The following is a 93,282-nucleotide window of genomic DNA, read 5'->3' as shown; positions in this document are numbered from 1 at the left end:
CTGCCGAATCGACGACCTCTGGCAACGGATCTGCCAGGGGGAGAGCGGGGTTCACCCGATAACTTCGTTCGATACGACTCAGTTCAAAGTTAAGTTTGGCGGCGAAGTCCAGAACTGGACCACGGACGGTTACATCTCAGCAAAGGATGCGAAGCGGCTCGACCGCTTTACGCAATTCGCCATGGTCGCCGGCATTGACGCCGTGCGCGACTCCGGTCTCGATTTCTCCAAAGAAGACCCGTTTCGCTGCGGCGTCATCCTGGGGACCGGTATCGGCGGGTTGAACGAGATCGAAACGCAGCACGCGCGGCTCTTGGAGAAGGGGCCGGACAAGGTTTCGGCGTTTACCATTCCCAAACTGATGGTCAACGCGGCTTGCGGGCAGATCTCGATCGAGTTCCAGCTGCGCGGTCCCAGCGCGGCGGTCGCCACCGCGTGTGCCAGTGCCACCAACGCTATCGGCGATTCGTACAAAGCGATCCAGTACGGCGACGCCGACATCATGGTCACCGGCGGAACCGAAGCGGCGCTCACGCCCATGGGCATCAGCGGCTTTGCCAATATGCGTGCCCTGTCGGAAATGAACGACAATCCGACGGCTGCCAGCCGACCCTTTGATCGCGAGCGCGACGGCTTCGTGCTGAGCGAGGGGGCGGGTCTCGTGATCCTCGAAGAGTTGGAACACGCCAAGGCCCGCGGCGCGCGCATCTACGCCGAGATGATCGGCTACGGGCTGAGTGCCGACGCCGGGCATATCACGCATCCCGACGAGCATGGCACCGGCGCCGCCAAGGCAATGAGCGATGCCTTGGCCGATGGTCACGTGCCGCTGACGGACATCACGTACATCAACGCCCACGGCACCAGCACGCCGCTGGGCGACCAGGCCGAGACGGCGGCCGTGAAATCGGTTTTCAAAGAGCACGCCCGCGATATCAGCATTTCCAGCACCAAGAGCCAGCTAGGGCATTTGCTGGGCGCCAGCGGCGGCGTGGAAATGGTGCTGTCGGTGCTGGCGCTGACGCGCAGCGTCATTCCGCCCACGATCAATTATCACACGCCCGATCCGCTCTGCGATCTGGACTACACGCCGAACCAAGCGCGGGAGCGCAAAGTCGTGGCCGCCATGAGCAACAGCTTTGGCTTTGGCGGGCATAACGCATCGGTGATCGTTGGCCACCTGCGCAACGGCCAGCACTAACCGGTGCTATCGCGATTCTTCGTTGGTTGATCCCCGCTTGTCGATCTTGTTCGCCCTGCGGTGCCCTCCTATACTCCGCGGCCTCATGTCAGGGGAATTCCGCGCGCAGGGCCGCCGGTAGCAACGCTCGGCAAGGAGGCCGTCACGATGTTGCCCAGAGTTTTCATACTCGCGATTATCATTGCGGTCACGATGCCGAGCCTGGCATTGGCGCAGGCGGCGGATTCACCACGCACGCCCGATCGTTCGACGGGCAAGTGGCGCACGCCGCGTAAAGGGGTCTTACCGCCAACAACGGGGCGCCCCGCCGCCTCGAAAGAGATCAAACAGACGAGCGGTCAATCGGATGACGGTGTGGCGCCGCTGAATTCCTACGCGCCCCCCGCGGCCGCTCCGGCGCCGTCAGCGTCGCGGCAACCGATCGCCCGCGTCACCGAAGGCTCCGGCGGTTTACCGAATGACGCCGGGCAAGTATGGCGCGAATACGACATCACGCCTTACACGGTGCGCGTGACCACGACCAATAGCCCCGAACAGGCGATCGTCGATTGGATCTTGCGCGACACGGGCTATGAAACCTGGCACTCCGAGCCGTTCGCCTTCTTGAGCGCCAACCGCCGCTCGCTGCGCGTCTATCACACTCCGGAAATGCAGGGCCGCGTGCAGGACGTTGTCGATCGCTTCGTCAATACCGAGGCGGAAACCAGCGCTTTCAGCGTCCGCGTGATCACGATTGCCCACCCCGATTGGCGCATCAAGGCCAAGCAGATGCTGCGCCCGGTGGCCGTGCAAACGCAGGGCATTCAGGCCTGGCTGGTGGAAAAAGAGGACGCCGCGCTGCTTCTGGCCGAGTTACGCAAGCGCAACGATTTCCGCGAGCACAGTTCTCCGCAACTGTTGGTCAACAACGGCCAGTCGACCACGGTCGCCGCCACGCGCCCCAAGACGTACACCCGCGACATCACGCTCCACCCCAATGCCTGGCCCGCTTACGAAGCGGAACTCGGGCAATTCGACGAGGGGTTCTCGCTGGAACTGAGCCCGCTCTTGTCGCTGGATGGGCAGACGATCGATGCCGTGATCAAGTGTCACATCGATCAATTGGAAAAACTCGTGCCGGTGATGATGGACGTACCCAGCCCGGTTTCGTCACACCAGCGCGTGAAGGTCGAAGTGCCGCAGATCACGCACTGCCGCCTGCACGAGCGATTCCGTTGGCCGACGGGACAGATTCTGCTCGTCGGGCTGGGTGTCGTGCCGACGCCGGTGCCGAACGATCCCGCGCTCAAGGTGCCACTGCCGTGGCCTTCGGCTGCGGCTCGTGCCGATTTGCTCGTCCTGGTCGAAAGCAAGGGGAAGGCCGGCGACAACGCCCCTGTGCCGGTGATCACCACGCAGCGTGACACGCGCACGTACCACGGCCGCTACTAGGTGGGTGGCCAGTGTCCCGCCTCGACGGTTCGGGGGGGTGGCGATAGAATTTTTTGACCAAAGTGAACAGTCTATCAGCGGGAGTATGCCGTGCGGCGTGTCGTCATAACTGGGCTGGGGGTGATCAGCCCTCTGGGGAATACGGCGGAGTCTCTGTGGGCCGGTCTCGAGGGGCGCCGCAGCGGCGTGGCGGCCGTGGCCAACGGGCACGCAGGGCTGGCACGCGAGTTTGCCGGCGTCGCCCACGATTTCACCGGGCATATCGATAACTTCGGTCCGCTCGATGGCGAGCTGAAGAAATCGATCCGCAAGGGTCTGAAGGTTATGTGCCGCGAATCGCAGATGGGGGTTGCCGCGGCGCAGCGGGCCCTGTCGGACGCGGCGATCGCCGCCGGCGCCTACGATCCGGAGCGCGTGGGGGTGGTCTTCGGCTCGGACTACATGGTGACCGACCCGACAGAGTTCATTTCCGCCATGCGTGCTTTTGCGCCAGACGAGAAGCACTTCGAGTTTTCGCGGTGGGCCGGCAACGGTATGCCACAACTCTCTCCGCTGTGGCTGCTCAAGTACCTGCCCAACATGCCGGCCAGCCATATCGCGATCTACAACGACTTCCGCGGGCCGAACAACTCTCTCACGCTGCGCGAAGCGGCCGCCAACCTGGCCGTGGGCGAGGCCCTGCGTGTGATTCAACGCGGCCACGCCGATTGCATGTTGGCCGGCGCCACCGGCACGCGTGTGCATCCAATGAAGGCCCTGCACGCCGTAATCCAAGAAGAGATCGCCCCCAACGGCCAATTGCCCGAGCGCGCCAGCCGCCCGTTCGATCTGAATCGCTCCGGGATGGTTCTGGGCGAAGGAGCCGGGGCGATCATGCTCGAAGAATATAACGCGGCCCGTGCCCGCGGTGCCCGGATCTATGCCGAATTGGTGGGGGCGGGTTCGTCGTCGGTCGTCGATCGCAATCGTGTCGCGCGGCGCGATCAGGCTTTGCGGAACGCCATGAAGTCGGCCCTGCGCGATGCGCAAATGGAGCCGGCCGCAATCGGTCATGTCAACAGCCACGGCCTGGGCACGCGTAGTGGTGATGCGGAAGAGGCTGCCGCGATTCACGATATTTTCGGCGCGCGGAAGGTGCCCGTAGCTGCTGTGAAAAGTTACTTCGGCAACCTGGGTGCCGGTAGCGCTATGGTCGAGCTAGCGGCTTCGGCCTTGGCGCTGGCTAACAACCGGCTGTTCCCGGTTCTCAATTACGAAACGCCCGATCCCGAGTGCCCTGTCGCGGCGGTGACGAATCCGGACGCATCGCCCGGCGACTCGTTCATGAAATTGAGCGTCACGCCACAGGGGCAGGCGGCCTGTCTGATCGTTCGGCGCTGCGCTTAGCAAGTTGCTCATCGCCGATCAATCGGCGGGCAGTGTCGTGGCATGTGCCGCTTAGGCGGTGCCTCTGTGCCGATCGCGATCTCGGCACCTGCTTGCGCCCCTTCGTATGCTCGATTCCTCGACCGGCGGGGTTCGGTCCTTGACACCTGGCCGTCGAAGGGCTAGGTTTACCGGATTACGCCCTGGCTTAAGTGGTTTGCTGAGAATGATTTCCAGCCAGGACGTGCTTGCCTTCGGGGGGGCACCGGTCGGGCCGGAGGTCGAATTGGCCAACGGTCGGCACGCGAGCGGAATACGATTTTGTGCAGGTCACGCGCGGCCGCGCCCCGGTCCAGGTGACGGGCAGGTGGTGGCTCGCCGGTCCCACGAACCGCAAGTCGTAGAATAGTTAGTTCCTTGTATCGAACGTAGTGCTGGAAAAGCGGACGGAGGTGCGGCGACAAACAGTGTGTGAGGCCGTGAACGAGCCGCGGGCAGAAATCGCGGCATGCCGTTCACGGCCGGGCAAGGCCTCGACAATCCGGACAATTCGACAACTCGAAACAGAAGCACCTCGGGTGCGGGAAAGTGGATCATGAACGCCAACGAACTACTGCGACTGATCGATTCGATCCATCGCGATAAGAACATCGACAAGGAGATCGTCTTCCAGGCCATCGAGGCGGCCTTTGCGTCTGCGCTGAAGCGCAAGCATGGCGAAGAGGAAGAGGTCATTGTCATCAACATCGACCGGCAAGATGGTTCGATTACCGGCTCGCGAGATGGCGTTCCCCTCGACAAAGAAGAAACGGAAACCGTCGGCCGTATCGGCGCGCAGAACGCCAAGCAAGTCATCATCCAGAAGGTGCGCGAGGCCGAGCGCGACGCCCTGTACGACGAGTACGACGAGCAGATCGGGCAGCTGGTCACGGGCGTCGTGCAGCGCTACGAAGGCGGGGCGGCCACGGTATCGCTGCCGAATTGCGAAGCCATTTTGCCGCGCAGCGAGCAGATCCCTGGCGAAACGCACCATGCCAACGAGCGTGTCCGCGCCACGGTGTGCGAAGTGCGCAAGCACGGCAGCCGGGTGAAGGTCATTCTCAGCCGCACGCGGCCGGCGCTGGTCGAGCGACTGTTCGAGCAAGAGATTCCCGAGATCGCCGATGGCGTGATCGAAGTGCGTGCCATGGCCCGTGAGCCGGGCTATCGCAGCAAGGTGGCCGTTAGCAGCACGGATTCGCGCGTGGATTGCGTGGGCGCCTGCGTCGGCGTGCGCGGCAACCGCATCAAGAACATCGTCGACGAGCTGGCCGGCGAACGCATCGATATCGTGCGCTGGAGCGACGACATGCAGGTGCTGATTCCCAATGCACTCCAGCCTGCCGAATCGGACGAAGTCATCCTCTGCCCGATGCTGGGCCGGGCGATCGTGCTGGTGCGCGAGGACCAATTGTCGTTGGCCATCGGCCGGCGGGGGCAGAACGTGCGACTGGCCAGCAAGTTATGCGGCTGGGACATCGAAATCATGACCCGCGAGGAACTCGACGAGCAAATCGAGCGGGCCGTGGGCGGGTTTAGCGCTCTGGACGGCGTGGATGACGCCCTGAGTGAAAAGCTGGTCGGCGAAGGATTTTTGTCTTACGATGATCTTTCGGTCATCGAGCCGGACGCTTTGATGGAAATGGGGGGGCTGACTGCCGAGCAGGTCGACCACATCATCCAGCAGGCCGAGGCCAAGGCCGAAGAGGCCGAGCAAGCCGCCGCGGATGAACGTCGCCGGCAGCGGGCTCAAGAACGGCTGGACGCGGCCAATGAGGCGGCAGCCGCCGAGGCTGGCGAACAACCCGCGTCCGAACCCGCCGCGGAGGTTTCCGAAGTGGCCGGTTCCGAGGATGCCGCCCCGACCGCCGATACTGCGAGTACGGCGGTCGAAACGCCTGGCGAGGTTCCTCCGGAGAGTTGAGCTTCGACTCTTCGGCAAGGGTACGCGGCGCTGTCGCTCGGCGAATGGCACGAATCGCGTAACGGTAGACGCGCCGGAAAGTGGAGCGTCGACTTGCCACGGAGGAGTTTGCGTACGAAAGGAAAAAGTCCATGAATTCGTAAAAGATAAAGAGCTGACCGCCCGGGCATAAAGAATCAAAGGTGCCAGGCCGGCAGCAAAAGGGAGAGTCAGACTTGGCGCAACGGATCTACGCACTCGCGAAAGAACTGAACATTGACAGCAAGATACTGGTGGAGCTCTGTCAAAAGGCGGGGGTCACGGGGAAGGGCTCTGCGCTAGCCAGTCTGACCGACGAAGAGACCGCCATCGTGCGGGCCTTCGTCACCAACTCTTCGGGAAAGTCGGCTGCCGCCGCGGCGCCCTCTCGTCCCAGTCCGACGGCCACGGCCACTGCCGAACCCCCGCAGGCTTTCCGGCGCGAAGACTATGTACCCCCCACGGGCGCGGGCAAGCCGCCGGTGCTGGGTATGAAACCCGAGACGCCGAGCGAACCGAAGCGGCGTTCGCCCGACGGGGACCGTCCGCGCGTGGCTCCTGCGATTCGCGTGGCGCCGCTGCCCACCGCCGTGCAGCCGCCGCTCCCCACGGCCAACGAACCCGCGCCGCAGAAGCCGGATTTGAAGTTGCCGGCGGATGCGATTCGCGCCAGCCGCGCGGGACCGAAGCCGTTGCAGGAACATTTGCGCAAGCACGAGGCGAAGCGCAAGGCCGACGTGGTGAGTCGCAAGCCGGACACGGGCCGTGGCCCCGCGCCGCCCGCGCTACCTCCTGGCGAGCTGCCCATAGGTCGCGACCGCGGCCGCAAGGGTGGTAAGGGGGGGCCGGTCGAGAAGGATGCCGATTTTGCCGCGGCACTCGGCGGTCGTGAGCAGCGACAGCTAAATCGCAAGCGCACCACCACCCCCGCGCGATTCACTCCGTCCGCCACGGGTGAAGACGAACAGGGCGGTCGTGTTCGCCGCGCGCGGCCGAAGCAAAAGCGTACAGGCCTGAGCACTGCCGCGCCGCGCAAGGGCAACGTCGTCGTGCAATTGCCCGCCACCGTGCGTAGTTTTTCCGAGGCCATCGGCGTTCCCGTAACCAAGGTGATTAGCAAGCTGATGTCGCTCGGGACGCCGCTGACGACCAACGCCATTAACGCCGATTTGGATGCCGAGCGCGTCCAACTCCTGGCGATGGAATTCGGCGTCGAGGTCGAGTTGAAGCAGGCCGTCAGCCTGGAAGATCAATTGCTGAGCGAGATCGAAAATCGCGAGGACGATCCCGCGCAGCTCGAGCCGCGCGCCCCGATCGTGACCTTTCTGGGGCACGTCGACCATGGCAAGACTTCACTCTTGGATCGCATCATCGGCATCGACGTTGTCAGCGGCGAAAGCGGCGGCATCACGCAACATATTCGCGCCTATCGCGTCGAAAAGGATGGTCGTACGATCTCGTTTGTCGATACGCCCGGCCACGAAGCATTCACCGAGATGCGGGCACGCGGCGCCAATGTCACGGATATCGCCGTGTTGGTCGTGGCGGCCGATGACGGCGTCATGCCGCAGACCGAAGAAGCGATCAGTCACGCCCGCGCCGCCGAGGTGCCGATCGTCGTGGCTTTGAACAAGACCGACTTGCCGGGCATCAACTACGACCGCATTTACAGTCAACTCGTGACGTCGGGTTTACAGCCGACGGAATGGGGCGGCGACACCGAGTTGGTGAAATGCAGTGCCCTGACCGGTCAGGGAATCGATGAACTGCTGGAGACGCTGCTCACGATCGCCGAATTGCACGATTACAAGGCGAATCCGCATCGACCTGCCGTGGGAACGTGCCTGGAAGCAGAATTACACGAAGGGCGCGGCGTCGTCGCCAAGCTGCTCGTGCAAAACGGCTCGCTCAAGGTCGGGGATGTGCTGGTCTGTGGGCCTGCGTTCGGCCGCGTGAAGGCTATGTACGACACGCTGCGGCCAGGTCAATCACACACCGTCGCCGGTCCTTCCATGCCGGTCAACGTCACGGGCCTGAACGTGGCTCCGGGGGCAGGCGATCATTTCTTCGTCTTGAACGAAATCGCGCAAGCCCGCGAAATTGCCGAGAAGCGCGCCATGCAGTCGCGTCAGCGGGCGCTGGGTGGAATCAGCACGCACGTCACGCTGGAGAATCTGTTTGAACGGCTTGACGGCGAAACCACGCAGACGCTCAACCTGATCTTGCGAGCGGACGTGCGCGGCTCGATCGAGGCGATTCGCAAGGAGCTCACCAAGCTCGAGCATCCGGAAGTGCAGATCAAGATTCTGCAGGCCACGGTGGGCGGCATTACCGAGGCCGACGTCCACCTGGCCGATGCTTCGGACGCGATTATCATTGGGTTCAACGTCGTGCCGGACGAGGGCGCCCGCTCACTGGCGGAACAAAAGGGCGTGCAGATCCGCCGCTATGACATCATTTACCAGGTGACCGATGACCTGAAGAAGGCCCTCGAAGGCTTGCTCGAGCCCGAGAAGCGCGAGGTCGACCTGGGGCGCGCGCTGGTGCAGCGAACGTTCACGATCAGCCGCATGGGCACGATTGCCGGTTGCCGCGTGCTGGCCGGCACGGTCGAGCGCAATTGCCGGGTGCGCGTGATTCGCGACAGCCGCGTGATCGGCGACTACGCCCTGGAATCGTTGCGGCGCGAAAAGGATGACGCTCGCGAAGTGCGCGAAGGGTACGAATGCGGCATGAAGCTGGCAGGGTTCAACGACGTGAAGGAGGGGGACATTCTCGAGGCGTACCGCATTGAGGAGTTTGCCCGCACCCTGTGACGAGGGCCTTCTTCGTTCGGCTGTCCCTCCGGCGGCGGCCACGGTGGAAGATTTCCCGGGCGTGTCGGCGGCGTAAGGAGGCCTTCGAATGAGCTCGCGACGGACGCAAAAGGCTGCGCAGGCCATTCGTGAAGTCGTCAGCATGGCGATTCTCACGGATCTGAATGATCCGCGCGTGCAGGATGTAACGGTTACGTACGTCGAAGTGGCCCCCGACATGCGCCAGGCCAAGGTACACGTCTCGGTGCGAGGCAGCGAGACGAAGCAGCGGCTCAGCCTGCAGGGGTTGAAGAGTGCCGCCGGCTACCTGCAAGCCAAGCTGGCCAGTCGGATCGAGACGCGGTACACTCCCCGGCTTGAGTTTGTCCTAGACTTAGGGGTCAAGAAGTCGATCGAAATGGCCCAGATTCTGGAACGCGTCCTGCCGGCCAAAAGCCCGGCGGAGGACGACGCGCCTGTGGACGACGTTTCGACGGCGGATGACGACCCTGATGAGCGGGATGATCATGCGGATTGACGGGCGCTAAGGGTGCGAGCGCTCCCACCTGACCCGCGTGACGCTCCCTTGGCGAAGCGGAGCGTGGGGTGACGTTCGCGAGCGCTTGACCGACGAACCGCTGCCAGCGAGCGCGGGTTTTATTCACCGAACACGAATTCAGAGCTATGGCGACTACAAATCGAGCTACCTTGCTGGGCAAGCTCCACAAGGTTTTGCGCAAGCATTTTAAGCCCATCTATCCCGCCGAGCGCGGGACGCTGGAGCAGTTGCTGTTCGCATGCTGCTTGGAAAACGCGCGCTACGACGCCGCCGAAAAGGCGTTCGTCATGGTTTCCTCGGCGTTCTTCGACTGGAATGAGGTGCGTGTCAGCACGGTCAAAGAGCTAGCCGAGGTGATGAGCAACTTGCCGGATCCCGCGGCCGCCGCCACGCGTTTGAAGCAATCGCTGCAGAGCGCCTTTGAAGCGACCTACTCGTTCGACCTCGAGGCGATGAAGAAACAGAACCTCGGACAAGCGGTGCAGAAGCTCAAGAAGTTCGGCGGTACCACGCCCTTTATCATCGGGCACGTTACGCAAACCTCGCTGGGCGGGCATGCCATCCCGCTCGACCGAGGGGCGCTCGACGTGCTGTTCATCGTCGGCGCCGCCACGGAAGCCGAAGTGAAATCCGCCGAAGTGACCGGCCTGGAACGGGCCATTCCCAAGAACAAGGGAGCGGAGTTCGGTTCGCTGTTGCATCAACTCGGCGCGGAGCTGGTGCTTAGTCCTTACGGGCCGAACGTTCATAAGATTCTGCTCGAGGTCGCGCCCGACGCTAAGGATCGTCTGCCGAAGCGAGGGCAGAAGAAACCGGAACCTCCGCCGGCGCCCGCTAAGAGCGCTCAAGCCACGTCGAAGAAAGCTCCCACTGTCGCTAAGCCCGAAAAGAGGAAAGACGAGGCGAAGAAGAAGCCGCTCAAGGCTGTCGCCGCTTCGCCCAAATCGAAACCGGGCTCGAAGAAGAAGCCAGAGCCCGTGAAGCTGAAGCGCAAACCGCGCTAGCATTCACGGTGCCCACGCCGCCACGGCGGCGGGCCCGGCTTCATGGCACGAATTCGCCCCTGCTGGTAAAATTGCGCGTCGAGGCTGCCCGTACCTGGTTGGGTGGTCTGCCGGGCACCGTTCGTCTTCCTCGCCGTCTTCCTAGCGCAATCGAAGGCCTTTCCGGTCGCGTCGCTCCTGGCGCGGAGTTGCAACCGTGTTGCTGTCGAGAAACCACTGGCGCCACTCACTCGTTGTCTTGCTGGCGATTGTTGGCGCTCCTTGCCTGACGCGCGGGCTGCGGGCCGACGAATTGGACGACGCTGCGACGCCGATCGAAGAAGCCAGTCCACGGACCCCGCAGGCGCAAACGCATCTCGACGCGCTGAGTCTGTTTGCCGCCGGGCGGATCGAGGAACAAAAGGAGCATCTCGCCGAAGCGCTGCGCTTGTATCAGCGAGCATTGCGCTGCGACCCCGAGGCGCTGCCGATCATTCGCGAGATCGTGCCGCTGGCTTTCAATCTCGAGCGTCCGAACGAGGCCGTGCGGTACGCCTTGAAGGCCGCCGAGATCGATCCCTCGGATCCGCTCCTGTTACGCCAATTGGGCCTGCACCTGGCCGAAGCGGGTCGCTTTCAGCAAGCGCTCAAGCTTTACAAGCAAGCTCGGGCCGGTCTCCCCAGCAATCCTCCAAGTCCGGCTTACATCCTGCTGTCGATGGAGCTGGGTCGATTGTGTTTCGTCACGGACCATCCGCAAGAGGCGGCCGAAGCCTTCGCGATCGTGCTACCCGCGGTCGAGGATCCCGATAAGTTCGAATTGAACGACACGCAAAAGAAGCTTTTCGTAGGCAGCGAAGGTGTACGTTCACTGGAACTCATGGCCGAGGCGTTTCTCGCCGCCGACCATCCGGAAGATGCTCAAAAGGCCTACGAACGACTGGAGGCGATGCGGCCTAACAAGGCCCTGCACGCATTTCACCTGGCGCGTGTCGCCGCAGCGAAAAAACAACCTCAGGCGGCGCTCGACAACCTGCAAGTCTATTTCGACGAGCATGGCACTTCGGCCGGCACCGCGCCGTACCAGATGCTGACGCGTTTGCTCACCGAGCTGGGTCAGCAGGACCAAATCATTGAGCGGCTCGAGGCGCTCGCGGCCGCCGAGCCCAAGAATCGCGAAATGCGACAAACGCTGGCTGCCGCGCTCATGGCGGCGGGGCAGAACGACAAGGCCGAAGTCCTCTTTAAAGAGCTTCTCAAGGCTCAATCGAACGAAGACGCCTACCTGGGCCTCATCAAGCTCTACAGCCAGGCTCGGCGCTGGCAAGAACTGGTGAAGCTCTTGGGAGATGCCGCGGCGGATCGCGACGCGCTCGACCTGCTGGACGAACAGGTGAAGGAGATCGCGAAAAATCAAGAGACGGTCGACCAGTTGATTAAAGTCGCGCAGCAGGCCTATCAGACCGATCCAGACAGCCTGGATTATGGCGATCGCATGGCCCTGGCGCTGGTGGCGCTCGAAGCGCGGAAATTCGACGCGGCGCGCGAGTTCTTCAACCTCGCGCTGAAAGTCAAACGAGAGGATGCGGCCGGTTTGTTCGAGGCCTGGGGTGTCGGGCTGATCCTGGCCGAGCAGTACGTCGACGCCGCCGCGATTTTTCAGCGAGCGATCGACGAGCAAGTATTGCCGGAAGGCAACTCCGTATTCCACCACTATCTGGCCGGCGCGCTGGAAATGGCGGGCAAGACCGACGACGCGCTGGCCGTGGCCCGGGCCGCGATCGCCATGCCCGACGCTCCGCCGCGCATGTACTCGCGGCTGGCCTGGGTGTTGTATCACGCCAAGCGCAACACAGAGGCTGAGCAGGCATACCGCGACTTTCTCAATCGCTTCGATTCGCAGTACGAATCCGAAGAACTGCGCACGCTCTTGCGCGACGCACGGTTGATCCTCTCGAACTTGTGCGCCACGCGCGAAGACATGCGGCAGGCCGAGGAATTGCTCGAGCAGGTGCTGGACGAGTACCCGGAAAACACCGGCGCGCTCAACGACCTGGGCTACCTGTGGGTCGAGCAGCACAAGAACCTCGACCGCGCGCTGCGGATGATCGAGCAGGCCATCGAGGCGGACCCGGATAACGAAGCGTATCTCGACAGCCTGGGCTGGGCCTATTTTCAGACGGGCCGCTTTGCCGAGGCCGTCGAGGAATTGAAGAAGGCGGTAGCAGCCGGCGGCGATGATCCCGACGGCACGATCCTCGACCATCTCGGCGACGCTTGCGAGAAGGCCGGTCAACCGGATGCGGCACGCGCCGCCTGGCAGCGGGCGATCGAGCAGCTCGAAAACAATAAGGATGCCGAGAAAGCTGCCGCCGTACGACAAAAGCTCGACAAGGCATCGGCCGACACCAACAAGAAGCAAGCAGACGCCGCCGCCGCGCCCGGCACTTGAAGTTCCGAGTAGGTCGGGCCAGGTAGGGCATATTGCCGGCGATCCGAAACCGTAGCAAGGACAGTCATGGCTGGTCATTCCCATTGGGCGAATATCGCCCACAAGAAATCGCTGATCGATGCGAAGCGCGGCAAGGTCTGGAGCAAGATGTCGAAGGCCATCATCGTGGCCGCGAAAACCGGCGGCGGCGATCCGGCGATGAACTTGAAGCTGCGTTATGCGATCGATGCCGCCAAAGCCATCAGCATGCCCAAGGACAATATCCAACGGGCCATCAAACGCGGCACCGGCGAGCTGGACGGCGGTAATCTCGAAGAGATGCTGTACGAAGGATACGGCCCCGGGGGCGTGGCCGTGCTGTGCGAGATATTGACCGACAATCGCAATCGCACCGCCCCAGAAATTCGCAAGGTCTTCGAAATGGCCGAGGGCAAACTCGGCGAGTCGGGGTGCGTGGCCTGGATGTTCGAACGCAAGGGGCTGTTCGTGATCCCAGCGGCCAAGGTCCAGGAAGACGCCCTCATGGAGCTGGCTCTCGAAGTGGGAGCGGACGACGTGCGCCGCGTCGAGAACAACTTCGAAGTGACCTGCGACCCGTCGGTGTTCCAGGCGGTGAGCGACGCCCTGGCCGCGCATAAGATCGAGCCCGAAATGAGCCAGATCTCACGCTTGCCGAAATCAACCGTTGACCTCGACGCCGACGCCGCGCGCAAAGTCCTGAAGCTGATGGAACGGCTCGACGATCACGACGACGTGCAGAATGTCTCGGCCAACTTCAACATTCCCGAAGAGGCGATGGCCGAGATCGGCGAAGCGTGATCGGCACGAAAGGGTCGCACAGCAGACCGCAAACAGGCGCGCGGCGCGGGAGCGATTATTTCATCCCTTTGTGCTCGATCTTCGGCCAGTATCGCTCGAATTCATCGACGAAGTGCGGGTCGTTGTCGCCGTCGTGGCACTTCATGCACAGGTTTTCCTTGACCGTGGCCTTGGTCAGACGCATGGCTTGTCGCATTTGATCACGGCGCACCAGGTCACGGCCCGCCTCGGCCGCTACGTGACCACCACCCGGCCCGTGGCAATTCTCGCAGCCGTTGCCGGCCAGTTGCGGCGTCTCGGTGAGGCTTGCAAAGCCCGTGGCAAACGGCAAGTACTCCTGCGGGCTCCAGCCGGTGGCGTGGCAGCTAATGCACTCCGGGTCGTGCAGCCGCGGCGGCACGGAAGTGGCCAGTGACTCGGTGGCATGAGCGTGCTTCGTTTTGCTCCAGATGCCGAAGGCCGTCTTGTGGCACTCGCCACATTTCGCGGCGCCCACGAATTCGCCCGAGGGATCACCTGGTTGCGTCGCGCGAGGATGCGTCTTGGGTCGCAGGCCCAGGCCGGCGAAACCGTCTTGCTCGAGCTGGTCCTGGTAGGCGACCATCAGCTTCTGCATTTCGGGCGCGTCGGGAAAACGTGCATCGAGCGGCACGCGCTGATAGCGCCACGGTTCCTTGGCATTGTCGTACAGGCCGAGCACGATGGCGTACTTTCCCTTGTGCCCTACTTCGACGAATACGGTCTTTTGCCCGTCGAGCTTTTTGATCAGGTGCGGCGGCTCTTCGGCGCCGCCAGCGGTGGCCACGACGTCGAAATCAGGAAAGCGCTTGGCCAGCTCTTCGCTCTCGGCGGGCGCGGCGTGAGCCAGCAAAATCAACAGGTCGCAATTCTGGGCCTTGAGCTTCGGCAGGACATTCTCAAGCGCCGTTTGCGCCGAGCTGAGCGTCAGTTGGTCGTTATTGATCTCGGCCTGATACTTGTCACCCAGGACGGACGTAATGCCGATCTTCTTGCCGCCGACTTCCAGGACGCGTAGCGGCTGCGTCAGATCGAAGAGGTTGACGTTGGCCGAGACGAACGGATTGGCTTCGCCGCTGGTGACCGCCACCAGGGCCTCGGCCGGCAGGCGCAAGTCCTTGGGGCCGAAGCCGACGGCCTTGTACCCCATCGCGTTCATGGCGTCGGCCGTGATCTGATACTTGATCTCGGCCTGGCGTCCGAAGCGATTGACCAGGCCGCCCAAGTCGACGGCCAAGGTGGGCCACTCTTTTTTCTGCAGGTCGTGCAGGAACGAAAACCGCCGCGCGATGCCGCCAAGCTGGTTCTCGCGCCCCTGACAGCCGCACGGTTCGATGTAGCCATCCTGCTCGCCCGTGAGCACGACGGCCAGTTTGGGCACGGGCCAACCCTCGAAGATCTTGCCGTTAGCCGTGACGGGATCGACGGGCTTGGGCTTTTCGTGTCCCGTCTTCGCGTCAGGCTGCGACGCGGCTTCTTGTTTCGCCGAGCCCGGCGAATGGGGCGCGTCAGCGGTAGCGTTTCGATCTTTGTCTTCCGTGGCCGCGCTTGGCGCCTTGGGATCGATTGCCGAATCGCCCGTTGGGCAACCGGCTAAGACCACGGAGGAGATCGCAAAGACGAGCGGCGCCAAACGTGTCAGTTTGATCATGCTGTTCATCGTGGTGAAATTCGGCGCGACCCCGGCCCAATGCGCATCGGTAGACTGCCTGCGCCTGCCGGTATCACCTCCCGCCGGGGCGACAGCCGAGCTATTTGTCGGAAACCGCGAAGATCACCTTCAGGCGCACTTCCCCTAGCTCCGGGTGGTTCGTCGGGATGACGATCTCGCCCGTGCTCTCGGGAGTGTAACCGAGATAGTTAGCTGCCGGCGAGCCCGGTGGAATCTCGATCGTCAGAGGCACGGCCACCACGTTCCCCAATTCCTCCTTTTCGCCCAGCGTAACCACCAACAGGTCCGGTTTTACCTGCGGTGCCTGCATCTCGATCTGCTGGCGGTGGGCGCCCCGGACCATCAGCTTTAGCTGGCGGCGGGTCCCCTTCGCGCCGTCGACCGTGCCCAGGCGAATGGTTCCCTTTTCCTGGTCCCACTCGCGCCCCACGATCATGATCGGGCTGCCGATTCGTCCGCCGATTTTGACTTCCGGGTCAGGGACATCCGCCAGATTTGTTTTCAGTGCGATTTTCTGCTCGATCGGCCCCGGGGCAAGACCCGGTTTGATCGTCACGCGGACTTCAACTCCCGCGGTCATCTCGGGCGGCAGTCCTTCCTTTGGAAGCGGCTCGGAATGAACGTCGAAATGATCGGCGGTCTCTTGATTCTCGCAAGTGAAGCCGGTGATTTGCAGATCGTCGCTGAGGCTTGTGAATACTTTTGTCTTGGCCGTCGACTCTTCATCCGCCGTCAGGTTCGTAAAGACGATTTCCATGGGATTGACGATCAACGAGTCGACGATCAAACCCTCGATCGTCAACGTCAGCGTGCGACGTCGTGGATCGTTCGTAAAGATCGTCGCTTCCTGGCGGAACAGAGTCTGCGGCGTCTTGGCGTTCCATTCCAAGGTCACCTCTTGCGAGGCGCCGGGCGCGAGCTCGGTATCGACCATATCGCTCAGCGTGCATTTGCAGGTGGTTTTGCCCTTGCGCAGCACGAGCGGATAGTCGCCCTTGTTCGTCAACACGAAGGTGTGACGCCCCGTTGCCTTGCGCTCCATGCGGCCAAAATGATAATGCGCCGCATCAACCACGACCTTGGGTTGCGGGCCGTTGATCGGTGGCAGGCCCGGTAATTCCGGATCGTCCGTATTGGTGAGTTCGATGGGCGCATCGCTGCGCAGGAACAGATCGGAATCCCACAAGGCCGAAACAGCCCCGCCCAAAACACCGACCAGCAAAGAGGCACAGGCGAGCAACCAGATTCTCATCGTTGAACCATCGTGGAAAAGGGCGCCCCAAGAGTTGGCGACAGGATGAAGTGAATTTGCAGAGCGCCGAATTACCTGATTCTACTCGCGCCATCGCGCTCCATCAATTCGGCGCCTCGGCCAGCGTCTGCAGGCGTTCCCGCATTTCGCCGGGGAGTTTCTGATCGGCATGCGGCGTCAATGCATCGAGTTGCAAGGCCACGCGGGCCTCGTCGGCTGCGGTCGCCTGCTCCCCCTCTTCGGCCAGGGCCACGGCGAGCTTGGCGTGGAGGGCGCCACTGTTGGGGTACAGATTCACCGCGCGCCGGTACGCTGCCACGGCCATCATCAAGGGCTCGGCCTGATGCGTGCTTTGGTAGGCCTCCAGGCAGATATCTCCCTTCAATTCCGCGAGCGGCGCCGCGTGCGGATCGAGTCGCACGGCGTCGTCGAGCGCAGCGGTCCAGCGTTCAAAGGCCGCCGGCGACGGAAACGAGCGCCAATGCTCCCACTCGAGCATTGCCAAGCGCTTGCGCGGTTCGGCACTTTGCGGATCGGCGGCCGCTGCTGCCTGCAAGTGCGACTCGGCGTGGGACGAGTCGACGTCCGCCAAATCGAGTTCGGCGTTACACGCCAGCACCGGCCCGTAAGTTTGGAGATAAAAGCCGATAGCAAGCCCGACCGCGACCGCAAAGAGCGCCGCCGACCCGGCAATGTGTAGTGGCCGCACGCGCTCGGTCGACGCGAGACATAGCGCGGCCAACAACCACAGCGAACCGGCCACGCCAGCGAAATTAATTCCACCGCCTGCCAGCAAGTTGATCAGCAACGCCGCTGCCGCAACGGCCAGAACTCCCGCTGTCAACGTGCCACGACGCACCCACGGCGCGAGACCGCCGACGGCCAGTGCAGCGCTCGCTAATCCACCGGCAAGCGCGGGCACGCCCAAGGGCACGGTCGCCAACGGGCCGAGAGCCCAGGCCAGCAAGAAGCCACTCGCGGCGCCGATGTAGATGTAATTCGCCTTTGTGCTGTCCTCGGCCAGTGACGCTGGGCCGGGCCAGAGTAAACGGCGACCGACCAGTACAATCACCGCGAGCAGCGCTAACCCGGAGGGCAGCCCGGCGGTGGCACAAACCTCGAGCAGGAAGTTGTGTGGATCGGCCACCGTCTCGCTGGCTTCGGGCAGCATGTACTGCGTGTAATAACTTTGGAACTGCCCCGGCCCGCAGCCGAACCAGGGATGATCGGCGATCATGGCACAGGTGGCTTGCCAATACTGCAGTCGATAGCCGAGCGACTTACCGGCCTCGCTCAAGACTTCCCGATCGATCGCGCCGACACCGATGGCACCGGCGATCAATAGCCCGATCGCAATCCCGCCCGCGAGCATCGCCTTGCGCGATAGCTGGGCCCCTTGTACGACCGTCCAGAGCGCAAGCGCCGCGGCACCGGCGGCGCTTGCCACATAGCCGGCACGACTCTTCGTCAACACGAGACAACCCGCAGTCACGATTGCGCAGAGCACCGCGGGAATCCACAGAAGCGGATCGCGCGCCCGCGTCACGCCGGCCATGGCGCAGATGCCAAGCGACACCAGGAGCCACGGCACGAGGAAGCCCGCGAGCGAATTCGTCAGCGCGAACGTGGCCATCGGCTCGCTGCTGTTGATGCGCTGCTCGAACAAGACGCGCTGTCGCGAGCCGGGCGGCGCGGCGACGCGGGCCTCTTTCAAGGCCCCCTCCGGATCGGCGCGATAGCGGGCCTGGTCGCGCGGGATGCTGTAGAAATACTGGTGATAGCCCAGGGCGCTCATGGCGACGGCCAGGCCGATCATAACCGCCGCTATCGCGCGCACCTCGCGGGCGGTCACGACCAACTGTCGGACAATGAAGAAGAGCGCGGCCAGCGATACCAATTGCCAGGCGGCATTAATCGCCGCTCGCGGAGCGCCGTTTGGTAGCGCTCGCCAGGCCGCCGCGCCGTGCCATACGACCAGGAACAAGACGACCAGATCCACCATGCCCAACCGCGCCGTTCCGCCGCATCGCATCACGGCCCGCAAAGCCCAGGCGACCAAGAGCAAGAGCGGCCCGAGCATCAGCACGACCGCATCGCCGCCGGCGAGAGTTCCTTCGCTGGGCAAAAGAGGCCGCGCCACGAATAGCGCCACCGCCCCGGCCAGGAGCCACGGTCGGAGGGAATCGTCCTCGCGATCCTTGGTCGACGACGGCGGCGGGCGCTTGTGACTCATCGCTTAGCGCTTTGTCCGTTGATTCTGGCCGACGCGGACCGTGGTTTCGAGCACGGCCACAAGCATCAGCACGCAGCCGACCAACAGCGCGACGAACACGGCGCCGATCGTGTCGACCTGGTGCAGCAGCAGTGCCCCCAGCCCGCAGGTGGCGGTCGTCAAGTAGATGGTGAGCACGGCTTGTACCTTGGTCATGCCGAGTTCGACAAGTCGGTGCGAGAAGTGATTCTTGTCGGCTTCGAAGGGGCTGCGTCCTTGCCGCAGGCGAATCATGATCACGCTGGCCATGTCATAGAACGGCACGGCCATGACGCACAAGGGTGCAAGCACCGAATGCCGCGGCAAGTCGCCACCGCTGAAGGTGGCCATGATCGTGGCCACGGCCACGTAGAAGCCGATGAAGTAACTGCCGGCGTCCCCCATGAAGATCCTGGCCGGCGGCCGGTTATGGCACAGGAATCCCAACAGCGACCCGACAAGCACGAGCAAGAATCCCGCGACGAATAGTTGCGGCGCCCTGGTCAGCGGATCGTGAGTGGTCAGAAGCACGGCTGCCAGGATGGCCGACGCGATGGCCGCCACGCCGGCGCTGAGCCCGTCCATGTTGTCGAGCATGTTGAAGGAATTCACGAGCGCCACGATCCACAGCACGCTCACGATCGAGGTCAGCCAGGGAACATCGACGAAGATCGTCATTTTCCAGCCGCGCCAGACCACCAGCGCCGCCACGCCGAATTGCACGGCCAGCCGCGGCTTCCACGACAGGCCCCATAGATCATCGGCCAGGCCCAGCAGCATCAGTACGGTTCCGGCGCCGAGCAAAAACCACAACTGTGGCGCTTGTTGCACGAGGCCCGGCAGGTGCGGCCGCACGAATTCCGGAATGGGGATTCGCTGCGCCCATTCCAGGCCCGGCGTGCCGCTTTCGCGCGTAAGAAGCCAGAGCAGCAGTTGACCCGCGGCCATCGGTACGACGACGCCCAGCCAGATGGCGATGCCGCCGCCCAAGGGCGTGGTGCGGACGTGTACCTTGCGTTCGCCCGGCTCGTCGACGAGTCCCCAGGCCGGCGCATTGCGTCGCACGACGCCAGCGGCGACGGCCGCCACCACGGCCGCGGGAACGATCGCACCCAGTACGAGCCAGGGAATCATCGGCGGTCCTGCTTGATCCGGCGGCGCAAATAGTCGCGCGCCGCGATGAAGAATTCTTGATAGTCGGCCCGGCGATAATCCGGAAAGGTCCACGGATGATGTTGCCAGGCGCGATCGCGGTAATACAAGGTTACCTCGGCGTAGATGCCGCGCGAAAGATAGATGCGGTGCGCATGATCCTTGGTCGAAGCGAGGACCAGCTTGGCGCTCGTCACGTAGCCGGGATCGAGATTCAGCGGGCGCGGTTCTTCATGCCGGCCCAGCGCTGCATACTCGTGCTCCCAGGCGCCGCTCTCCAATTTTGCATCCACGATGCTGGCCGGATCGCAGAGATCGGCAAATACGAAGAAGATCTTGCGGAGCTCCGGTCCCATCGTTGCTTCGTAGTAGTCGGTCTGAGAGAAGGCAAAAGCCGGGCTGGCCAGCGCGACGGGGCCCCAAGACTGCTCGGCGCGCGTTCGTGCCCAATCCAGCGCTGCTTGATGGCGGCTGAAGGCGGCCAGCAACCGCAAAGCCGGTTCCGGTGGCGAAGGTTCCCCCATGTTGTTCGCCGTGAAAATGCTCGTATGCCGAAAAGAAACCAGGGAGCGTGGCCGTAAGGCTATCGTACACTGCCAAGCGACGTGCGGAATGCACGGCCGTTCCGGGGCAAAATCTTTATCGACAATTAGCCCGAAGCGCAAGCGAGGGTTTCTTCGCAGCGTCGCACATCCCTCGCTGGCGCTTCGGGCTAATGTGCGATGAGCGGTCTAGTGACCGCCCCCCGACATGTTCAGGCCGACCACGCCCAAAATGATCAACCCGAGGCAAACCGCCTTGGTCAGGGTGAGCGACTCGCCGAACGCCACGAGCGCAATCACGGCGATGAGCGCGGTTCCCAAGCCCGACCATACGGCATAGGCAACGCCGACGGGGATGCCGCGCAGGGCAAGCGTAAGCAGGGTCAAGCTCAGCCCGTACAGGCCAAACATCAAGAGCGAGATGAGCGGCCTGGTAAGCCCGTTGGACAGCTTCATGCAGGTGGTGCCGGCCACTTCGCAGCCGATGGCCAACACCAGATAGGTCCAACTCATCGGTTAAGCTCCGGCTTGCACGGATTCGGCGCGGTGTAGTTGCCGTCGGACCTTCGGCGCAGGTACGTGTTTGTCGTGCATTGTCGTCAGGCGGCCGCCGACGGCGATCATCGTCAACCCCGTGGCAAACCAGGTGGCCGTGCCGATTCCCAACAGGCCGAGGCGGCCGGTGATCGGCAGGGCCAGATAATGAGCCATGACCAGCGCGACGGGCACGCATGCCATCCAATATGCGGCGCGTCGCATGTTTTGCGATAACAGCCATAGCGGCAGAAGCAAGACGCCGGGCAACAACTCGGTGTGGTAATACCCACGGCTGATCGGCGAAACCACAAGAGATCCGGCGCACGCCAGGCCGATCGCCGCTGCCTGGCCGAGCGGATCGCCGCGCTTCACCGCCAGGAATCCGGCCAAGAGCAACAGCGCCACGGCCGCCGCGCGGGCCACGAGCAACACCTGCCCCACGCCAGGGTCGTCCATCACCATCGGCGGGGCATCGCGCCACTCGCGATCGATCAATCGATCGTCGGCGCCGCCCAGGAATTCATAGCCAATAAAATCGCCCAAGCGGATGACGGCATTCGAGAAGCTCTGATTGCGATACGACCGGGTGTTGCCCGTCTTGTCCGATTCGAAGTGGTCGTTGGCCTTGGTCAGTTTGTCGTGATAGAAGCGATCGAGATAGCCGAGGTTGGCCTGCCAGCCGACAAGCATCGCCGGCACAAGCAAAGCGAATGTCACGCCACCTGCTGCCACGCCGACGAACGTCGTACTGGCGCGGCGGCGGTCGCCCACTGTGGATCGTGCGAAGAGGAGCCTGGAAGCCAATACAAATAACACGAAGGCGACTGGCAGCGCCGGCGTCACCTTCAACACGATCGCCGCCGCCATCGCCACGCCACCGGCAAGCCACGCGCGCCAAGTCGCGCCCGTGATGCTCAAGCGAATGCCGAGCAGCAACAGATAGAGTTTCAAAACGTCGACCTGGCCGCGCTGCAGGCAATTCATCACGGGTAGCGCGGTCAAAGCCAGTGCCGCCCAGGCGATCCACCGTGGGAAGTCAATGTCGCCCGGTTGATATCCGGCCAGCGCTGCGAATGTCTTGAAAAGGCGCGCGCCTTCGTGATAAAGGCCCGCCACGACGGCGACACTGATAAAGAACCAGATCGAAACTTGCCAGCGCGGGTCGAGGGCATCGAGCGGCGAAACCAGCATGGCAAACAGTGGTGGGTAACAGTATCCCCAACCACGGATGTTCGTCACTTCGTAAGGATCGCGTCCGTCGAAGAAAGCGGCGCCGGCAATCGTGTAAGCCGTGAAGTCGGTTTTATGGACGCTGGGCTTGTCGGGATCGACGCGACCGCGCCGCTGCACGTCGAGCGCGCACCAGGCGATCAAAGCCACGGCCAACGCCAGGTAGAGCGGCCAAGGGCGACGTTTGTTTCCCGCCGTAGTAGCGGTGATAGTGGCCTTGCTCATGGGTCGAATCCTTTCTTCCCAGAAAATTGCCGCTGGACGCTTTGCGACCACGGGCGGGCGGCGGATTCTACGGCAAAAGCAATGTTTGTCGCCAGACGGGATGGCCGGTTGCTATCACCGTTTTGCGGCCCGTAAATCGCGACCCTTGAAGCCCTCTGCCACGGTACCTAGAATCCAGGCTCGGCCGACGATGCCGGCACTGATGTCGGGCACGATAGCGGTCGTCAATTCTCATTTGAGCCCTTCGGACGAAGCGATTTCAGGCGCCGGCGGCCCTGACGGGGGCCCAGGCCTCACAGGTGCGGCGGGCAGCCAACCTCGGCTACCGTTTCTTCCGGTGCTCTTAGAAAGTGCGTGCATGCCCAGGCGTTATGTGAATCAATTGGGGCACCAAGAAGCGGTCGACCAGATTTTTCTTGCCTCGCAAAAGCAGTTGCGACCAAATCGCAACGGCAATCTTTATTTGCAGGTCGAGTTGTCGGACCGCACCGGTTCGATCAGCGCCCGCATGTGGAACGCCTCGGAGTCGGACTATCGCAATTTCGACGATGGCGATTTCGTGCGCGTCGAAGGGTCGACGCAGCTCTATCAGGGCGCATTGCAGTTGATCGCGGCCAATGTGTGCAAGGCCCGTTTCGAGGAGGTCGACCCGGCCGATTTCATGCCGCTGACGCCGGCCGAGATCGATCGCCTGGCCGTGCGGCTGGGCGAGCTGTTGCGCTCGATGTCGAACCCGCAACTGGTGACCTTGGCCGAATGCTTTCTGATGGACGACGATTTCATGAAGCGCTTCATGAAATCGCCCGCCGGCGTGAAGAACCACCACGCCTACATCGGCGGCCTCTTGGAGCACGTCGTCAACCTGATGGAAGTCGTGATGCGCATCATCGAGTTCTATCCGGCGATCGACGGCGACCTGTTACTCATGGGCGCTTTTTTGCACGACATGGGCAAGATCAACGAACTGAACTACGATCGCGGGTTCAGCTATTCTGATGAAGGGCAATTGATCGGCCATGTTGTCATGGCGGTCAGCATGCTCGAAGCCAAGGTCGCCGAAGCCGAGCGTTTGTCGGGCGAATCGTTGTCCGAAGAGACGGTTTTGCGGCTAAAGCACATCATCGTCAGCCATCACGGCCAATACGAATATGGCAGCCCGAAGTTGCCCATGACCTTGGAGGCCGTCGCCTTGCACCATCTCGACAACCTGGATGCCAAGATGCACAGCTTCCACCAGTTGATGCGCGACGATCCGAACGTGGAAAGTTCGTGGACCGCGTACAATCAGAACCTGGGCAGGAAGCTGTTCAAAGGGCAAAATTTCTCATCCAACCCGCTGCCAGTAGCCAACGCCGAGTAGCACGTTTCGGCCACCCCGAGCGATCGGCGGAGCGGTGGGTGGTGCGCGCCCGCGGGGTTGTGTTCGGGCCGATTTTTCCAAAGCCGACCCGGGAAATCCAGGCGTCTGGCCTGCGATGTGGTGCGAATTTGCGACCCGCCGCGCCAATCGCGATGTATGATAGAGCAGTCCGGGACCGCAGGGATTCCTTCGCCGGCCCGGCTTCACTCAAAACACTCTTATGCCCGCGCTTTGTACGAGCGTGGCCATCGAGCAAGGGTCCGCAGCGCCACGAGCGCTCCCCTTACTTGTTTCCGTTCCCCGAAAGCGGGAATGGTGTTCGCACACACTTTTTAAGAAAGCAAGACACAGAACATGGCACATGATGAGCCTGGCGATTTGGAACAGGCACTCCTGGAACTCGTCAACCGATCGGACTATCGGCCGGTGAAGCCCAAGCTGCTCGTGAAGCGGCTGCACGTCGCGCAGGATGACGTCCACGAACTAAAGCGAACGATCAAGAAGCTGGTCAAGCGCGGGCTGTTGACCTATGGCCCCAACCACCTGGTGCAGGCCGGCGCCGGCGTGCCGGCGCAAAACCGGATCACGGGCGTCTTCCGCCGGGCCGCGGCCGGTTTCGGCTTCGTACGCCCCAGCGGCGTCGGCGCCGAGCACACGCGCGAGCAGGATATTTACATCGCCGCCGACGATTCCGGCGACGCGGCCAGCGGCGACACGGTGCTGGTGCGAATGACCAAAGATCGCGGCGGACGCTTTCGCAATCCGCGCGGCGCGATCGTCGAAGTTCTGGAGCGCGACACCCATTCCTTCGTCGGCACGTACTTCGAAGCCGGTGGGCTGGGCATGGTGCAGGTCGATGGCACCGTCTTCGCCAAGCCCGTCACGGTCGGCGACCCTGGCGCGAAGAACGCGCAAGTCGGCGAGAAAGTCGTCTTCGAGATGGTCCGCTTTCCCAGCCATCTGCACGATGGCGAAGGCGTGATCACCGAAGTGCTGGGCGCACGCGGCGATCCGGGCGTCGACACCATGTCGATCATCCGCGAATTCAATCTGCCCGAGCATTTCGGCGAAGACGTTCTGGACGCCGCCCGGGAAGAGGCCGACAAGTTCGACGAATCGATCGGTCCCGGCCGCACTGATTTCACGCACGAGGTCGTGGTGACGATCGATCCCGTCGATGCCCGCGACTTCGACGATGCCATTTCGCTGTTGCGACTCTCCAACGGGCACTGGATGTTGGGCGTTCACATTGCCGATGTGTCGCACTTTGTGAAGCCCGGCACGGCTCTCGATCGCGAGGCGCACAAGCGCGCTACGAGCGTCTACTTGCCCGACCGCGTGTTGCCGATGCTGCCCGAGGTGATCTCGAATGGTCTGGCCAGTTTGCAGCCGGGGCGTGTGCGCTACACCAAGACGGCGATGATCGAGTTTACCGGCGACGGGGCTCGCGTGGCGGTCGATCTGCACGCCGGAGCGATCCGCAGTCGCCACCGCTTTACGTACGAAGAGATCGACGACTATCTGGCCAATCCGAAGAAGTGGAAGGAGCAACTGCCGCCCGAGGTCTTCGAGCTGGTCGCGCGTATGCACGAGCTGGCGATGATGCTGCGGGCACGCCGCTTCAAACGCGGCTCGCTCGAACTATCGCTCGACTCGGTCAAGGTCGACCTCGACAAGAATGGCCGCGTCGTGGGTGCCCATCGCGAGCAGAACAGCGAAAGTCATCAGATCATCGAAGAATTCATGCTGGCGGCCAACGAGGCCGTGGCCGACTCGCTGGCCGAGGCCGATCTGCACTTCCTCCGCCGCGTGCATCACGCCCCCGACCCGCGCCGGCTGAAGGCGCTGACCGATTTCGTAAAAGAGTTGGGATACCAGACCGACAGCCTGGAGAGCCGCTTCGAAATTCAGCGACTGCTCAACGAAGTGGCCGACAAGCCGGAGCGGCAGGCGGTGAATTACGCCATCCTGCGCAGCCTGGCCCAGGCAGTTTACAGTCCCGAGGTCGAAGGGCATTACGCCCTGGCCAGCGATTGCTATTGCCATTTCACCTCGCCCATTCGTCGTTATCCCGACCTGACGATCCATCGATTGATCGACGGCATTCTCAAGAACAAGAAGCCGCGCAACGACCTGACCGAGCTGGTCGTGCTGGGCCAGCATTGCTCGGACCGCGAGCGACGTGCCGAGGCGGCCGAGCGCGAGCTGACCAAGGTCAAGCTGCTCGACTATCTCGGTCAGCGGATCGGCGAAGAAATGGATGCCGTGGTCACCGGCGTCGAAGAGTACGGGCTGTTCGCCCAAGGGATCGCACTGCCGGCCGAGGGGATGATCCACGTCTCGAGCCTGGCCGACGATTTTTACAGCTTCGACCGGCGCACCCACAGCCTGTCAGGCCGGCGCTCGGGCAATAGCTTTCGTCTCGGCGATGTGATCCGCGTGGCGGTGGCACGGGTCGACGTCGATCGCCGCGAGTTGGATCTGCGCGTGGTCACGCGCGACGACCGCGGACCGGTGATCGCCCGGCCGAAGCGCGACAGTGTGCGCCTCTCAGCCCGCGCCGGCAAACCAGGCCGCGGCGGATACGCAGGCAAGAAATCCGGCGGCGGCAAGGCGAAGGATAAGAAGCGGAAGAAGCGACGGTAAACAATCGCCCGCAAAACACGTGCTCTCGACCGCGCACCCTGGAAAGGATTCCCCGCACCGCTACAATACCGCCAGAGCTGTGCCGCCGGGCGTTCTGCTCCGCGGGCGACAGCACTTTGGCATCTCGGCAGCCTTCCGTACGCCCATCGGGCTTAGGTCGCACCGGCGGAGGTTGCATTGTTTCACCGCCCGCACCGAAGCGAGCTCGATGGCTACTGCGCTAGCACAAACACCGCTCTTCCATTGGCACGCCTCGCACGGAGGGCGGATGGTTGACTTCGCCGGCTGGTCGATGCCGGTGCAATACACGTCGATCGTGGCCGAGCACACCGCCACACGCACGACGGCCACCTTGTTCGATATCTCGCACATGGGCCGGCTGCGCTTCGACGGACCGGGTGCGACCGGTTTTCTCGATTCCCTGGTCACTCGTCGGGTTACCGACCAGAAGCCAGCTCAGGTGCGCTACTCGCTCGTTACGAACGAAGAGGGCGGCATTCTTGACGACGTGCTGGTCTACCACCTGGCCGACGCCGGTGGCGGCTCGTACTGGCTGATGGTCGTCAACGCCAGCAACCGCGCGAAAATCGTGCAGTTTGTCGAGACGCACTTGCCGCTCGCTTCGGATGTGCTGTTTACCGACGTCACGTTCGATTGGGCGATGATCGCCGTGCAAGGGCCGCGCGCCAGCGCGCTCGTGCAGCCGCTGGTGGAGTTGCCGGTCAATACGCTGAAATACTATCAAGCCGCGGAAACTCGCATCGCCGGCCACGGCGGCATCGTCAGCCGTACCGGCTACACAGGCGAAGACGGCTACGAATTGATTCTCGGCGCCCGCGCCGTCGAAGGCGTCTGGCAATCGCTCGTCGATCGCGGCACCACGCCCGCGGGTCTGGGCGCGCGCGACACATTGCGGCTCGAGGCGGGCATGCCCCTCTATGGCCACGAGCTGAGCGAATCGATCGACCCGTTTCAGGCCGGGCTGGATTTCGCCGTGAACCTCGACCGCCGGGCGTTTTCAGGGAGCGAGGCACTTGCGCGTTTGCAGCAGCAGACGGGCCGCTTGCATCGCGTGGGCCTGACGATGACCGGCAAGCGCGTGCCGCGCGAAGGATATTCGATCCTCGCCGCCGGCCAGGTCGTGGGGCAAGTCACCAGCGGCACGTTCTCACCCACGCTCGAAGTCCCGATCGCGATGGGCTACGTGCAGCCGCAGTACGCGCACCCCAACACGGAACTTGCCATCGATATCCGCGGCCGCGCCGAGCCGGCGCGCGTCGTGCCGCTCCCCTTCTATCGTCGAACCACGAAAGGAAGCCCGACGTGAAGCCCGAGAACCTGCTGTTTTCCAAATCGCACGAATGGGTCCACATCGAGCCGGATGCGTCCGGCGGAAAAGTGGCGACGGTCGGCATTTCGGCCTTTGCCCTGGAGGCTCTCACGGATCTCGTACACATCGAACTGCCGAAAGTGGGACGTACGCTTAAGACGGGCGAGTCGTTCGGCGAGATCGAGTCGGTGAAAGCCGTAAGCGACCTGTACAGCCCCGTCGATGGCACGGTGGTGGCCGTGCACGATTCGCTGCCGGGCGAGCTCGATTCGCTGCCGAGCGACCCGTACGGCCAGGGTTGGATCGCGAAGATCAAAATCACCGACGAAACGTCGCTCGGCGAGTTGATGGACTACAACGCTTATCAGAAGCAATGCGCCGAAGAGGGGCACTGATTGGGAAAGGACGAATGTCGAAAGACAAATGTCGAAGGGCCCGCGGCGCGGTGAAATTGCCGCGGGCGCTATGGCAATTCTCCTAGGCATTTGAATTTCGACATTCGCGTGGCGGGTGCCACTGGTGGCTTGCCCACCAGTGCCGAACGAAATCACCACCCGACCACGGACGAACGGCAACAAACGATAGCCAACACCAACACGAATCATGCCTTTCTTGCTCAACACACCCGACGATCATCAGGCCATGTTGGCCGCAATCGGCGTCAGCTCGATGGACGAGCTGTTTGCCATGGTGCCGGCCGATTTGCGGCTGCGTCGGGACCTGGCCATTCCGCCGGCGCTTACCGAGATCGAGCTGACCGCGCACATGGGAGCGCTTGCCCGGGCGAACGTGGCGGCGGGCGAGAAGGTCTGCTTTCTTGGCGCCGGCTGCTACGACCATTTCGTCCCCGCGGTCGTCGACGCCATTGCCGGCCGGGCCGAATTCTATACCTCGTACACTCCCTACCAGGCCGAGGCGAGCCAGGGCAACTTGCAGGCGTTTTTCGAGTACCAGACGCTGATCAGCCGCCTGACCGGAATGGAAGTGGCCAACGCCAGTCTGTACGACGGCGCCACGGCCGCGACCGAAGCTGTGCTGATGAGCATGAGTGCCACCGGCCGGCAGGGGCACGTTGTCACCGCCGCCAGCGTACACCCCGAATATCGGCAAACGCTTTCGGCGTACCTGCAAAACCTGGGCGTCGAGCAAACCGTCGTCGGCACGACCACGGGCGCGATCGCGCCGCAGGATTTGTTCGACGCCGTGCGCGACGACACGGCCTGCGTGCTGGTGCAGCACCCGAATTTCTTCGGCTGTTTGGAAGAAGTCGAAAAGCTGGCGCAGATCGCCCACGACAAGGGGGCCATGTTTATCGTCGTGGCCGATCCGATCAGCTTGGGCCTGTTAAAGCGGCCGGGTGACTATGATGCCGACATCGTTGTGGCCGAGGGGCAATCGCTGGGCATTCCCATGCAGTTCGGCGGACCCTACCTGGGCATCATGGCTTGTCGCGAACGGCTGGTGCGGCGCATGCCGGGACGCATTGCCGGGCAGACGGTCGATCGCCGGGGCCGGCGCTGCTGGGTTTTGACGCTACAAACGCGTGAACAGCACATTCGACGCGAAAAGGCCACGAGCAACATCTGCACCAATCAAGGCCTGTTGGCGCTACGGGCCACGGTTTACCTGGCCCTGGTTGGGCCCGAAGGTCTGCGGGAAGCGGCTGAGCTCTCGCTACGCAAGGCGCATTACGCCCGCGAGCGACTGGCGACGGTGGAGCGGCTGGAGCTGCCTTTTGGTGGGCCGACGTTCAAGGAATTCGCGGTTCGCGATCGTGACGGGCAAGTGGAGTCGCTCCTATCGGAATTAGCGGCGAACGACATCTTTGCCGGCGTACCGCTCGCGCCGTGGTATCCAGAGCTGGCTGACTGTTTCCTCGTGGCCGTCACCGAAAAGCGTACGCGGCACGAAATCGACGCGCTGGTCGCATCCATAAAGAGCAGCAATCGAAAGGCGGCACCCGCCCATGCGTAATACTCGTGCGACCGTGCCCTTGTTTGATTTGGCCAAGCCGGGCCGGCGCGCCACGCGTTTTCCGGCCAGCGACGTTCCGGACGTGCCCCTGGCCAGGATCGTGCCGCCGTCGGCATTGGCCCAAGGTCCGCCACCGTTGGCCGAATTGGCAGAGCCCGACGTGGTGCGGCATTTCACGAACCTGTCGACCATGAACATGTCGGTCGACACGCATTTCTATCCGCTTGGTTCGTGCACGATGAAGCACAACCCGAAGAGGAACGAGCGCCTGGCCTCGCTGCCTGGCATGCTCGACCTGCACCCCTATCAGCCTGAAGAGACGCTGCAGGGGATGTTGGCGCTGCTTTACGAATTGCAGCAGATGCTGGGCGAAATCGGTGGTCTGCCGGCCGTTTCGTTGCAGCCCGCCGCAGGAGCACAGGGGGAATTGACGTCGTTGTTGATGGCGGCCGCCTATTTCCGCGATCGGGGCGAAGAGCGAACCAAGGTCCTGGCGCCCGACAGCGCCCATGGCACCAACCCGGCCAGTGCCGCGGTAGCCGGCTTCGAGGCCGTCACGGTCAAAAGCACGCCGCAGGGATTTGTCGACCTGGAAGACCTCGAGCGCAAGCTCGACCGAGAGACGGCCGTGTTCATGATCACGAATCCCAATACGCTCGGCATGTTCGAGCCGAACATCAAGCGCATCGCCGACATGGTACATGGCGCCGGCGGCCTTTTGTACCTCGACGGCGCGAATATGAACGCCATCTTGGGCATTACCCGACCCGGCGATTTTGGCGCCGACATGATGCACTTCAATTGTCACAAGACCTTCAGCGGTCCGCACGGCAGCGGCGGTCCTGGCGCGGGTCCCATCGCGGTTACCAGCACGCTGGCGCCGTATCTGCCGGTTCCTTTGGTCGCGCGCGACGGGGCCGGTTACCGGTTGGACTGCGACCGGCCAAAGTCGATCGGCCGCGTGCGTAGCTTTTTCGGCAATGTGGGCATCCTGGTGCGGGCTTATTGCTACATCCGCTCGCACGGTCCCGACGGGCTGCGGCGCGTCAGCGAGAACGCCGTATTGAACGCGAATTACCTGTTGGCTCGGGTGAAGCACATTTTCCCGGTGCCGCAGGGCAATCGCTGCATGCACGAGTTCGTGGCCTCGGCCGCGAAGCTCAAGGCCGACAAGGACATCTCGGCGATGGATATCGCCAAGCGGCTCTTGGATTACGGTTTTCACGCGCCGACGGTCTATTTCCCGCCGATCGTGCGCGAAGCTTTGATGGTCGAGCCGACGGAGACGGAAAGCAAAGAGACGCTGGACGCGTTCGCCGAGACCTTGTTCCGCATCACCGAAGAGCCGGCGGATCTCCTGCACGAAGCTCCGCACACCACGCCGATCAGCCGCCCCGATGAAGTGCGCGCCGCCCGGCAGCCGATCATGGTGGCCCCGGACGCGGCGCACGAGTTGCCGCCCGGCAAAAAGGGCGCGTCTTAGAGCGAACAGAAACTTCGGTCGAGGGCTATATGATTCTAACAATGGAATATGATCCAACCGATGAGGAACTGGCCATAGTAGCCGACAAGGAAGGCATCGAGCGCCTGCAGGCCGAACTCACGAAGCTTGCGATTCATGGCGGGCATACACACCTGATGACGCCATCGTGGTCCGGTGACGAGCTTACTGAGCAACCGCGGACAGAAGGCCGAACGCTTATCAACCACGTCCGGCTAGTGCTTCTTAGTTCGCAGGGCAGATAAGCGACACCGAAGTACGGGAACGGGCCGACTATGACGGTTCCTCACGTGGCATTCTGCGAGTGGTGTCCGGATGAACGCGTGGCGACTGATCGAGAGTCCTGCGGCCGCGGGCGACTGGAACATGGCGGTCGATGCGGCGCTGATGGATTCGGTCGCCGCCGGAGGACCGTGTACTCTCCGTTTCTATCGCTGGGAAGCGCCAACTCTGTCGCTCGGTTACTTTCAGGCGGCGGCCCAGCGCGACGAGCACGCCCCCAGCAGGGATTGCCCTCTAGTGCGCCGCGCGACCGGCGGCGGAGCGATCGTCCATGATATCGAGATCACCTATAGCCTGGTCTTACCCGCCGAGCATCCGCGTGCCGCGCTGGCGCAGGAACTGTACCAGCTGCTGCACGAGACGCTCGTCGAGGTTCTCGGCGAATGGCACATCGCAGCGACGATTTGTCCGCGCGGCGACAAGTTGTCAGCCCACGAAGAGCCGTTCCTGTGCTTCCAACGCCGCGCCGCGGGCGACGTGCTGCTGGGTGAATCGAAGATCGCCGGCAGTGCGCAGCGCCGCCGACGGGGCGCCATTTTGCAGCATGGTAGTGTCCTCCTGTCGAAATCGCGTGCAGCGCCGGAGCTTTTCGGCATAAGCGATTTGGGGGGAACGGTGGTGCCGGCGCACGACCTCCAAGGCGCGTGGCGCGATAGGCTCGGTAGGAGGTGCGAAGTCTGCTGGCGGGCCGAGGGGCTCAGCGTCGAGGAAACAGGACGGGCGGCGCGGCTGGTCGAAGAAATTTACGGCCAGTTGGACTGGACCCGCCGTCGCTAATTTGATTGTTTGTGCGGCGGTGATGGCACCCGGCCGGGACCTTCATTAGAGAGGCCCAATTTGGTGGCAGATTCGCCGAAATAGCCCCGCTGATGAATTTTTTGGCCGTTTTTTGACCTTTGGCCGCGCGCCTGATAGTATCTAGCGTGCCAACAGCGGGGGGCAATCGTGCTTGCGGACAAAGGTGCGCTTCGTACCCTTGAAATTTTCGAAGTATCAGGCAAAGTATTTACGACGGTATTACGGAGGGCGTGATTTTTCTGTGGGGTCTGGCAAGTCGGCCTGCTTCCAATCATCCATATCCATATTGCGAAGTAGTCCCGCCTGGCCTTTCTCTCGGACGCACGCTCTTCCGGCGTGATTGTGCAGAGGTCCTTCTGGTTCGTGCTCTCATTCGTTAGTGCTTGCGCGCAACCTCTGCGGAGTTTCGTCGGGAAATGGAAGTTAGACTGAAGGTGTTGGTGGGCCCCAACGCCGGCAAGGAATTGCCGGTGGCCGGCCCGAAGTTTCTCATCGGACGTGCGGAAGACTGCCAACTTCGCCCTCGCAGCGATTTGATCAGTCGCCACCACTGCGCCATTCTCATCGAAGATGGCCTGACCACGGTGCGCGATTTCGGCAGCAAGAACGGCACCCTGGTTAACGGTGCGCGCGTCCGCGGCGAATGCGAGCTCAAAAGCGGCGACAAGCTCGTGGTCGGTCCGCTGGAGTTCGAATTCTGCGTCCATGTGGGCGTGGCCTCGAAGAAGCGCCCCAAGGTCGAAAGCATCAAGGAAGCCGCCGCCCGCACGGCCGAGAGCAGCGGCGGCCAGCCATCGATCGACAACGTCGAAGACTGGATCAAGCCCACCGAGGAAGAGGCCAAAAACGACACGCGCCGGTTCACGCTCAACGAGACCGAGGAAATCGATCTGAAGTCGAGCGAGACGCAGGTCGGGCCGTTTGTTCCGCCCCAGACCGTCCCTCAGCCGCCCGTCCCCGCGCCGCATGCGAAGACCGGCAAAGCCCCGCCGGGTAAGCTTCCCCCCATTCCGGCCAAAACGACGGGTGACAGCGGCCAGGCGGCCAGCGACGTCTTGAACAAGTTCTTCAAGCGCCGCTAAGCCGTCGGTTCGAGGCGGATTCTCTCAGTCGTCCCGAGCATGAAGGGCCAGGGGTGTGCGCGCAGATGGCGGCGATCGGCCGACCGCAATTGCGTCCCCCTGTCTTGCCCGCCCGCCCACGCCGAACTAGCTTCAATCTTTGGCGTGCGTGCGGCCTGGCAGTATTTGCCTTCCTGACCGGCTAGCGGTTCCTGGCGAGTGACGGCGACATCACCGCAGGTCGAATTACGGAATCCGGCTACGGCCAGCACCCGTCACGGCAAGCCGCCTTTCCGAAACAAGGTACGATTTGAAGGAGTCCGTCCGTGTCGACCGACGAAGAAGCCCTGAAGCGACGCTACCGCGAATTCCTCGATCTGCTACCGCTGACGGTGGCGATTGCCGGTCTGCCGCTGAGCGACACCCGCAGCTTTACGGGCGAACAAATGGAGGCCCGGGCCCGGGTCCTGACCAATGCGTTCAAGCTGGCGCGGCAGGCGGTGCGCGAGTCGATTCGCGGCTAGCGATTGGCCGAGAATAGCAGGGGGGGCGGCCCAGCTTGACCCGCCGCGTTCAGCCTGCCTATAGTTTTTTGGTACCCGACGCCGACAGACGCCAGAAACACGAGGCTTCTCTTGAAAGCTGCCCGCAAAAAAGAGCGGAAGGCCGCCCTGCTGGGGCTGGGCCTGGACAACGACGATGGCCACACCCGGCTGACGCGGGGGGAGAATTTCGTGCTGTTCGGCGGTTCGCAGGACACACACGCGCAGATGCAGGAAACGGCCATCAAGCTCAACGAAAAGCTGGAGCGGCGTGGGCAGCGTCTGGAGGACGTTTCGCCGCGCGATTTGCGAGAGATCTTTCGCGAAATCTACGAATAGACGCAGGATTTTCGGCCCAGCGGTTACATTAAGGGCGAGCGGCCGCTGAGATTCCGTTCTTTCCGCCCCGCGCAGCCGACGGCGGGCGGGCTCTTGGCCCATCCGGTGAAACCAGCCCGGACCGAGCCGGGTATCCCCAAGCGAAGGCCAGTTGCTATGCCCGCTGACCGCGATCCGCTGGCTGCCGAAGTCACGGATCTGGTCCGCCGCTGCCTTGCCGGAGATGCCCAGGCGGCCGGAGCCCTGGTCGCGCGGTTCGAGCGTCCTGTTTTCGCCCTGTGCTACCGCATGCTCGGTCAGCGCGAGGACGCCGAGGACGTGACGCAGGAATCGTTCGTCAGGGCGCTCCGCAGCCTGAAAGGCTGGGACAGCGAACGTGATTTCGCTCCCTGGCTTTTGGCCATTGCCGGCAATCGCTGCCGCACGCTTTTGGCCGCCCGCGCGCGCCGGCCGCGCCTGGCAAGCGAGGTCGAGCGGGTCGAGGACAGCGCTCCGCCGCCGGAGGCGGCGCGGCACCTGGCGGAGGAAGTGGAACGGGCGTTAGGCGGAATTCGGCCGGAGTACCGGCAGGCCTTTGTGTTGTTCCACGAACACGAACTGAGCTACGGAGAAATTGCCGAGGCGATGGGCTGCCCGCTGGGCACGATCAAGACGTGGGTGCATCGAGCACGCCGGGAGTTGGTCGAGCAGCTGCGCTCTCGCGAGGTTTTGTCGGAGAATCATCGTGCGGTGCGAAGAGTTTGAAACTCGGCTGAACGATTTGATCGACGAGCGTGCGCAGCCGGCGGCTGACGCGATCCTGTGCGAACACGCGTCGCGGTGCCCGGCTTGCGCGAAGCTCTTACGCGAATACGCCATGTTGCTGGCTGGCGTGACGGCCCTGCCGTGCCCCGAGGTTCCGCCTGGCCTCGGTTTGCGCGTGGTGGCCGATTGGCGGGCCGCCCCACGGCGAGCGCCCCTGCGCCGGCGCACGATGGCCATGGCCATGGCCGCGGCGTTGCTCGTGGCGGCGATTCCCACGGTTGCCTGGTTGCTGCGCGCGCCGTCCGATCAGGCCGAGGTCGGCGCACAACTGGCGGCCATCGAGCATCGTGACGCAGCGACCGCGGGCGAAGCGCATTTGCCGCTCGTAGATCAGGCCCGCCAGACGTATCAACCGTTGATCAATGCCACGAACGAAAGTCTGGCGGGCGTGTGGAGTTCCTTGCCTGGCGCCGGCGCGGTGGGCGAAGCCGCGCCGGATGCGACGGCGCTGGACGATACGATCCTGGATGAAGATTTGACCGGCAGCCTGGCCCCCGTCGCCGTGAGCGCGACCCGATCCGTGGCCGCGCTGCTGCGGGTCCTGCCTGGCAGTGCGCGGGCGCTCGACGAGCGGGGAATCTCGCAATGAGGATGCCTTGCTCAACGCTCGTGGGGCTGCGTGGGTTCGGTTTGCTAATTGCCTTCGGAGCAACTGCCGCGTTTGTGGCTCATGCCTGCCCGGCGGCCGAAACCGGCGTCACTTTGGCGCGATTTGTTCCGGCTGACGCGGGGCTTTGCGTCGAAGTCACTGACCTGGCCAGGCATTGGGACACATTTCGCCACAGCCCGCTCGGTACGCGGCTACAAGACTTTCCGCCGCTCCGGCAGTTCTTGACGGACAATCAAGCGGCGGTCGACGCACTGGCCAACGAATTGCGCGATCAGACGGGCCTGTCGCCGCACGATCTTTTGCACGACCTGCTGGGCCATCGGTTGGCCGTAGCGGTGTGGCCTGGAACCGCCGCAGATCCGGATGCAACAGGTCCGGCGCTGGCGCTCGTCGAATGTCAAAAAAGCCAGGTCCTCGATCAGGTCGTTGCCCGGCTGCTTGCGGCAGAGCGAGCCGCCGGACGCCGCGTCGTAACCACGCGTTGGAAGGGTGCTGACCGTTCTTGCGCGATTTACCGAATCGAGACAAGCCGAGAACAGCCATCGCTGTACCTGACCACGATCGATCAACTGGGGATCGTCGCCACGAGCGACAAGCTCGTCGCCCAGGTGCTTGAACTGCATGCCGGCAACAAGGAGGTCGCCAGCCTCGCCGAGCGCGAGAGTTTCCAGGCGGCCACCGAGCGCCTGAACCCACAAGCAGCGGTCAGAGCCTTTGTCGATCCGCCGGCATGGAAATCCACGATCGCGGCGCAGCGTGGATTGTCGGGTGATCTGGCAGCAACCGCCGGTAGTTGGTTGTCGAGCTGCTTCGAAGACAGCGATTACTTGGCCCTGAGTTGTCAGATCGGCGAGCAAATCGTGGTGGAAGGATTCCTGCATCGGCGCGAAGCACCGTCCGTTGCGCGAATCGACCAGGAACGAGACAACCAGCCCACTCTGGCCGAGCGCCTGCCCGCCGGGGCTGTGGCGGCCTTTGCCGGGCGAATCGATCTGCCGCGACTGCTGGCGACTTTGTTCCGCGAGGGAGCGGATGCGAAACCGTCTGCGGACGAACAGAATGTGGCCATGCACAAGCATGTGGCGCTGCGAGCGCTGTCGGCGCTTGTGGCCGAGCGCGGGCGTGACGCAGTCGCGGCCCTGGTGCCGTGCAAGGAAGACGTGAATGCGCAAGCGCCCTCTTCCGCTAAGGTCGACTGGATCGTGGGCTTCGATACGCATTCCTTATTGGCCGACGATCGGCTGGCCTTGGGCCAGCGGCTCGAGCCGATTCTGCGCGGCGGGCTGACGGCGGCCATCATGATGTACAACCGGCAAGGCGCCACGATGACCATCGAATCCGCCGAGGAAGACGGCGTGCCGCTTACCTCGGTCGGCGGGCTGGCCCTGATGGGGCAGGGGAGCACGGCTACCTTTTCCCTGGTCAACGACTATTTTTGGGCCGGCACATCACGCGACGCAGTTCGTGAGACGGCCCGCTTGGATCGCGCCCAATCTTTGGCCGAAAACGCCCGTTACCAGGCTCTGGAGAACCCGCGCCTCGCGAGACCCAGTCACCTGGCGTACCTCGACCTGGCCGCGGTGCGCCGTTTGTTCACGGCCGGTTCGGACGCGGATAAGCCGGCGGAGCATTCCGGCCGCGCGAGCGACCTCGCGGAAATTACCGCTTTGGCCGACAGGCTGCTCATCGAGTTGCAAATCGACGAGGCGGGGATTGCCGTTTCGGCAACCGTGGTCGCCGACGACGCGCCGTAAACTACACGCCTCTCGCTACGCCTTGCGAGCCGCGAGTGTCCAGTGGCGATCACTGGTGTGTGAGACAGCCTCGGGCGGCAAGCCAACGCTCGCGGCCAAGACCCGTGCTTCGTCGAGGTCGAGCGCTGCCCGCAACGACTGATTGAAGAGTTGTCGCTGATGGTCGTTCGCTCCGGCGGCATAGGTGGCGACCAGATGCTCGACTTCGGCGTCGTCGACAGGCCGCAGCAGATCGCGAACGAAAATCAATCCTCCGTCGCGAAGCACGCGGACGGCCTCGACCAGGACCTCGCGTGGGTCGGGAATGTGGTGGACGATGCTATTGGACATCACCACCGCGAATTCGCCGTCGGCGTAGGGCAATTGCCTGGCATCGACGCGATCGAGCCGGATATGTTCTCTCAAGCCGGCCACTTCGACATTGTTCCGGCCGAGATTGAGCATTGCCACGGCCAGATCGATGGCCGTAACGCGGAACGACGGAACGTGGCGGCAGAGCTCGACGGGAATTTGCGCCGTACCGGTGCCGATATCCAGTACGGCCAGATGTTCTTCTTCGGCGTCGACAGCCTCGGGAAACACGGCCAGCATGTCACTGACGAACGCCGCGTTGACGGCGGTATGATCCATCGAGTCGTAGTCGAGCGCTTCCTGCGGCGTATCCATCACCTCGGGCTCGAGCACGCGAGAGAGCATTGTTCGATCCTGTTGTCGGCGGCGCGTTCGCCGGTGCGACCAGCGCGCCGACTGGCCGCCCGCGGCGTTGTGTGGGCCCTAAATCAGATCACGGCGCGGCAAGGAACTTCTTCAAGTCGGCCAACTCGACGTTCAGCGTCGCTTTGACGAGGCGTTCCAGGCGGTCGCCGTCGGCCTTGATGTGGAAGGTGCGATGGGTGTGCGCGATCGTCTCCTTGGGCGCAAGCGGACGCGTGGGGGACAGCGTTTCCAATTCATAGAAGCCGCCGAGCGCCTTGGCGCCCGGCTCCGCCGGCCCGTCGTTGTAGGTGTTGAAGACGTCGCCGGCGTAAGCGTTTTTCTGGCGGATCGCCCAGGTGTTGTTGACGTAGAAGTGTTCGGCCGGTTTCGCCGGCATCGTGAAGTGAACCAGCGTGAGTATGCCGGAGTCGAGGTCGAGTGAGCCGGCTATCGGCAGGGCGCGCTTCTGCGAGACGCCCAGCTTGGCACGGAATTTTCCATCGGCGCGGAACAGTATCGCCGTCGGAATCACCTTCAATCGCTCGGACGGTACCGGCCCGAAGTAACCGGACTCTACGGCAGGTCCCAGCTCCTGCTCATTGCCCTGTTTGTAGGGCACGATGATCACGGTTCGTTCGCCGGCGGCGAATTGTCCCAGGGTCCAGATCGACACCATGCCTTGCGTCATATCCCAGGCAATCGGGCCCACGTTGGTGGCGGTATTGACCGTTTCGAAGCCGACGAGGGGAAGTGCTGGATTCGCTCCGTGGGCACCTAGCGCGTCGGCGGCTGGCTTGCCGAAGAGCTCCTCGAATTGTCTAGCATCCAGCAGCCGGGCATCACGCTGTACCTCGAGATCAAACGTGAGTTCAGAGGCATTCGTCACGCGCACGCGTCGGGTCATGCGGCAGCTTGACTTGTCGTGAGCAACCACACGGAACGCGCCCGTGTTCAGCTCGGGAGGTGTGAACCAGTTCTTAACGAGTTGCTTTTCCTCGAGCTTAAACCACAGAGCGTACTGGCCACCTTCGGGGCCCAGCCAGAAACGGTCTTCGCCCCCGTAGTTGTTAAACGCGGCATCCTGCTTGCCGGACTTGATGAAGTCGTAATTGATCCAGCCCAGGCTCGCTCCTTCGCTGCCAGCCAAGCTGGAGGTCATGACCCGGCCCTGGTATTCCGGGCAGAGCAGTACACGTTGCTGGTCCTTTCCTTCGAGTTCCACGATCGCTGTGTGCTCTTTGAGGAAGTCGCGTGCCTGTGAGTAGCTTTTGGACATATCCGTATCCGACCCTGTTTGTGCGCAGGCCATCGCCGGCCCAATGACGGCAATCACGAGGAGCATAAGAACAGGCAGTTTGCGCACGGAAGTGTACATGGGCGTAAGCAGGCTCCTTGCCAGGGGATTCGCGGACCGCATGAACGGAAGATACGGCATTTCATGAACCGTAGCTTGCGTGACTGACCAATTTCCTTACCGACCGTATAGGGCGCAAAAAAAGTGTCCAAGCTCTGTCGTCAGATTGACTCTTGGATTCACCACCCAGACAAGATTCGCTGCGCGCGCTTCGCATTTTCAGCGCGGTCACTGGTCTTTTGATTCGCCATAACTTCTTTGATAGAGGGCATTAAGATCACTGATTCTCTTCCGGTCGCCAGAATGGCAGGCACTCGAAATCGCACTCCGCTGGGTGTTGCAGAATCATACAGTCGCCGGGCTTGAGCGTTGTAACTCTTGAAAAGCGGTTTCGTCGGTAGAGTCGCTAGCGACACGCCCGCTGTGCTCAAAGCGATAAACCATAACGCCTTTATTTGGAATGATTTGCGGTAAATTCGCTTGGCAGCAGGATCTTGGCGAGCGGATTCGCGCGGCTTGGGGCACATCGTTTGCGGTTATACGGGCGTCAGGAGCGGCAAGGTCACGGTCATGCCGATTTGGCATTCGAGCGAAAAAAACGACAAGAATCCGTAAATCTCGCGCAACCAACAGTTTTGGTAGAATAACCCTTTGGGACGCTCAGGTTAGGGCGTTCCGCATATCACGGCAGAGTCATGAGTAAAACAATCACTTCCGAAAAGCAGATCAGCAAGCGAGCGACGACGGCTCCTTCGGTCCTGTCGCAATGGAGCGACGAGGACCTGTTGGACCGCTATTGCTCGGACGGGGATCCTCGGGTATTTGGGATCCTTGTTCACCGCTACGAGCGGGAGCTTTACAGCTATTTGCGTCGTTACCTGGGTGACGCCGCCATGGCCGAGGATGCATTTCAAGGTACATTTTTGCAGGTCCACTTGAAATGCGGGCAATTCGAGGCGGGGCGGAAATTTCGCCCCTGGCTCTACACGATTGCCACGAACCAAGCCATTGATGCGCAACGTAGAAACAAAAGACACCGGATGGTGAGCCTGGACCGCCGCCAAAAGGGCGAATCGGAAGAAGACCTGGGCTCGCTTTCCGAATTGCTGGTCAGCCGCGAGGCCGGGCCAGCCAAGGAGGCCGACGCGGAGGAGCGTCGGCGCTGGATTCGAGATTCGGTCGGAGCTTTGCCCGACGCCTTGAAGGGCGCGATTACTTTGGTCTATTACCAGGGACTGAAGTACCGGGAGGCCGCCGAGGTCTTGAAAGTGCCGGTGGGCACGGTGAAAAGCCGCTTGCACACCGCGATCACGAAGCTGAATGAGGCGTGGAAGAGCGCCCAACCAAGCGGAGATCGCTGACGGCGATGCGCGAGCAACTGCTGGGTTACTTGCTGGGAGCGCTGGAACCGTCGGAACAAGCCTCGGTCGAGGCATCCCTGGCCATTGATCCCGAGTTGCGAATCGAGCTGGAAAAGCTCCGAGCCTCTCTGCGTGCTCTCGACGACGCCGCCTCGGAAGAGGACGAGGAAGACGAACTGGCTCCGCCGCCCGGGTTGGGAGCCCGTACGTTTCAGTTCGTCAAGGCCCACGCCGGCTGGAATTCCGCCGGGCAAGCCGCGGCTAGCACCGGTGCCTGGAAGGCGCCGGATTACATGATCGCGGCGGGCATTTTCTTTGTCGCCTCGATGCTGGTTTTCCCAGCGATTCAAAACAGTCGTCATGGCGCCCGCCTGGCGACCTGCCAGAACAAGCTGCGGTTGCTGGGCGTCGCGATGACGCAATACAGCAACATTCACGGCCATCTGCCCTTTATTCCCGCTACCGGCAATATGGCCGCCGCGGGGAGTTACGCGCCGATGTTGTTGCAGGCGGGGCTGCTCACGAGCCCGTCGATGCTTGTCTGCCCCGAATCTCCTTTGGCCAAGCAGCGTGATTTTCGTGTCCCCACTCCGCAGGAATTGCAAGCAGCGAACCCCGCGGCTTTGCAATACTGGCATCGTGTCATGGGCGGAAGCTTTGGCTATCACCCCGGCCACATCGAGAACGATCGGTATGTGCCAACGCGGGGCCACTGTCGCGAGTATTTTGCCATCATGGCCGACGCAGCCGACGAGGCTTCGGACCGCAGCTCCAATCACGGACCGAGAGGTCAGAACGTGCTGTGCCAAAGTGGCCGCGTGGTCTTCATCGTGATCCCGCGACTGGTCGAAAACGGGGATCACATCTACGTCGATGCTTTCGGCTTCAAAGGGGCGGGGCGTGGCGAGGACGATTCCTCGATCTGCAATAGCTCGGTTCCCCCACTGGTGCCACAGGTCAAGGTCCTTGTGCCGCTGAAGGTCGAACGCTGACCTTTTTTTGACTCGCGCCGCCGAACTCGTCGAGCGGCCTGCAGGCCTGACTTTATCGAGGCCCTTTCGGTTGCGACTCCGATCGCTCGGTCTGCGCATCGTACTGGCTGTGGGCATTTAGCCACGCTTGATGTGGCTAAACTGCAACAAGAGCGGCCTGACTGGGGCGAGGCCGCCAATACCGTGTTGGCTGTAAGTCTCTGCTCGAATGAGACTTGTACGACGGTTCTCGCCGTGACGATGGTTCGGCCTCCCGCGCGGCACCAGCTTTGCCTAAGGACGTTTTGACGAGAAGATCCCGCTTCGAGCGTGGCGAGAGAGCCTTGGTCCCCTCAGGCTCTCTCGCCCGTTCGGACGCCGGCGCTTCCTCGGTAACGATCCGGGCCCCTCCATTTTCGCCCGCCGCCCTGCCATCCATCGGCCTGTCGCATGCAAGCACGCGATCTTGTGGAACTAGCCTCACTGGCCGCTCAGCATGGCCACCTGGTGATGAACGACGCGGCGCCTCTTCCGGCGCCTTGCCTGGAGCGCTATTGGTCGGGCTCGAAGTGCCGCCTTGACCGCTGGGGGCGAATGCTCAAACGTTTGACCGAAATCCCCGTCGAGGGGCACACGATCGAAGAATTGCGGGCTAGCATCGGGATGCTGGAAGAAATCGTCACGGGCGATGTGCTGGCGCGGGTCTGGGGCGGCGTCATCACGGCCCATGATCGACAGACCGGGGAGGATGCCGGATCCGTCGCTCGTACGGTCCTGCTGGGGCAGCACGAAGCGCAGAATCGGGCGATGTCGATGCTCGTCAATAGCCCGCTGATCGATGCGGCAACAGCTCAGCGTCTTGATCGATTGCGGCGCCGCGCGGAATGTTGGTCGGATCTGCTGGTCGGCTTCATCAGCATGACGCACGACGTATGCGAGTTCGGGTCCAATGCCGAGCGCGCCCGCGATTTTGCCGATGATTTCCGTGACGAAGGCCCGCAGGCCTGGTCGCTGATGTTTGCCTCGCTGCGGGCGAGCTTTGCCACGGCCTTCGATCGGCCCAGCCCTAATGCCGATTTGAATGGCGAAATCGCGGCCGGGATCGTCCTGTGCTTTCAGCCCGAGATCTTCGATTCGACCGGGCTATTGCGGCCGCTTTGGATCTCGCGATTGCAACACGCCACGAACGAAACGCAGTGCATGATCGACGCGCTCTTCAGCGACGATTACGAGCAGCACGAGACGGCAGTGGCCGAGGGCACGATCGATCGCGAGTTCGTGCGGCGGCGCTTCTTGCCGTAGAACGAAGCGCGGTGCCGCGCTGGCTTACGACCAGCAAACTTCCAGCTGGTTCTCGATCTCGCGGACTCCGTCCACGGCCTTGAGCATCTCTTGGGCCATCTGCTTCTGGTAGTAGGAGTGGACCGTGCCTCGCAACACCACGCGGCCTTCGGCGGCTTCGTAACGCAGATTGCGACGTGGCAAGTAAGGACTTCGTTCCAGTACCGAGCTCACACGATCCGCCAAGGGCCCGTCCGCCATTTCTCGTTCCTCAGATTGAAAGCCGTGTTCGATATCAGGCGCCGGCAAAACATACGTCGCAGAAGCGGTCGCTGCTGGCACCCGAGCGATATATCGTCAAGCTGCGCTGCGTAGGTAAAAGAAAGTGGCGCCGCGGTAGCTTAAAATTCACGTGCTTTGGCGATCCGTGCCGGTTGTGCGGGAAATGCCGGCGCTTGGGCGAACGCCCCGGTTCAGATCGCGCCGGCGGTGCCGTTGGCGGCAGGCGGCACCGTCACGAGCACCCGATCGATCCGCTGGCCGTCCATGTCGACGACCTCCAACTCGACGCCGTCAAAGGCGGTGCGGGCGCCAATCTCGGGAATGCGCCCTAACTGACGCAGCACCAGGCCCGCCACGGTACTGAAACGTCGGGTGGCCGGCGATTCGACCTGCTTCAGCCCGATGGCTTCGGCCAGGTCGTCGATGCTGACGCTGCCGTCGACGAGCCAGCTATGCTCGTCGCGCTTTACGATTTCCTGTTCCTTGTCGCGGCGATGCTCGTCGTGAATCTCGCCGACAAGCTCTTCGAAGACGTCCTCGAGCGTCACCATCCCCTGTGTGCCGCCGAATTCGTCCAGCACGATCGCCAATTGGGTCCGCTTTTTCTGAAACAAGTCGAGCAACCGGTCCAGGGGCAGAGTCTCGGGCACGAACAGCGGGGGATGGAGCATCTTCCGCAGGTTGATTTCGGTGTGCAGGTACAGTTCGCGCAGCAGGTCCTTGATATGGACGTAGCCGATGATGTGATCCAGATCGCGCTCGTACACCGGCAAGCGCGAAAAGCCCGCCATCGCCACCGCGCCGATGATCTCATTGGCCGGCGTTTCGACGTCCAGCGCGTCGAGATCGGTGCGCGGCCGCATGATGTCGCGCACCGAGCGATCGCCGAGCCGCAGAGCCTCCATCGCCACCTTTTGCTCGGCCGGGTCGAGCACGCCGTGCTCACGCCCCATCTTCAGTAGATGCTGGATATCCTCGACGCTGACGGCCGAGTCTTCCTGCTTGGGCATGCCGAGCAAAAAGAGCGCGGCATCGGTCGTGATTCCCAAAAACCAGACGGCCGGGCGCGCCACCTGCGACAAAAACAACATGGGGCGAGCGACCACCCGCGCCAGACCTTCGGCGCGGCGCAGGGCGAGCCGCTTAGGTACGAGTTCGCCCAGGATGAGCGAGGCAAAGCTGATCGCCAGAACGACGACCGTCAGGGCCACGGCCGGGGCGTTTCGGGCAATCCACGCCACCGGCGACTCGGCCAGCCGCTCGCCGAGAAAACTCGCCAGCCGCGCTCCGCCGAATGCGGCCGCAAACGTACCGATGAGCGTGATACCGACCTGCACGGTCGAGAGGAATCGATTCGGATTGTTCGAAAGCTCGAGAGCCGCGCGGGCTGCGCGATCCCCTTCCTCGGCCTGCTTTTGCAGGCGGCCGCGGCGGGCCGCAACGATGGCGATCTCGGCGGCCGCGAAGAATCCGTTCGCCAGAATCAGCGTCAGGATGATGATGATTTCAGCGGTGATCGAGGGAATCGCTTAACCTCGCGTGGCCTGGCAATCGGACCAGGCCTTTAACGAAACTTGTCTCGGGGTCACGGATTTCGTGCCCGGCGAACCTGAGCGATCTTAACGGCGTGCTGCCAAGAATGCCAATGAAGGGGGTGGCCGGGCCGGCGTTTGGCCTTGCCAGACTCAGCCACTCAGCCAGGCCGGCATCTCACCGGCTTCCGGCAGGCGAATGACGGTAGCGCTGAGGACGTCGGGCCAGGCGAGCACGTCATTGACTGCCTCGACGGGCGGCATGTTATCCAGATTCAAGACGCCGATCGCCTCGCCGCCCGGCGCGTGTCCTCCCCGCCCGACCGACATTTGGGCGATGTTGACTTTGTGCTTGCCGAAAATCGTGCCCACATGCCCGATGATTCCCGGGACGTCGCGATGGGTGAAGATCATCAAGCAGCCGTCGAGATAGGCTTCCAGCCGGTAATCGCCCAATTGCACCAGGCGCGCCATATCGTGCCCTAATAGGGCGCCGGCCGCCTTGTAAGTGCGGGCTTCGGTGACCAGTTCGGCGAGGATCATGGAGCTGAACGCCCCCATGTCGGCGCGCGATTGCTCGACCAGTTCAATGCCGCGCTCGCGCAGCAGGACCTCGGCATTGACCATGTTAACTTCAGATTCCATGGCTTGTTGCAGGAGTCCGGCAGCGAATGTGGCGGTGAGCAATTTGGTCTCTTTGTTGGCGACTTCCCCGCGATACAGCAACCGGCAGGCCTTGGCGGGCGCCCGATCGAGTTGCGCCAGCAAACGGCCCAGGCGGTATGCGACCCCCAATTCGCCCTTGAGCGCGGCGAACTTCTTGGGATCGAGCGAGATCATGTTGACCGCGTGCTTTACGGCGCCGGTGGTCAGGAAATCGATGAGCAGGGTCGCGCCTTCGGCGGCGACGTTGGTTTGTGCTTCTTCCGTGCTTGCGCCCAGGTGGGGCGTGGCCAGTACCCCCTTCATGCCGAAGAGCGGACTTTTCGTACACGGCTCTTCGGCGAACACGTCCAGGGCGACGCCGGCAATCTGTCCCGACTGTAGCCCTTCGACAAGCGCCGCCTCGTCATAGATGCCGCCCCGCGCGCAGTTGATCAAACGCACGCCCCGCTTCAACTTCGGCAGGTCTTTCGCGCTGATCAGGCCGCGCGTCTCTTCCGTCAGCGGCGTGTGGACGGTCAGGTAGTCGACGTGGGGCAACATGTCGGGCACGGTCGAGCAGATCTCGATACCCAGCTCCTGCGCACGATCTTTCGACAAGAAGGGGTCGTAGCCGAAGAGCCGCATTTCGAGCGCCTTCGCGCGGGCGGCCACGGCCTGGCCGATGCGCCCCAGCCCAACAATGCCCAGGGCTTTGCCGGCCAGTTGCGTTCCCATGTACAGGTTGCGCTCCCAGCGTCCCTCGATGAGGCTCTGATACGCGGGGGCAATGTTCCGCGACAGGGCCAGCATCATGGCGACCGTGTGCTCGGCCGTGCTGAGGGTATTGCCGGCCGGCGTGTTCATGACGACGATGCCCAGCCGCGTCGCGGCAGCCTTGTCGATGTTGTCGGTGCCGACACCGGCACGGACGATGGCCTTCAGGCGTTTGTTGCCGGCCAGAGACTCGGCCGTGATCTTCACGCCGCTTCGGACGATGGCACCGTCGAAGGCGGCCAGCGTCTCGCGCAAGGCATCGCCCGACAGCTTGGTGCGCACTTCATACTCGAGGCCCGGGGCCGCCGACAGCAGATCGAGCCCCTCTTGGGCCAAGGGATCAAGAACAACAACGCGATACATAGGGCTTTGCCGTCCGGATAGGGAAGGAGAGTGGGGCGCCTGGAGCGCGCTTCCACGTTGCACGTCGTCCCGCCGCGCGGCGGAACCTGGTCCCGCGCCACGAGATCGGTGGCCGCCAATAACGCGGCCGGCCGGTGCCAATGCCGGCAGGTACCAGGGCAGGATAGGGGATTACCCGGGAGAGGGTCAAGGAGCGGCAAGCGCGAGGGCCGTGATCGGCCGCAATTGGAATGCGATGTGTCGCTCGCCTAGCGCATCACCGAGGGTGCGCTCGGTCCGGCGGCGAAGCGGTTCGTGCCGGCCTGAGGCGGCGGAGCGGCAGGACCCAGCGCCGTGCGTAACGCCGCGGCGCGGGCGGCAACTTCGGGCTGGAAGCGGTCGTGCCACAGCGAGCGCTCGTAGTCGCTCAGCGCTTGGGCCGTATTGCCCGCCTCTTCGTGAATGCGCCCCAGCGCGGCCAAGGCCCGCGAGTCGTACGGATCGATGGCCAGTGCCTCGACCAGGTTGTTCTTGGCGGTTTGCTTGTCCCCCAGTTCTTCGGCCAGGCGCGCCAGTTCCACCTTGGGCGCGGCTTGTGTCGGGTAGCGGGTTGCCCAACCCTGCAGGAGGCGCTGCGCTTCGTCGGTGCGCTGTTGTTCGGCCAGCAAAACGGCCAGACCACGGTAGCAATCGCGATGGTTCGGATCGTGATCCAGGCACTGGTTATACAGGCTCTCGGCCTGCAGCAGATCTTCCTTGCGATTGTTGACCTTGCCCAACCGGTGATACGTCGCGGCCAGGTTGTAATACGAGTCGGGGTCCTTCGGATCGGTGGTCGTGGCCTGCTGGAATTTCGCGATTGCCTGCGGATAGTACCCCTGTTGATACAGGCGGACACCCTGGGCGTTCTGGTTATTGGCGACCATGCCACAACCGGCACAGGCGCACAGCGCGGTGAGAGCGGCCAGCGTCGGCAAGGACCGCGCAATGTGGAACTGGCGACGGAGATGCAAGCGTGTGTTCACGGCCGATCGCGCCTCCTCGCTGGGCCCGGCGTGACGCCCCAAGCTGTTGTGCTGTTGGGTGGCGCCCGAGGGCAACCGCGGCAACTGTCCCGGAATCGGGAGTCGGCCGCATGTGCGCTGTGTCAAGAGAAGCGGGGCGGAGGATAGCGGGACCCCGGGCGGCGCACAAGGTCACCTGGCATCCGTGCCAAGATATGGCAGGCGCAAAACGCGGGCGGCCTCGAATTGCTAGCAGCAAGTCGAGGCCGCCCAGGCGGAGAGTTTCAAGTTGTTGCCGCTCTCGCCGAATCAATCAGCGTGGCACGCCACCGCGGCTTCTTGCTTGACGTAGCCGAGGTTGCGCAGAACTTCCAACACCTCGCTGCACGTGGGGAACATGCGGCCGCTGGTGCGCTTGTAGGCGTTCATGGCGTTCATGAACTCGACTTCCTCGTCCGTGTAGTCGCGTTCGCACGTAGTGGGATCGATCTGCCGCCGGCGGGCTACCTTGACGCGGCGTTCCAGCTTGCGTCGCTCGACCACGACGGGGCCGGCCTTCTTGCGGCGGTCCGTTCCTCGTTCACGGCGGTCAATCGTGATCTCGTTGTCCCGTTTCGACTTGCTCACGTCCCTCTCCCCGTTTCTGCGGCCTTTTAGCGGTAACACGTCGCCCCCATGCCGGAAGTGAATCGTCGCAGGGGAACAGTAAAATATACCGCATACCTAAAATGCGCAATTTTGTCGGATTGAGAGGTTCAGCGAGTCGTTTGCGGTCAGCGGAAGTTTTCGGTCGCGCAACGGTCCTTCGAAGGGTCGCGCGGGTGTTCTCGCCTGGCGCGTGACGCGCTTGCCGGTCGTAGCGATCGTATCGACTCGATCCGACCGCCGGTGCACACCGGTGGCGCGACCACCGTTCCCCTACGCCTCGGCCGTGAGCTGGAATGTGAGTTCGACGGCCTCGCTGAAGGTCGAGGCCAGCTCTTCCTGAGTGCGGTAAACGCCCACCGGGACGCGTCGGGCATTTACGGTCCAGCTCATACGGCCCACCGTGAGGGGCCAGGGCTGGGCCGTGAAGTGCAGGGGGCCCGTGGGATTGAACGTAACCTCATATCCCTCGGGCGTGGCAAACGACTGCGGTCCGCGGCGGACGGCGCCGCAGAACCAAAGACTGAGCGCGTCGAAAAACTGCAAGTATTCCAAGGCCAGGGCCGCCATTTTGCGCGTGCGAACAGCCGGATTTGGCGTTTGCCATTTGGCGAGCCAGATTTCGCGATGTTCCGACTGCTCGTCCAGGAATTGGCGGCTGGTCTGGAACCGCTCGGGGTCGTGGCTCCAGCGTGGCGAAGCCCGTTGCAGGAGTTCCGTGAAATGGTTGCTGACCATGTGGGCGGCCAGGTAGCCGCGCGAGCACGCCAGAAAGATCGAACGGCGCCAAATGTCGATCGACACGTCCAGCGGCATTTCCACAAAGCTCAGCGGTCTTCCGACCGCCGGATCAACGCCCGGCGAGGCATCCCAATCGGCCCAGCCGTCGTCATGGTGGCGGACCGCCTGCTGTACTTCCTCGCGCGGTTGCAACTCCGCGAGCGAAGAATCGCCCCACGACTCGGCCAGGGCGCCGGCCAGATGCGCATGCTCGATCTGGGGAATCAGGATCCAGGACTCGGTCGGCCCAACGCGCTCAGTTCGACGCAGCATGCGATCGCTCTCCTGCGCTGATTATAGCGCTTGTAAGAACGATGCCGTAAGCTGGTCATCGTCGCGGCGGAGCCGGTGTCGGCTGTGCGGCGGTATCGACCGGCGGCGACACGAGCCGTAGGGTCGACAAGATGGCCTTGTCACTTTCGCCGAAGCGGTCGACCAATTCCGACTCCAGCGTAAAGGCCAGCACGGCCTGATGCCCCTGGTCGTCGGCCACCAGGTAGTAATTCCACTGGATCGGCAGCGATTCCACCTCGCCATTGGCGATCACGCGGCACGTAGCCTGGCCGAGCGAGTTCTTCGATTCGCCGGCCGAGACGAATTGCTTGAAGTGATCTCCCAGCGACTTTTGCACATCCTCTTGAAAACGGGCCAAGGTGAAGCGCTTGCCCGCTTCGACGACAGGCAAGCCCGAGGCGTTGCACTGGGCGATCAGCTCGCCCCGTTCCATGAGACGCAGCGTGACGGCGTCGGGCTTTTCGCTGACGACATGCCAGCCACGGTCGTGCAGAAACTGGAAGTTGCCGCCCGCCGAGGTGTATTCGAGCAACGCCTGCTCGGCCGATGGCTCGAGCGGGATCGTGGCCAAGGCCGTGTCGCTCAGTGCCTCGCTCGTCGCGCCCGGGGCGATTTTCATTTGCAGGCGCGCCGTGACGTCGACGCCCGGGGCGATGCTGCCGATCGAACGTTTTTCCTTGACCAGCAGAGCCAACCACGTGACGCGTTTGCTCTGCAAATCGAACTTGTAGCGGCCCTTGAGCTCGATCTCCGTCGAGGCGCCTTCGATAGCTCCCTTCACCGTGCCGGCCAGTTCCAGTTGGGCGGCCGAGTCGGTCACTTGCTTGAAGGTGGTGGTAACCTCGCTGTGGCTGATTGCGTCGAGATTCAAAAGTGCGACTAACAGGTCCTCGCTGTGCTGCCACTGGTCGCCGGGCGAAACCGGTCGATCTGGCAGCAGTCGTTCCACGATCAGGCTACAGGCCGGGACGCGGATCAGATCCAGCTCATCCTGCGAAATCGGCGCCAGGGGGCAGAAAAGCGTCGCCGTGCGCTCATCGGCGGCGACAACCATCAGCCGGCGATCGTCGCGCAATCGGGCTTTGGTGCTTCCTTTGTCGATTTTGATCACCGCGTCGCAACGGCGGTAATTTCGCACGCCACGTGTGGCGGCCGGCGTGGCCGCGTTGGCCAATCGTTCGTCGTAGACCATCGTGCCGACGACGCTTGTTTTCAGCGGATGGGCTTTCTGCTCCTTCTCGTCCTTGACGAGCAGCTCGCCACCAACCTCGAGCAACACCTCGACGTGCGACGTCTCGCCCGGCGTCCGACCGCTGGTTAAAGAGATTTCCTCGGCGCGGACCCCTGACAGACCGCCAGGTGCGACGAGCAACGCAGCAAGTAGCGGCAGCAGCCGCGTCGGGCGGATGTATCCCAACATTTGCAAATCCTTTTGCATGATGATTCAGGAAGTCGTAGCCACAGAGATCTCCGAGAGCACAGAGCGGGCAAAGGCGAGTGCGTTCCCTTCTCTGAGCCCTCTGTGAACTCGGTGGCTTATCACTCGTCTGTTCCCGGATTGGTGTCGGCCCCGAAGCGCAGCCGTACGAATCGCTAGATCGACGCGCGAGACGGCCTTAGTTCAGGTGAAATCTCGTGAACGCGCGTGGTCGGGTGCTAGCATCGAAGCCAGGCAGTGCGCGTAAATTTGGCGAAATCTTCTCTTTCTTTGGACCTACCCCTTGCGAGCGGTTAGCCGCTTGCGTAGTGCCCACGAACGCTTTCAGCCCGGATTTCGCGGGCCATTCGGTCCGATTGGTTAGCGCTACGATCGATCGTCTTCGGAATGCCGCTCACCGGCACGACTTATGCTCAGGCGAGGTCAGTCGAAAAATTCCATATCTTTGGGGGAGAGACGAAAGATTCCGCGCGGAATCGCGAACTTTTCCTGGTCCACTGGACACTTTGTTACGTAGGACTATTAAATGATTGGGTTCAAACGGCCGACAAGGGGTCATTTGGCCTGAGTCGGTAGCGGCCCATGCGGCCGGCGATGAACGCTTTCGGAGGACCCAATCGCGAAGGAGTGTTGGCGGTTGATCGGTGCGAGCCTACGACTGGCTCCCGCCGAACGACCGTGTGAAGAAGAAGGAGCTGCTTTGTCGGGCGGAGGAACCGCAGGGAAAGCCGGCACGGCAACAAGGAAGAAGGGTCCCATGCATAGCGATTATCTCAGCCCTGCCATTCGTGAACTTCGCGATCAACAAGTTCGTTTTGCCCCACGCGACCGCAAACTGGCGCAGGTCGACCGTGCCGAGAAACTGCTCGACGAGCTCGATCCCAAGCGGACCTACACCTACGAGTACCTCTTTTACCGGCTGACCGATTTTCGGCCGGAGTCGTCGCCTGATGTCCGTTTGTCAGGGCGTCACGCCAAGCACGATCTGCAGCTCTTTATCGAGGACGTGTCGGACGCTGCCGATGTCCCGGCCGAGACTTCGAACGAGCCGGTGCTGACGGTCAGCGAGCTTAGCAAACGCTTCAAGGTTTCGACGAAGACGATCTCGCGCTGGCGCCGTCAGGGGCTGGTCAGCCGCCGTTTCCTGTTCCAGGGACGCAAGCGAGTCGGCTTTTTGAAAAGCTCGGTCGATCGCTTTGTCGCTAGCAACGAAGAGCGGGTGCGGCGCGGCGGCAACTTCAGCCAGCTAAGCGCGGAAGAGCGCGAGGCGATCATCGCCAAGGCGCGCCGCCTGGCTCAGGCCGGCGGATGCCCTGCCGAGGTCACGCGTCGCCTGGCCGAGGGGATGGGGCGCAGCGTCGAGACGATCCGTTACACGCTCAAGCAGTTCGATCAGGACCACCCCGAGTCGGCGGTGTTCCCGGAATCGACCGGGCCGTTGGACGAGGCTACCAAGAAAAAGATTTACCAGCAGTACCGCCGCGGCATTTCGGTCGAGGCTTTGGCCAAGACCCACTGCCGTACGAAGACCAGCATTTACCGTGTCATCCACGAGATGCGGGCTTTGCGGATCATGGAGTTGCCGCTGGACTATATCGACAATCCGCTGTTTCCGCGGGCGAACGCGGAAAAGGTCGTGCTGGGTGCTCCGCCCGAAAGTACGCCGCCGCCGAAGAAGCCGCGGCTGCCCAGCGGTCTGCCCACGTATCTGGCCAGCCTGTACGAGGTACCGCTTTTGACCCGCGAGCAGGAAGTGTACTTGTTCCGCAAGTTGAACTTCTTGAAATACCGGGCCAGCAAGTTGCGGTCGACTCTCGATCCGCAGCGGGCGCGGAGCGTCGTGATGGATCAGATCGAGCGCTACTACGAAGACGCCGTGACGACCAAGAACCAGATCGTTCGTGCAAACCTGCGATTGGTGGTGTCGATCGCCAAGCGGCACGTGGGACCGTCGGACAACTTCTTCGAGCTGGTCAGTGACGGCAATATGTCGTTGATCCGCGCGGTAGAGAAGTTTGATTTCGCGCGGGGTAACAAGTTCAGCACGTACGCCAGTTGGGCGATCATGAAGAACTTTGCCCGCACGATTCCCGACGAGCTGAAGCACCGTGACCGGTACCGCACGAGCACCAGCGAAATGTTCTCGGCGACCGAGGATGGGCGTTCGGATCAGTACGCCCAGGAAAGTGCCCAAAGCCTGCGCGAGCGGCAGATCGGCAAGATCCTGGAACGACTCGACGAGCGCGAGCAGAAAATCATCATCAGCCGCTTTGGGCTTTCCCGCGGTCACGAACCTCTTACGCTAAAAGAGGTTGGGGCCGAAATGGGGGTGACCAAGGAACGCATTCGCCAGATCGAAGCGCGGGCCTTGGATAAGCTCCGCCGGGCCGCTGAGGAAGAACGCATCGAGATCCCCGGGCTGTAATCAGTCCGACGGAACGGAGTGTTTCTCGCCCTGGATTAGACTCCGGGTGGGAAATTGCTACAATTGGTCGTCAATCCGCACGCCGTGGGTGCCTCAAGTGCCCGCGGCGTGTTTCGTGGCTCCGCAAGTCAGCGGATCGAGCGTGAAAGGAAGGTAGCCAAAGCCCGCCTCCCCAGTTGCGTCGGAAGTCTCCGCAGTTGCGTTGGATGCCTTCGTGGCGCGCGGAGTGTGGTGGTCTTATCGGCTTCCTTGTTTTCTGCGTAAGCTGCTCCCCGTGCGTTCGTGGTCGACGCCGCATGCGCCGTGGCTCAATTTCGCAGGCGGAGATATTGCAGACGAGATATTGCAGACGCAGAGAAGTTCACTATATTTAGTGGTTTTCGTAGCGGGTCTCACTGGCTAGCGTAGCTCAATCGGCAGAGCAGCTGATTTGTAATCAGCAGGTTGTGGGTTCAAGTCCCTCCGCTAGCTTCGTCGAGAAGTTTTGCGGCGGTGACCGGACGAATCGGCCCCTCTTGTGAGAGCGTTGCGGGATTGTGACCACCGGCGGGGGGTTTCCCGAGCGGTCAAAGGGGTCAGACTGTAAATCTGATGGCATTGCCTTCACAGGTTCGAATCCTGTACCCCCCATTGCCCAACGACCGCGCGTACGGCATCGGATCGAAGAGCGAGATTGTGCGGCCGGCGCGAGCGGCCGGAAGTGAAATTGGCAAGAACGTTTTGATCGACGGCACGCTGCTCGCGTCGCGTGCGAAGACGGGGAGGGGATTGGCCACACGCGGAGGAATGAGCACGCGGGTGTAGCTCAATGGTAGAGCAATAGCCTTCCAAGCTGAAGACGAGGGTTCGATTCCCTTCACCCGCTTTGCCAACGGTGAATGCTTACGTGGTGAGTGGTCGTGGTGAACGGTCAGGCCGAGTGGAGCACGAAGCGCATCAGAGCCTGGAGTGAATCAATCGTCTGCCGGATGCGTAGGCGAGCAGCTGGCGCAGGCTGCTGTAGCTCAGCTGGTAGAGCGCGTCCTTGGTAAGGACGAGGTCATGGGTCCGAGTCCCATCAGCAGCTTTTGGAATCAACGGATTTTTGTAGTCAGGCAAACTCAAACGGTAGTCAAAACTTCGAATCGGAGCTTGCCCTCAATAAGGGAGCCCCAACAAGGGAGATTGGACAGCAATGGCTAAAGCGAATTTCGAGCGCAAGAAGCCCCACGTCAACGTCGGCACCATCGGCCACATTGACCACGGCAAGACCACATTGACCGGTGCTCTGCTGGCGGTCCAGTCGGCCAAGGGGTTGGCAAACTTCAAGTCGTATGCCGACATCGCCAAGGGTGGTACGGTCCGCGACGAAACCAAGACCGTGACCATTGCCGTCAGCCACGTGGAATACGAGACCGAAAAGCGTCACTATGCCCACATCGACTGCCCGGGCCACGCCGACTTCATCAAGAACATGATCACGGGTGCCGCCCAGATGGACGGAGCGATCCTGGTCGTGTCGGCGGCCGACGGTCCGATGCCGCAAACCCGCGAGCATATTCTGCTGGCTCGCCAGGTCGGTGTTCCGGCACTCGTTTGCTTCCTGAACAAGTGTGACCTGGTCGACGATCCCGAGTTGCTCGAACTGGTCGAAATGGAGCTCCGCGAGCTGCTGACCCACTACGGTTTCCCGGGCGATGAGATCCCGATCATCCGCGGTGCCGCTCGTCCGGCTTACGAGAATCCGAAGGACGAGAAGGCCAACGCCTGCATTGCCGAGTTGCTCGCGGCCGTGGATAGCTATATTCCCGAACCGGTTCGCGAAATCGACAAGCCGTTCCTGATGGCCGTCGAAGACGTGTTCTCGATCGAAGGCCGCGGTACCGTGGCCACCGGGCGTATCGAGCGCGGCATCGTACACGTCGGTGATGAAATCGAAGTCGTCGGTCTGACGAAGGAGGGTCGCAAGACCACCGTCACCGGCGTGGAAATGTTCAATAAGACCCTCGATCAAGGCCAGGCCGGCGACAACGTCGGCTGCCTATTGCGTGGTATCAAGCGCGACGACATCGAGCGCGGCCAGGTATTGGCCAAGCCCGGTTCGATCACGCCGCATACCAAGTTCGAGGCCGAAGTGTACGTCCTCTCGAAAGAAGAGGGCGGCCGGCACACGCCGTTCTTCAGCGGCTACCGTCCGCAGTTCTACTTCCGCACGACGGACGTCACCGGCAGCTCGAACTTGATGGGCGACGCCGAAATGTGCATGCCTGGCGACAACGCTCGTCTGAGCATCGAGCTGATCAGCCCGATCGCGATGGATGACGGCGTCCGTTTTGCTATCCGCGAAGGTGGCAAGACGGTCGGTTCGGGCGTGGTGACGAAGATCCTGGAGTAGCGGATTCTGGAATAACGAAGTCGAGAGACCGCTCGGTTCCTGCGTCGTCGCAAGGCGTACGGGAATCACGCGTGTCTGGGGGATAACGGAAACTAGGGGCGTAGCTCAACTGGCAGAGCGCTGGTCTCCAAAACCAGAGGTTGCGAGTTCGATTCCCGCCGCCCCTGCCATGACAATCGTGGGATGACAGTCGCGATGGATGCGGTCCGCGTGCTCCCTGGGTGAGGCGCGGACGGCCTCCGTTGCCAAGCGAATGAGTGAGGCGTCTGGTTCGGATCGGATCGGAATCAGGCGGGTTGGCCGTGATGGCGAGGCGGCAGTTCGCCTCGCTGATTGGGAAAATCATCACTGGAGCACGAAGCTCTCCCGTGGGGAACTATCGCGCTAGGATAGCCGTTCCATGATGAAAGAGGGAAATACCGCGACCGCCACGCTGTGGCGTGATCTGTTCAGCCTCGGCTTCTATAAGCGGAGCCAGGGCCGGATCGCGCGACAAGCGACGTTCATCATTTTGGCGCTGGTGGTGTGTCTGGCGGGCTGGTCGCTCCTGGATTACATGAGCGACAAGGTCCTGCCATTCACGAACCTGCTGCTGGGTGGTGAGGCCGCTGAAGGGGGTGCCGCGGCAGGTAAGGCGACCTATGACGCGATCAACGGCTACGCCCGGTACTTGCTGCCCCTGGCGCTTGTTTTCGGGGGCGTTTGGCTGGCGTTCCGCGCCGTTAACGTCCCGCGAATTGCTGATTTTTTGATCGCTGTCGAAGCGGAGATGAACAAGGTTTCCTGGCCGTCCCGAACGGAGATGTTTCGTGCCACGTTGGTCGTGATTTTCACGATCTTCGGCCTGGCCGTCATCCTCTTCGGCTACGACCTGTTGTGGCGCGGTTTGCTGCAGTTGCTGGGTGTATTGCCGGGTTGAAAAAAGGCTGGGTCGATCGGCGTATGTGCCGATCGAGGGTCGACCGCTCTTGGTGTAGCGCGGAAACGCGATGGACGAAATGAACCAACCGCTGGATGAACCGATGGCTGCCGGAGGGGATGCTCCGCTGGAGGTGCCCGCTGGCGGGCCTGTTCCTGCGCCCGCCTCGGGGGGACAGGTCAGCGACAGCGTACCCGCTGAGAGTGTGCCTGAAGAGACCGCAGCGAAAGAAGCCGCGGCGCCGGCCCGGCCCATCCAGGAAGACGACGGCGGTGACGGTACGGCGGCGCCCTTGGAAGAGGCGCTCCCTGAGCCGACCGGCGAGCGCCATTGGTACATCCTGAAGGTGCAGAGCAATCGCGAGGACTCGATTCGCGACGCGCTGGAGCGGCGGATCAAGATCGCGGGACTACAAGACTTTTTCGGCGAAATCATCGTTCCCACCGAAACCGTCTCGGAGTTCAAGGCCGGCAAAAAACGGGTGGTCAAGCGCAAGCTTTACCCCGGCTATATCGTCGTGAACATGGAGATCAACGAGGAGTCGTGGTTCCTGGTGCGCGAGACGCCGGGCATCGGCGACTTCACCGGCTCGGGCGGCAAGCCCAGCCCTATGCTGCCGCACGAAGTTTCGCGAATCGTCTCCAAGGCCGAGGAGAAGACCGACGAGCAGCCCAAGCTGAAGATCAGTTGCAAGCCGGGCGATCGCGTGAAGATCAACGAAGGGACCTTCGAGAATTTCGAAGGGGACGTCGATCACATCGACGAGCAGAACGGCCGCGTGACCGTGATGATCAATATCTTTGGCCGGTCGACGCCGGTCGAGTTGGAATACTGGCAGATCGAAACGCTGTAGCGGCCGTGATTCGGCCGACAGCGTCGTCGGGCCTTGCTGGAATCATCGACAACATTTTTGTGAGTAAGACGGGTCATGGCGAAGCAGATGGTGGCACAGGTGAAGTTTCAGGTTCCTGGCGGGCAGGCAACCCCGGCGCCGCCGGTCGGCACGTCGCTGGGGCGCTTCGGCGTGAACCTGGGGCAGTTCGTCATGCAGTTCAACGAAAAGACGCGCGAGGCCGGCGGCATGCCGATCCCCGTCGTCGTCACGGTCTACAACGATCGAAGCTTCGAGTTCTACACCAAGAGCCCTCCGGCAGCGGCCCTGCTCAAGCAAGCCGCGGCGATTGCCAAGGGGTCGGGCGTGCCGAACAAGGAAAAGGTTGGCAAGGTAACCTCGGCCCAGATCGAAGAGATCGTCAAGCTGAAGATGAACGACCTGAATGCCCGCGACGTCGAGCATGCCAAGCGCATGGTGGAAGGAACTGCGCGGAGCATGGGCATCACGGTCGAAGGATAAACGGAACACGTTCGCGTCAGTACCGCATCAAGACCCTCCCGCTTTAAAGACGTCACCGCACCGGTTGGTCACGGCCGAAGAAGCAAGAACAGCCATTATTTTGGCGTAGAAAAACGATGCCTAAACCCACGAAACGCATGGCCGCCGCGATGGCCAAAGCCCCCGGCGATAGGGCCGTCACCGTCGGCGAAGCCGTCGATATTTTGAAGCAGTTCAACACGACGAAGTTCGACCAGTCGGTCGAAATCGCCATGCGGCTGGGCATCGACGCCAAGCAGGCCGATCAACTGGTGCGCGGTTCGATCGTGTTGCCACACGGAATCGGCAAGTCGCTACGGGTGGTCGTGTTCGCCAAGGGAGACCTGGCCGAGCAGGCCAAAGCAGCCGGCGCCGCCGAAGTCGGCACGGATGAACTGGCCAAGAAGATCAAGGACGGCTGGACCGAGTTCGACGTGTGCATCGCTGCTCCGGACATGATGGGGCTGGTGGGCCCGCTGGGGCGCGTGCTCGGGCCGCGCGGGTTGATGCCCTCGCCGCGTGCCGGCACCGTGACGCAGGAAATCGGCAAGACGGTCAAGGAGTACAAGGCTGGCAAGGTCGAGTTCCGCAATGATGCCACCGGCATCGTGCACGCGGTGGTCGGCAAGATCAGCTTCGACGCCAAGCAATTGACGGAAAACATCCAGGCTTTCATCAACCTGGTGACGGGGATGAAGCCCGCCGGCGTCAAAGGCCATTACATCAAGAGCGTTTTCCTCAGCGGCACGATGACCCCGGGCATCCGCATCGCCGCCTAACGGGCACAAGCGAACAGCGACTTTAAAAGTCAGCAGCGACTTTAGAAGAGAATCATGAGCAAATTCGTCAAGAACCTGTTAATGGACGACCTGAAACGTCGCTGGGACGGGGTCGAGAACTTGTTGTTGGTGTCGCTGACCGGCATCAGCGCCAACAACAATAGCGCGCTGCGCAAGCAGCTGCGCGACAAGAATATCCAGATGGTGATGATCAAGAACAGCCTGGCTCGTCGGGCGAGCGAGGGGACGCCCCTGGCCGCCGCGTTCGAGAGCATGGAAGGTTCGCTGGCCGCGATTTGGGGCGGTGAGGACATCGTCTCGTTGGCCAAAGACGTCATCAAGCTGATCGATGACAAGCAGTTCGCGCCCATCGCGCCCAAGGGGGGCGTGATGGATGGCTCGGCCTTGACGGCCGACCAGGTGCGCCAGGTGAGCAAGTGGCCCAGCCGGCAGGAACAGCTCAGCATTTTGCTGGGGCAGATCCTGGCTCCGGGGGCCAACCTCGTCAGCCAACTGACCAGCGTCGGCGGCGCTTTGGCCAGTCAAATCAAGCAGAAGGGAGAAGGAGAAGAGGCAGCAGCCGAGGCGCCCGCAGCCGGCTAGCGATTCCTTTTCCAAGGTCCTTCTGAATTAGTTACGCGTTTCTCGGACACCAGAATCACAAACCAACAGCCCGTTAACAGTAGCGTAGCCGTAAGCTCCGACGCGAGCCCGCCGGCACGCCAAGCGTGAAAGGATCGAAGCGACCATGAGTGAAGCAGCAACCATCGAATACTCGGCGGCGACGAAAGACCTTGGGGACAAGATCGTCGGCCTGACGCTCAAGCAGGCCAAGGAACTGAGCGACTACTTGGAAAACAACTACGGCATCAAGCCGGCCGCGGGTGGCGCCGTTGTCATGGCGGGCCCGGCCGATGGTGGCGCCGGCGGCGCGGCAGCCGCGGCCGAGAAGACCGAATTCGACGTCGTGCTGGAAGGATTCGGCGATCAAAAGATCGGCGTCATCAAGGTGGTGCGTGCCGCCACGGGCCTGGGCCTGAAAGAGGCCAAGGACCTTGTCGAAGGAGTTCCCAGCAAGGTCAAGGAAGGCATTTCCAAGGAAGATGCCGAGAAGCTCAAGAAGGAACTCGAGGAAGCGGGCGCGAAGGTCTCGATCAAGTAACGGCTCTGGCGTTGACGGCGCTGCATTCACCTCGGGTGTCGCAGCGCTCCTGGAGACAGCGCTCCTGGAGACAGCGATTCTGGAGGACAGCGCTTCTAGAGACTCAGAGACTTGACAGAACCACTCTTGAAAGAGCGGTTCTCGCGGATGTGACCCTTGCGATCATGGGAGCGTGCTCGATTGGGAAGTTTGCCTGCGCGAACCAGACGATCGAGCCGCAATAGTTTGACCTCTGCAATCCTTCCGAGTGAACCGTTGGTGGGTTGACGGGCGTGGTTGGCGCGCTGCGCGCTGTGTGACCCAGACCGCATTCCGATTGCAACTTGCCGCGTTTCGCTCGACGACAATGTAGGAGCACGATTCCACATGGCCACATCGGCAGAACGACGCCTCCGCCCCCAAGAAGTTCGTCGCTTCGGCTCCATTCAAGAACACCATGGCATTCCCGATCTCACCGAGATCCAGACGCGTAGCTACCAGGCGTTTCTGCAATTAGAGACCGCGCCCGACGCCCGCAAGGACGAAGGGCTCGAAGGTGTGCTGCGCGAAATTTTTCCGATCGAAAGCTACGACAAGACGCTGCGCCTGGAATACCTGCGCTATGAGCTGGGCAAGCCGCGCTACGAGCCGGACGAATGCCGGCAGTTGCGCTTGACGTATGGCCGACCCTTCAAGGTCTGGCTGCGCCTGACCAAGGAGCAGCCGATCGAGGAAGAGGTATACCTCGGCGACATGCCGATCATGCTCGGCGGCGGCGAGTTCATCATCAACGGTGCCGAGCGCGTGGTTGTCAGCCAGTTGCACCGCAGCCCCGGTGTCGATTTCGTCAGCGACATGGAAGGCAACGAGCGCAAGCTGCACAGTTGCCGCATCATTCCCGAACGTGGTAGCTGGATCGAGCTGAACGTCAGCAAGAAGGACAGCCTCACCGTTCGCATCGATCAGAGCGGCAAGTTCTCGGCCATGATGCTGTTGCGGGCCATGGACCCGAAGTACAGCCAGAACGCGCAGCTCATTCGCTGCTTTTACGACACCACGAATGAAACGGTCGTCGACGGGCGCAGCGCCGGCAAGCTGGAAGGAAAGATTGCCGTCAACGACGTCGTCTACCCGGCGGCCAGCGAGCGCGCCGGCGAGATCATCCTGGAGAGCGGCCAGAAGATCACGAAGAACGCCGCCGAGGTGATCTGCACCTCGGGCCTGTCGTCGGTCGAAGTCATGCCCGACGTGCGCGACACGCTGATCTTCAACTCTCTGCAGGAAGATAACACGGCCAGCCACGAAGAAGCGCTGTTGAAAATCTATCAGCGTTTGCGGCCGGGCAATCCGCCTCAATTGGAGAAAGCCCGCTCGTTGTTCTTCGAGAAGTTCTTCGACACGAACCGTTATCGCTTGGGAAAAGTCGGCCGCTTCCGTATCAATCGCAAGCTGGGGCTGAAGATTCCCGAATCGGAAATGACGCTGCGGCCCGAGGACTTGATCGCGGCGATCAAGTACCTGCTGCATTTGCGTTCCGACGACGCCGGTTTCGAGGTCGACGATATCGATCACCTGGGCAATCGCCGCTTGCGCACGATCGACGAATTGGCCTGCGACGAGTTGCGGAAGGGCTTTCTCAAGCTCCGCCGCACGGTTCAGGAGCGCATGAGCCTGAAGGACGTCGAGGACCTCACCCCGCGCAGCTTGATCAATCCCAAGAGTATTTCCGCGGCCATCGAATATTTCTTCGGCCGCGGCGAGCTGTCGCAGGTCGTCGACCAGACCAACCCGCTGTCGATGCTCACGCACGAGCGCCGCTTGTCGGCCCTCGGTCCGGGCGGCTTGAACCGCAAGCGGGCCGGCTTCGAAGTGCGCGACGTACACATTTCGCACTATGGCCGCATCTGCCCGATCGAAACGCCGGAAGGTACGAACATCGGTTTGATTTCCAGCTTGGGAATCTATGCCGGCGTCGACGCTTATGGCTTCCTCGTGACCCCGTATCGCAAGGTAAGCAAGGGCAAGCTGACCGAAGAGGTCGTCTGGCTGCGTGCCGACCAGGAGAGCGAGGCCTACCTGGCCCCCGCCGATACGCCGGTCGAAAAAGGGAAATTGCAGGGCGAAACGACGATCGCCCGTTATCGTGCCGACTTCGAATTAGCGCCGATCGACAAGATCGAGTACATGGACGTGGCGCCGAGCCAGATGGTGGGCGTCTCGGCCGGGCTCATCCCCTTCTTGGAGCACGACGACGCCAACCGCGCGCTGATGGGTTCGAACATGCAGCGGCAAGCCGTGCCGCTGTTGGTGACCGAACCGCCGATCGTGGCCACGGGCATGGAGCGCGACGTCGCCGTGAACTCGGGAATGATCGTGCGGGCTCGCAAGAAGGGGACCGTCACCTACGTCGATGCCAACCGCATCGAGATCGGTTCCGACGTCTACGTCATGCGTAAGTTCGTCGGCCTGAACGAGCGCACCTGCCAGAACCAGAAGCCGATCGTGGAACTGGGCCAGAAGGTGGAGAAGGGGGATGTCATCGCCGACGGCGCGGCTACCTTCCGCGGCGAGCTCGCCCTGGGGCGGAACGTGCTGGTGGGCTTCATGGCCTGGGACGGTTTCAACTTCGAGGATGCCATCATCATCAGCGAAGACCTGGTGAAGGATGATACCTACACCTCGTTGCACATCGAAGAATTCGACATCGAAATTCGCGAAACCAAGCTCGGCCGCGAGGAATTCACTCGCGATATCCCCAACGTCAGCGAGAAGGCCCTGCGCAATCTCGACGACGGGGGCATCGTTCGTATCGGCACTTATGTCCGGCCGGGCGACATCCTGGTCGGCAAGGTCTCGCCCAAGTCGAAGACCGAGCTCACGCCGGAAGAGAAATTGCTGCACGCCATTTTCGGTCGCGCCGGCGAAGACGTGAAGAACGATTCGCTGGAAGTGCCCTCGGGCGTGGAAGGCATCGTGATCGACACGCAGAAGTTCTCGCGCCGGCTGAGCCTCTCGGAAGATGAACGCAAGGCGTTCGAAAAGGCTTTGAAGGAAGTCGAGTCCGAGGGCAACGCCCGGATCGCCGAAACCTTCGGCGCGATGATCGAAGAGATTGAAAAGATTCTGCAGCGCAAGCTGACCGACGAAGAAGGCAACCCGCTGGTGCGCGATCAGGAGCACAAGTTCGTGGCCGAGCAGGCCGTGAATTTCCGCCTGGAGCGGCACGACATCCGCAGCCCGCAGCGCAAGGTCGAGGTCGAAAAGGCCTACAAGACGTTGTGGCCGGCGGTCGAGGCGGCGATCGACGATCGCGATCGCAAGCTCAACTCGATGAAGCGCGGCGACGAGCTGCGCAGCGGCGTGTTGCAAATGGTCAAGGTCTATGTCGCGGCCAAGCGCGTGATCTCGGTCGGCGACAAGATGGCCGGCCGCCACGGCAATAAGGGGGTGATCGCCAAGATTCTCCCCCGCGAAGACATGCCGTTTTTGGCCGATGGAACCCCGGTGCAGATCCTGCTCAACCCGCTGGGCGTGCCCAGCCGTATGAACGTGGGGCAGATTCTCGAGACGCACCTGGGTTGGGCCGGTGCGAAGCTTGGCTTCCAGGCCATCACGCCGGTCTTCGACGGAGCCACCGAAGAAGTCATCCGCGGCTGCCTGGACGAGGCTAAGCTCCCCCGTCACGGCAAGGCGCAGTTGTTCGACGGTCGCACCGGCGAACCGCTCGAGCAAGAGACCACGGTGGGCTACATCTACATGCTCAAGCTGCACCACCTGGTCGACGACAAGGTGCATGCGCGTTCGACCGGTCCGTACTCCTTGATCACGCAGCAACCGCTGGGTGGCAAGGCGCGGTTCGGCGGTCAGCGGTTCGGGGAAATGGAAGTGTGGGCGCTCGAGGCCTATGGCGCCGCGTACATCCTGCAGGAGCTGCTCACCGTGAAGAGCGACGACGTCGAAGGGCGTACGAAGATTTACGAGTCGATGGTCAAGGGCGAGAACACGCTCGAGGCCGGCACGCCCGCCAGTTTTGACGTTTTGACGAACGAGATTCGCGGTCTTGGTTTGAACATGCAGTTGGAGAAGCGGCGCGTGTAATTGCTCGCCGGCGGAACCTTCGATGGGGACCCGCCAGCCCGGCAAGAAGCGACGATTGGCAATAAGCTGACAAACAAAGTGCCACTAGCCGTTCCCCGTATGATTGGTAGAGCACGGTGGTTTGTCAGAGAACAGAGATTCAATTCACCGTCCGGTGACCCGATAAGGAGCCCTTAAAGTGAGCACTGGTGAAAGCTCTTACGATCGGATTAATGATTACGCGTCGGTGAAGATCAGCCTGGCCCGACCGCACGATATTCGCAGCTGGTCGTTCGGCGAGGTGAAGAAGCCCGAGACGATCAACTACCGCACGTATCGCCCGGAAAAAGACGGGTTGTTCTGCGAGCGCATCTTTGGTCCGGAAAAGGACTGGGAATGCGCCTGTGGCAAGTACCGCGGTATGAAATACAAGGGGATGATCTGCGATCGCTGCGGCGTCAAAGTCACGCACAGTCGCGTCCGCCGCAAGCGGATGGGTCATATCGAGCTGGCCGCGCCGGTCGCGCACATCTGGTTCTTCAAGGCCATGCCGAGCCGGTTGGGCAACCTGCTCGATATGAAGACCACCAGCCTGGAAAAGGTGATCTACTTCCAGGATTACGTCGTCGTCGATCCGAAGGACACGCCGCTCAAGCGCCAGCAATTGCTTACCGAAGAGGAGTACCGCACGGCGCGCGAAACCTACGGCGACGGTTCATTCGACGCCGACATGGGGGCCGAGGCTGTCCGCAAGCTGCTCATGGCGCTCGACCTGGTGAACTTGTCGCAGGTCCTGCGCAAGGATCTGGCCGAAACCGGCTCGAAGCAGAAACAAAAGGATCTGATCAATCGGCTGAAGATCGTCGAATCGATCCGCGACAGCGACAACAAGCCCGAGTGGATGATCCTGGACGTCATTCCGGTGATTCCGCCGGACCTGCGACCGCTGGTTTTGCTGGATTCGGGCAATTTCGCCACCAGCGACTTGAACGATCTGTACCGCCGCATCATCAACCGCAACAACCGGCTCAAGAAGCTGGTCGATTTGAATGCGCCGGAAGTGATCATCCGCAACGAAAAGCGCATGCTGCAGCAATCGGTCGACGCGCTGTTCGACAACAATCGCTGCAAGCGGCCGGTACTGGGATCGAGCAATCGTCCACTCAAGTCGCTCACCGACATGATCAAGGGCAAGCAGGGGCGCTTCCGCGAGAACCTGCTGGGCAAGCGCGTTGACTACTCGGCGCGCAGCGTGATCGTGGTCGGGCCGAGCCTGCGTCTGCACCAGTGCGGCCTGCCGAAGAAGATCGCGCTGGAGCTGTTCCAGCCGTTCATCATTCGCCGCCTGAAGGAGCTGGGCCACGCCGACACGATCAAAAGCGCGAAGAAGATGCTCGAGCGCAAAGACGACGAGGTGTGGGATATCCTCGAAGAGGTGATCCGCAATCACCCGGTCCTGTTGAATCGCGCTCCGACGCTGCACCGCATCGGCATTCAAGCCTTCGAGCCGACGCTGGTCGAAGGGAATGCCATCAAGTTGCACCCGCTCGTCTGCCGCGGCTTCAACGCCGACTTCGACGGCGACCAGATGGCCGTGCACTTGCCGCTGTCGATCGAGGCCCAGGTCGAGGCCCACACGCTGATGATGTCGACGAACAACATCTTCAGCCCGGCCAACGGCGCGCCGATCATCAGCCCGTCGCAAGACGTGGTGATGGGTTGCTACTACATGACCATGTCGTTGCCGGAGTGCAAAGGCGACGGCATGAGCTTCAGCTCGTTCGCCGAAGTGCATCTGGCCTACTCACTGGGCAAGGTCGATACGCACGCCCGCATCAAGGTCAAGCTGCCGCCGTCGCGTCGTCTGAAAACCGAAGGTGACCAGGATAGCCAGCCCGGCGCGCTGATCGAGACCACGGTCGGCCGCGTCATGTTCAATGACGTGCTGCCGGACGGCATGTTCTTCTACAACATTCCCATGCGTTCCAGCGAATTGGCGAAAGTCATTTCGGACTGCTACGCCATCCTGGGACGCCGCGCGACGATCGACTTGCTCGATGACATGAACCGGACGGGTTTCCGTTCCAGCACCAAGAGCGGTCTGTCGTTCGCCACCGACGATTTGATTACACCGCCGACCAAGTCGCGCATCATCGGCGACGCGGAGAAGACGGTGCTCAAGTTCCAGAAGCTGTATCAACGCGGCGTCATTACCGAGGTCGAGCGTTACAACCAGGTGCTCGACGCCTGGACGCACGCTCGCGAACGCATCACCACGGAAATGATGGCCGAGTTGGAAAACGACCATCGTGCGCCGGGTTACGTGAACCCGATTTACCTGATGGCCCACTCCGGTGCCCGCGGTGGTGTCGAGCAGATTCGTCAGTTGGCGGGCATGCGTGGTTTGATGGCCAAGCCGTCGGGCCAGATCATCGAGACGCCGATCAAGGCGAACTTCCGCGAAGGCCTGTCCGTGCTCGAATACTTCAGCTCGACGCACGGTGCCCGCAAGGGTTTGGCCGACACCGCACTAAAGACGGCCGACAGCGGTTACTTGACCCGCAAGCTGGCCGACGTGGCGCAGAACGTCGTGATCACGATGGAAGACTGCGGCACGACGCAGGGCATCACCAAGGGTGTGATTTATCGCGGCGAGAAAGTCGAAGTGCGATTGGCAGACTCGATTCGCGGCCGCGTCAGCCGGGCGAACATCGTCAACCCGATCACGGACGAAGTCCTGGTGCGAGAAGACGAGTTGATCACCGGCGAGATCGCCCGCCGCATCGAAGAGCTGGGCCTGGAGAAGATCCAGGTCCGCAGCCCGATGACGTGCGACGCGTCGCTCGGCGTCTGCCGGCTGTGCTACGGCATGGATCTGTCGACCAGTACGTTGGTCGAAGAGGGCATGGCCGTCGGCATCATCGCCGCGCAAAGCATCGGCGAGCCGGGTACGCAGTTGACCATGCGTACGTTCCACATCGGTGGCACCGCGGCCCGCGCGGTGGAAGAAAGCGAAATCCGCGCAAAGAAGCAAGGTATCGCCAAGTTCACGCGATTGAAGGTCGTGCGTAACGACGAAGGGCAACAGGTCGTGCTCACGCGAAACGGCGAAATCTCGCTGTTGGACCCCAAGGGGCGTGAACTGGAGAAATACGAGATTCCCGCCGGCGCCAACCTGCTGGTCGAGGACAATCAGGAAGTGCAGGCGGGCGCTGTGTTGTGCCAATGGGACCCGCACAGTATTCCGATTTTGGCCGAGGTCGGCGGCAAGGTCCGCTACGAGGACGTCATCGAAGGCGAAACGATGCGTGTCGAGCGCGATCCGAGCGGCCACCAGCGCAAGATGATCATGGAGCACAAGGGAGACTTGCACCCGCAGGTCGTGCTCGAAGACGCAAGCGGCAAGATCCTCGACTTTTATTATCTGCCCGAGAAGGCCCACATCGAAGTCAACGAAGGGGATCAGATCTCGGCCGGTACGTTGTTGGCCAAGACGCCACGCGAAGTCTCCGGTACGCAGGACATCACGGGTGGTCTGCCGCGCGTCACGGAAATCTTCGAAGCGCGCAAGCCGAAGGATCCGGCCGTCATCGCCGAGGTCGACGGCACGGTCGAGCTGTTGGGCGAGAAGCGGCGCGGTAAACGCACCATCATCGTCCGCAGCGAGACGGGCATTGAACGCGAGCACCTGGTGTCGCACGGCAAGCACTTGCGGGTACACGCCGGCGACTTCGTGCGGGCCGGCGAAGCGCTCGTCGACGGACCGCTCGTGCCGCACGACATCTTGCGGATTTCGGGCGAAGAAGCCGTACAGCACTACCTGGTGCGCGAGATTCAGAACGTCTATCGCAGCCAGCGCGTAGATATCGATGACAAGCACATCGAAATCATCGTCGCCCAGATGCTCCGCAAGGTGCGCATCGAAAGCGTCGGTGACACCGGCTTGCTGCCTGGCAGCGTCATGGACCGCTTCGAGTTTCGCGCCGTGAACCAGAACCTCACCGGCTGTGTAAAGATCTCGGAGAAGGGGGATAGCGACTTCGCGCCCGGCTCGATCGTGCCCAAGGATGCCTTGGAACAAGTGAACGCTCAGATCGAAGCGCTCGGCGGTGATCCGGCCAAGGGAAGCCGTCCCAAGCCGGCCACGGCCAGCACGCAACTCCTGGGCATCACGAAGGCCGCCGTGCAAAGCGCCAGCTTCATCTCGGCCGCCAGCTTCCAGGAAACCACCAAGGTACTGACCGAGGCGGCCCTGGCCGGCAAGGTCGACCGCCTGGTGGGCTTGAAGGAGAATGTGATCCTCGGGCACCTGGTGCCGGCCGGTACCGGTTTCCATACGTATCAAGAATCGGAGGTCCGCATTCGGCCCGAGGCGCTCGAAGCCCTGGCGGCCGAAAAGGATCGCATCCTCACCCGCAGCTTCCCGCTGCTGGAAGGGGGCGACGAAGGAAATGGCACGGCCGCCGATGGTGCCCGCAAGGACGGTGCGAGCGCGTCGGCCCCCAGCACGCCGGCAAGCAGTGCTCCGGCGAGCAGCTTGGATGCCTTGTTGGGTGGTGGCGGTGGTGCCGCCGAGGAAGGTCCACAAGAGTAGGAAAATCTGTAGCCGGGGGTCGGCGATCCCAGGGCTGGCTCTAATAATCCCCGGCTTTGCTGAGCCGGCTACAGAAAAACGGATGAGGCGGAGCCCCACGGTTTGCCTTGACAGGGCATGCAGATCGGGTAGCCTAAGCAGTTCGCTCGCAACGGACGGGGATTGCCCTGTAAGGCGCAAATGGTCCGGTTCGTCGTCGGGCGGCTTCGTACACGCGTTTTAACTGACTGCCGGCTGCAGCCCTTCCTGTACCGCCGGACGATAGAGAAATCCGCATGCCAACGATCAATCAACTCGTAAAGAAGGCGCGTCGCAAGCCGCGCAAGTTCAGCAAGTCGCCGGTCTTGGATCGCTGCCCGCAGAAACGCGGCGTGTGTCTCCAAGTGAAGACGATGACGCCGAAGAAGCCGAATTCGGCGCTACGCAAGATCGCTCGCGTGCGCTTGAGCAACAGCAAGGAAGTCACGGTCTACATTCCGGGCGAAGGGCACAGCCTGCAGGAACACTCGATCGTGCTGGTCCGCGGCGGCCGCGTTCGCGACCTGCCGGGCGTACGCTATCACGTCGTCCGCGGCGCGCTGGATACGTTGGGCGTCTCCGGCCGCAAGCAGTCGCGCAGCTTGTACGGGGCGAAGAAGGGCTAACACGCCCTGGTTGATCGCCCGGCACGAGCTGGCGAATGGAAATCATCACCGAACACTAATCGATCAATCGTCACGGGACTCTTTGTCATGGGTCGAATCACTGCCAGCCGTAAGACACTTGCTCCGGATCCGCGCTACGGCTCGCTGTTGGCGTCGAAGTTCATCAATTGCCTCATGCACGACGGGAAGAAGAGCACCGGACAGCGCGTGTTCTATCAGGCGCTCGACATCGTCAAGGACAAGATCAAGGACGTCGAGCCGATCGAGGTCTTCACGCAGGCCGTCGGCAACGTCAAGCCCGAGGTTGAAGTCCGCTCGAAGCGCGTCGGCGGTGCCGCCTATCAGGTGCCGATGCAGGTGAATCGTAACCGGCAGCAGTCGCTGGCCATCCGCTGGATCCTGATGGCCGTGCGGGAAAAGAAGGGCCGGCCGATGCACGAGAAGCTGGCCGAGGAATTCGTGGCCGCATTCAATCGCGAAGGGGCCGCCGTGTCGCGCCGCGAGAACGTCCACCGCATGGCCGATGCCAACAAGGCCTTCGCGCACTTCGCCTGGTAATTCGACAGACCATCTTTCGCCGCGATGCGGGCCGTTGGCCCGGCGCGGCGTTATTTTTGCGCTCGAACCAACGATGATTTGACGCGATGATTTGACGCGACACCGCCGGAAAAGCGAAACTGTGCGGCAAACATTCGTCCCGCAACTTCGAAAACAGGCTGCCGGCATCACGGCCCTCACTCCATGGCGCGACAACTCTCCCAGCTTCGCAATATCGGCATCATCGCTCACATCGATGCCGGCAAGACGACGCTCACCGAGCGCATGTTGTTCTACAGCGGCGCCACGCATCGCATGGGAGACGTCGACCGCGGTAACACCGTCACCGATTACGATCCCGAAGAACAAGAGCGCGGCATCACGATCAACTCGGCCTGCGTGACGTTTCGCTGGAAGGATGTGGTCGTGAACTTGATCGACACTCCCGGGCACGTCGATTTCACGGCCGAAGTCGAGCGCAGCCTGCGCGTGCTGGACGGTGGCGTGGTAGTGTTCAGCGCCCGCGAAGGGGTCGAAGCACAGAGCGAGACCGTATGGCGGCAGGCCGACCGATACCAGGTCCCGCGCGTCGCTTTTATCAACAAGATGGACCGGGAAGGGGCCGATTTCTTCGGCACTTTCGACGAAATTCGCAAGCGTCTGGAAGGGCATCCGCTAGCGATCCAGATCCCGGTCGGCGTCGGGCCGCCGCATATGCCCAACGCCTTTCGCGGCGTGATTGACCTGGTGGCTATGAAATTGCTCACCTTCAGCGAAGAGAGCCAAGGCTCGGAGGTCGTTGAAAGCGAAATTCCCGAGGAACTGCACGCCGAAGCGGAGCTGTGGCGCGGTCAGATGCTCGATCAACTGTTTGACTACTCGAACGAATTGGGCGAACTTTTGTTGGCCGAGGAGGCTGTGCCCGAGGACCTCGTCCGCCGGGTCATTCGCTCGGCGACGATTCACAACCTGGTGGTGCCCGTGCTGTGTGGGTCGGCGCTCGATCACGCGGGTGTGCAGCCGGTGCTGGATGCCGTAGCTCACTACCTCCCGAGTCCGGCGGACAAGCCGCCCGTCGAAGGAACCAACCCGGAAAAGCCCGACCTCAAACTCACCCGCAAGCCTGCGACTGACGAGCCGTTTTGCGGGCTGGTGTTCAAGATCCAGGCCGACAAGCATGGCGACCTGCATTACGTGCGGGTCTACTCGGGCGAGCTGAAGGGAAATACTCGCGCGTACAATCCGCGTACGGACAAGAAGGAAAACGTCAGCCAGTTGTGGCATATCCAGGCGGATCGGCGCGAGCAGGTCGAACGCGTCGAGGCCGGCGACATCGTGGGAATCATCGGCTTGCGCCATTCGGTGACGGGCGACACACTGTGCGACGCCAAGGAGCCCATCCTGCTCGAATCGATTGCCTTCCCCGAGACCGTCATTTCGATGGCAATCGAGCCCGAGAGTTCAGCCGAACGCAAGAAGCTGTCCGACGCGCTGGAGATGCTCAAGCGACAGGATCCGACCTTCCGCGCCCAAGAGAGCGAGGAAACCGGCCAGACGCTGATCAGCGGCATGGGCGAGTTGCACCTCGAGGTGATCAAGCATCGCCTGCTGCGTGATTTCAAGCTGAACGTGCGGGTTCATAAGCCGCGCGTCAGTTACCGCGAAACGGTGCAGAAATCGGTCGAGGCCACCGGCGAGTTTCACCAGGCGGTGGCCGGGCAGACGCTGTTTGCCAAGGTGCGCGTCCGTGTCGAACCCTTCGAGGGGGATATGCCGGTCATGGTCACGACCACGGCCGGCGATTCGATTCCGCCGGCGTTCCTGGGCGCCGTGCTCGAAGTGCTGACGCAACAGGGCGAAGGGGGCGGATCGCTGGGTTATCCGCTCATGAAGGTGAAAATCACCGTCGTGGGGGGCGAGACCCGGGAAGGGGAGTCGAACGAGCTGGCCTTCCGCCGGGCCGCCGCCGACGCCTTCCACAAGGCACTTGCCGCGGCGGGAATCGTGCTCTTGGAACCGATCATGAAGCTGGAAATCGTTGTCCCAGAAGAATATATGGGCGATTTCGTCTCCGATCTCCAGCAGCGTCGAGCGATCATCACGCAAACCCACGCTCGCGGTCGCAACACCGTGATCGACGCCGAGGCGCCGCTGGCCTCGCTTTTCGGCTACTCGGGGGCGATGCGGGGGCTAAGCCAGGGTCGGGCGTCGGCCTCCCTTTCGCCGTCGCATTACGGCCCGGCGCCGGCCGAGGTGCTGGAGTCGTTTTTGTAGGATGGGTTTTGGGGATTGAAGGTCAGGCTGCCGGTCGCAACGATCGGTGGCAGCAAGCCTGGCGATTTGCCCGAGAATAAGACGCGTTCCAAGTTCTCTTGGGCGTTGACACTGATTTGCGAAAGCCTTAAGATTTGCGGTTCCCCCTGCGGGAGAATAGTTTGTTCTGGCGTTTGTCATTTGTCTTTGGCAACTTGGCGCACGGCTGGTTGAGGAGCGATTTGTGGCTGGTCATTCCAACGAGACGATTCGCATCAGGATGGAAGCGTATGACCACTCGGTCCTTGATCAAAGCGCGGCGGAAATCGTAGATACGGCCAAGCGCACCGGTTCCGAGGTGCATGGCCCGATTCCGCTTCCCACGCGGATCGAGCGCTATACCGTGTTGTCGGGTCCGCATATCGACAAGAAGGCGCGGCAGCAGTTCGAAATTCGGACTCACAAGCGCCTGATCGATATCGTGCAGTCGACGGCCAAGACCATCGAGGCGCTGAACAAGCTGAGCTTGCCTGCGGGCGTGGATATCAAGATCAAGGCATCGAGTCGGCACTAGCCTGCCGCCGGTGCTTCGAGATCAACGCGTCGACATCGACGATGTCGATCGTGCGCCGAGGGGGTGAATGGTTGCCGCTACTGGCGGTGCCATTGGGTCGACGAAGATCGATTAAACGACAGCTACTACAGAGTCACTTGTATGCACCGGATGCTGGGCGGGTAAACCGTGGCCTCATTGGCCGCTCGTTCCCGTCGGCGACCTGACACTCAAGGCGATTGCGATGGTAAAGGGATTGCTCGGCCGCAAGGTCGGGATGACGCAGATATTTGACGACGCTGGGAAAGTGGTCCCGGTTACCGTGATCGAGGCAGGGCCTTGCCATGTCCTGCAGGTACGCACCGCCGAGCGTGACGGCTATGAAGCCGTCCAGGTCGGGTTTGGTATCAAGCCGCGCCGTCTGGCCAGCCGCAGTCAGCGTGGTCATGTCGCTCGTTTAGAGAGCAAGCGCGGCAAGCGTCTTTCTTCGGCCGGTGTGGAGCTGGCCCCCAAGCCCGATTGCGAGCCTCCGCGCTTCGTGCGCGAGTTTCGCGGCGCGACCGAGTGCACGGTCGGTCAGGAGCTGAAGGTCGATCTGTTCAGTGACGTCAAAGCGGTCGACGTCACCGGGGTCTCCAAGGGGCGCGGCACGGCCGGCGTGATGAAGCGTCACGGCTTCAGCGGCCAGCGCGCCAGCCACGGTGTGAAGAAGGTGCATCGTCACGCAGGCTCGACGGGTTGCAATACTTTTCCGGCCCGCGTTTTCAAGGGGCGCCGCATGGCCGGCCGGTACGGGGCCGAGCAGAACACGGTCCGTAACCTCAAAGTAGTCGGCGTCGACGCCGAGAATAACCTGCTTTTGGTTCGCGGCGCGATCCCTGGCCCCAACGGCGGTTTCGTGGTGGTCAAGCAAACGAACAAGATGTAACTGACGGCTCGGTGGCTGCGGCCGGACGAATGATGTCCTGGGGCGGCCGATAGAGGCGAGCGAATTTGAATCAAGACGAGCGAGTGCAGCGATGACACGCCTTCCGGTGTATGACAAGACGGGCAAGGAGGTCGGCTCCTACGATATCGAGTCGACCGACCTGGCGCCGCGCATTAACAAGCAGTTGCTGCACGACGTCGTGGTCATGTACCAGGCCAATCAGCGCCAGGGTACCTTCCGCACCAAGTCGCGCGGCGAAGTGGCCGGCAGCACCAAGAAAATGTATCGCCAGAAAGGAACGGGCAACGCCCGTGCCGGTGGACGACGCAGCGGTGTTCGTCGTGGCGGCGGGCATATTTTCGCCAAGCGGCCGCGCGATTTTTCCTATCGCTTGCCGCGCAAGGCCGTGCAGTTGGCCACGCGCATGGCCGTGGCTTCGAAGATTCGCGACAGCCAGTTGATTGTCATCGACGACTTGTCGTTTCAGGCTCCCAAGACCAAGGACATGGCAGCCATCCTCACGGCGGTGAAGTGTGCGGGCGAAAGCTTGCTCGTCACCACGGCCACCCATGACGAGAACGTCTACAAGAGCGCCCGCAACATCGCCGACGTCACCGTGGCGCCCGTCGAGGGCTTGAATGCCTTGAACGTGCTGTTGCCGCGCAAGATGCTGGTGACCCGCGCCGCGCTTGACGCGCTGCGTAAGCGAGCCAGCGAGCAGGCCAGTGCCAAGGGTGCCCACGGTGCGCGGGCCGAAGGTAAGCAGGCCAAGGAGCCGACACATGGCTGAGCAGCAATCTCACGAAACGCACATTCTGTTGCAGCCGCACCAGATCATCATTCGGCCTTTGGTCACCGAAAAGGGGATGCACCGTTCGACGCGCCACAACGCGTACGCATTCGAGGTGAATCGCCTGGCGACAAAGACCGACGTCCGTCGCGCCGTCGAAGAGTTGTTCAACGTGAAAGTCGAGCGTGTACACACGCAAAACCGCAAAGGGAAGCCGCGACGCTCGCGCTTCCGTAGTGGACGAACGAAAGACTGGAAGAAGGCGATTGTGACGCTCAATGATGAGCATCGTATCGAGTTCTTCTAAACGACCGCTGTGAACTTTTGGCGGGCGTGACCGGGTCGCGCCCGCGAGATGGGAAAGAAGGCTGGCCATGGGCCTACGACGATACAAACCGACCACGGCCGGACGCCGCGGCGCCTCGGTCAGTGATTTCGCCGAGCTCACGCCGGGATACGTTCCGGAAAAAACCTTGCTGCGCCCCAAGCCGAAGACCGGCGGGCGCAACAACCAGGGGAAGATCACGGCCCGTCATCGCGGTGGCGGTCACAAGCGGCAATACCGACTGATTGACTTTCGCCGCAACAAGGATGGCGTCCCGTCCCGCGTGCATTCGGTCGAGTACGATCCAAATCGCAGTGCCCGTATCGCGCTGCTGCATTACGTCGACGGCGAGAAGCGATACATCCTGGCCCCGAATGGGCTGAAGCAAGGCGATCAGATTCAGAGTGGGCCCGAGGCGCCCCCCTCGATCGGCAATTGCCTGCCGATGAAGAACATTCCGCTGGGCATGACGATTCACAATATCGAGCTGCGTCCCGGTTGCGGTGGTGTGTTGTGCCGTTCGGCGGGCACGAGCGCCGTGCTGGCCGCACGCGACGCGGGCTGGGTACAGTTGACCTTGCCGAGTGGTGAAATTCGCCGCGTGCCGGCCGATTGCCGGGCTACGATCGGTGCCACCAGCAATGCGGATCATATGAACGTCGTGCTGGGCAAGGCGGGTCGCAAGCGCTGGATGGGGCGACGCCCGCACGTACGCGGCACGGCCATGAACCCGATCGACCATCCGCACGGTGGTGGTGAAGGTCGCACCAAGGGCGGTCGCCATCCGGTCAGTCCGACGGGCAAGCCGGCCAAGGGCGGCGGTACCCGCAAGTCGCGCAAGGCGTCGAACTCGGCGATCGTGCGTCGTCGTCGTTCGCGCCGCTACGGACAAATCAAGTTGTACTAAGACAGTTGTACTAGACAAGTGACGCGCGGCGTAAAGTCCGCGGATGCCAAGCAAAGCCTGACAGAGCCCGAACCAATTCGGGCGGAGCCAACGAGCGATGGGAAGATCATTAAAGAAGGGACCGTTCGTCAACGCCAAGCTGTTCCACAAAGTGCAGCGGATGGAGTCGTCGGGCGGCAAGCAGCCGATCAAGACCTGGGCCCGTGCCTGCACGATCGTGCCCGAGTTCGTCGGCCACACGTTCATGGTTCACAACGGCAAGCTGCATTTGAAGGTGTTCGTCACCGAAGACATGGTGGGTCACAAGCTCGGCGAGTTTGCTCCCACCCGCACCTTCCGCGGTCACGGCGGTAAGGCCAAGAAGGCAGCCCCCGGCGCAGCATAGCCAACGAAAGTCATGGTTAACGAAGATCGAGCGGGCGGCCTGACTCCCGCAAATCGGCGACAGATAATCAGCGAACAGGTGTAGAAAACAATGGCCTACGAAGCGACGCATCGATTCGCCCGCATTAGCGCCCGCAAGGTGCGGCCGATCGCGGACTTGATTCGCGGCAAGCACGCTGACGAGGCGCTGGACATCCTGCGGTACATGCCGCACCGCGGCGCTCGGATGCTGGAAAAAGTGTTGAAAAGCGCCCTGGGCAATGCCGAGGATCGCCGAGCCCCCAACGTGCAGAACCTGGTGGTTGTCGATGCACGGGTCGACGGCGGGCCGATGTTCAAGCGCGTTCGCCCGCGTGCCCGCGGCATGGCCTTCATGGTCAAGCGGCGGATGTCGCACATCCATATCAAGGTGGACGATTTGTACGCTGCGGCCGCCGAGTAAGGGACGCGCTGAACAAGAACCGTATTTACTGACGAGAGCGGGCTGCTGACGACCAACCTGTCTCGATACCGCTAGCCAACAAGAGAATTTATGGGTCAGAAGGTAAATCCCGTCGGATTCCGCACCGGCATCATGGTCGGCTGGAAGAGCCGCTGGTACGCGTCGAAGCGAGAGTTTGGCGATCTGCTGGTCGAGGACCAGAAGATCCGCGACTTCGTCAAGGACAAGTATCGCTATGCCGGGCTGCCCAAGATCGAGATCGAGCGCACCCGCGATGAAGTGAAAGTCGTCCTCTTCGCCGCCCGGCCGGGCATCATCATCGGCCGCAAGGGGCAAGAGGTCGAGCGTTTGCAGGCCGAGCTGCAAGAGCTGGTCGGCCGGCGGATCAATATCAAGATCGAGGAAATTGCCCGGCCCGAGATTCAGGCCCAGCTCGTCGCGGAAGACATTGCCGAGCAGTTGGCCAAGCGGGCCAGCTTCCGTCGCACGATGAAGCGGGCGATGGAACAAACGATGGAGGCTGGTGCCAAGGGGATTAAGATCCAACTGGCGGGCCGGCTAGGTGGTTCGGAAATGGCGCGCCGCGAAAAGCAGATCGCCGGTTCGATTCCCTTGTCCACGCTGCGGGCCAAGATCGATTACGGTTTTACAGAAGCCAAGACCGCCCAGGGACACATCGGTGTCCAGGTGTGGGTCAATCAAGGTATGTACGAGGAAGAAAACAATGGCGCTGATGCCCAAGAGGGTCAAGCACCGAAAAAGCCAAAGAGGACGTATAAAAGGTAACGCCACGCGTGGCAACCGCGTCGTCTTCGGCGAGTTTGGCTTGCAGACGGTGCAGGGGGGTTGGATTCCGGCGGCGACGCTGGAGGCCGGCCGTATCGCCGCTCAGCAATACCTGCGTACCGAAGGGCGGTTGTTCGTGCGCGCGTTCCCGCACAAGCCTATCACGTCCATCCCCCTCGAAACCCGCATGGGTAAGGGTAAGGGTGAACCGGAGTATTGGGCGGCGGTCGTGAAGCCGGGCAACATCCTGTACGAGATTTCGGGCGTCACGGAAGAGGCCGCGCGGCTCTGCTTTCGGCGCCTCGCGCACAAGATGCCGGTGCGCGTGCGACTGATCAAGCGGCGTGCGATTTAGTCCGCAGCCTACTACGTCGGCGGACAGGGCAACCGGACGAAACAAGACTTACCACGAACGAGCATTACTGCCGAGCGATAAGTGCGATGAGCAAAGCCTCTGAACTCCGCGAGATGAGCGACGAACAGTTGACGCTGACCTTGCGTGAAACGGCGGAAAACCTGTTTCGCCTGCGCATCAAGGCGCAGACCGAGCGGCTCGATGCCCCCAGTGAGCTGCGCAAGCACCGCCGCCTGATCGCGCGTTTGAAAACGATCCAGACCGAGCGGTCCAAGGCCACGGCCGGTCAATAACGCGACGAGCGAGTTAAGACAACGGGCCCGTCCGCCGCGATAACAAAACTTCAAATTAATACAGATTGTTCGAGCCTAAGAGGAACGTGGGATGCCGAAAAAGACTGCCATTGGCGTCGTAACGAGCGACAAGATGGCCAAGAGCCGCCGCGTGGAGATTCCGCGGCTGGTGAAGCATGCCCGATATGGAAAGTATTTGCGCCGCCGCACGGTATGCCATGTTCACGACGAGAACGAGGAATCGTCGATCGGCGACACGGTCGAGATCATCGAATGCCGCCCGATGTCGCGGCTGAAACGCTGGCAGTTGGTCCGCGTCGTCAGCAAGAGCCAGGCGGTCGACATCGCGGCGATGCGGGCTGCGGCCAAGTTGAAGGAAGCGGCGACCGAGGGTGAGGCCGAAGCGAAGAGTGAAAGCGGAGCAGAGTAAGGTCGATCCGGCCGCGAGTTGGTCGACGGCGACCAGCTCGACAGCGACGTATGGCCGGCGATCGGAACAGTGCGAAATTCCTGCAGGGTGTGAACCATGATTCAGATGCAAACCCGACTTAACGTGGCCGACAACACCGGCGCGAAGGAAGTCACGTGCATCAAGGTGCTCGGTGGTTCGCGCCGCCGCACGGCCGGCTTGGGCGACATCGTCGTGTGCAGCGTGAAGAGCGTGATTGCCGGCAGCGACATGAAAAAAGGGTCGGTGGTCAAGGGCGTGATCGTGCGTTGCAAGCAGCCGACGCGGCGCGCCGATGGCAGCTATGTGCGCTTTGACCGCAATGCCCTGGTGTTGATCGACAACGACAAGAATCCCCGCGGCACCCGCATCTTCGGCGCCGTGGCGCGCGAGCTGCGGGAACGCAACTTTATGAAAATCGTCAGCCTGGCGGCCGAGGTGGTGTGATGCACATTCGCGTAGGCGATACCGTGGAAGTGATTTGCGGCGATGGCCGCGGCCAGCAGTCGAAAGTGCTGTCGGTCGACCACAAGGCCGGCAAGGCGATCGTCGAGGGGGTGAATCGCGTGTACAAGCACATGCGCCGCAGCCAGCGCAATCCGCAGGGCGGCCGCTTGTCGAAAGAAATGCCGGTGCAACTCTCGAACGTGATGTTGGTCTGCCCGTCGTGCAACCAGCCGTCGCGTACGGGGGCCCGTCGCGCCAATGACGGCAGCAAGGAACGGTACTGCAAGAAGTGCGGGGCGCACGCCGGACAGATCGCGCCGTCGCCGACCAAGGCTATCAAGAAGAAATAACGAAACAAAAGCCGTTTTGCCGATTCGGTGGCGGCGTTAGCAAGAAAAGGTGCGGAGCGAACGAACGATGTCTGCCGCGAAGAAAAAAGCCCCCGAGGCGGAAGAAAGTCGGCCGGCTGGCCCGGCGCCGACGCCGCGACTGCGCACCCGCTACGAGCAGGAGATTCTGCCGGCATTGGCCAAGAAGTTGGGCCGCAAGAACCGCCTGTCGCTGCCGAAACTGCAAAAGATCGTCGTGAACATGGGCGTGGGGGCCGCCATCTCGGAGAAGAAGTATCTCGAAGAGGCAGTCGGCGCGATGACGCAGATCACCGGCCAGAAGCCTCTGGTCACCAGCAGCCGCGTGGCGGTGTCGGGCTTCAAGCTGCGTGAAAACATGGCGATCGGGTGCAAGGTCACGCTCCGCGGCAACCGCATGTTCGAGTTCCTCGATCGGTTGATCTCGCTGGCTTTGCCGCGCGTGCGCGACTTTCGTGGGCTCAACCCCAACGCTTTCGATGGGCATGGCAACTACAGCCTGGGCCTGTCCGAGCAGTTGGTGTTCCCGGAGTTGAATCCCGACAAGTACACCCGCGTGCAGGGCATGAACGTGACGCTGGTCACGTCGACCAATAACAACGACGAAGCTCGCGAGTTGTTGCGCGGCTTCGGTCTGCCGTTCAAGCAGGACGAGACGAAGCAGGGCAAATCGGGCGCCGCCTGATGGCTGCACCGAGAAGCCCGAACCGATAACAGAGCTCCGTAACAAACTGGATCACGCATGGCAAGTAAGTCGAAGATCGCGAAGGCCCAACGGGTGCCGAAATTCTCCACGCGTCGCGAGTCGCGGTGCAGAATCTGCGGGCGGCCGCGGGCGGTGTATCGCAAGTTCGGCATCTGCCGGATCTGCCTCCGGAATCTGGCCGACAAAGGGCTGATTCCCGGATTGAAGAAGGCAAGTTGGTAAAGGGATCCCTACGACCATGATGACTGACCCTATCGCCGACATGTTGACCCGCATCCGCAACGCCGTGCGCGTTGAACGGCCCGTGGTCGAGATGCCGCTGTCGAAGGTAAAGCGAGGGCTCGCGGAAGTCCTCAAGCGCGAAGGCTATATCTGGGACTGGGAAGAGTTGGACCAGAACCCCGGCAAGCAGTTGCGCCTGCACCTGAAGTACGGACCCAACGGAGAGATGGTCATTCGCCATATCAAGCGAGTGAGCAAGCCCGGCCGCCGCATCTACAGTGGCGCCACCAGCCTGCGTCCCGTGCTGAATGGGTTGGGGATTTCCATCATCAGCACCAGCCGCGGCGTGATCAGCGACCGAGAGGCACGGCAGCGGAACCTGGGCGGCGAAGTATTGTGCGAACTGTGGTAGCTGCAAACTTTGGTAGCTGCCGAACGGCTGCCGCGATGGTTTCCCTACGTCGGCGCGAGAATTGAATTAAGTGAGTAAACAACCATGTCGCGGATCGGAAAAAAACCAGTGGCCGTGCCGGCCGGCTTGAAGGTCGAAGTCGCCAAGCAGCGGATCGCCGTCGAGGGCCCTCTGGGCAAGCTCGATTGGAACTTCCGGCCCGAGGTCGCGGTCGCTTTTGACGACAAGTCGCGTCAGCTCGAGATCACGCGGATCAACGACTCGCGCCAATCGCGCGCCCTGCACGGTCTGACCCGCGCCATGATCCAGAACATGGTCGAAGGCGTGACCAAGGGATACGAGAAGAAGCTGGAAATCGTGGGGGTCGGTTACCTGGCCGCCGTTCAGGGAAACAAGCTGCAGCTGCGTGTCGGTTTTGCCAACGAAGTGCAGATGCCGATCCCGGCCGGGCTGAAGGTGATCTGCCCCGATCAGACCCACATCGTGATCAAGGGGGTCGACAAGCAATTGGTGGGACAATTCGCCGCTGAAGTCCGCGCGACACGCAAGCCCGAGCCGTACAAGGGCAAGGGCGTCCGCTACGACGGCGAGCAGGTCCGCCGCAAGGCAGGCAAGGCAGTTACGAAGTAACCGGTCAGCAAGGACCGGGCGGAAATAACCACGACGTCGTAAAACGTCAGGCGAGTGAACCGATGAACCACGAAAAGACCAACGCTCACCAGCGGATGCGCAGACGCCATCGCGTGCGCAACCATATCAAGGCGCACACCACGCGGCCGCGGCTGGCCATCTTCCGCAGCCACAAGCACGTCCACGCCCAGATTATCGACGACGACAAAGGGCATACGCTTGTCGCGGCCGGCACGGAGCAAAAGGATATTGGCAGCGGCGTGAAGTACGGCGGCAACAAGGCGGCGGCCCAGGCCGTGGGCAAGGCGATTGCCGAGCGGGCTCTCGCGGCCGGCATCAAGGATGTGGCCTTCGATCGTCGCGAATATCAGTATCACGGTCGCGTCGCGGCGCTGGCACAGGCGGCGCGCGAAGCTGGCCTGAATTTCTAAGTTGAAAACGCGACCAGCCTAGTTAAATCAGACTAATCGGGAGAGACGAGTGTCGACTAATACAGGCAGCACGCGAGGCGGTGATCGCGGCGGTTCGCGCGGTGGCGATTCGGGCGGCCGCGGGGGCTCGCGCGGCGGCGATTCCGGCCAGCGCGGCGGCTCGCGCGGTGGTGATTCCGGCGAGCGACGCGGCAGCGATCTGATCGAAAAGGTCGTGCAAATCCGCCGTTGCGCCGCGGTGGTCAAGGGCGGTCGCCGGTTCAGCTTCTCGGCCATCGTCGTCGTCGGCGACGGGCGCGGACGCGTCGGTTGGGGCTATGGCAAAGCCAACGAAGTGCCCCCCAGCGTCGAGAAGGCCACGAAGGACGGCTCCCGCAAGATGGTCGAGGTTTCGATCCAGGACGGCAGCATCCCGCACACCGTCGAAGGACGCTTTGGCGCCTCGCACGTGATCCTCGTGCCCGCCAGCGCCGGCACCGGCGTGATCGCGGGCTCCAGCGTTCGTGCCGTGTGCGAAGCGGCCGGCATTCACAACATTCTCACCAAGAGTTTCGGTTCCACGAATCCTGCCAACCTGGTCAAAGCCACGATTGCCGCCCTCACCAGCCTGCACTCGCGCCAGGACGTAGAGCGCCTGCGGGGAGTTTCCCTCTCATGAACATTCACGACGTCAATCGCGGCATCAAGAAACACAAGAAGCTGAAGCGCGTCGGTCGCGGCCCCGGCTCGGGGCATGGCAAGACCGCGGGACGCGGTCACAAGGGGCAAGGGCAGCTTGCCGGTTGGACCAGCCACCCCGCCTTCGAGGGCGGTCAGTTTCCGGTCGCGCGGCGCGTCCCCAAGCGCGGGTTCCACAATAAATTTGCCCAGGTTATCAAGGCCCTGAACCTCAGCGTCTTGAACGATTCGTTCGAGGCGGGGGAGGAAGTGACGTTGGACCGCCTCCGCAGCGCGGGCCTGGTTAGTGGCCGGTTCGACGAGTTGAAGATCCTGGGCAACGGCGAGCTGACGAAGAAGCTGAAAATCACCGCCCATCGCTTCAGTGAGTCGGCTTTGGAGAAGATCAAGAAGGCCGGCGGTGAAGCCGTGGTGCTGCCCGGTAAGGCTCCTGTCGTGAAGGGGCAGAAGAAAGACGCCAAGAAAGCTGCCCAGAGCTAGCTGGCTCGGGCAGTTGGGGTCACGGGTGGCGGGGATCCTAAGTATCCGCGGGCCCAGCTAGCCGAGGGTATTGCTCCGAAGTTAAAATCGGACCCGCGATCAATCGCGTTCGGCAAGCGTCGCTTGCTCGCCTGCAAATCACCAACTTTGCCGCCGGCACGGATCGTCGGCTGCACGCGCAGGAAGGATGGAACGAGCCATGTGGGAAAAAATTCGCGTCGTTTTCACCATTCCCGAGTTGCGCCAGAAGATTCTCCTGACGCTCTTGTTTCTGGCGATCTATCGCGTCGGCTGGTGGATTCCGCTGCCAATCGTCGATAACGCCAAAATGGCCGAGTTCTTCAACGCCCAAGGGCAGGGCGGCTTGGGAACCATGCTCAAGCAAGTGGCCACCTTCAGCGCCACCATGCTTGACCAGGCGACGATCTTCGGGCTGGGCATCATGCCCTACATTTCGGCGTCGATTATCTTCCAACTCCTCTCCAGCGTGTGGCGGCCGCTCGAAGAGTTGAAGAAAGAGGGCGAAAGCGGTCAGAAGAAGATCAACGAATACACCCGCTATGCCACGGTCATTCTTTGCCTGGGGCAGAGCTGGTTTTATGTGAAGTATCTGGTCACGAACGGTTTCGTGCGGCCCGAGTTTCTCGTCGATGGCCACCTGTCTTACAGTTGGTACATCGTCGCCGTGATGACGATGACCGCCGGCACCGTCTTCTTGATGTGGCTGGGCGAACAGATCGACGAATTCGGCATCGGTAACGGCATTAGTTTGCTGATCATGGCCGGCATTCTGGCGCGCATGCCTGCCGCCGGTTACGACATGATGCGCCCGCTGTTTCAGAATGGGTTCAAGGGGCTGTCGCTCGGCGGTGGCGCCGACCAGATGGGGGTCGAGAAGCTGATCGTGCTGGTGGCGCTGTTTGTCGGGGTGATCTGCGGCGTAGTGTTTATCACGCAAGGACAACGCCGCATTCCCACGCAGAGTGCCAAGCACGTCCGCGGTCGCCGCGTTTACGGGGGCACCCGGCAATACTTGCCGCTAAAGGTCAATCAGGCCGGCGTGATGCCCATCATCTTCGCCAGCAGCTTGCTGATGTTTCCCGGATTATTGTTCACGTGGATTGCCAGCCTGAAGCCGGATAGCGGCTTCCTGCGCGACATTGCCAACGCGTTCTACAATCATTCGTCGTTTCTGTACAACCTGATGTACGTGCTGTTGATTTTCTTCTTCTGTTACTTCTGGACCGCGATTTCCTTCAATCCCAAGGATGTTTCGGACAACCTGAAGAGCCACGGCACGTTCATTCCCGGCTACCGTCCAGGGAAGCGTACGGCCGACTACCTGGAAAAGGTGATGATTCGGATCACCTACGTGGGGGCGGGCTTTTTGGCCGTGGTGGCGATCCTGCCGACGGTTGTTGCCAACTCGGTGAACATCAATTACCAGCTTGCCAATTTCTACGGAGGGACCGGCCTGCTGATTGCCGTCAGCGTCGCTTTCGACCTTGTTCAAAAGATCGATAGCCACCTGGTCATGAGAAACTATCGAGGCCTGCTCGAGTAATCGAGTTCGAGCGGACCGTGACGCCAGCGCGGGCGCCACGCGTCGGGGGGGCGAGCAGCAAGATGAGAATCGTCTTTATTGGCCCACCAGGCGCCGGCAAAGGGACGCAGAGCGAGCGTCTGGTCGCGCTTTTGGGGATTCCCCATCTATCCACCGGTAACATGTTGCGCGAAGCGCGCGACAGGCAGACCGCCGTGGGCCGCGCCGCCGAAGAATACATGCAGGCCGGGAAGCTGGTTCCCGACGAGATCGTGCTGGAGTTGGTGAGCCAGCGGTTAACCAAGCCCGACTGCGCCGCGGGAGCCCTGTTCGACGGCTTCCCGCGCAACGTGGCCCAGGCCGAGGCGCTCGACGCTTTGCTCGACGCTGCCGGCACGCCGCTCGAGGTGGTGTTAGAGCTAAAGGTCGATGACGAAGTCGTGAAGCGCCGGCTGAACGGTCGCGGACGCTCGGACGACGAATCGAACGTCATTGCCGAGCGGCTGCGCACTTACTGGAATCAGACGCAGCCGCTGTTGGACTATTATCGGCGGCACAGCCTTCTACAAACGATCGACGGGCAAGGAACGGTGGACGAGGTGTTCGCCCGAATCCAATCCGCGATCCGGCGCCAGGGGCCCCCAGGTTCGGACGATTGAGGAGTGATTTCGAAGGTGCTTACGCTACGTTCGCCACGAGAAATTGCCTTGATGCGCAAGGCCGGGCTGGTTGTGTGGGAAGCCCACCAAATCGCTGCTCGACTGGTCAAGCCTGGGATCACCACGGCCGAGATTGACGCCGCGATCGAGCGCTTCTTTGAAGAAAAGAAGGCCGAGCCGCTGTTCAAGGGCGTGCCCGGCGTGGTCCCCTTTCCGGCCGTGACCTGTATCTCGGTCAACGAGGAAGTGGTGCACGGCATCCCCGGCGCGCGACGACTGGCCGAGGGGGATTGCGTTAGCATTGATACCGGCTGCCGCGTCGAGGGGTGGTGCGCTGATTCCGCCGTCACGCACCCCGTTGGTCAGGTCGAGCCGCGCGTGGCCAAACTGCTCGACGTGACCAGGGGCGTGCTGTACCTGGCCATCGATCTGATGGGCAAGAAGCGGTTGTGGAGCGAGGTCGCCGCCGAGATGGAAACCTACGTCAAGGACGCCGGTTTCTACGTCGTGGAAAGCTTCGTCGGGCACGGCATCGGCCGTGAAATGCACGAAGATCCCCAGGTGCCGAACTTCGTCAGCAAGCAGCTCCGCCGCAGCGGCGATTTCGAGCTGCGCCCGGGGCTCGTGATCGCCGTCGAGCCGATGGTCAACACCGGCACCAAGCGGGTTAAGAGCATGCCCGACCATTGGACACAGGTCACCCAGGACGGGCTGCCGAGTGCCCATTTCGAGCACACGATCGCGATCACGGAAAAGGGGCCGGTCGCCCTGACCGCGGGCCCGGATTGAACCAGAAAAATCGAGAAATATGCGGGTGCGGACCGGTTAGCCGCAACCGCCCTAAAAACCGCCCCTCAGGGGCCTTGTAGGTCCCGCTGAGAAACGTTTATACTTAGTCGCTTTCGAATGCAATTCGGCCGAACCGCCGTTCGGACGTCGCCAGGCTCTCGCTTATGAAAATCCGCGCCAGTATCAAGCGTATCTGTGAAAGCTGTAAAATTGTCCGCCGCCGCGGGGTGGTGTACGTCGTCTGCAGCAATCCACGCCATAAGCAGCGCCAGGGTTAGCCGTCCGCTATCGCCTGGGCCTTTCGTCCACGGCCAGACCGGCTACTGGTGGGTGATGGCCGTCAGGGGCGCCGGCGGAGGGTGCTTGCTCGGCAGAGGGTTTTGGGGCGGCTGGCAGTCAGGGAAACGGCCCGTTGGTCAAGACGATATTGCCGCGGTCGGTGTGCAGCCGGCCGCGTACTTGAGTTTGGGAGTTGAATTTTATGCCGCGCTTGCTCGGCGTTGATATCCCCAGCGATCGGCCTACGGTCATTTCGCTGCAGTACCTTTACGGTGTCGGCCAGAAGGTCGCCCGTGAGTTGTGCCACAAGGCGGGCATTGATCCGCAGATTCGCGCCCGCGAGCTGGGCGAGGACGAAGTGGCCCGCATCGCGGCCCTCTTGGACAAGGACTACACGGTCGAAGGGCAGTTGCGGCGGCAAACGGCGCAAAACATCGCGCGGCTGCGTGACATCGGCTGCTACCGCGGCATTCGTCACCGCCGCGGCTTGCCGGTTCGCGGACAACGGACGCGCACCAACGCCCGCACCCGCAAGGGTCCCAAGAAGACGGTGGCCGGCAAGAAGGGCGTCAAAGACCTGAAGTAATTTGGGCTGAAGTAGTTGGGCGGCCTCGAACGCGGCTCGTGACGCGGACGCCAAGAGAGAATCGAACAATCACGCAAAGCACGAAGAGATATGGGAAAGAACAAGCGACGCAAGGTCCGCCGCAACGTTACGCTGGGGGTCGCCCACGTGCGGGCCACCTTCAACAACACCACGGTGACGATCACCGACAGCAAGGGTGACACCTTGTGTTGGGCCAGCGCCGGCACCAGCGGCTTCAAGGGAAGCCGTAAGAGCACGCCGTTCGCCGGTCAGTGCGCCGCTCAACAAGCCGCCGAGAAGGCGTCGAAGTTCGGCGTGAAGGAAGTGGAAGTCAAGGTGAAGGGGCCCGGCAGCGGTCGTGAAAGCGCCGTCACGGCACTGCAAGCCGCGGGTCTCACAGTCAAAAGCATCGAGGACGTGACGCCGCTGCCGCACAACGGCTGCCGTCCGCCGAAGAAGCGCCGCGTCTAAAGTCGTCGCTCAGCGAGATTAACGCACGGCAACATTAACATCGCGTCGTTGAGTTTTTCAGCGAACCAAGCACAGCAACCGAATTTTCTAGACTATGGCTCGTCATACTGGACCTGTTTGTCGTTTGTGCCGCCGCGAGGGCATCAAGCTGTTCCTCAAGGGGTCGCGTTGCGATACGCCCAAGTGCGCCGTCGAGCGGCGCGGCACTCCGCCCGGCATGCAGCAGGCGCGGCGCGGCAAGATGACCGATTACGGACTGCACCTGCGCGAGAAGCAGAAAGTGAAGCACTATTACGGCGTGCTGGAACGGCAGTTTCGCTGCTACTTCAGCGAAGCCGAGCGGTCGCGCGGCAACACCGGCGATACGTTGATGAGCCTGCTCGAACGCCGGCTGGACAACATCGTGCATCGCCTGGGCTTCGGCCAGAGCCGCGCCCAATCGCGGCAGTTGGTCGCCCACGGACACATCACCGTGAATGGACGCCGCGTGGATATTCCCAGCTACCTGTTGAAGGCCGGCGACGTCATTCGCGTGAAGAACCGCAAGAAGAGCCTGCAGGCCGTGCAGGCCAATCTCGCGGATAACAGCCGCGACGTTCCTGATTTTCTCACCAGGCTCGACGGCCCCATGCCCGAAGGACGCGTCAATCGGCTGCCCGAGTCGATGGACGTTTCGATTCCCGTACAGACGCAATTGATCATCGAGTTGTGCTCGAAGTAAGAGCGCGGCTCCTCGGTCGGCGATCCCGCCGGACAGCCGACAACCCTTACCGTTTATGGACTGAAGTCATCGCCGCCGGCAAAGCGCTTGGGCCGGTCGTGCGTGTTCCCTCAAGCCGCTGTCTCCAGGGAGGCTTGTAATGCGAATTCGTTGGCGCGGGTTTGAACTGCCCAGTGTCGTTTCCTGTGATCACAAGACGCTTACTTCGTCATACGGCAAGTTCGTGGCCGAGCCGTTCGAGCGTGGATTCGGCGTGACGGTCGGCAACAGTCTGCGTCGCATCCTGCTGTCGAGCCTCGAGGGCAGTTCGGTCACGCAGATCAAGATTCACGGCGCCCAGCACGAGTTCAGCACTCTGCCCGGCGTCGTCGAGGACATGACCGACGTGGTGTTGAACATCAAGTCGCTGGTGGTGAAAAACCACAGCGAATCGACCCGCGTAATCCGCATCGACAAGAGCACCAAGGGCGTGGTCACGGGCCGCGACGTGCAGACCGACGACGCCGTCGAGGTGATCAACAAGGACCAGGTGATCGCCACGCTTACCAGCGACGTGCCGTTCGTGGTGGAAATGGTCGTGGAGAATGGCCGCGGCTATGTGCCCGCCAGCGAGCATACGCCGCAGACGCAGGAAATCGGTATCATTCCGGTCGATGCTGTTTACAGCCCGGTCGTGCGGGTCCGCTACGAGATCGAAGAGACGCGCGTCGGCCAGAAGACCAACTACGACAAGCTGACGATGGAGATCTGGACTAACGGTTCGGTTGGTCCGGAAATGGCGCTGGTCGAAGCGGCCAAGATTCTCCGCAAGCACCTCAATCCGTTCGTTCAGTACAACGAGTTGGGCTCCTCGGTACACGCCGAAGGCCGCTCCGGCAGCGGCGTGACGGATGCCGCGGTCGAGTCGAAATTGAACATGAGCCTGGCCGAGTTGAATTTGTCGGTGCGGGCCACCAACTGTCTGGAATCCGAAAACATTCACACGGTCCGCGACCTGGTCGTCCGCACGGAAGACCAGTTGCTGGACGTGCGCAATTTCGGCGAAACGACGCTCAACGAGGTCCGCGATAAGCTGACTGAATTGGGCCTGCGCCTCGGCATGCGGTTGCCTACGACGATGTCCACTTAAACAACATCCACTTAAGCATGTCGACTTGATGGCGACCTGATTGCCGCCGAAATCGACCCGTACCGCGACGCGCCTGCCGCGCTGTTCGAGCAAAGAATCCTTAACCACACGATCCGACCATGAGACACCGAAGAACCGGACGAATCCTGGGCCGTGCCCCCAGCCATCAACGGGCCCTGCTGCGCAATCTGGCCAGCGCGCTCGTTTTGACCGAGCGCGATGCCGAGTTCGACGACAATAAGCCCAAGATCGCCGGCCGCATCATCACCACGCTGCAGAAGGCGAAGGAAGTTCGCCCGCTGGTCGAAAAATGCGTCACGATCGCCTGCCGCAGCATTCCGCAGGAGCGTGCCGCGGGCGAGTTTGCCACTTCGGCGACCCGCAACTCGGCCGAGTGGCGCACCTGGCGCAAGAGCGACCGCTACCGTCAATGGAATCAAGCGATGTCACCGGTTGTGGCGGCGCGCCGCCGCGTGTTGGAATTGCTGGGCGACAAGCAGGCGGTGCGGGTGCTGTTCGAGACGATTGCCCCTCGCTACACCGAGCGACCCGGCGGATACACTCGCGTGGTACGACTGGCCAAGCCGCGTCTGGGCGACGCCGGCACCCGGGCGATTCTGGAATTCGTCGGCCAGCGCGATCGCGTCGCGCAGCGCGCCCAAGCTCCCACGTTTGAGCAAGGGAGCAAAGCCAGTGCGGATAAGGGCGAGTAAGAGGTCGTCCCCGTTCTCCACAGCAATTGCCGCCCTCTGCCTGAATGAGGATGGGGCTGGTTGCGACAATTTCGACGGGCGGGCTTTCCCCACAGCCATGGAGGCGCGATTGTGGGTCACGATTCCGCGGCTTCGGAAAACCGACGCCGCACAGGATTCGATTTCACCCGGCATCTGCGCGAGGTGTGCCGCGATATGGCCGCGCGGCTGCCCGAGCTGCGGCACGTCGACATGGATCGTGTGGCGCTACGCGTCTGCCAGACGCGGAATCGGGCCCATTATGGCGTCCATGCCAGCTTGACCCCGCTACGTTTCGAAGGGGGCTCGCGCACGACGATCCGCCGTGGGCGGACGTGGGCCATTCGACCCGTGTGCGACGAGCAGGGGCGGGAGATGCTCTACCTTCTGAGTTTCTACCTTCCCCGCTTCTGTGACCAGCCGCTGGCGGAGAAGGTGGCGACGATCATTCATGAACTCTGGCACATCGGCCCGCACTTCGATGGCGATCTGCGCCGTTTTCCCGGACGTTATTTCGCTCATGGACGGAGCGAGGCGGCGTTTCACCGGCAGATGCACGCCTGGGCGGCCGAGTGGCTGGAGCAGTCGCCGGGGGCCGAATTGTATGCCTTTCTGGGGCACGATTTTCGCTCGCTGTGCCAGCAATTCGGCGGCGTCATCGGCACACGGATCCCCACGCCCAAGCTGATTCCCGTGGCCAAGACCTCGGCTTGATGCCGGGAGCTTGCCGCTACTGGGAAAGCCACTCAGGGTTCCGGCGAGCAGGTCCTTCGATTGCCCGGTCCCGCGATATCCCCCAACTTATGCCATTTGATTGGTCGACGAGAGCCTGATCACGGCCCGCATTGACGGCGCGCCTTGCCTCTCGCTACTCTTTGGCCGCAAATCACGTGATCTCGGGCCACATCTCTTCTCCGCGACTTCTTGCATGCGACAGTCCGGCGTGCCGTTCAACCTGCGCGCGCTTCTGTGGGCGGTCGGCTTGTTGGCCGCTCTATCCGGCTGCGCACAAGTGCGCCTGTCCGGCAAGTCGCCGCTTATGCCGGCGATGATGGCCGGCAATTCGGTGGCGCTGGAGAAATGTACCGTGCGCTTCGCGCATGCTGATCCGCAGCTCGATGAAGAGATCTGGAGCGAGATCGACGAGGAATTCATTCCGTTGGCCTTGCGCACGAGGCTGGCCGCCAACGGCTTCCGCGTCGGCGTGATTGGGTCTTACATGCCTGCGGCGCTCGAGACGGTCTTACGTTCCGAAACGAAGCGCTCCGAGACGAGCGGTGTCGCCGATCAAGCCGTCGAAGGGACGCCGGCGCAATCGGTCGATGAGCATGGCGTGCTCGAGCCCAAGCCCGTCGATTTACTCCATGAGCCGAAAGTTCGTCGCAGCTTGTGGCAGACCCGGCCGGGCCATCCTGGCATCATCGTAACCGCCGGCGAACGAGCGCGCATCCCGCAAGTGGCGGTGCTTTTGCGCGGAGACGACGGGCACGTGACAGGCCGAACCTATGAGCGCGTGCTTGCCTCGCTGTCGATGAAAGCCACGCCCGAGCGCGATGGCCGCGTCCGCGTCGAAGTGCTTCCACAGTTGGAACATGGCGACCCGCGGTCGCGGTTCGTTGCCGCGGACGGCATGATCAAGCCTGATTACCGGCCCGAAAGCGTGCTCTTCAAGGAGCTCGAGATCGACACGGCGTTGTCGCCCGGACAAACATTGATCCTGGGGACGCGCGCCAGCAAGCCGGGCAGCCTGGGGAGCCACTTTTTCACCGAGAAAGGCTCCGAGGATTGCCTGGAGCAAAAACTGCTTTTGGTGCGTGTCGTACACGCCCCGGACGACGACCGCTTCCGTTCGGATGAGGTCCCGCCGGCGCCATGAACGCCGTAAGCTGCGTGACATTGCGCGACGTGACGTCGCAACGCGCTACACGCGTACCGGCAAAGCCGCGCGGACGTTTTCCAACTGCCCGGCCGAGCCCAGCGCCTGATTCTTGGCCCGAATAAAGGCGGCATACTCGGCCATGAAGGGTTTGCCGGCCGTGCGCGGATCGAAGTCGCCCGGCTTATCGCGGAACGTCTCGCGGTAGATCGCGCACCATACGAGGCGACCGTCGGTGTCGATGTTGACCTTGGTCACGCCCAGCTTGGCGGCCGGCAGATAGTCCTTCTCGTTCACGCCGCTGGTCGAAGGAAGATTCCCGCCCGCCGCGTTGATGCGCTCGACCCAGGCCTTGGGCACGCTGCTCGATCCGTGCATCACCAGGGGGAAGCCGGGCAGCAGCTTTTGAATCGCCGCGATGCGGTCGAAGTGCAGCCCTTGCGAGCCGGTGAACTTGTAGGCCCCGTGCGAGGTGCCGATCGCGACGGCCAGTGAGTCGCAGCCGCTGCGCGTGACGAACTCGACGGCCTGGTCCGGATCGGTCAAGCAGGCATGGTCGGCCGACACGGAGATATCTTCTTCGACGCCGCCCAGCATTCCCAACTCGGCTTCGACCGAGATTCCCTTGTCGTGGGCACGCTCGACGACGCGCTGCGTGATCTCGATATTCTTGTCGAACGTCTCGTGCGAGGCGTCAATCATCACCGACGAGTAGAAGCCGCTATCGATGCAATCGTAGGCCACTTCCTCGGTGCCGTGATCCAGGTGGACGGCGAAGATGGCCTCGGGGAAAACATCCTCGGCCGTGCGGATCATCGCTTCGAGGAACCGTTTGTCCGTGAAGCCGCGCGCCCCGCGCGAAATCTGGATGATGAAGGGCGCGCTCGTCGCTCGATCGACCGGCTCGTCGTTCGAGCCTTTCTTTCCCAGGCAGCCGCGGAACAGGCCCACGGTCTGCTCCAAGTTGTTGATGTTGTAGGCCCCCACCGCGTACTTGCCGTAGGCCTGCTCGAACAGTTCTTTCGTCGTGACGATCATGGGGAATCTCCGTGTTTCGCAAATTCACGCTTGACTGGGACTGCGGGCAACGGGCGGCGTGATGCGACACGAGCGGCAGGCGGGCGAGGCGTGAGGAACCAGCAATTTTAACCGAGCGGTGGACGGCAGGCTATAACCCCGTCCTGATTCCGTCTCTCGGGATCGTCGAGACGCTCGAACCGGTCGGGCTCACACGAGCCTGTCTTGATCGCGAGCAGCATGGATGACTTCTAAGATTTGTGCGCCGTCCGTGATCGGTCGGTAATAGATCACGTAGTTGCCAAAGGCGTGGAGGCGAACTTTTCCGAGCCGCTTGGTCCCGAGCTCGTAGCCCATAAGCGGCTGCGTTGAGAGCAAGCTAAATGCGGCCTCGATTTCTCGCAGCCAATTCAGGGCTGCCGGCAGGTTGGCGTCGGCAATACGATCGACGATGGAATTGAGGCTTGCTTGGGCTTCCGGCAACCTCTCAACGATACCCATCAGCCACCGCGAGCGGCTTTGCGAGCGGCGACATCCAAGGCCCGTTGGCGAAGGTTAGCCCAATCGGCAGCCGTCATGGGCGTGGACTTGCCTGCATTGGCGGACTCAATCGCCCGTTCCACCGCTTCCATGTGCTCGTCCGGCACGTAGGGTGTGTCCTCGTTCTTCTCGCGAAGCGCTTCAACGGCGGCTTCCAATGCTGCTTCCTTCGATGGATACAAGCCGCCGGAGACGATCTTGTCGAGGTATTGCTCGGATCGTGGAGAAAGGTCGTGTTGCATAACTATCAAAGTAACGACGATTACGGTGAGCAGGCAAGGTAAAAGGTGAGCCTTTGGTCGAAGTGCCATGGGCGAGCAACCACCCGAAAAAGGGAGTGATTCGGCTCATTTCGCTAGAAAAATAATGAACGACC

The 93,282-nt window shown here is 62.2% G+C and carries 87 protein-coding genes, 5 tRNA genes and 1 pseudogene; 74 read left to right on the top strand and 19 right to left on the bottom strand.

Annotated features, from left to right (window positions below):
* From fabF to VHD36_24125, 9 genes are all read left to right on the top strand, one after another.
* Window positions 1-1,201 (top strand): beta-ketoacyl-ACP synthase II (fabF, locus tag VHD36_24165; protein HVU90442.1); only part of this gene is annotated, 1,201 nt, incomplete at its 5' end.
* A 147-nt stretch (window positions 1,202-1,348) separates the two neighbouring features.
* Window positions 1,349-2,632, top strand: a complete 1,284-nt coding sequence (locus VHD36_24160; GenBank protein HVU90441.1) for a hypothetical protein — start codon at window positions 1,349-1,351, stop codon at window positions 2,630-2,632.
* Between the two features lie 90 nt (window positions 2,633-2,722).
* Window positions 2,723-4,018, top strand: a complete 1,296-nt coding sequence (locus tag VHD36_24155; GenBank protein HVU90440.1) for a beta-ketoacyl-[acyl-carrier-protein] synthase family protein — start codon at window positions 2,723-2,725, stop codon at window positions 4,016-4,018.
* 574 nt (window positions 4,019-4,592) lie between these two features.
* The gene (gene nusA, locus VHD36_24150) at window positions 4,593-5,960 is read left to right on the top strand and encodes a transcription termination factor NusA (GenBank protein ID HVU90439.1); all 1,368 of its coding nucleotides are present in this window, start codon (window positions 4,593-4,595) and stop codon (window positions 5,958-5,960) included.
* Window positions 5,961-6,175: 215 nt separating this feature from the next.
* Entirely contained in the window at window positions 6,176-8,794 is a 2,619-nt protein-coding gene (gene infB / locus VHD36_24145; GenBank protein HVU90438.1) for a translation initiation factor IF-2, read from the top strand.
* A gap of 88 nt (window positions 8,795-8,882) precedes the next feature.
* Window positions 8,883-9,311, top strand: coding sequence for a 30S ribosome-binding factor RbfA (gene rbfA, locus VHD36_24140; GenBank protein ID HVU90437.1), 429 nt, complete (start codon window positions 8,883-8,885; stop codon window positions 9,309-9,311).
* Between the two features lie 146 nt (window positions 9,312-9,457).
* The gene (locus tag VHD36_24135) at window positions 9,458-10,336 is read left to right on the top strand and encodes a hypothetical protein (GenBank protein ID HVU90436.1); all 879 of its coding nucleotides are present in this window, start codon (window positions 9,458-9,460) and stop codon (window positions 10,334-10,336) included.
* 196 nt (window positions 10,337-10,532) lie between these two features.
* Complete coding sequence (locus VHD36_24130; GenBank protein HVU90435.1) at window positions 10,533-12,767, top strand: tetratricopeptide repeat protein; 2,235 nt, start codon at window positions 10,533-10,535, stop codon at window positions 12,765-12,767.
* Window positions 12,768-12,833: 66 nt separating this feature from the next.
* Window positions 12,834-13,586, top strand: a complete 753-nt coding sequence (locus VHD36_24125; protein ID HVU90434.1) for a YebC/PmpR family DNA-binding transcriptional regulator — start codon at window positions 12,834-12,836, stop codon at window positions 13,584-13,586.
* A gap of 55 nt (window positions 13,587-13,641) precedes the next feature.
* Here the strand turns inward: VHD36_24125 and VHD36_24120 are convergent, their stop codons facing one another.
* From VHD36_24120 to VHD36_24090, 7 genes are all read right to left on the bottom strand, one after another.
* Window positions 13,642-15,255, bottom strand: coding sequence for a multiheme c-type cytochrome (locus VHD36_24120; protein ID HVU90433.1), 1,614 nt, complete (start codon window positions 15,253-15,255; stop codon window positions 13,642-13,644).
* Between the two features lie 100 nt (window positions 15,256-15,355).
* Window positions 15,356-16,528 (bottom strand): DUF1573 domain-containing protein, encoded by a 1,173-nt coding sequence (locus tag VHD36_24115; protein ID HVU90432.1) that lies wholly within the window; start codon window positions 16,526-16,528, stop codon window positions 15,356-15,358.
* Window positions 16,529-16,631: 103 nt separating this feature from the next.
* Window positions 16,632-18,761, bottom strand: coding sequence for an O-antigen ligase family protein (locus tag VHD36_24110; protein ID HVU90431.1), 2,130 nt, complete (start codon window positions 18,759-18,761; stop codon window positions 16,632-16,634).
* A gap of 3 nt (window positions 18,762-18,764) precedes the next feature.
* Window positions 18,765-19,913 (bottom strand): MraY family glycosyltransferase, encoded by a 1,149-nt coding sequence (locus VHD36_24105; GenBank protein ID HVU90430.1) that lies wholly within the window; start codon window positions 19,911-19,913, stop codon window positions 18,765-18,767.
* A complete protein-coding gene (locus tag VHD36_24100) occupies window positions 19,910-20,455 on the bottom strand; it encodes a DUF4416 family protein (GenBank protein ID HVU90429.1) in 546 nt (181 codons plus the stop codon). Before VHD36_24100 ends, VHD36_24105 begins: the two co-directional genes overlap by 4 nt.
* 207 nt (window positions 20,456-20,662) lie before the next feature.
* Entirely contained in the window at window positions 20,663-20,986 is a 324-nt protein-coding gene (locus tag VHD36_24095; protein HVU90428.1) for a multidrug efflux SMR transporter, read from the bottom strand.
* A gap of 3 nt (window positions 20,987-20,989) precedes the next feature.
* Window positions 20,990-22,465 carry a glycosyltransferase family 87 protein gene (locus VHD36_24090; GenBank protein HVU90427.1) on the bottom strand — a complete coding sequence of 492 codons (1,476 nt, stop codon included), beginning with the start codon at window positions 22,463-22,465 and terminating at the stop codon, window positions 20,990-20,992.
* Between the two features lie 358 nt (window positions 22,466-22,823).
* On the opposite strand from VHD36_24090, the gene VHD36_24085 reads away from it, so the two are divergent.
* From VHD36_24085 to VHD36_24025, 13 genes are all read left to right on the top strand, one after another.
* Window positions 22,824-23,825: an HD domain-containing protein gene (locus VHD36_24085; GenBank protein HVU90426.1), complete on the top strand. Its 1,002-nt coding sequence runs from the start codon at window positions 22,824-22,826 to the stop codon at window positions 23,823-23,825.
* Window positions 23,826-24,179: 354 nt separating this feature from the next.
* On the top strand, window positions 24,180-26,471 hold the full coding sequence (gene rnr / locus VHD36_24080) for a ribonuclease R (GenBank protein HVU90425.1): 2,292 nt from the start codon (window positions 24,180-24,182) through the stop codon (window positions 26,469-26,471).
* A gap of 208 nt (window positions 26,472-26,679) precedes the next feature.
* The gene (gene gcvT / locus VHD36_24075; protein ID HVU90424.1) at window positions 26,680-27,798 is read left to right on the top strand and encodes a glycine cleavage system aminomethyltransferase GcvT; all 1,119 of its coding nucleotides are present in this window, start codon (window positions 26,680-26,682) and stop codon (window positions 27,796-27,798) included.
* Window positions 27,795-28,196 (top strand): glycine cleavage system protein GcvH, encoded by a 402-nt coding sequence (gcvH, locus tag VHD36_24070; protein HVU90423.1) that lies wholly within the window; start codon window positions 27,795-27,797, stop codon window positions 28,194-28,196. The genes gcvT and gcvH overlap by 4 nt, the downstream gene beginning before the upstream one ends.
* Before the next feature lie 208 nt (window positions 28,197-28,404).
* Window positions 28,405-29,775: an aminomethyl-transferring glycine dehydrogenase subunit GcvPA gene (gene gcvPA / locus VHD36_24065; protein ID HVU90422.1), complete on the top strand. Its 1,371-nt coding sequence runs from the start codon at window positions 28,405-28,407 to the stop codon at window positions 29,773-29,775.
* Window positions 29,768-31,258, top strand: a complete 1,491-nt coding sequence (gene gcvPB / locus VHD36_24060) for an aminomethyl-transferring glycine dehydrogenase subunit GcvPB (protein HVU90421.1) — start codon at window positions 29,768-29,770, stop codon at window positions 31,256-31,258. The genes gcvPA and gcvPB overlap by 8 nt, the downstream gene beginning before the upstream one ends.
* Window positions 31,259-31,591: 333 nt before the next feature.
* On the top strand, window positions 31,592-32,335 hold the full coding sequence (locus tag VHD36_24055) for a biotin/lipoate A/B protein ligase family protein (GenBank protein ID HVU90420.1): 744 nt from the start codon (window positions 31,592-31,594) through the stop codon (window positions 32,333-32,335).
* A gap of 437 nt (window positions 32,336-32,772) precedes the next feature.
* Window positions 32,773-33,438, top strand: coding sequence for an FHA domain-containing protein (locus tag VHD36_24050; protein ID HVU90419.1), 666 nt, complete (start codon window positions 32,773-32,775; stop codon window positions 33,436-33,438).
* Between the two features lie 305 nt (window positions 33,439-33,743).
* On the top strand, window positions 33,744-33,941 hold the full coding sequence (locus VHD36_24045; GenBank protein ID HVU90418.1) for a hypothetical protein: 198 nt from the start codon (window positions 33,744-33,746) through the stop codon (window positions 33,939-33,941).
* 111 nt (window positions 33,942-34,052) lie between these two features.
* On the top strand, window positions 34,053-34,298 hold the full coding sequence (locus tag VHD36_24040) for a hypothetical protein (GenBank protein ID HVU90417.1): 246 nt from the start codon (window positions 34,053-34,055) through the stop codon (window positions 34,296-34,298).
* A 156-nt stretch (window positions 34,299-34,454) separates the two neighbouring features.
* Entirely contained in the window at window positions 34,455-35,042 is a 588-nt protein-coding gene (locus VHD36_24035; protein HVU90416.1) for an RNA polymerase sigma factor, read from the top strand.
* A complete protein-coding gene (locus VHD36_24030) occupies window positions 35,023-35,691 on the top strand; it encodes a hypothetical protein (GenBank protein ID HVU90415.1) in 669 nt (222 codons plus the stop codon). Before VHD36_24035 ends, VHD36_24030 begins: the two co-directional genes overlap by 20 nt.
* The gene (locus tag VHD36_24025; GenBank protein HVU90414.1) at window positions 35,688-37,466 is read left to right on the top strand and encodes a hypothetical protein; all 1,779 of its coding nucleotides are present in this window, start codon (window positions 35,688-35,690) and stop codon (window positions 37,464-37,466) included. The genes VHD36_24030 and VHD36_24025 overlap by 4 nt, the downstream gene beginning before the upstream one ends.
* Before the next feature lie 15 nt (window positions 37,467-37,481).
* Here VHD36_24025 and VHD36_24020 read toward each other — a convergent pair whose 3' ends face one another.
* Window positions 37,482-38,162, bottom strand: coding sequence for a class I SAM-dependent methyltransferase (locus tag VHD36_24020; protein ID HVU90413.1), 681 nt, complete (start codon window positions 38,160-38,162; stop codon window positions 37,482-37,484).
* A gap of 88 nt (window positions 38,163-38,250) precedes the next feature.
* A complete protein-coding gene (locus tag VHD36_24015; protein HVU90412.1) occupies window positions 38,251-39,438 on the bottom strand; it encodes a DUF6786 family protein in 1,188 nt (395 codons plus the stop codon).
* Window positions 39,439-40,211: 773 nt separating this feature from the next.
* Between VHD36_24015 and VHD36_24010 the strand changes: the two genes are divergently transcribed.
* The 3 genes from VHD36_24010 (at window position 40,212) to VHD36_24000 (ending at window position 43,150) form a co-directional block, all read left to right on the top strand.
* Window positions 40,212-40,877, top strand: coding sequence for a sigma-70 family RNA polymerase sigma factor (locus VHD36_24010; GenBank protein HVU90411.1), 666 nt, complete (start codon window positions 40,212-40,214; stop codon window positions 40,875-40,877).
* Window positions 40,844-41,869 carry a hypothetical protein gene (locus tag VHD36_24005; GenBank protein ID HVU90410.1) on the top strand — a complete coding sequence of 342 codons (1,026 nt, stop codon included), beginning with the start codon at window positions 40,844-40,846 and terminating at the stop codon, window positions 41,867-41,869. The genes VHD36_24010 and VHD36_24005 overlap by 34 nt, the downstream gene beginning before the upstream one ends.
* 429 nt (window positions 41,870-42,298) lie before the next feature.
* Window positions 42,299-43,150, top strand: a complete 852-nt coding sequence (locus VHD36_24000; protein HVU90409.1) for a hypothetical protein — start codon at window positions 42,299-42,301, stop codon at window positions 43,148-43,150.
* Window positions 43,151-43,174: 24 nt separating this feature from the next.
* Here VHD36_24000 and VHD36_23995 read toward each other — a convergent pair whose 3' ends face one another.
* The 7 genes from VHD36_23995 to VHD36_23965 all read right to left on the bottom strand — a co-directional run bounded on the left by VHD36_23995 (window position 43,175) and on the right by VHD36_23965 (window position 50,847).
* Window positions 43,175-43,390: a BON domain-containing protein gene (locus tag VHD36_23995; protein ID HVU90408.1), complete on the bottom strand. Its 216-nt coding sequence runs from the start codon at window positions 43,388-43,390 to the stop codon at window positions 43,175-43,177.
* A 212-nt stretch (window positions 43,391-43,602) separates the two neighbouring features.
* The gene (locus tag VHD36_23990; GenBank protein HVU90407.1) at window positions 43,603-44,904 is read right to left on the bottom strand and encodes a hemolysin family protein; all 1,302 of its coding nucleotides are present in this window, start codon (window positions 44,902-44,904) and stop codon (window positions 43,603-43,605) included.
* 192 nt (window positions 44,905-45,096) lie between these two features.
* Window positions 45,097-46,725: a phosphoglycerate dehydrogenase gene (gene serA / locus VHD36_23985; GenBank protein ID HVU90406.1), complete on the bottom strand. Its 1,629-nt coding sequence runs from the start codon at window positions 46,723-46,725 to the stop codon at window positions 45,097-45,099.
* A gap of 248 nt (window positions 46,726-46,973) precedes the next feature.
* A complete protein-coding gene (locus tag VHD36_23980; GenBank protein HVU90405.1) occupies window positions 46,974-47,729 on the bottom strand; it encodes a tetratricopeptide repeat protein in 756 nt (251 codons plus the stop codon).
* 288 nt (window positions 47,730-48,017) lie between these two features.
* The gene (locus tag VHD36_23975; protein HVU90404.1) at window positions 48,018-48,335 is read right to left on the bottom strand and encodes a hypothetical protein; all 318 of its coding nucleotides are present in this window, start codon (window positions 48,333-48,335) and stop codon (window positions 48,018-48,020) included.
* 291 nt (window positions 48,336-48,626) lie between these two features.
* The gene (locus tag VHD36_23970) at window positions 48,627-49,406 is read right to left on the bottom strand and encodes a DUF3891 family protein (GenBank protein HVU90403.1); all 780 of its coding nucleotides are present in this window, start codon (window positions 49,404-49,406) and stop codon (window positions 48,627-48,629) included.
* Between the two features lie 55 nt (window positions 49,407-49,461).
* Complete coding sequence (locus VHD36_23965; GenBank protein HVU90402.1) at window positions 49,462-50,847, bottom strand: hypothetical protein; 1,386 nt, start codon at window positions 50,845-50,847, stop codon at window positions 49,462-49,464.
* 775 nt (window positions 50,848-51,622) lie between these two features.
* Between VHD36_23965 and VHD36_23960 the strand changes: the two genes are divergently transcribed.
* From VHD36_23960 to VHD36_23720, 49 genes and pseudogenes are all read left to right on the top strand, one after another.
* Window positions 51,623-53,290, top strand: coding sequence for a sigma-70 family RNA polymerase sigma factor (locus VHD36_23960; GenBank protein HVU90401.1), 1,668 nt, complete (start codon window positions 51,623-51,625; stop codon window positions 53,288-53,290).
* 398 nt (window positions 53,291-53,688) lie between these two features.
* A tRNA-Thr gene (locus tag VHD36_23955) sits at window positions 53,689-53,761 on the top strand.
* Between the two features lie 77 nt (window positions 53,762-53,838).
* Window positions 53,839-53,920 (top strand) — tRNA-Tyr (locus VHD36_23950).
* A 164-nt stretch (window positions 53,921-54,084) separates the two neighbouring features.
* Window positions 54,085-54,155: transfer RNA gene (locus tag VHD36_23945), tRNA-Gly, on the top strand.
* 128 nt (window positions 54,156-54,283) lie between these two features.
* A tRNA-Thr gene (locus VHD36_23940) sits at window positions 54,284-54,356 on the top strand.
* 108 nt (window positions 54,357-54,464) lie between these two features.
* Window positions 54,465-55,664, top strand: a complete 1,200-nt coding sequence (tuf, locus tag VHD36_23935; GenBank protein HVU90400.1) for an elongation factor Tu — start codon at window positions 54,465-54,467, stop codon at window positions 55,662-55,664.
* A 94-nt stretch (window positions 55,665-55,758) separates the two neighbouring features.
* Window positions 55,759-55,834: transfer RNA gene (locus VHD36_23930), tRNA-Trp, on the top strand.
* A 230-nt stretch (window positions 55,835-56,064) separates the two neighbouring features.
* Window positions 56,065-56,583, top strand: coding sequence for a preprotein translocase subunit SecE (gene secE / locus VHD36_23925; GenBank protein ID HVU90399.1), 519 nt, complete (start codon window positions 56,065-56,067; stop codon window positions 56,581-56,583).
* 79 nt (window positions 56,584-56,662) lie between these two features.
* On the top strand, window positions 56,663-57,436 hold the full coding sequence (gene nusG, locus VHD36_23920) for a transcription termination/antitermination protein NusG (GenBank protein ID HVU90398.1): 774 nt from the start codon (window positions 56,663-56,665) through the stop codon (window positions 57,434-57,436).
* Window positions 57,437-57,511: 75 nt separating this feature from the next.
* The gene (rplK, locus tag VHD36_23915) at window positions 57,512-57,937 is read left to right on the top strand and encodes a 50S ribosomal protein L11 (GenBank protein HVU90397.1); all 426 of its coding nucleotides are present in this window, start codon (window positions 57,512-57,514) and stop codon (window positions 57,935-57,937) included.
* Window positions 57,938-58,053: 116 nt separating this feature from the next.
* Window positions 58,054-58,734: a 50S ribosomal protein L1 gene (gene rplA / locus VHD36_23910; protein HVU90396.1), complete on the top strand. Its 681-nt coding sequence runs from the start codon at window positions 58,054-58,056 to the stop codon at window positions 58,732-58,734.
* Between the two features lie 54 nt (window positions 58,735-58,788).
* Entirely contained in the window at window positions 58,789-59,337 is a 549-nt protein-coding gene (gene rplJ, locus VHD36_23905) for a 50S ribosomal protein L10 (GenBank protein ID HVU90395.1), read from the top strand.
* A 145-nt stretch (window positions 59,338-59,482) separates the two neighbouring features.
* Complete coding sequence (gene rplL, locus VHD36_23900; protein HVU90394.1) at window positions 59,483-59,896, top strand: 50S ribosomal protein L7/L12; 414 nt, start codon at window positions 59,483-59,485, stop codon at window positions 59,894-59,896.
* A gap of 366 nt (window positions 59,897-60,262) precedes the next feature.
* Window positions 60,263-63,973: a DNA-directed RNA polymerase subunit beta gene (rpoB, locus tag VHD36_23895; protein ID HVU90393.1), complete on the top strand. Its 3,711-nt coding sequence runs from the start codon at window positions 60,263-60,265 to the stop codon at window positions 63,971-63,973.
* Window positions 63,974-64,151: 178 nt separating this feature from the next.
* Window positions 64,152-68,546: a DNA-directed RNA polymerase subunit beta' gene (gene rpoC, locus VHD36_23890; GenBank protein HVU90392.1), complete on the top strand. Its 4,395-nt coding sequence runs from the start codon at window positions 64,152-64,154 to the stop codon at window positions 68,544-68,546.
* Window positions 68,547-68,821: 275 nt separating this feature from the next.
* Entirely contained in the window at window positions 68,822-69,190 is a 369-nt protein-coding gene (rpsL, locus tag VHD36_23885) for a 30S ribosomal protein S12 (protein HVU90391.1), read from the top strand.
* Between the two features lie 87 nt (window positions 69,191-69,277).
* Window positions 69,278-69,748, top strand: a complete 471-nt coding sequence (rpsG, locus tag VHD36_23880; protein ID HVU90390.1) for a 30S ribosomal protein S7 — start codon at window positions 69,278-69,280, stop codon at window positions 69,746-69,748.
* Window positions 69,749-69,931: 183 nt separating this feature from the next.
* Window positions 69,932-72,001, top strand: a complete 2,070-nt coding sequence (fusA, locus tag VHD36_23875) for an elongation factor G (protein ID HVU90389.1) — start codon at window positions 69,932-69,934, stop codon at window positions 71,999-72,001.
* A 223-nt stretch (window positions 72,002-72,224) separates the two neighbouring features.
* Window positions 72,225-72,554: a 30S ribosomal protein S10 gene (gene rpsJ, locus VHD36_23870; GenBank protein ID HVU90388.1), complete on the top strand. Its 330-nt coding sequence runs from the start codon at window positions 72,225-72,227 to the stop codon at window positions 72,552-72,554.
* A gap of 223 nt (window positions 72,555-72,777) precedes the next feature.
* Window positions 72,778-73,461 carry a 50S ribosomal protein L3 gene (gene rplC / locus VHD36_23865; GenBank protein HVU90387.1) on the top strand — a complete coding sequence of 228 codons (684 nt, stop codon included), beginning with the start codon at window positions 72,778-72,780 and terminating at the stop codon, window positions 73,459-73,461.
* 91 nt (window positions 73,462-73,552) lie between these two features.
* A complete protein-coding gene (gene rplD, locus VHD36_23860; protein HVU90386.1) occupies window positions 73,553-74,251 on the top strand; it encodes a 50S ribosomal protein L4 in 699 nt (232 codons plus the stop codon).
* Complete coding sequence (rplW, locus tag VHD36_23855; GenBank protein ID HVU90385.1) at window positions 74,244-74,558, top strand: 50S ribosomal protein L23; 315 nt, start codon at window positions 74,244-74,246, stop codon at window positions 74,556-74,558. The genes rplD and rplW overlap by 8 nt, the downstream gene beginning before the upstream one ends.
* 67 nt (window positions 74,559-74,625) lie before the next feature.
* On the top strand, window positions 74,626-75,483 hold the full coding sequence (gene rplB, locus VHD36_23850; GenBank protein ID HVU90384.1) for a 50S ribosomal protein L2: 858 nt from the start codon (window positions 74,626-74,628) through the stop codon (window positions 75,481-75,483).
* Between the two features lie 97 nt (window positions 75,484-75,580).
* A complete protein-coding gene (rpsS, locus tag VHD36_23845; protein ID HVU90383.1) occupies window positions 75,581-75,868 on the top strand; it encodes a 30S ribosomal protein S19 in 288 nt (95 codons plus the stop codon).
* 90 nt (window positions 75,869-75,958) lie between these two features.
* Complete coding sequence (gene rplV, locus VHD36_23840) at window positions 75,959-76,309, top strand: 50S ribosomal protein L22 (GenBank protein ID HVU90382.1); 351 nt, start codon at window positions 75,959-75,961, stop codon at window positions 76,307-76,309.
* Between the two features lie 90 nt (window positions 76,310-76,399).
* Entirely contained in the window at window positions 76,400-77,095 is a 696-nt protein-coding gene (gene rpsC / locus VHD36_23835) for a 30S ribosomal protein S3 (GenBank protein ID HVU90381.1), read from the top strand.
* Complete coding sequence (gene rplP, locus VHD36_23830; GenBank protein HVU90380.1) at window positions 77,034-77,450, top strand: 50S ribosomal protein L16; 417 nt, start codon at window positions 77,034-77,036, stop codon at window positions 77,448-77,450. The genes rpsC and rplP overlap by 62 nt, the downstream gene beginning before the upstream one ends.
* 86 nt (window positions 77,451-77,536) lie before the next feature.
* Window positions 77,537-77,743, top strand: coding sequence for a 50S ribosomal protein L29 (gene rpmC / locus VHD36_23825; protein HVU90379.1), 207 nt, complete (start codon window positions 77,537-77,539; stop codon window positions 77,741-77,743).
* A gap of 91 nt (window positions 77,744-77,834) precedes the next feature.
* Window positions 77,835-78,074 (top strand): annotated as a pseudogene (gene rpsQ / locus VHD36_23820) (30S ribosomal protein S17).
* A gap of 195 nt (window positions 78,075-78,269) precedes the next feature.
* Entirely contained in the window at window positions 78,270-78,638 is a 369-nt protein-coding gene (gene rplN / locus VHD36_23815) for a 50S ribosomal protein L14 (GenBank protein HVU90378.1), read from the top strand.
* Window positions 78,638-78,988 (top strand): 50S ribosomal protein L24, encoded by a 351-nt coding sequence (rplX, locus tag VHD36_23810; GenBank protein ID HVU90377.1) that lies wholly within the window; start codon window positions 78,638-78,640, stop codon window positions 78,986-78,988. The genes rplN and rplX overlap by 1 nt, the downstream gene beginning before the upstream one ends.
* Window positions 78,989-79,055: 67 nt before the next feature.
* Window positions 79,056-79,691: a 50S ribosomal protein L5 gene (gene rplE, locus VHD36_23805; GenBank protein HVU90376.1), complete on the top strand. Its 636-nt coding sequence runs from the start codon at window positions 79,056-79,058 to the stop codon at window positions 79,689-79,691.
* A gap of 57 nt (window positions 79,692-79,748) precedes the next feature.
* On the top strand, window positions 79,749-79,934 hold the full coding sequence (locus tag VHD36_23800; GenBank protein HVU90375.1) for a type Z 30S ribosomal protein S14: 186 nt from the start codon (window positions 79,749-79,751) through the stop codon (window positions 79,932-79,934).
* 16 nt (window positions 79,935-79,950) lie between these two features.
* Window positions 79,951-80,346 carry a 30S ribosomal protein S8 gene (gene rpsH / locus VHD36_23795; GenBank protein ID HVU90374.1) on the top strand — a complete coding sequence of 132 codons (396 nt, stop codon included), beginning with the start codon at window positions 79,951-79,953 and terminating at the stop codon, window positions 80,344-80,346.
* Between the two features lie 84 nt (window positions 80,347-80,430).
* Window positions 80,431-80,976, top strand: coding sequence for a 50S ribosomal protein L6 (gene rplF / locus VHD36_23790; GenBank protein HVU90373.1), 546 nt, complete (start codon window positions 80,431-80,433; stop codon window positions 80,974-80,976).
* A 62-nt stretch (window positions 80,977-81,038) separates the two neighbouring features.
* On the top strand, window positions 81,039-81,407 hold the full coding sequence (rplR, locus tag VHD36_23785; GenBank protein ID HVU90372.1) for a 50S ribosomal protein L18: 369 nt from the start codon (window positions 81,039-81,041) through the stop codon (window positions 81,405-81,407).
* Between the two features lie 199 nt (window positions 81,408-81,606).
* Window positions 81,607-82,065, top strand: coding sequence for a 30S ribosomal protein S5 (gene rpsE, locus VHD36_23780; protein ID HVU90371.1), 459 nt, complete (start codon window positions 81,607-81,609; stop codon window positions 82,063-82,065).
* Window positions 82,062-82,565 carry a 50S ribosomal protein L15 gene (gene rplO / locus VHD36_23775; protein HVU90370.1) on the top strand — a complete coding sequence of 168 codons (504 nt, stop codon included), beginning with the start codon at window positions 82,062-82,064 and terminating at the stop codon, window positions 82,563-82,565. Before rpsE ends, rplO begins: the two co-directional genes overlap by 4 nt.
* Window positions 82,566-82,764: 199 nt before the next feature.
* Window positions 82,765-84,129 (top strand): preprotein translocase subunit SecY, encoded by a 1,365-nt coding sequence (gene secY, locus VHD36_23770; protein HVU90369.1) that lies wholly within the window; start codon window positions 82,765-82,767, stop codon window positions 84,127-84,129.
* 62 nt (window positions 84,130-84,191) lie between these two features.
* On the top strand, window positions 84,192-84,767 hold the full coding sequence (locus VHD36_23765; GenBank protein HVU90368.1) for an adenylate kinase: 576 nt from the start codon (window positions 84,192-84,194) through the stop codon (window positions 84,765-84,767).
* Between the two features lie 3 nt (window positions 84,768-84,770).
* On the top strand, window positions 84,771-85,556 hold the full coding sequence (map, locus tag VHD36_23760; protein HVU90367.1) for a type I methionyl aminopeptidase: 786 nt from the start codon (window positions 84,771-84,773) through the stop codon (window positions 85,554-85,556).
* A 164-nt stretch (window positions 85,557-85,720) separates the two neighbouring features.
* Window positions 85,721-85,834 carry a 50S ribosomal protein L36 gene (gene rpmJ / locus VHD36_23755; GenBank protein ID HVU90366.1) on the top strand — a complete coding sequence of 38 codons (114 nt, stop codon included), beginning with the start codon at window positions 85,721-85,723 and terminating at the stop codon, window positions 85,832-85,834.
* Between the two features lie 203 nt (window positions 85,835-86,037).
* Window positions 86,038-86,421, top strand: a complete 384-nt coding sequence (gene rpsM, locus VHD36_23750; protein ID HVU90365.1) for a 30S ribosomal protein S13 — start codon at window positions 86,038-86,040, stop codon at window positions 86,419-86,421.
* A 90-nt stretch (window positions 86,422-86,511) separates the two neighbouring features.
* Entirely contained in the window at window positions 86,512-86,892 is a 381-nt protein-coding gene (gene rpsK, locus VHD36_23745; protein ID HVU90364.1) for a 30S ribosomal protein S11, read from the top strand.
* Between the two features lie 94 nt (window positions 86,893-86,986).
* Window positions 86,987-87,613: a 30S ribosomal protein S4 gene (gene rpsD / locus VHD36_23740; protein HVU90363.1), complete on the top strand. Its 627-nt coding sequence runs from the start codon at window positions 86,987-86,989 to the stop codon at window positions 87,611-87,613.
* A 139-nt stretch (window positions 87,614-87,752) separates the two neighbouring features.
* Window positions 87,753-88,742, top strand: coding sequence for a DNA-directed RNA polymerase subunit alpha (locus tag VHD36_23735; GenBank protein HVU90362.1), 990 nt, complete (start codon window positions 87,753-87,755; stop codon window positions 88,740-88,742).
* A gap of 119 nt (window positions 88,743-88,861) precedes the next feature.
* A complete protein-coding gene (locus tag VHD36_23730) occupies window positions 88,862-89,455 on the top strand; it encodes a L17 family ribosomal protein (protein ID HVU90361.1) in 594 nt (197 codons plus the stop codon).
* 111 nt (window positions 89,456-89,566) lie between these two features.
* Window positions 89,567-90,187, top strand: coding sequence for a hypothetical protein (locus tag VHD36_23725; protein HVU90360.1), 621 nt, complete (start codon window positions 89,567-89,569; stop codon window positions 90,185-90,187).
* Window positions 90,188-90,401: 214 nt separating this feature from the next.
* Complete coding sequence (locus VHD36_23720; protein HVU90359.1) at window positions 90,402-91,349, top strand: hypothetical protein; 948 nt, start codon at window positions 90,402-90,404, stop codon at window positions 91,347-91,349.
* A 45-nt stretch (window positions 91,350-91,394) separates the two neighbouring features.
* Here the strand turns inward: VHD36_23720 and VHD36_23715 are convergent, their stop codons facing one another.
* From VHD36_23715 to VHD36_23705, 3 genes are all read right to left on the bottom strand, one after another.
* Window positions 91,395-92,387 carry a ketose-bisphosphate aldolase gene (locus VHD36_23715; protein ID HVU90358.1) on the bottom strand — a complete coding sequence of 331 codons (993 nt, stop codon included), beginning with the start codon at window positions 92,385-92,387 and terminating at the stop codon, window positions 91,395-91,397.
* Between the two features lie 189 nt (window positions 92,388-92,576).
* The gene (locus VHD36_23710; protein HVU90357.1) at window positions 92,577-92,867 is read right to left on the bottom strand and encodes a type II toxin-antitoxin system RelE/ParE family toxin; all 291 of its coding nucleotides are present in this window, start codon (window positions 92,865-92,867) and stop codon (window positions 92,577-92,579) included.
* On the bottom strand, window positions 92,867-93,217 hold the full coding sequence (locus VHD36_23705; GenBank protein ID HVU90356.1) for a hypothetical protein: 351 nt from the start codon (window positions 93,215-93,217) through the stop codon (window positions 92,867-92,869). Before VHD36_23705 ends, VHD36_23710 begins: the two co-directional genes overlap by 1 nt.
* Window positions 93,218-93,282: the final 65 nt, after the last annotated feature.

The organism is Pirellulales bacterium, from assembly GCA_035546535.1.
Lineage (GTDB): Bacteria > Planctomycetota > Planctomycetia > Pirellulales > JACPPG01 > JACPPG01.
The sequence above is the reverse complement of the archived record's forward strand: the minus strand, read 5'-3'. Positions and strand labels throughout refer to the sequence as shown.

What these genes read in the sequence shown, in the direction of transcription:
- VHD36_24160 (HVU90441.1), top strand. Translation starts at nt 1,349, where the DNA reads ATGTTGCCCAGAGTTTTCATACTCGCGATTATCATTGCGGTCACGATG.
- nusA (HVU90439.1), top strand. Translation starts at nt 4,593, where the DNA reads ATGAACGCCAACGAACTACTGCGACTGATCGATTCGATCCATCGCGAT.
- rbfA (HVU90437.1), top strand. Translation starts at nt 8,883, where the DNA reads ATGAGCTCGCGACGGACGCAAAAGGCTGCGCAGGCCATTCGTGAAGTC.
- VHD36_24135 (HVU90436.1), top strand. Translation starts at nt 9,458, where the DNA reads ATGGCGACTACAAATCGAGCTACCTTGCTGGGCAAGCTCCACAAGGTT.
- VHD36_24125 (HVU90434.1), top strand. Translation starts at nt 12,834, where the DNA reads ATGGCTGGTCATTCCCATTGGGCGAATATCGCCCACAAGAAATCGCTG.
- VHD36_24120 (HVU90433.1), bottom strand. Translation starts at nt 15,255, where the DNA reads ATGATCAAACTGACACGTTTGGCGCCGCTCGTCTTTGCGATCTCCTCC.
- VHD36_24115 (HVU90432.1), bottom strand. Translation starts at nt 16,528, where the DNA reads ATGAGAATCTGGTTGCTCGCCTGTGCCTCTTTGCTGGTCGGTGTTTTG.
- VHD36_24110 (HVU90431.1), bottom strand. Translation starts at nt 18,761, where the DNA reads ATGAGTCACAAGCGCCCGCCGCCGTCGTCGACCAAGGATCGCGAGGAC.
- VHD36_24105 (HVU90430.1), bottom strand. Translation starts at nt 19,913, where the DNA reads ATGATTCCCTGGCTCGTACTGGGTGCGATCGTTCCCGCGGCCGTGGTG.
- VHD36_24100 (HVU90429.1), bottom strand. Translation starts at nt 20,455, where the DNA reads ATGGGGGAACCTTCGCCACCGGAACCGGCTTTGCGGTTGCTGGCCGCC.
- VHD36_24095 (HVU90428.1), bottom strand. Translation starts at nt 20,986, where the DNA reads ATGAGTTGGACCTATCTGGTGTTGGCCATCGGCTGCGAAGTGGCCGGC.
- VHD36_24090 (HVU90427.1), bottom strand. Translation starts at nt 22,465, where the DNA reads ATGAGCAAGGCCACTATCACCGCTACTACGGCGGGAAACAAACGTCGC.
- VHD36_24085 (HVU90426.1), top strand. Translation starts at nt 22,824, where the DNA reads ATGCCCAGGCGTTATGTGAATCAATTGGGGCACCAAGAAGCGGTCGAC.
- rnr (HVU90425.1), top strand. Translation starts at nt 24,180, where the DNA reads ATGGCACATGATGAGCCTGGCGATTTGGAACAGGCACTCCTGGAACTC.
- gcvT (HVU90424.1), top strand. Translation starts at nt 26,680, where the DNA reads ATGGCTACTGCGCTAGCACAAACACCGCTCTTCCATTGGCACGCCTCG.
- gcvPA (HVU90422.1), top strand. Translation starts at nt 28,405, where the DNA reads ATGCCTTTCTTGCTCAACACACCCGACGATCATCAGGCCATGTTGGCC.
- gcvPB (HVU90421.1), top strand. Translation starts at nt 29,768, where the DNA reads ATGCGTAATACTCGTGCGACCGTGCCCTTGTTTGATTTGGCCAAGCCG.
- VHD36_24055 (HVU90420.1), top strand. Translation starts at nt 31,592, where the DNA reads ATGAACGCGTGGCGACTGATCGAGAGTCCTGCGGCCGCGGGCGACTGG.
- VHD36_24050 (HVU90419.1), top strand. Translation starts at nt 32,773, where the DNA reads ATGGAAGTTAGACTGAAGGTGTTGGTGGGCCCCAACGCCGGCAAGGAA.
- VHD36_24035 (HVU90416.1), top strand. Translation starts at nt 34,455, where the DNA reads ATGCCCGCTGACCGCGATCCGCTGGCTGCCGAAGTCACGGATCTGGTC.
- VHD36_24025 (HVU90414.1), top strand. Translation starts at nt 35,688, where the DNA reads ATGAGGATGCCTTGCTCAACGCTCGTGGGGCTGCGTGGGTTCGGTTTG.
- VHD36_24020 (HVU90413.1), bottom strand. Translation starts at nt 38,162, where the DNA reads ATGCTCTCTCGCGTGCTCGAGCCCGAGGTGATGGATACGCCGCAGGAA.
- VHD36_24015 (HVU90412.1), bottom strand. Translation starts at nt 39,438, where the DNA reads ATGTCCAAAAGCTACTCACAGGCACGCGACTTCCTCAAAGAGCACACA.
- VHD36_24010 (HVU90411.1), top strand. Translation starts at nt 40,212, where the DNA reads ATGAGTAAAACAATCACTTCCGAAAAGCAGATCAGCAAGCGAGCGACG.
- VHD36_24000 (HVU90409.1), top strand. Translation starts at nt 42,299, where the DNA reads ATGCAAGCACGCGATCTTGTGGAACTAGCCTCACTGGCCGCTCAGCAT.
- VHD36_23995 (HVU90408.1), bottom strand. Translation starts at nt 43,390, where the DNA reads ATGGCGGACGGGCCCTTGGCGGATCGTGTGAGCTCGGTACTGGAACGA.
- serA (HVU90406.1), bottom strand. Translation starts at nt 46,725, where the DNA reads ATGTATCGCGTTGTTGTTCTTGATCCCTTGGCCCAAGAGGGGCTCGAT.
- VHD36_23970 (HVU90403.1), bottom strand. Translation starts at nt 49,406, where the DNA reads ATGCTGCGTCGAACTGAGCGCGTTGGGCCGACCGAGTCCTGGATCCTG.
- VHD36_23965 (HVU90402.1), bottom strand. Translation starts at nt 50,847, where the DNA reads ATGTTGGGATACATCCGCCCGACGCGGCTGCTGCCGCTACTTGCTGCG.
- VHD36_23960 (HVU90401.1), top strand. Translation starts at nt 51,623, where the DNA reads ATGCATAGCGATTATCTCAGCCCTGCCATTCGTGAACTTCGCGATCAA.
- tuf (HVU90400.1), top strand. Translation starts at nt 54,465, where the DNA reads ATGGCTAAAGCGAATTTCGAGCGCAAGAAGCCCCACGTCAACGTCGGC.
- secE (HVU90399.1), top strand. Translation starts at nt 56,065, where the DNA reads ATGATGAAAGAGGGAAATACCGCGACCGCCACGCTGTGGCGTGATCTG.
- nusG (HVU90398.1), top strand. Translation starts at nt 56,663, where the DNA reads ATGAACCAACCGCTGGATGAACCGATGGCTGCCGGAGGGGATGCTCCG.
- rplK (HVU90397.1), top strand. Translation starts at nt 57,512, where the DNA reads ATGGCGAAGCAGATGGTGGCACAGGTGAAGTTTCAGGTTCCTGGCGGG.
- rplA (HVU90396.1), top strand. Translation starts at nt 58,054, where the DNA reads ATGCCTAAACCCACGAAACGCATGGCCGCCGCGATGGCCAAAGCCCCC.
- rplJ (HVU90395.1), top strand. Translation starts at nt 58,789, where the DNA reads ATGAGCAAATTCGTCAAGAACCTGTTAATGGACGACCTGAAACGTCGC.
- rplL (HVU90394.1), top strand. Translation starts at nt 59,483, where the DNA reads ATGAGTGAAGCAGCAACCATCGAATACTCGGCGGCGACGAAAGACCTT.
- rpoB (HVU90393.1), top strand. Translation starts at nt 60,263, where the DNA reads ATGGCCACATCGGCAGAACGACGCCTCCGCCCCCAAGAAGTTCGTCGC.
- rpsL (HVU90391.1), top strand. Translation starts at nt 68,822, where the DNA reads ATGCCAACGATCAATCAACTCGTAAAGAAGGCGCGTCGCAAGCCGCGC.
- rpsG (HVU90390.1), top strand. Translation starts at nt 69,278, where the DNA reads ATGGGTCGAATCACTGCCAGCCGTAAGACACTTGCTCCGGATCCGCGC.
- fusA (HVU90389.1), top strand. Translation starts at nt 69,932, where the DNA reads ATGGCGCGACAACTCTCCCAGCTTCGCAATATCGGCATCATCGCTCAC.
- rplC (HVU90387.1), top strand. Translation starts at nt 72,778, where the DNA reads ATGGTAAAGGGATTGCTCGGCCGCAAGGTCGGGATGACGCAGATATTT.
- rplD (HVU90386.1), top strand. Translation starts at nt 73,553, where the DNA reads ATGACACGCCTTCCGGTGTATGACAAGACGGGCAAGGAGGTCGGCTCC.
- rplW (HVU90385.1), top strand. Translation starts at nt 74,244, where the DNA reads ATGGCTGAGCAGCAATCTCACGAAACGCACATTCTGTTGCAGCCGCAC.
- rplB (HVU90384.1), top strand. Translation starts at nt 74,626, where the DNA reads ATGGGCCTACGACGATACAAACCGACCACGGCCGGACGCCGCGGCGCC.
- rpsS (HVU90383.1), top strand. Translation starts at nt 75,581, where the DNA reads ATGGGAAGATCATTAAAGAAGGGACCGTTCGTCAACGCCAAGCTGTTC.
- rplV (HVU90382.1), top strand. Translation starts at nt 75,959, where the DNA reads ATGGCCTACGAAGCGACGCATCGATTCGCCCGCATTAGCGCCCGCAAG.
- rpsC (HVU90381.1), top strand. Translation starts at nt 76,400, where the DNA reads ATGGGTCAGAAGGTAAATCCCGTCGGATTCCGCACCGGCATCATGGTC.
- rplP (HVU90380.1), top strand. Translation starts at nt 77,034, where the DNA reads ATGGCGCTGATGCCCAAGAGGGTCAAGCACCGAAAAAGCCAAAGAGGA.
- rpmC (HVU90379.1), top strand. Translation starts at nt 77,537, where the DNA reads ATGAGCAAAGCCTCTGAACTCCGCGAGATGAGCGACGAACAGTTGACG.
- rplN (HVU90378.1), top strand. Translation starts at nt 78,270, where the DNA reads ATGATTCAGATGCAAACCCGACTTAACGTGGCCGACAACACCGGCGCG.
- rplX (HVU90377.1), top strand. Translation starts at nt 78,638, where the DNA reads ATGCACATTCGCGTAGGCGATACCGTGGAAGTGATTTGCGGCGATGGC.
- rplE (HVU90376.1), top strand. Translation starts at nt 79,056, where the DNA reads ATGTCTGCCGCGAAGAAAAAAGCCCCCGAGGCGGAAGAAAGTCGGCCG.
- VHD36_23800 (HVU90375.1), top strand. Translation starts at nt 79,749, where the DNA reads ATGGCAAGTAAGTCGAAGATCGCGAAGGCCCAACGGGTGCCGAAATTC.
- rpsH (HVU90374.1), top strand. Translation starts at nt 79,951, where the DNA reads ATGATGACTGACCCTATCGCCGACATGTTGACCCGCATCCGCAACGCC.
- rplF (HVU90373.1), top strand. Translation starts at nt 80,431, where the DNA reads ATGTCGCGGATCGGAAAAAAACCAGTGGCCGTGCCGGCCGGCTTGAAG.
- rplR (HVU90372.1), top strand. Translation starts at nt 81,039, where the DNA reads ATGAACCACGAAAAGACCAACGCTCACCAGCGGATGCGCAGACGCCAT.
- rplO (HVU90370.1), top strand. Translation starts at nt 82,062, where the DNA reads ATGAACATTCACGACGTCAATCGCGGCATCAAGAAACACAAGAAGCTG.
- secY (HVU90369.1), top strand. Translation starts at nt 82,765, where the DNA reads ATGTGGGAAAAAATTCGCGTCGTTTTCACCATTCCCGAGTTGCGCCAG.
- VHD36_23765 (HVU90368.1), top strand. Translation starts at nt 84,192, where the DNA reads ATGAGAATCGTCTTTATTGGCCCACCAGGCGCCGGCAAAGGGACGCAG.
- rpmJ (HVU90366.1), top strand. Translation starts at nt 85,721, where the DNA reads ATGAAAATCCGCGCCAGTATCAAGCGTATCTGTGAAAGCTGTAAAATT.
- rpsM (HVU90365.1), top strand. Translation starts at nt 86,038, where the DNA reads ATGCCGCGCTTGCTCGGCGTTGATATCCCCAGCGATCGGCCTACGGTC.
- rpsK (HVU90364.1), top strand. Translation starts at nt 86,512, where the DNA reads ATGGGAAAGAACAAGCGACGCAAGGTCCGCCGCAACGTTACGCTGGGG.
- rpsD (HVU90363.1), top strand. Translation starts at nt 86,987, where the DNA reads ATGGCTCGTCATACTGGACCTGTTTGTCGTTTGTGCCGCCGCGAGGGC.
- VHD36_23735 (HVU90362.1), top strand. Translation starts at nt 87,753, where the DNA reads ATGCGAATTCGTTGGCGCGGGTTTGAACTGCCCAGTGTCGTTTCCTGT.
- VHD36_23730 (HVU90361.1), top strand. Translation starts at nt 88,862, where the DNA reads ATGAGACACCGAAGAACCGGACGAATCCTGGGCCGTGCCCCCAGCCAT.
- VHD36_23720 (HVU90359.1), top strand. Translation starts at nt 90,402, where the DNA reads ATGCGACAGTCCGGCGTGCCGTTCAACCTGCGCGCGCTTCTGTGGGCG.
- VHD36_23715 (HVU90358.1), bottom strand. Translation starts at nt 92,387, where the DNA reads ATGATCGTCACGACGAAAGAACTGTTCGAGCAGGCCTACGGCAAGTAC.
- VHD36_23710 (HVU90357.1), bottom strand. Translation starts at nt 92,867, where the DNA reads ATGGGTATCGTTGAGAGGTTGCCGGAAGCCCAAGCAAGCCTCAATTCC.
- VHD36_23705 (HVU90356.1), bottom strand. Translation starts at nt 93,217, where the DNA reads ATGGCACTTCGACCAAAGGCTCACCTTTTACCTTGCCTGCTCACCGTA.